This is a genomic window from Roseateles flavus (assembly GCF_039872765.1).
GTDB lineage: Bacteria > Pseudomonadota > Gammaproteobacteria > Burkholderiales > Burkholderiaceae_C > Roseateles_B > Roseateles_B flavus.
In genome coordinates, this window is sequence record NZ_JBDPZC010000010.1 from 54,361 (window position 1) to 166,629 (window position 112,269).

At 69.7% G+C, this 112,269-nt stretch carries 96 protein-coding genes, 3 tRNA genes, 1 pseudogene and 1 riboswitch (2 of these 101 cut by a window edge); of the genes and pseudogenes, 46 read left to right on the forward strand and 54 right to left on the reverse strand.

Annotated elements, in window-relative coordinates; all coding sequences use genetic code 11:
- Positions 1 to 422, reverse strand: the 5' end (the start) of a protein-coding gene (locus ABDJ40_RS19155) for a tetratricopeptide repeat protein (RefSeq protein WP_347612007.1). The gene continues 946 nt to the left of window position 1, outside the view; the window shows 422 of its 1,368 coding nt (coding positions 1–422); the start codon lies at positions 420 to 422; its stop codon lies off the left edge, out of view.
- Positions 423 to 793: 371 nt separating this feature from the next.
- Between ABDJ40_RS19155 and ABDJ40_RS19160 the strand changes: the two genes are divergently transcribed.
- Positions 794 to 1,723, forward strand: coding sequence for a PEP-CTERM sorting domain-containing protein (locus ABDJ40_RS19160; RefSeq protein WP_347612009.1), 930 nt, complete (start codon positions 794 to 796; stop codon positions 1,721 to 1,723).
- Between the two features lie 113 nt (positions 1,724 to 1,836).
- On the opposite strand, the gene xdhB is transcribed toward ABDJ40_RS19160, so the two are convergent.
- Together xdhB and xdhA are read right to left on the reverse strand one after the other, a co-directional pair.
- Positions 1,837 to 4,173 carry a xanthine dehydrogenase molybdopterin binding subunit gene (gene xdhB, locus ABDJ40_RS19165; protein WP_347612010.1) on the reverse strand — a complete coding sequence of 779 codons (2,337 nt, stop codon included), beginning with the start codon at positions 4,171 to 4,173 and terminating at the stop codon, positions 1,837 to 1,839.
- On the reverse strand, positions 4,170 to 5,717 hold the full coding sequence (gene xdhA / locus ABDJ40_RS19170) for a xanthine dehydrogenase small subunit (protein ID WP_347612013.1): 1,548 nt from the start codon (positions 5,715 to 5,717) through the stop codon (positions 4,170 to 4,172). Before xdhA ends, xdhB begins: the two co-directional genes overlap by 4 nt.
- Before the next feature lie 87 nt (positions 5,718 to 5,804).
- On the opposite strand from xdhA, the gene ABDJ40_RS19175 reads away from it, so the two are divergent.
- The 7 genes from ABDJ40_RS19175 to ABDJ40_RS19205 all read left to right on the forward strand — a co-directional run bounded on the left by ABDJ40_RS19175 (position 5,805) and on the right by ABDJ40_RS19205 (position 15,058).
- Positions 5,805 to 6,755, forward strand: a complete 951-nt coding sequence (locus tag ABDJ40_RS19175) for a LysR family transcriptional regulator (RefSeq protein ID WP_347612014.1) — start codon at positions 5,805 to 5,807, stop codon at positions 6,753 to 6,755.
- 20 nt (positions 6,756 to 6,775) lie between these two features.
- A complete protein-coding gene (gene guaD, locus ABDJ40_RS19180; RefSeq protein WP_347612016.1) occupies positions 6,776 to 8,092 on the forward strand; it encodes a guanine deaminase in 1,317 nt (438 codons plus the stop codon).
- A 24-nt stretch (positions 8,093 to 8,116) separates the two neighbouring features.
- Positions 8,117 to 9,655 carry an ABC transporter ATP-binding protein gene (locus tag ABDJ40_RS19185; protein ID WP_347612018.1) on the forward strand — a complete coding sequence of 513 codons (1,539 nt, stop codon included), beginning with the start codon at positions 8,117 to 8,119 and terminating at the stop codon, positions 9,653 to 9,655.
- A complete protein-coding gene (locus tag ABDJ40_RS19190; protein WP_347612020.1) occupies positions 9,642 to 10,706 on the forward strand; it encodes an ABC transporter permease in 1,065 nt (354 codons plus the stop codon). Before ABDJ40_RS19185 ends, ABDJ40_RS19190 begins: the two co-directional genes overlap by 14 nt.
- Positions 10,707 to 10,715: 9 nt before the next feature.
- On the forward strand, positions 10,716 to 11,642 hold the full coding sequence (locus ABDJ40_RS19195) for an ABC transporter permease (RefSeq protein WP_430765660.1): 927 nt from the start codon (positions 10,716 to 10,718) through the stop codon (positions 11,640 to 11,642).
- Between the two features lie 69 nt (positions 11,643 to 11,711).
- The gene (locus ABDJ40_RS19200; RefSeq protein ID WP_347612022.1) at positions 11,712 to 12,875 is read left to right on the forward strand and encodes a BMP family ABC transporter substrate-binding protein; all 1,164 of its coding nucleotides are present in this window, start codon (positions 11,712 to 11,714) and stop codon (positions 12,873 to 12,875) included.
- A 197-nt stretch (positions 12,876 to 13,072) separates the two neighbouring features.
- Positions 13,073 to 15,058 carry a S9 family peptidase gene (locus tag ABDJ40_RS19205; protein ID WP_347612024.1) on the forward strand — a complete coding sequence of 662 codons (1,986 nt, stop codon included), beginning with the start codon at positions 13,073 to 13,075 and terminating at the stop codon, positions 15,056 to 15,058.
- A 123-nt stretch (positions 15,059 to 15,181) separates the two neighbouring features.
- Here ABDJ40_RS19205 and ABDJ40_RS19210 read toward each other — a convergent pair whose 3' ends face one another.
- Positions 15,182 to 15,994: a C40 family peptidase gene (locus ABDJ40_RS19210; protein ID WP_430765661.1), complete on the reverse strand. Its 813-nt coding sequence runs from the start codon at positions 15,992 to 15,994 to the stop codon at positions 15,182 to 15,184.
- A 304-nt stretch (positions 15,995 to 16,298) separates the two neighbouring features.
- Here ABDJ40_RS19210 and ABDJ40_RS19215 point away from each other — a divergent pair, with 304 nt between their 5' ends.
- The 8 genes from ABDJ40_RS19215 to ABDJ40_RS19250 all read left to right on the forward strand — a co-directional run bounded on the left by ABDJ40_RS19215 (position 16,299) and on the right by ABDJ40_RS19250 (position 27,310).
- Positions 16,299 to 18,230: a propionate--CoA ligase gene (locus ABDJ40_RS19215; RefSeq protein ID WP_347612026.1), complete on the forward strand. Its 1,932-nt coding sequence runs from the start codon at positions 16,299 to 16,301 to the stop codon at positions 18,228 to 18,230.
- Positions 18,231 to 18,388: 158 nt separating this feature from the next.
- Complete coding sequence (locus tag ABDJ40_RS19220; RefSeq protein ID WP_347612027.1) at positions 18,389 to 20,392, forward strand: M3 family metallopeptidase; 2,004 nt, start codon at positions 18,389 to 18,391, stop codon at positions 20,390 to 20,392.
- 292 nt (positions 20,393 to 20,684) lie between these two features.
- Positions 20,685 to 21,527, forward strand: a complete 843-nt coding sequence (locus ABDJ40_RS19225) for a phosphate/phosphite/phosphonate ABC transporter substrate-binding protein (protein WP_347612028.1) — start codon at positions 20,685 to 20,687, stop codon at positions 21,525 to 21,527.
- A 125-nt stretch (positions 21,528 to 21,652) separates the two neighbouring features.
- Positions 21,653 to 23,170, forward strand: coding sequence for an acyl--CoA ligase (locus ABDJ40_RS19230; protein ID WP_347612030.1), 1,518 nt, complete (start codon positions 21,653 to 21,655; stop codon positions 23,168 to 23,170).
- Positions 23,171 to 23,215: 45 nt separating this feature from the next.
- Positions 23,216 to 24,211 carry a Bug family tripartite tricarboxylate transporter substrate binding protein gene (locus ABDJ40_RS19235; RefSeq protein WP_347612033.1) on the forward strand — a complete coding sequence of 332 codons (996 nt, stop codon included), beginning with the start codon at positions 23,216 to 23,218 and terminating at the stop codon, positions 24,209 to 24,211.
- Between the two features lie 42 nt (positions 24,212 to 24,253).
- Positions 24,254 to 24,772, forward strand: a complete 519-nt coding sequence (locus tag ABDJ40_RS19240; protein ID WP_347612034.1) for a tripartite tricarboxylate transporter TctB family protein — start codon at positions 24,254 to 24,256, stop codon at positions 24,770 to 24,772.
- Positions 24,773 to 24,782: 10 nt separating this feature from the next.
- Positions 24,783 to 26,294: a tripartite tricarboxylate transporter permease gene (locus ABDJ40_RS19245; protein WP_347612036.1), complete on the forward strand. Its 1,512-nt coding sequence runs from the start codon at positions 24,783 to 24,785 to the stop codon at positions 26,292 to 26,294.
- Positions 26,291 to 27,310 carry a 2-dehydropantoate 2-reductase gene (locus ABDJ40_RS19250; protein WP_347612037.1) on the forward strand — a complete coding sequence of 340 codons (1,020 nt, stop codon included), beginning with the start codon at positions 26,291 to 26,293 and terminating at the stop codon, positions 27,308 to 27,310. Before ABDJ40_RS19245 ends, ABDJ40_RS19250 begins: the two co-directional genes overlap by 4 nt.
- Before the next feature lie 16 nt (positions 27,311 to 27,326).
- Here ABDJ40_RS19250 and ABDJ40_RS19255 read toward each other — a convergent pair whose 3' ends face one another.
- The 6 genes from ABDJ40_RS19255 to ABDJ40_RS19280 form a co-directional block, all read right to left on the reverse strand.
- Positions 27,327 to 27,800, reverse strand: a complete 474-nt coding sequence (locus tag ABDJ40_RS19255) for an STY0301 family protein (protein WP_347612039.1) — start codon at positions 27,798 to 27,800, stop codon at positions 27,327 to 27,329.
- A 7-nt stretch (positions 27,801 to 27,807) separates the two neighbouring features.
- On the reverse strand, positions 27,808 to 28,197 hold the full coding sequence (locus ABDJ40_RS19260) for a BPSL0067 family protein (protein WP_347612040.1): 390 nt from the start codon (positions 28,195 to 28,197) through the stop codon (positions 27,808 to 27,810).
- A gap of 68 nt (positions 28,198 to 28,265) precedes the next feature.
- Positions 28,266 to 29,111, reverse strand: a complete 846-nt coding sequence (locus ABDJ40_RS19265; protein ID WP_347612041.1) for an HAD family hydrolase — start codon at positions 29,109 to 29,111, stop codon at positions 28,266 to 28,268.
- A 61-nt stretch (positions 29,112 to 29,172) separates the two neighbouring features.
- On the reverse strand, positions 29,173 to 30,942 hold the full coding sequence (locus ABDJ40_RS19270; protein ID WP_347612042.1) for a PhoH family protein: 1,770 nt from the start codon (positions 30,940 to 30,942) through the stop codon (positions 29,173 to 29,175).
- Between the two features lie 319 nt (positions 30,943 to 31,261).
- Positions 31,262 to 31,741: a peroxiredoxin gene (locus ABDJ40_RS19275; protein ID WP_183103338.1), complete on the reverse strand. Its 480-nt coding sequence runs from the start codon at positions 31,739 to 31,741 to the stop codon at positions 31,262 to 31,264.
- Between the two features lie 150 nt (positions 31,742 to 31,891).
- Entirely contained in the window at positions 31,892 to 32,272 is a 381-nt protein-coding gene (locus tag ABDJ40_RS19280; protein WP_347612043.1) for an Mth938-like domain-containing protein, read from the reverse strand.
- A gap of 204 nt (positions 32,273 to 32,476) precedes the next feature.
- On the opposite strand from ABDJ40_RS19280, the gene ABDJ40_RS19285 reads away from it, so the two are divergent.
- From ABDJ40_RS19285 to moaD, 7 genes are read left to right on the forward strand one after another with little or no spacing between them, the layout of a single operon-like run.
- On the forward strand, positions 32,477 to 33,703 hold the full coding sequence (locus tag ABDJ40_RS19285; RefSeq protein ID WP_347612044.1) for a pyridoxal phosphate-dependent aminotransferase: 1,227 nt from the start codon (positions 32,477 to 32,479) through the stop codon (positions 33,701 to 33,703).
- 34 nt (positions 33,704 to 33,737) lie between these two features.
- Positions 33,738 to 35,060 (forward strand): homoserine dehydrogenase, encoded by a 1,323-nt coding sequence (locus ABDJ40_RS19290; RefSeq protein ID WP_347612046.1) that lies wholly within the window; start codon positions 33,738 to 33,740, stop codon positions 35,058 to 35,060.
- Between the two features lie 60 nt (positions 35,061 to 35,120).
- On the forward strand, positions 35,121 to 36,464 hold the full coding sequence (locus ABDJ40_RS19295; protein ID WP_347612049.1) for a hypothetical protein: 1,344 nt from the start codon (positions 35,121 to 35,123) through the stop codon (positions 36,462 to 36,464).
- Positions 36,448 to 38,193: a hypothetical protein gene (locus ABDJ40_RS19300; RefSeq protein ID WP_347612052.1), complete on the forward strand. Its 1,746-nt coding sequence runs from the start codon at positions 36,448 to 36,450 to the stop codon at positions 38,191 to 38,193. Before ABDJ40_RS19295 ends, ABDJ40_RS19300 begins: the two co-directional genes overlap by 17 nt.
- Positions 38,190 to 39,599 carry a threonine synthase gene (gene thrC / locus ABDJ40_RS19305; RefSeq protein ID WP_347612053.1) on the forward strand — a complete coding sequence of 470 codons (1,410 nt, stop codon included), beginning with the start codon at positions 38,190 to 38,192 and terminating at the stop codon, positions 39,597 to 39,599. Before ABDJ40_RS19300 ends, thrC begins: the two co-directional genes overlap by 4 nt.
- Entirely contained in the window at positions 39,589 to 40,854 is a 1,266-nt protein-coding gene (locus ABDJ40_RS19310; protein WP_347612056.1) for a molybdopterin molybdotransferase MoeA, read from the forward strand. Before thrC ends, ABDJ40_RS19310 begins: the two co-directional genes overlap by 11 nt.
- Positions 40,851 to 41,105, forward strand: coding sequence for a molybdopterin converting factor subunit 1 (gene moaD / locus ABDJ40_RS19315; protein ID WP_269629880.1), 255 nt, complete (start codon positions 40,851 to 40,853; stop codon positions 41,103 to 41,105). Before ABDJ40_RS19310 ends, moaD begins: the two co-directional genes overlap by 4 nt.
- A gap of 7 nt (positions 41,106 to 41,112) precedes the next feature.
- Here the strand turns inward: moaD and ABDJ40_RS19320 are convergent, their stop codons facing one another.
- Positions 41,113 to 41,949: an AraC family transcriptional regulator gene (locus tag ABDJ40_RS19320; RefSeq protein ID WP_347612057.1), complete on the reverse strand. Its 837-nt coding sequence runs from the start codon at positions 41,947 to 41,949 to the stop codon at positions 41,113 to 41,115.
- A 73-nt stretch (positions 41,950 to 42,022) separates the two neighbouring features.
- On the opposite strand from ABDJ40_RS19320, the gene ABDJ40_RS19325 reads away from it, so the two are divergent.
- Positions 42,023 to 42,571, forward strand: a complete 549-nt coding sequence (locus tag ABDJ40_RS19325; protein WP_347612059.1) for a DUF3224 domain-containing protein — start codon at positions 42,023 to 42,025, stop codon at positions 42,569 to 42,571.
- Here ABDJ40_RS19325 and ABDJ40_RS19330 read toward each other — a convergent pair whose 3' ends face one another.
- A complete protein-coding gene (locus ABDJ40_RS19330) occupies positions 42,572 to 42,985 on the reverse strand; it encodes an MAPEG family protein (protein WP_347612061.1) in 414 nt (137 codons plus the stop codon).
- Positions 42,986 to 43,032: 47 nt separating this feature from the next.
- Between ABDJ40_RS19330 and ABDJ40_RS19335 the strand changes: the two genes are divergently transcribed.
- Positions 43,033 to 43,899, forward strand: coding sequence for an AraC family transcriptional regulator (locus tag ABDJ40_RS19335; RefSeq protein WP_347612062.1), 867 nt, complete (start codon positions 43,033 to 43,035; stop codon positions 43,897 to 43,899).
- Entirely contained in the window at positions 43,899 to 44,288 is a 390-nt protein-coding gene (gene speD / locus ABDJ40_RS19340) for an adenosylmethionine decarboxylase (protein WP_347612063.1), read from the forward strand. Before ABDJ40_RS19335 ends, speD begins: the two co-directional genes overlap by 1 nt.
- Here the strand turns inward: speD and ABDJ40_RS19345 are convergent.
- Entirely contained in the window at positions 44,277 to 45,014 is a 738-nt protein-coding gene (locus ABDJ40_RS19345; RefSeq protein ID WP_347612065.1) for an AraC family transcriptional regulator, read from the reverse strand. The genes speD and ABDJ40_RS19345 overlap by 12 nt on opposite strands.
- Positions 45,015 to 45,112: 98 nt before the next feature.
- On the opposite strand from ABDJ40_RS19345, the gene ABDJ40_RS19350 reads away from it, so the two are divergent.
- Positions 45,113 to 45,940, forward strand: a complete 828-nt coding sequence (locus ABDJ40_RS19350) for an inositol monophosphatase family protein (RefSeq protein WP_347612066.1) — start codon at positions 45,113 to 45,115, stop codon at positions 45,938 to 45,940.
- 17 nt (positions 45,941 to 45,957) lie between these two features.
- Here the strand turns inward: ABDJ40_RS19350 and ABDJ40_RS19355 are convergent, their stop codons facing one another.
- Together ABDJ40_RS19355 and ABDJ40_RS19360 are read right to left on the reverse strand one after the other, a co-directional pair.
- Positions 45,958 to 46,941, reverse strand: a complete 984-nt coding sequence (locus ABDJ40_RS19355) for a dienelactone hydrolase family protein (protein ID WP_347612067.1) — start codon at positions 46,939 to 46,941, stop codon at positions 45,958 to 45,960.
- A gap of 136 nt (positions 46,942 to 47,077) precedes the next feature.
- Positions 47,078 to 47,281, reverse strand: a complete 204-nt coding sequence (locus ABDJ40_RS19360) for a hypothetical protein (protein ID WP_347612069.1) — start codon at positions 47,279 to 47,281, stop codon at positions 47,078 to 47,080.
- 204 nt (positions 47,282 to 47,485) lie between these two features.
- Positions 47,486 to 47,582: riboswitch (cyclic di-GMP riboswitch) on the forward strand.
- 120 nt (positions 47,583 to 47,702) lie between these two features.
- On the opposite strand from ABDJ40_RS19360, the gene ABDJ40_RS19365 reads away from it, so the two are divergent.
- On the forward strand, positions 47,703 to 49,133 hold the full coding sequence (locus tag ABDJ40_RS19365) for a hypothetical protein (RefSeq protein ID WP_347612071.1): 1,431 nt from the start codon (positions 47,703 to 47,705) through the stop codon (positions 49,131 to 49,133).
- Positions 49,134 to 49,140: 7 nt separating this feature from the next.
- Here the strand turns inward: ABDJ40_RS19365 and ABDJ40_RS19370 are convergent, their stop codons facing one another.
- The gene (locus ABDJ40_RS19370; protein ID WP_347612072.1) at positions 49,141 to 50,031 is read right to left on the reverse strand and encodes an alpha/beta fold hydrolase; all 891 of its coding nucleotides are present in this window, start codon (positions 50,029 to 50,031) and stop codon (positions 49,141 to 49,143) included.
- 125 nt (positions 50,032 to 50,156) lie between these two features.
- Positions 50,157 to 50,669, reverse strand: coding sequence for a redox-sensitive transcriptional activator SoxR (gene soxR / locus ABDJ40_RS19375; protein ID WP_347612075.1), 513 nt, complete (start codon positions 50,667 to 50,669; stop codon positions 50,157 to 50,159).
- 107 nt (positions 50,670 to 50,776) lie between these two features.
- On the opposite strand from soxR, the gene ABDJ40_RS19380 reads away from it, so the two are divergent.
- The 7 genes from ABDJ40_RS19380 to ABDJ40_RS19410 all read left to right on the forward strand — a co-directional run bounded on the left by ABDJ40_RS19380 (position 50,777) and on the right by ABDJ40_RS19410 (position 58,382).
- Positions 50,777 to 51,934 carry a questin oxidase family protein gene (locus ABDJ40_RS19380; RefSeq protein WP_347612077.1) on the forward strand — a complete coding sequence of 386 codons (1,158 nt, stop codon included), beginning with the start codon at positions 50,777 to 50,779 and terminating at the stop codon, positions 51,932 to 51,934.
- A gap of 92 nt (positions 51,935 to 52,026) precedes the next feature.
- Positions 52,027 to 53,022, forward strand: a complete 996-nt coding sequence (locus tag ABDJ40_RS19385; protein ID WP_269629869.1) for a LysR family transcriptional regulator — start codon at positions 52,027 to 52,029, stop codon at positions 53,020 to 53,022.
- A 150-nt stretch (positions 53,023 to 53,172) separates the two neighbouring features.
- The gene (locus ABDJ40_RS19390; protein ID WP_347612080.1) at positions 53,173 to 53,646 is read left to right on the forward strand and encodes a (2Fe-2S)-binding protein; all 474 of its coding nucleotides are present in this window, start codon (positions 53,173 to 53,175) and stop codon (positions 53,644 to 53,646) included.
- A gap of 11 nt (positions 53,647 to 53,657) precedes the next feature.
- Positions 53,658 to 55,925 (forward strand): xanthine dehydrogenase family protein molybdopterin-binding subunit, encoded by a 2,268-nt coding sequence (locus ABDJ40_RS19395; protein WP_347612083.1) that lies wholly within the window; start codon positions 53,658 to 53,660, stop codon positions 55,923 to 55,925.
- A gap of 13 nt (positions 55,926 to 55,938) precedes the next feature.
- Positions 55,939 to 57,003, forward strand: a complete 1,065-nt coding sequence (locus ABDJ40_RS19400; protein WP_347612086.1) for an XdhC family protein — start codon at positions 55,939 to 55,941, stop codon at positions 57,001 to 57,003.
- Entirely contained in the window at positions 56,991 to 57,638 is a 648-nt protein-coding gene (locus ABDJ40_RS19405; protein WP_347612088.1) for a nucleotidyltransferase family protein, read from the forward strand. The genes ABDJ40_RS19400 and ABDJ40_RS19405 overlap by 13 nt, the downstream gene beginning before the upstream one ends.
- Before the next feature lie 126 nt (positions 57,639 to 57,764).
- Positions 57,765 to 58,382 carry a hypothetical protein gene (locus ABDJ40_RS19410; protein WP_347612090.1) on the forward strand — a complete coding sequence of 206 codons (618 nt, stop codon included), beginning with the start codon at positions 57,765 to 57,767 and terminating at the stop codon, positions 58,380 to 58,382.
- 46 nt (positions 58,383 to 58,428) lie between these two features.
- Here ABDJ40_RS19410 and ABDJ40_RS19415 read toward each other — a convergent pair whose 3' ends face one another.
- The 9 genes from ABDJ40_RS19415 to ABDJ40_RS19455 form a co-directional block, all read right to left on the reverse strand.
- Positions 58,429 to 59,163, reverse strand: a complete 735-nt coding sequence (locus ABDJ40_RS19415; protein ID WP_347612092.1) for a hypothetical protein — start codon at positions 59,161 to 59,163, stop codon at positions 58,429 to 58,431.
- Positions 59,164 to 59,220: 57 nt separating this feature from the next.
- Positions 59,221 to 62,058: an EAL domain-containing protein gene (locus tag ABDJ40_RS19420; protein WP_347612095.1), complete on the reverse strand. Its 2,838-nt coding sequence runs from the start codon at positions 62,056 to 62,058 to the stop codon at positions 59,221 to 59,223.
- A 143-nt stretch (positions 62,059 to 62,201) separates the two neighbouring features.
- Positions 62,202 to 63,473 carry an NAD(P)/FAD-dependent oxidoreductase gene (locus ABDJ40_RS19425; protein ID WP_347612097.1) on the reverse strand — a complete coding sequence of 424 codons (1,272 nt, stop codon included), beginning with the start codon at positions 63,471 to 63,473 and terminating at the stop codon, positions 62,202 to 62,204.
- A 228-nt stretch (positions 63,474 to 63,701) separates the two neighbouring features.
- Complete coding sequence (locus ABDJ40_RS19430) at positions 63,702 to 65,297, reverse strand: flavin monoamine oxidase family protein (RefSeq protein ID WP_347612099.1); 1,596 nt, start codon at positions 65,295 to 65,297, stop codon at positions 63,702 to 63,704.
- 2 nt (positions 65,298 to 65,299) lie between these two features.
- Positions 65,300 to 66,874, reverse strand: a complete 1,575-nt coding sequence (locus ABDJ40_RS19435) for a polyamine aminopropyltransferase (RefSeq protein ID WP_347612101.1) — start codon at positions 66,872 to 66,874, stop codon at positions 65,300 to 65,302.
- A 1-nt stretch (position 66,875) separates the two neighbouring features.
- Complete coding sequence (locus tag ABDJ40_RS19440) at positions 66,876 to 67,172, reverse strand: YciI family protein (RefSeq protein ID WP_347612103.1); 297 nt, start codon at positions 67,170 to 67,172, stop codon at positions 66,876 to 66,878.
- 94 nt (positions 67,173 to 67,266) lie between these two features.
- The gene (locus ABDJ40_RS19445) at positions 67,267 to 67,491 is read right to left on the reverse strand and encodes a DUF350 domain-containing protein (protein ID WP_347612107.1); all 225 of its coding nucleotides are present in this window, start codon (positions 67,489 to 67,491) and stop codon (positions 67,267 to 67,269) included.
- Between the two features lie 43 nt (positions 67,492 to 67,534).
- On the reverse strand, positions 67,535 to 69,118 hold the full coding sequence (locus ABDJ40_RS19450; protein ID WP_347612110.1) for a DUF4178 domain-containing protein: 1,584 nt from the start codon (positions 69,116 to 69,118) through the stop codon (positions 67,535 to 67,537).
- Positions 69,119 to 69,189: 71 nt separating this feature from the next.
- On the reverse strand, positions 69,190 to 70,239 hold the full coding sequence (locus ABDJ40_RS19455) for an SPFH domain-containing protein (protein WP_269629855.1): 1,050 nt from the start codon (positions 70,237 to 70,239) through the stop codon (positions 69,190 to 69,192).
- Positions 70,240 to 70,506: 267 nt separating this feature from the next.
- On the opposite strand from ABDJ40_RS19455, the gene ABDJ40_RS19460 reads away from it, so the two are divergent.
- Positions 70,507 to 70,848: an HPF/RaiA family ribosome-associated protein gene (locus ABDJ40_RS19460; RefSeq protein WP_347612112.1), complete on the forward strand. Its 342-nt coding sequence runs from the start codon at positions 70,507 to 70,509 to the stop codon at positions 70,846 to 70,848.
- Positions 70,849 to 70,880: 32 nt separating this feature from the next.
- Positions 70,881 to 71,597 carry a Bax inhibitor-1/YccA family protein gene (locus ABDJ40_RS19465; protein ID WP_347612113.1) on the forward strand — a complete coding sequence of 239 codons (717 nt, stop codon included), beginning with the start codon at positions 70,881 to 70,883 and terminating at the stop codon, positions 71,595 to 71,597.
- 131 nt (positions 71,598 to 71,728) lie between these two features.
- Here ABDJ40_RS19465 and ABDJ40_RS19470 read toward each other — a convergent pair whose 3' ends face one another.
- The 8 genes from ABDJ40_RS19470 to ABDJ40_RS19505 form a co-directional block, all read right to left on the reverse strand.
- Positions 71,729 to 72,217: a biopolymer transporter ExbD gene (locus tag ABDJ40_RS19470; protein WP_347612114.1), complete on the reverse strand. Its 489-nt coding sequence runs from the start codon at positions 72,215 to 72,217 to the stop codon at positions 71,729 to 71,731.
- A gap of 74 nt (positions 72,218 to 72,291) precedes the next feature.
- The gene (locus ABDJ40_RS19475) at positions 72,292 to 74,628 is read right to left on the reverse strand and encodes a TonB-dependent receptor plug domain-containing protein (RefSeq protein WP_347612117.1); all 2,337 of its coding nucleotides are present in this window, start codon (positions 74,626 to 74,628) and stop codon (positions 72,292 to 72,294) included.
- A gap of 551 nt (positions 74,629 to 75,179) precedes the next feature.
- Complete coding sequence (locus ABDJ40_RS19480) at positions 75,180 to 76,196, reverse strand: sulfate ABC transporter substrate-binding protein (RefSeq protein ID WP_347612118.1); 1,017 nt, start codon at positions 76,194 to 76,196, stop codon at positions 75,180 to 75,182.
- A 122-nt stretch (positions 76,197 to 76,318) separates the two neighbouring features.
- Positions 76,319 to 77,242, reverse strand: coding sequence for a CysB family HTH-type transcriptional regulator (locus tag ABDJ40_RS19485; protein WP_347612120.1), 924 nt, complete (start codon positions 77,240 to 77,242; stop codon positions 76,319 to 76,321).
- 13 nt (positions 77,243 to 77,255) lie between these two features.
- Positions 77,256 to 78,308 carry a sulfate/molybdate ABC transporter ATP-binding protein gene (locus tag ABDJ40_RS19490; RefSeq protein ID WP_347612122.1) on the reverse strand — a complete coding sequence of 351 codons (1,053 nt, stop codon included), beginning with the start codon at positions 78,306 to 78,308 and terminating at the stop codon, positions 77,256 to 77,258.
- Positions 78,305 to 79,204: a sulfate ABC transporter permease subunit CysW gene (gene cysW, locus ABDJ40_RS19495; RefSeq protein WP_347612124.1), complete on the reverse strand. Its 900-nt coding sequence runs from the start codon at positions 79,202 to 79,204 to the stop codon at positions 78,305 to 78,307. Before cysW ends, ABDJ40_RS19490 begins: the two co-directional genes overlap by 4 nt.
- Complete coding sequence (gene cysT / locus ABDJ40_RS19500) at positions 79,201 to 80,082, reverse strand: sulfate ABC transporter permease subunit CysT (protein ID WP_347612126.1); 882 nt, start codon at positions 80,080 to 80,082, stop codon at positions 79,201 to 79,203. Before cysT ends, cysW begins: the two co-directional genes overlap by 4 nt.
- Before the next feature lie 124 nt (positions 80,083 to 80,206).
- A complete protein-coding gene (locus tag ABDJ40_RS19505; protein WP_347612128.1) occupies positions 80,207 to 81,232 on the reverse strand; it encodes a sulfate ABC transporter substrate-binding protein in 1,026 nt (341 codons plus the stop codon).
- 176 nt (positions 81,233 to 81,408) lie between these two features.
- Between ABDJ40_RS19505 and ABDJ40_RS19510 the strand changes: the two genes are divergently transcribed.
- Positions 81,409 to 81,915: a GAF domain-containing protein gene (locus tag ABDJ40_RS19510; RefSeq protein ID WP_347612130.1), complete on the forward strand. Its 507-nt coding sequence runs from the start codon at positions 81,409 to 81,411 to the stop codon at positions 81,913 to 81,915.
- Position 81,916: 1 nt separating this feature from the next.
- Positions 81,917 to 82,294, forward strand: a complete 378-nt coding sequence (locus ABDJ40_RS19515) for a response regulator (protein WP_347612132.1) — start codon at positions 81,917 to 81,919, stop codon at positions 82,292 to 82,294.
- 2 nt (positions 82,295 to 82,296) lie between these two features.
- On the opposite strand, the gene ABDJ40_RS19520 is transcribed toward ABDJ40_RS19515, so the two are convergent.
- Positions 82,297 to 83,610 (reverse strand): O-acetylhomoserine aminocarboxypropyltransferase/cysteine synthase family protein, encoded by a 1,314-nt coding sequence (locus ABDJ40_RS19520; RefSeq protein WP_347612133.1) that lies wholly within the window; start codon positions 83,608 to 83,610, stop codon positions 82,297 to 82,299.
- Positions 83,611 to 83,760: 150 nt separating this feature from the next.
- Here ABDJ40_RS19520 and chrA point away from each other — a divergent pair, with 150 nt between their 5' ends.
- Both chrA and ABDJ40_RS19530 read left to right on the forward strand, forming a co-directional pair.
- Positions 83,761 to 85,143 (forward strand): chromate efflux transporter, encoded by a 1,383-nt coding sequence (chrA, locus tag ABDJ40_RS19525; RefSeq protein ID WP_347612134.1) that lies wholly within the window; start codon positions 83,761 to 83,763, stop codon positions 85,141 to 85,143.
- 64 nt (positions 85,144 to 85,207) lie between these two features.
- The gene (locus tag ABDJ40_RS19530) at positions 85,208 to 87,406 is read left to right on the forward strand and encodes a M3 family metallopeptidase (protein ID WP_347612136.1); all 2,199 of its coding nucleotides are present in this window, start codon (positions 85,208 to 85,210) and stop codon (positions 87,404 to 87,406) included.
- Between the two features lie 75 nt (positions 87,407 to 87,481).
- On the opposite strand, the gene ABDJ40_RS19535 is transcribed toward ABDJ40_RS19530, so the two are convergent.
- From ABDJ40_RS19535 to ABDJ40_RS19555, 5 genes are all read right to left on the reverse strand, one after another.
- On the reverse strand, positions 87,482 to 88,276 hold the full coding sequence (locus ABDJ40_RS19535; protein ID WP_347612138.1) for a hypothetical protein: 795 nt from the start codon (positions 88,274 to 88,276) through the stop codon (positions 87,482 to 87,484).
- 73 nt (positions 88,277 to 88,349) lie between these two features.
- Positions 88,350 to 89,906: a cryptochrome/photolyase family protein gene (locus ABDJ40_RS19540; protein WP_347612140.1), complete on the reverse strand. Its 1,557-nt coding sequence runs from the start codon at positions 89,904 to 89,906 to the stop codon at positions 88,350 to 88,352.
- A complete protein-coding gene (locus ABDJ40_RS19545; RefSeq protein WP_347612143.1) occupies positions 89,903 to 91,225 on the reverse strand; it encodes a DASH family cryptochrome in 1,323 nt (440 codons plus the stop codon). The genes ABDJ40_RS19540 and ABDJ40_RS19545 overlap by 4 nt, the downstream gene beginning before the upstream one ends.
- Positions 91,222 to 91,395, reverse strand: a complete 174-nt coding sequence (locus ABDJ40_RS19550) for a DUF2256 domain-containing protein (protein ID WP_347612145.1) — start codon at positions 91,393 to 91,395, stop codon at positions 91,222 to 91,224. The genes ABDJ40_RS19545 and ABDJ40_RS19550 overlap by 4 nt, the downstream gene beginning before the upstream one ends.
- A 1-nt stretch (position 91,396) precedes the next feature.
- The gene (locus ABDJ40_RS19555) at positions 91,397 to 92,959 is read right to left on the reverse strand and encodes an FAD-binding domain-containing protein (protein ID WP_347612147.1); all 1,563 of its coding nucleotides are present in this window, start codon (positions 92,957 to 92,959) and stop codon (positions 91,397 to 91,399) included.
- Between the two features lie 104 nt (positions 92,960 to 93,063).
- Between ABDJ40_RS19555 and sigJ the strand changes: the two genes are divergently transcribed.
- Positions 93,064 to 94,011 carry an RNA polymerase sigma factor SigJ gene (gene sigJ / locus ABDJ40_RS19560; protein WP_347612149.1) on the forward strand — a complete coding sequence of 316 codons (948 nt, stop codon included), beginning with the start codon at positions 93,064 to 93,066 and terminating at the stop codon, positions 94,009 to 94,011.
- A gap of 48 nt (positions 94,012 to 94,059) precedes the next feature.
- Entirely contained in the window at positions 94,060 to 94,539 is a 480-nt protein-coding gene (locus ABDJ40_RS19565; RefSeq protein ID WP_347612151.1) for a carboxymuconolactone decarboxylase family protein, read from the forward strand.
- A 28-nt stretch (positions 94,540 to 94,567) separates the two neighbouring features.
- On the opposite strand, the gene ABDJ40_RS19570 is transcribed toward ABDJ40_RS19565, so the two are convergent.
- From ABDJ40_RS19570 to mnmH, 3 genes are all read right to left on the reverse strand, one after another.
- Positions 94,568 to 95,479, reverse strand: coding sequence for a hypothetical protein (locus tag ABDJ40_RS19570; protein ID WP_347612153.1), 912 nt, complete (start codon positions 95,477 to 95,479; stop codon positions 94,568 to 94,570).
- On the reverse strand, positions 95,476 to 97,734 hold the full coding sequence (locus tag ABDJ40_RS19575) for a M1 family metallopeptidase (protein ID WP_347612155.1): 2,259 nt from the start codon (positions 97,732 to 97,734) through the stop codon (positions 95,476 to 95,478). The genes ABDJ40_RS19570 and ABDJ40_RS19575 overlap by 4 nt, the downstream gene beginning before the upstream one ends.
- A 97-nt stretch (positions 97,735 to 97,831) precedes the next feature.
- Positions 97,832 to 98,884, reverse strand: coding sequence for a tRNA 2-selenouridine(34) synthase MnmH (gene mnmH, locus ABDJ40_RS19580; RefSeq protein WP_347612157.1), 1,053 nt, complete (start codon positions 98,882 to 98,884; stop codon positions 97,832 to 97,834).
- A gap of 86 nt (positions 98,885 to 98,970) precedes the next feature.
- On the opposite strand from mnmH, the gene selD reads away from it, so the two are divergent.
- A complete protein-coding gene (gene selD, locus ABDJ40_RS19585) occupies positions 98,971 to 100,029 on the forward strand; it encodes a selenide, water dikinase SelD (protein WP_347612159.1) in 1,059 nt (352 codons plus the stop codon).
- A gap of 10 nt (positions 100,030 to 100,039) precedes the next feature.
- On the opposite strand, the gene ABDJ40_RS19590 is transcribed toward selD, so the two are convergent.
- Positions 100,040 to 100,585 (reverse strand): carboxymuconolactone decarboxylase family protein, encoded by a 546-nt coding sequence (locus ABDJ40_RS19590; RefSeq protein ID WP_347612161.1) that lies wholly within the window; start codon positions 100,583 to 100,585, stop codon positions 100,040 to 100,042.
- A 213-nt stretch (positions 100,586 to 100,798) separates the two neighbouring features.
- Between ABDJ40_RS19590 and ABDJ40_RS19595 the strand changes: the two genes are divergently transcribed.
- Positions 100,799 to 101,755: an AraC family transcriptional regulator gene (locus ABDJ40_RS19595; protein WP_347612163.1), complete on the forward strand. Its 957-nt coding sequence runs from the start codon at positions 100,799 to 100,801 to the stop codon at positions 101,753 to 101,755.
- 794 nt (positions 101,756 to 102,549) lie between these two features.
- Here the strand turns inward: ABDJ40_RS19595 and ABDJ40_RS19600 are convergent.
- The 8 genes and pseudogenes from ABDJ40_RS19600 to ABDJ40_RS19635 all read right to left on the reverse strand — a co-directional run.
- Positions 102,550 to 103,242: pseudogene (locus ABDJ40_RS19600) on the reverse strand (patatin-like phospholipase family protein); the annotation flags it as partial.
- A 97-nt stretch (positions 103,243 to 103,339) separates the two neighbouring features.
- Complete coding sequence (locus ABDJ40_RS19605; RefSeq protein WP_347612166.1) at positions 103,340 to 103,684, reverse strand: zinc ribbon domain-containing protein YjdM; 345 nt, start codon at positions 103,682 to 103,684, stop codon at positions 103,340 to 103,342.
- Between the two features lie 108 nt (positions 103,685 to 103,792).
- Entirely contained in the window at positions 103,793 to 104,533 is a 741-nt protein-coding gene (locus ABDJ40_RS19610) for a hypothetical protein (protein WP_347612168.1), read from the reverse strand.
- 153 nt (positions 104,534 to 104,686) lie between these two features.
- Positions 104,687 to 104,762: transfer RNA gene (locus tag ABDJ40_RS19615), tRNA-Asn, on the reverse strand.
- Positions 104,763 to 104,809: 47 nt separating this feature from the next.
- A tRNA-Asn gene (locus tag ABDJ40_RS19620) sits at positions 104,810 to 104,885 on the reverse strand.
- Between the two features lie 147 nt (positions 104,886 to 105,032).
- Positions 105,033 to 105,108 (reverse strand) — tRNA-Asn (locus ABDJ40_RS19625).
- A gap of 129 nt (positions 105,109 to 105,237) precedes the next feature.
- The gene (locus ABDJ40_RS19630) at positions 105,238 to 107,391 is read right to left on the reverse strand and encodes a TonB-dependent siderophore receptor (protein ID WP_347612169.1); all 2,154 of its coding nucleotides are present in this window, start codon (positions 107,389 to 107,391) and stop codon (positions 105,238 to 105,240) included.
- A 506-nt stretch (positions 107,392 to 107,897) separates the two neighbouring features.
- The gene (locus tag ABDJ40_RS19635; RefSeq protein ID WP_347612172.1) at positions 107,898 to 109,463 is read right to left on the reverse strand and encodes a methyl-accepting chemotaxis protein; all 1,566 of its coding nucleotides are present in this window, start codon (positions 109,461 to 109,463) and stop codon (positions 107,898 to 107,900) included.
- Between the two features lie 563 nt (positions 109,464 to 110,026).
- Here ABDJ40_RS19635 and ABDJ40_RS19640 point away from each other — a divergent pair.
- On the forward strand, positions 110,027 to 111,154 hold the full coding sequence (locus ABDJ40_RS19640; RefSeq protein WP_347612174.1) for a sensor histidine kinase: 1,128 nt from the start codon (positions 110,027 to 110,029) through the stop codon (positions 111,152 to 111,154).
- Positions 111,155 to 111,172: 18 nt separating this feature from the next.
- Here the strand turns inward: ABDJ40_RS19640 and ABDJ40_RS19645 are convergent, their stop codons facing one another.
- Positions 111,173 to 111,859, reverse strand: a complete 687-nt coding sequence (locus ABDJ40_RS19645) for a response regulator transcription factor (protein ID WP_347612175.1) — start codon at positions 111,857 to 111,859, stop codon at positions 111,173 to 111,175.
- A gap of 188 nt (positions 111,860 to 112,047) precedes the next feature.
- Positions 112,048 to 112,269, reverse strand: partial view of a serine hydrolase domain-containing protein gene (locus tag ABDJ40_RS19650; RefSeq protein ID WP_347612176.1) — the final stretch only. 1,437 nt of this gene lie beyond the right edge of the window; the window shows 222 of its 1,659 coding nt (coding positions 1,438–1,659); its start codon lies beyond the right edge, outside the window — the gene reads right to left on this strand; the stop codon is at positions 112,048 to 112,050.

Genomic DNA, 112,269 nt, shown 5'->3' on the forward strand with positions numbered 1-112,269 from the left:
CCCTGGGCTGCGGCCAGCCGGCCTGCGGTGGTCAGGACCTCGGCCGACTTGGGCGCCAGGGCCAGGGCGCGTTGCACCAGCTTCTCTGCCGCGGCGACATTGGAGCGGCGCAGCTGCACGTCCGCCAGGCCCAGGAGCGGCTCATAGGCCTTGGGGGCCAGCTTGGCGGCCAGGTTGAAGGCGGCATCGGCCTCGGCCCACTGGCCCTTGTCCAGGGCCTGGTTGCCCTTGCGCCAGGCTTCCTCGGCCTCGTGCTGGCTCAGCAGGGCGCTGTCTGCCCCCAGCGGACGCTGACCGCCGGCCTCGCGCTGCGCCAGGCGGTTCTTGTGCGCCGTCTCGTTGACCACAGGATTGGCGAAGGTCGGCAGACTCAGAGCGAGGGCCAATGCGATGACGAGGCGATGGGGGCGGGGCAATTGCATGGCGTCGATGGGCGGGCTCCGGCGTGTCCAGGCCTGCCAGTTGAGGAGGGGTGGAGGGGATGGAACGCTATTGGAGCCCAAGCGCCTGACTTTGTCGTCCCACCTGAATGCAGGGCCGGGCGGTGCCGAAGCAGTCGCGATGAGGATTCCAGTCGGATACCAGTATGCCGCCAGTTACGTCTTCTCCATCAACCTAGGGGTGTCGGGTGCTTTGACAGAAAAATCTGAAGCATTTGGAAACGATTTTCCAAGTTATTGATTCTGCACAGCAAAGGGGTGTTGGCACGGCATATGCATTGAGTCCTGCGCAGTCTCTGCCCGGCCTTGTTACCGGCGGGGCTTGTAACGAATCTACTCAACGGAGAAACAAGATGAAGGCATACAAGGTTTTGGCTGGTCTGGCCCTGGTGGCAGGCAGCTTTGCAGCCCAAGCTGCACCGACCGTGCTGGACACGGGCATTCTGAAGATGGGCGTGGCCGACAACGGCGGCCTGGGCGCCATGGGCGTCGGCCTGTCCGGCCCCACGGGTGATGCCATCACCCCGGGCTGCCTGTGCGAAGGCTGGGGCGCTGCCGCTGGCGGCGCTTCGGGCTACGTGTACGGCCTGGGTGGCACGGGCGTCGTGTCCGCACTGACCACCACCACCACCGCTTCCGGTGCCGGCCTGTCGGCCCAATCCGTGGTGATGCTGTCCAACGGTCTGCAAGTCACCCACAAGTACTCGTACGCCGCTGGCGGCTCGCTGTTCAAGATCGAAGTGGTGCTGACCAACACCACCGCCGGTTCCCTGAGCGACGTGCGCTATGCCCGTACCCTGGACTGGGACGTGACCCCGGGCTACTTCGGCAGCAACTACACCACCGTCTACGGCGGCACCCCCACGGGCCCCGGCGGCAAGGTGCTGCACACCTCCACCAACCCCTTCGCCGTGCCGGACCCGATGGTGTTCCGCGCTCAAGAGTCCGACACCAATGTGGTGAACTCGGTGGGTGACAAGGGCGGTTACTTCGTCTTCGGCTTCGGCGCCCTGAACGCTGGCGAGTCCACCTCCTTCAACACCTTCATCGGCGCTTCGCGCTCCGTGGGTGGCCTGAAGGCCGCTCTGGGTTCGGTCGGCGTGGAAGCCTACTCCTACACCACCGGCAACAGCGTGGCTGACGGCGACTTCGCCCCGGCCTACGGCTACGGCTTCGCTGGCCTGGGCCTGCCCCCGTCCCTGGTGCCGGAACCCGGCTCCCTGGCTCTGCTGGGCATCGCCGCCATCGGTGCTGGCCTGATCGGTCGCCGCCGTCGCGCCTAATGGCCTGACACCTGCCGCAGCCGCGGCAGGTCAAGTCCTCAAGATCGAACCCCGAGTGCCGCAAGGCCTCGGGGTTTTTTCGTGGCGGCTCGCGGCGGCTGAGCTTGCCGCGCTCAGAATGGTTGCAGGGCCCGCAGGACCCGTTCTGCCGTGGCCGGAGCCTGCAGGGGCGGCGCCGAGGGATTGACGCTGGCCACGGCATCCTGCAGGGCCAGAAGCACGGCGAAGGGCAGCAGCAGCGGCGGCTCGCCCACGGCCTTGGAGCGGTGGATGCTGTCGGCCCCATTGGGCCGCCCGAAGAGCTTCACCCGGAAATCCAGCGGCATGTCATTGGCCGTGGGGATCTTGTAGGTGCTGGGCGCATGGGTCAGCAGCTTGCCGCTCTGGGGATGCCAGCGCAGCTCCTCGGTGGTGAGCCAGCCCTGGCCCTGCACGAACGCGCCTTCGACCTGGCCGATGTCCAGCGCCGGGTTCAGTGACTGGCCGACGTCATGCAGGACATCGGCGCGCAGCACCCGGGATTCGCCGGTGAGCGTGTCGACCAGGACCTCGGCCACGGCCGCGCCGAAGGCAAAGTAGAAGAAGGGCCGCCCCTGCAGGGTCTCGCGATTCCAGTGCAAGCCGGGGGTGGCATAGAAGCCTTCGCTCCACAACTGGATGCGTCGCAGATAGGCCTGCTGCACCAGCGTGCCGAAGGGAAGGGTGGCGTCGGGGCGCCCGGCCACCCGGACCTGCCCCTCGGCCCAGCGCAGCGAATCGACCGGCGCCTGCAGCAGTTCGGCCGCCAGGGGTTCCAGCCGCTGGCGGATGCGCCCCGCGGCGTCCTGGGCCGCCTTGCCGTTGAGGTCGGCCCCGGTCGAGGCGGCCGTGGCCGAGGTGTTGGCGATCTTGCTGGTGTCGGTCGCGGTGGCGCGCACGGCTGCCAGCGGCAGGCCCAGGGTCTGGGCCACCACCTGTGCGACCTTGGTGTTGAGGCCCTGGCCCATCTCGGTGCCGCCGTGGTTCACTAGCACCGAACCATCGGTGTACACATGTACCAGTGCGCCGGCCTGGTTGAGATGGACGACGTTGAAGGAAATGCCGAACTTCAGCGGCGTGAACGCCAGGCCACGCTTGAGCACCGGGCTGCGGGCGTTGAAATCGGCGATCTCGGCACGGCGCTGCGCGTAGTCGCAGTCCTGCAGCAGCTGCGTGCTGAGCGGCTCCAGCAGGTTGTCCTCCACCACCTGGCCATAGGGCGTGACATTGCGCCCGCCTTCGTCGGCGTAGAAGTTGCGCTGCCGGACCACGGCCGGGTCCAGTCCCAGCTGTCGGGCGATGCCGTCGAGGATCACCTCCATGACCAGCGCGCCCTGGGGCCCGCCGAAGCCGCGGAAGGCGGTGTTGCTCTGCGTGTTCGTGCGGGCGCAGAAGCCGTGCAGGGCCACGTGCGGCAGCCAGTAGGCATTGTCGAAGTGGCACAGGGCGCGCGTCATCACCGGCGCCGAGAGGTCCGCTGAATGGCCGCAGTTGGCAATGAGATCGACCTCGGCGGCGAGCAGCCGGCCGTCGGCGTCGAAGCCCACGTCCCAGCGGTAGTCGAAGCCGTGGCGCCGCCCGGTGATGAGGAAGTCGTCGTCACGGTCCAGGCGCAGCTTGACGGGGCGCTGCAGCCGGTGGGCCGCGAGGGCGGCCACACAGGCGAAGAGCGCCGACTGCGATTCCTTGCCGCCAAAGCCACCCCCCATGCGCCGGCATTGCACCTGCACTCGGTGACTCTCCCAGCTCAATGCGTGAGCCACCAGCTGCTGCATCTCCGAGGGGTGCTGGGTCGAGCAGTGCAGCAGCAGGCCCTGGTCTTCCTGAGGCAGCGCGTAGCTGATCTGGCCTTCCAGGTAGAACTGCTCCTGGCCGCCCACCGCCCACTCGCCCTGCCAGCGACGCGGTGCCGATGCCAGCGCCGCCGCCGCATCGCCACGCCGAAGGTGCATGGGGGGCACGACGTACTGGCCGGCGGCATGGGCGTCCAGCGCGGTGAGCAGCGCCGGCCGGGCCTCGCACTGGATGAAGCGGGCGGCCTGCGCGGCCGCACGCCGGGCCAGGTCCCGATCGCTCGCGATCACGGCGAACACCGGCTGCCCGAGGTAGCGCAGCTCGCCGTCGGCCAGGATGGGGTCGTCATGCAGCAGCGGACCGCAGTTGTTCTCGCCCGGGATGTCCTCGGCGGTGAGCACGGCCACGACGCCGGGCAGGGCCAGCAGGGCGGCGCGGTCCACGCCGATCAAGCGGCCATGGGCGATGGGCGACAGACCCAGCGCGGCATGCAGGGTGCCGCGCAACTCCGGGAGGTCGTCGGTGTAGCGGGCCTCGCCGCTGACGTGCAGGGCCGCCGATTCATGCGGCCGGCTGCTGCCGGCGACAGGGGTGGGCGAGAGCGTCTCCGCAGCGAGGGGTGGGCAGGCCTTGTTCATGGCTGAGCTCCGGTCACCGGCTGCTGGCCATCGCGCCCCAGCTGCGTGGCCCACCAGAGGCCGCTGCGCGCGGCGGGCAGGGGGCTGTCGGTGCGCGTCTCCAGCCAGAAGCGCCGCAGCAGGTTGCCGGCGACCTGGAGTCGATACGCCGCAGAGGCTCGCAGATCGCTGAGGGGCTGGAAGTCCTGGGGCAGGGCCGCCACCGCTGTCTGCAGCGTGTGCTCATCCCAGGCCTGGTCCAGCAAGGCGGCTTCCGCCTGCGAGGCGCGCTTGACGATGCCCGCCATGCCGCCATAGACCAGGCGGGCCTCGCGGACCTTGCCTTGCGCCAGGCGCAACGCGAACACGGCGCAGACGGCGGAGATGTCGCTGTCGTAACGCTTGGCGATCTTGTAGCCGCGCAGCTGCCAGTCCTCGCCGGGCAGGGGCAGGTGCAGGGCCTCGACGAACTCGCCGGGCTGCAGGGCGTTCTTCATGTAGTCGAGGTAGAAGTCCTGCAGGGGCAGGCGGCGCTGCGCGGCGCCCAGGCGCAGCACGATCTCGGCGCCCAGGGCGATCAGGGCCGGCGCGCCGTCGCCGATGGGTGAGCCATTGGCGATGTTGCCGCCCAGCGTGCCCGCATGGCGCACTGGCGGCGAGGCAAAGCGCAGCCATAGCTCGCGCAGGGCCGGGACCCGGTCCACCAGCGCGGTCCAGGCGTCCTCCAGGGACACGGCCGCGCCTATCCACAAGCCGGGCTGGCCGTCATGCCAGGGCTCGGCGCGCCATTCGCGCAGGGCGGCCACCTGCAGCGTGCTGATCAAGGTCCCCACGTCGCGGTGCTGCTTGTTGACCCACAGGCCGATGTCGGTGGCACCGGCCAGCAGGCGCGACTGCGGCCACTGCTGGCGCAGCACGGCCAGGTCTTCCAGGCTGCGGGGCGCGAGGAACTGGCGCGGCGCCTGCTGGGCGGGATCGAAGGCCTCGTAGGCCAGCGGGGCGTCCTCGCGCAGCTGGCGCAGCGCGGCTTCGGCCGCGCTGGTGTCGAGACGCTGGACAGGCCGCTCGAACATCTGCTCGCCCGCGTCCAGGATGGGGCGGTAGCCCGTGCAGCGGCACAGATTGCCCGCCAGGCCGTCGGCCAGCTGCTGGCGGCTGGGGCGCGTGCCCGCCGCCTGATGCGATTCATAAAGGGCCTGCAGCGTCATCGCGAAACCCGGCGTGCAGAAGCCGCATTGCGAGCCATGGCAGTCCACCAGGGCCTGTTGCACGGGATTGAGCTGGCGCGAGGAGCCCAGGTCCTCCACAGTGAAGAGGGCCTTGCCGTCCAGCATGGGCAGGAACTGGATGCAGGCATTGAGGTTGCGCAGCTGCAGGCGCTCCTGGGCGTCGAGCTCGCCGACCAGTACCGTGCAGGCGCCGCAGTCGCCCTCGGCGCAGCCTTCCTTGCTGCCGCAGGCGTCGGCGGATTCGCGCAGCCAGCGCAGCACGCTCGTCGTCGGGGGCAGCGAGCGCACTTCCTGGATCTGGCCACGGAAGAAGAAGCGGATGGGGCGTGTGTTCATGAGAATCCTGTTCCAGCCTCGCACCTTACGCGCGCGGTCGCGCGGACGGGATATGCTCACTCAAATAGTGGGTATCAGCGAGCGAATATGGCGGAAGCGGCGGCACTGGCCAAGATCGAGCTTCAGCTCATCCGGGTCCTGCACACATTGATCAGCGAACGCAGCGTTTCCCGGGCCGCCCTGCGGCTCGGCAGCTCGCAACCGGCCGTTTCCGGCCAGTTGCGGCGTCTGCGCGCGCTCACGGGCGACCCGCTGCTGGTGCGCAGCGGCCAGGGCATGGCGCCCACGCCCACGGCCCTGGCGCTGCAGGAGCCGGCCGCGCGCCTGCTGCTGGAGGCCGAGCGCATCTTCAGCCCGCGCCAGCGCCTGCAGGCCTTCGAGCCGGCCACGGCCCGACAGCGCTTCCGCATCGCCGCCAGCGACTACCTCGATCCCTTCTTCCTGCCCGAGCTGGTGGCCCGCCTGCAGCGCGAGGCGCCGGGTGTGCAGCTGGACCTGCAGGCGCTTTCTGCGGATTTCGACTACCGCGCCGCCCTGGCCCGCGGCGAGGTGGACCTCGTCATCGGCAACTGGCCCGAGCCGCCTGAGGAGCTGCACCTGGGCCGCCTCTTCAGCGACGAGCTGGTGGTGCTGATGAGCCAGGACCACCCCATGGCGCGGGCCCCTGCGCGCAGCTGGACCTTGGAGCGCTACCTCGCCTGCCAGCATCTCGCGCCCATGCCCTTTGCCGCGGCCCAGCCGGGGTTCGTGGACCAGCACCTGGCCAGCCTGGGCCTGAGCCGCTCCGTCGCCGTGCGCAGCGCCCATTTCGGGCAGCTGCCGCAGATGGTGGCCCAGAGCCTGCTGGTGCTGACGACGGGGCGCCAGTTCTGCAGCCGCTTCGTGGACCAGCTGCCGGTGAAGATCCTGCGCTGCCCCGTGCCTTTCCCGCCTCTGAACTACTACCAGCTCTGGCATGAGCTGGGCCACGCGGCGCCCGCCCATCGCTGGCTGCGCGAGCAGGTGCGCGAGCTCGCGCGCCAGCTGGCGCGCGCCTGAAACCCATGACGAAAGAGACCGTGACCGCTTCCTCCCGCCTGGCCCTGCGCGGCGACCTCCTGGACTTCACCGGCACGCCTGCCTGGGGCGCGCTGGACGACCCGGCCGTGCGCTTCCGCCCGGACCACTGGCTGCTGATCGAGGACGGACGCATCGTGGGCGCCCAGGCCGAAGACCCCGATGCCCGCTGGACCCGCGAGGACCACCGCGGCCGCCTGATCCTGCCCGGCTTCATCGACACCCATGTGCACTGCCCGCAGCTGGACGTCATTGCCAGCTACGGCGCCGAGCTGCTGGACTGGCTCAACACCTACACCTTCCCCGCCGAGCAGCGCTATGCCGACCCGGCCGTGGCGCGCGGCGGTGCCGAGCGCTTCCTCGATGCCCTGCTGGCTCACGGCACGACCGCGGCGATGGTCTTCCCCACGGTGCACAAGGTGTCCGCCGAGACGCTGTTCGAGGCGGCCCGCCAGCGTGGCATGCGCCTGCTGACGGGCAAGGTGCTGATGGACCGCCATGCCCCGGATGGCCTGCGCGACGACGTGGACCAGGCCCGGCGCGACTGCGAGGACCTGATCCGCCGCTTCCACGGCCAGGACCGCCTGGGCTATGCCGTCACCGTGCGTTTCGCCCCCACCAGCACGCCCGCCCAGCTGGCCATGGCCGGCGATCTCTGCCGCCAGGACGCCTCGCTGTACATGCAGACCCATGTGGCCGAGAACCGCGCCGAGGTCGAATGGGTGGCGAAGCTCTTTCCCGAGGCGCGCAGCTACCTCGACGTCTACGACCGCGTCGGCCTCCTGCACGAGCGCGCCGTGCTGGCCCACGGGATCTGGCTGGACGCGCAGGACCGGGCCCTGCTGGCGCAGCGCGGCGCGCAGCTGGCCTTCTGCCCTTCGTCCAATCTCTTCCTGGGCAGCGGGCTGTTCGACTGGGTCGCGGCCCGCGAGGCGGGCTTTGCCGTCAGCGTGGCCTCGGACGTGGGCGGGGGCACGTCGCTGTCCACCCAGCGCAGCCTGGGCGATGCCTACAAGGTGCAGGCCCTGGCAGGCCGGCGGATGACCGCCTGGGCGGGGCTTCATGCGGCCACGCTTGGCGCAGCGCAAGGCCTGGGGCTGTCCCATGAGATCGGCCACCTCGGCGTGGGTACACTGGCCGACGTCTGCATCTGGGACTGGGCCCGCGGCCCGGTGGCCGAGGCGCGCTTCGCGGTGGCCCGCGAACTGCACGAGAAGGTCTTTGCCTGGATGACGCTGTCCGACGAGCGCAACCTCGCCGCTGCCTTCGTGGCCGGCGTGGCGCGCCATCGGCGTCCGGATCCCTTGCCCCACCCCTGAAACGCAGAAGTCTTGCTGATCGCCATGGCCGAACCCGTCCCCCGACTCGAACTCCAAGGCATCAGCAAGCAGTACCCGGCCGTCAAGGCCAACGATGGCGTCTCGCTGCGGGTGATGCCCGGGCAGATCCAGGCCGTGCTGGGCGAGAACGGCGCGGGCAAGTCCACGCTGATGAAGATCATCTACGGCGCCGTGCAGCCCGACGAGGGCCGGCTGCTGTGGAACGGGCAGCCGGTGCAGGTCAGAAGCCCGGCCCAGGCCCGGCAGCTCGGCATCAGCATGGTCTACCAGCACTTCTCGCTGTTCGACACCCTCAGCGCCGCCGAGAACGTCTGGCTGGGCCTGGACAAGAGCCTCAGCCTGGCCGAGGTGACGCAGCGCATCCGCGAGCTGTCCGCCGCCTACGGGCTGGAGGTCGACCCGCAGCGGCCGGTGCACACGCTGTCAGTGGGCGAGCGTCAGCGGGTGGAGATCGTGCGGGCCCTGCTGACGAATCCCCGCCTGCTGATCCTCGACGAGCCCACCTCCGTGCTCACGCCGCAGGCCGTGCAGAAGCTCTTCGAGGTGCTGCGCCGCCTGGCCGCCGAGGGCTGCGCCATCCTCTACATCAGCCACAAGCTCGACGAAATCCGCGCCCTGTGCCAGCACTGCACGGTGCTGCGCGGCGGCAAGGTCACGGGCGAGGTGGACCCGCGCACCGTGGACAACGCCGCGCTGTCCCGCCTCATGATCGGCAGCGAGCCGCCGCGCCTGCAGGCCGCCCGCGGCGAGCCGGGCGCCCCGGTGCTGCGCGTGCAGGGCCTGGACCTGGCCACCGACAACCCCTTCGGCACCGCCCTGCGCGGCCTGGCCTTCGAGCTGCGCGCGGGCGAGATCCTGGGCGTGGCCGGTGTCAGCGGCAATGGCCAGCAGGAGCTGCTGGCCGCGCTGTCGGGCGAGGACCCGCGGGCGCCCAGGGGCAGCATCCGGCTGTTCGAGGCGGACATCGCCCAGGCCAGCTGCCGCAAGCGCCGCAGGCTGGGTCTGCATGTCGTGCCCGAGGAGCGATTGGGGCGCGGCGCCGTGCCCAGTCTTTCCCTGGCCGACAACACCCTGCTGACCCGCACCGAGGCCGTCAAGGCCGGCGGCTGGCTGCACAAGGCCCAGGCCCGGCGCCTGGCCGAGGAGCTGATCGCCCGCTTCGGCGTTCGCTGCGGCGGCTCGGGGGCTGCGGCCCGCAGCCTCTCGGGGGGCAATCTTCAGAAGTTCATCGTGGGTCGCGAGATCGATGCGGCCCCCAAGCTGCTGCTCATCGCCCAGCCCACCTGGGGCGTGGACGTGGGCGCAGCGGCCCAGATCCGTGGGGAGCTGCTCAAGCTGCGCGACGCCGGCTGCGCGCTCCTGGTCTTCAGTGAGGAGTTGGACGAGTTGTTCGAGATCAGTGACCGCCTGGTGGTGATGGCCCAGGGACGCCTCTCACCCAGCATGCCGGTGGCCCAGGCCACGGTGGAGCGTATCGGGGCGTGGATGTCCGGCCTCTGGGACGCGACCGACGCCAAGGAGGCTCCGCATGCTGCGGCTTGAGACCCGCCCCGAGCCCTCGCGGCTGATGGCCCTGGCCTCGCCCCTGCTGGCCCTGGCCCTGACCACGCTTCTGGGCGTGCTGATCTTCCTGGCCCTGGGCAAGGACCCGCTGCGCGGCCTGCAGATGTTCTTCTGGGAGCCCATCCGCAGCGCCTATGCCTGGAGCGAGCTGGGTCTCAAGGCCACGCCCCTGATCCTCATCGCCCTGGGCCTGGCCCTGTGCTTCCGCTCCAACGTCTGGAACATCGGGGCCGAGGGTCAGTTCATCGTCGGCGCGCTGGCGGCGGGCTGGGTCGCGATGCAGGCCGATGCGCAGACGGGCCGCGGCATCGTCGTGCTGATCCTCTTGGCCGGCGTGCTGGGCGGCATGGCCTGGGCGGCCATCACGGCCCTGTTGCGCGATCGCTTCAATGCCAACGAAATCCTGGTGAGCCTGATGCTGGTCTACGTGGCGGACCTGCTGCTGGGCTACCTGGTCTACGGGCCCTGGAAAGACCCCAACGGCTACAACTTCCCGCAGACCATCACCTTCGCCGCGGCCACCAAGATCCCGCGGCTGTTCAGCGGCTGGCGCGTCAACATTGGCGTACTGGTGGCCCTGGGCGCGGTGGCGGGCTTCTGGCTGCTGATGTTCCGCAGCTATGCGGGCTATGCGCTGCAGGTCGGCGGCCTGGCCCCCGCGGCGGCGCGCTATGCGGGCTTCTCCTCGCGCCGGGCGCTGTGGACCGCGCTGCTGCTGTCCGGCGGGATGGCGGGCCTTGCCGGGGCGCTGGAGGCGGCCGGGCCGCTGGGCCAGCTGACACCGCATGTGCCGGCGGGCTACGGCTTCGCGGCCATCATCGTGGCCTTTGTGGGACGGCTGCACCCGGTGGGCATCGTGGGCTCGGGCCTGCTGATGAGCATGTTCTACATCGGCGGCGAGCTGGCGCAGTCGCGCCTGGGCCTGCCCAAGTCCATCACCGGCGTCTTCCAGGGCCTGCTGCTGTTCACGCTGCTGGCCTCGGACACGCTGATCCACTACCGCGTGCGCTGGGCGCGCCGGGCTGCCTGAGGTCGCACCATGGATCTGAACGCACTCGCCGCACTCGTCGCCGCCACGCTCAATGCCGGCACGCTGCTGGCCCTGGCGGCTCTGGGCCTCTTGATCAACGAACGCGCCGGCGTCGTCAACCTCGGGGCCGAGGGCATGATGCTGGTGGCCGCCATCGCCGGTTTCGCGACCGGCGTGCACACCGGCAGCGACACGCTGGCCTTCCTCGCCGGCATGACCGCGGGCGCGGCGCTGGCGGGCGTCTTCGCGCTGCTGGCCCTGTGGCTCAACACCAACCAGTACGCGGCCGGCCTCGCGCTGAGCCTCTTCGGCACCGGCTTCTCGGCCTTCGTGGGGCAGGGCTATGTGCAGGAGAAGCTCTCGGCGCGACCCAGCTTCGCCATCCCCGGCCTGAGCGATCTGCCCTTCGTGGGCACGGCGCTGTTCAAGCAGCATCCCCTCGTGTACGGTGCGATGGCGCTGGCGGCGGGCCTGGCCTGGTTCCTCTACCGCTCGCGGGCCGGCCTGGTGCTGCGGGCCGTGGGGGAGTCGCCCGAGTCGGCCCATGCCCTGGGCTACCCGGTGCGCCGCATCCGCCTGCTGGCCGTGCTGACCGGCGGCGCGCTGTGCGGCCTGGCCGGGGCCTACGTTTCGGTGGCCTACACGCCGCTGTGGGTGGAGGGCATGATCGCCGGCAAGGGCTGGATCGCCCTGGCCCTGACCACCTTCGCCACCTGGCGTCCGGCCCGCGTGCTGCTGGGTGCCTATCTCTTCGGGGGCGTCACCATGCTGCAGTTCCATCTGCAGGGGCAGGGGGTGGAGGTGCCCAGCCAGCTGCTGTCCATGCTGCCCTACCTGGCGACCATCGTGGTGCTGGTGCTGATCTCGCGCAACAGCGGCTTCATCCGCGCCAATATGCCGGCTTCGCTGGGCAAGCCTTTCCATCCGGGCGGCTAAGATCGCCGGCTGGAATTTTCTGCAGTCTTCACCCCGTCATTCCCCTCACGGGATTTCCAAGGAGCACCCATGCGTCACATTGGCAAGCGTGATCTGATCAAGTGGGCCGGCTGGTCCAGCCTGGCCGCTGCGGCCCTGCTGGTCGGTTGCGGCAAGAAGGAAGAAGCCGCCGCCCCGGCCGCCGCTTCGGCAGCGTCCGCCCCGGCGGCCAAGCCCGAGCCGCTGAAGATCGCCTTCGCCTATGTTGGCCCGGTGGGGGACGGCGGCTGGACCTTCGCCCACGACAACGCCCGCAAGGCCGTCGAGAAGGAATTCGGTGACAAGGTCCAGACCAGCTTCGTCGAGAAGGTCCCCGAGGCGGCCGACGCCGAGCGCGTGTTCCGCGACATGGTGGGGCAGGGCAACAAGCTGATCTTCGGCACCACCTTCGGCTACATGGAGCCCATGCTCAAGGTCGCCTCCGACACGCCGGACGTCAAGTTCGAGCATGCCACCGGCTACAAGCAGGCTGCGAACATGCGCACCTACGACTCCCGCACCTACGAAGGCGCCTACATGGCCGGCGTGGTGGCGGGCAAGATGAGCAAGAGCGGCACGCTGGGTGTGGTGGGCTCCATCCCCATCCCCGAGGTGATCCGCAACATCAACAGCTTCACCCTGGGCGCGCAGAGCGTGAACCCCAAGGTCAAGGTGCGCGTGGTCTGGGTCAACGAATGGTTCAATCCGCCCAAGGAGACCGAAGCCGCCCAGTCCCTGATCGACGGCGGCGCCGACGTGCTGATGCAGAACACCGACTCCAGCGCCGTGCTGCAGACCGCTGAGAAGAACGGCAAGTACGCCTTCGGCTGGGACTCCGACATGACCGCCTACGGTCCCAAGGCCCACCTGGCCTCGGCCGTGATCAACTGGGGCCCGTACTACATCAAGGCCGTGCGTGACGCGCTGGACGGCAAGTGGACGGCCGGCCCGGGTACGCACAGCTGGTGGGGTGTCAAGGAAGGTGCGATCGACCTGGTCTCCCTGGCCGAGGCCGTGCCGGCCGACACCCGCGCACAGATCGACAAGGTCAAGGCCGGTCTGAAGGACGGCAGCTTTGTGATCTGGAAGGGCCCCATCGTCGGCCAGGATGGCAAGGACGTGCTGAAGAAGGACGAGGTCGCCGACGACAAGTTCCTCTCGGGCATCAACTTCTACGTGAAGGGCGTCGAGGGCAAGGTGCCCACCGGCAAGTAAGCCATTGTCTGCCGCATGAAGCCACCCGCCGCGAGGCCGGTGGCTTTTTTCATGGGCGACCGCCGCCCGTGTGGCCCGGTCTGCAGTTCGTCAGCCGGGGATGCAGGTCATCCGCCAGGGATTGGCAAGGGCGCAGGGTCTCACTACATTGGCGCGGTGCTGGGTCATTGCCCAGCCAAGCCAACGAGGAGCCTCACTTGAAGAACGAACAGCAGAAGTCCGCGGCACCCCGCGCCGCCCTGAATCGCCTGGCCCTGTGCCTGGCCCTGGCCAGCACCGGCGGCCTGCTCATGAGCCTGCCGGCCCAGGCTGCGACCACCGCCAAGCAGAGCAGCGCCCCCGTCGCGCCCAAGCGCTACACCATCGAGCAGTTCATGGCGACGACCAATATCGGCGGCGCCTCCTTCAGCGCCGACGAAAAGCGCATCCTCTTCCACAGCAACAAGACCGGCATCTTCAACGTCTACAGCATCCCGGTGACGGGCGGCGAGCCGGTGGCGCTGACCAGCTCCACCAAGGACGGCCACTACGCCGTCGGCTACTTCCCCAAGGACGACCGCGTGCTCTTCACGCGCGACCAGGGCGGCAACGAGCTGAATCACCTCTATGTGCGCGAGCTGGACGGCAGCGAGAAAGACCTGACCCCCGGCGAGAAGCTCAAGGCCCTCTTCATGGGCTGGTCCGGTGACAAGAACAGCTTCCACGTGGCCACCAATGAGCGCGATGCGCGCTTCTTCGATGTCTACCGCTACGACACCAAGACCTACGCCCGCGAGCTGATCTACAAGAACGAGACCGGCATGAACGTGGCCCAGGTCAGCGACGACGGCCGCTGGATCGCCTTCGGCAAGACCAACACCACGGCCGACAAGGACGTCTACCTCTACGACACCCAGGCCAAGACCACCAAGCACGTGACGCCTCACCAGGGCGTGGCCGACAACAGCCCGGTCGGCTTTGACCCGGCCTCCAAGCGCCTGCTGATCACCAGCAACGAGGGCGCGGAGTTCACCCGGCTGATGAGCTACGACCTGGCCAGCGGCAAGATGAGCGAGCTGGAGAAGGCCGACTGGGACGTGGTCTACACCGACTTCTCCGACGACGGCCGCTACCGCGTCACCGGCATCAACGCCGACGCCAGCATTGCGCTCAAGCTGCGCGAGACGGGCAAGGACGGCGTGGAGCGCGAGGTCGCCCTGCCCAAGCTGCCGGGTGGCGAGATCCGCGGCGTCCGTTTCTCGGGCAGCAGCGGCAAGATGGCCTTCTACGTGAACGGCGACCGCTCGCCCAGCAATCTCTTCGTCTATGACTTCGCCAGCAAGCAGGTCAAGCAGCTGACGCAGAGCATGTCCAAGGAAGTCAACCCCGATGACCTGGTGGACGCCAAGATCGTGCGCTTCAAGTCCTTCGACGGCATGAGCATCCCCTCGGTCTACTACCAGCCCAAGGAAGCCTCGCCCACCAACAAGGTGCCGGCCCTGGTCTGGGTGCATGGCGGCCCGGGCGGCCAGACCATGCGCGGCTACTCGGCCCTGATGCAGTACTTCGCCAACCACGGCTATGCGGTCCTGGGCATCAACAACCGCGGCAGCTCGGGCTATGGCAAGACCTTCTTCACGGCCGACGACGGCAAGCATGGCCGCGAGCCGCTGTGGGACTGCGTGGAGGCCAAGACCTACCTGGCCAGCACCGGCGTGATCGACCCCGAGCGCATCGGCATCATCGGCGGCTCCTACGGTGGCTACATGACCCTGGCCGCCCTGGCCTTCCGCCCCGAGGCCTTCAAGGTGGGCATCGACATCTTCGGCGTCTCCAACTGGCTGCGCACGCTGGAATCCATCCCGCCGTACTGGGAGAGCTTCCGCCAGGCGCTGTACCAGGAGGTGGGGGATCCGGTGAAGGACAAGGACTTCCTCATCGCCACCTCGCCGCTGTTCCATGCCAAGGAGATCCGCAAGCCGCTGATGGTGATCCAGGGGGCCAATGACCCGCGCGTGATCAAGCCCGAGAGCGACGAGATCGTCGAGGCCGTCAAGAAGAACGGCGTGCCGGTCGAGTACGTGGTCTTCGACGACGAGGGCCATGGCTTCTCGAAGAAGAAGAACAACATCGAGGCCAGCGGCCGCATGCTGCAGTTCCTCGACAAGCACCTCAAGACGGCCAACACCGCGCCGGCCAAGTAAGAGGGCTGCCCAAGAGGGCACACCGGGACGGGCTGTCAGCCGTCCCGGGCAGTGCTCAAGCCGCAGGCAAGAAGCACAAGAGGCCCCGCGGGGCCTCTTTTCCATGCAGTCCTGTGGCGGCGTTCAGCGAATCAGCGATGCCTGGCCCTGCACATTGCGAGCGTCGGCATTGGCCTGCGCTGCGCTGAGGTCAGCCCGGCGCGCGCCGGTGAAGCGCTTGGCCCAGTAGGCCTCGCGCAGGTCTTCCACGCGCACCGCGCTGCCCACGCGGGGGCTGTGGATGAACTTGCCGTCCCCCACGTAGATGCCCACGTGGGAGAAGGTGCGCTTCATCGTGTTGAAGAAGACCAGATCACCCGGCTTCAGCTCTTCCTGCTTGATCGGAATGAGGCTGGAGAGGCGCGCCTGCTCGTCCGCCCGGTGGGGCAGGACCAGCCCGACGGACATCTCGAAGATGTGGCGGGTGAAGCCGCTGCAGTCGAAGCCGCTCTCCAGGGACTTGCCGCCCCGCTTGTAGGGCACACCCAGGAAGTTCATGGCCGACATGACGAGGTCTGAGGCCGTGTCGCGCACCTGGTTCAGCAGCTTGTTCTCGCTGGCGTTCTTCATCAGCCCGGTGTCCTGGAGGAAACGGGTGATGGCGTCATTGCCGTTGGTGCCGGCGCCTGCGGCCGCGGCGGCGGCCAGGTCGGCGGGTGTCGGGAGGGACTTGCTCGCCGAGGCATTGCCTGGCTGGGCAGCCACCTGCTGGCTCTGGCCATAGGCTCCCATCATGGTGCCCGGCGGCGGCGCCAGCGGGGCAGTGCCCTGGGCCGGCTGCTGCTGCGCCAGTGCGCCGGTGGCGCTGAGGCCCAGCGCCAGCGCGGCGCAGGCCACCGCGGAGCGCAGGGGGCGCAGGGGGCTTTGGCGGTGGGAAAGGCGTCGGGCTGGCAGCATCGGGAACTTGATCTCGGCCGCGCAGCTTAAGAAGCGGGTCTTGGCAGTGTCAAGCAAGGCAGGGGCAAACCGCGGGTAATTCCGGGCCTTGTTCGGCACCCGAATTGCCCCGCGTTTCAATTTGGGGAACAACCGCTATTGGACCATAGGGGGGAGTCGCCACATGTGTCCAAGCGCACACCAGCAACGCCTGTCTTGATCCTCGGCAATTGTCGCCGGCGTGACTCGGCAGGGTCAGCCTGCCGTCAGAGCCCCGTCGTGAAATGCGCCGTAATTCGTAATTATGGAAGTGCAGAGGTCAGCCATGAGCAGCATTCCCGGCAGCGCAAGTCCCCAGGTCCCGGGCGATTACGCCAGCTTCTACCAGCGCTCGGTCGAGCAGCCGGAGGCGTTCTGGCGCGAGCAGGCGGCCCTGATCGAGTGGCAGACGCCCTTCCAGCAGGCTTGCGACTACGGCCGGCCGCCCTTCGCGAAATGGTTTGTGGGCGGCACCACCAACCTCTGCCACAACGCCGTGGACCGCCACGCCCGCGACCGGGGTGATCAGAACGCGCTGATCTGGGTCTCCACCGAGGTCAAGGAAGAGCGCATCTACAGCTTCCGCGAACTGCAGCGAGAGGTCGAGCGCATGGCGGCCATCCTCCAGGCCCAGGGCGTGGGACAGGGCGACCGGGTGCTGATCTACATGCCCATGATTCCCGAGGCCGCCTTTGCGATGCTGGCCTGCGCGCGCATCGGCGCCATCCACTCCGTGGTGTTCGGCGGCTTCGCCAGCGTGTCCCTGGCCAGCCGCATCGACGATGCGTCGCCCAAGCTCATCGTGAGCGCCGACGCGGGCAGCCGCTCCGGCAAGGTCGTGCCCTACAAGCACCTGCTGGATGAAGCCATCCAGCTTGCGAAGCACAAGCCGCAGGCCGTGCTGATGGTGGACCGCGGCCTGGCCGCCTTCGAACGCGTGGCCGGGCGCGACCTGGACTACGCCGCCCAGCGCGAGCAGCACAAGGACGCCCAGGTGCCCTGCGCCTGGCTGGAGTCCAATGCCGTCAGCTACACGCTCTACACCAGTGGTACCACCGGCAAGCCCAAGGGCGTCCAGCGCGACGTGGGCGGCTACGCGGTGGCCCTGGCGGCCAGCATGAAGCACATCTACTGCGGCAACGCGGGCGAGACCTACTTCTCCACCAGCGACATCGGCTGGGTGGTGGGCCACAGCTACATCATCTACGGCCCGCTGATCGCCGGCATGGCCACGCTGATGTACGAGGGCCTGCCGACCGTGCCGGACGCCGGCATCTGGTGGCAGCTGGTCGAGCGCTTCAAGGTGACGGTGATGTTCAGCGCGCCCACGGCCGTGCGCGTGCTCAAGAAGCAGGACCCGGCCTACCTGGCCAAGTACGACCTGAGCAGCCTGCGCGCCCTGTTCCTGGCCGGCGAGCCCCTGGACGAGCCCACCGCCACCTGGATTGCCCAGAGCCTGGGGCGCCCCATCATCGACAACTACTGGCAGACCGAGACCGGCTGGCCCATCCTCTCGATCGCCAATGGCGTCGAGAAGAAGCCCAGCAAGTTCGGCTCACCCGGCGTGGCCATGTACGGCTACAAGGTGAAGCTCCTCAACGAGAGCACCGGCGAGGAACTCACGGGGGCGAACCAGAAGGGCGTGGTGGCCATCGAGGGCCCGCTGCCGCCGGGCTGCCTGCAGACGGTCTGGGGCGACGACGCGCGCTTCGTCAACACCTACTGGTCCAGCATCCCCGACAAGCTGGTCTACTCGACCTTCGACTGGGGCATCCGCGACGAGGACGGCTACTACTACATCCTGGGCCGTACCGACGACGTGATCAACGTCGCCGGCCACCGCCTGGGCACGCGCGAGATCGAGGAGAGCATCGCCAGCCACCCCAATGTGGCCGAGGTGGCCGTGGTGGGCGTGGCCGACGCGCTCAAGGGCCAGGTGGCCATGGCCTTCGCCGTGCTGAAGGATGCCAGCCGTGCGGCCACGGAGGAGGGCGCCCGCCAGCAGGAAGCCGAAATCATGAAGCGCGTGGACGAGCAACTGGGCGCCGTGGCCCGGCCGGCCCGCGTGCGCTTCGTGAGCGTGCTGCCCAAGACGCGCTCGGGCAAGCTGCTGCGCCGCGCCATCCAGGCCGTGTGCGAGCAGCGCGACCCGGGTGACCTGACCACCATCGAGGACCCGACGGCCCTGCAGCAGATCCGCAGCCTGGTGGGAGGCTGAGGGGCGACTGAGGGCCGACTGAGGGGCGCCGCGCGGTGCCGGTCTCGGTGTTTGTCCCGGTGCGCTGACTTCCGGGCGAGGGCAGGGCCGCGGGCACAATCCGCGCACCATTCCCAGCAGAGGCGGTGGCGCGGACCGCGCCGTCGCGCAGCCACACCATGACATCGATGCAGACTCCGCGCCGCCTCGTCGGCGCGCTCCTTCTGGCCGGCCTGACCGGCATCGCGGGCTTCGCACAGGCCGAGGCCGCTGCCACGCTGCCCGCTCCGCTGTTCCCCACGCTGAAGACGGTGGCCCAGATCCGCCAGGCCTGCGACAGCGGCCTGGCTTCGGCCAAGAAGGCCCTGGCCCAGCTGGAGCGCCGCAAGGTGGACCTGGGCTGGATGGCGGCCTTCGACGACTATGCCGCCACGGTGGAGGACGGCCAGAGCGCCGTCGACTTCGTGCAGTACGTGCACCCGGACAAGGCCGGCCGCGACGCCGCCCAGGCCTGCTCCATGCGCTGGACACAGTTCAACTCCACCGTCGCCCAGAACGAGCAGCTCTACAAGGCGCTCAAGCGCGCTCCCACGCCCCAGCCGCGCGACCGCGAGCTGCAGCGCGTGGCCCTGGGGGCCTTCGAGGATAGCGGCGTGTCCCTGCCCGCGCCCAAGCGCCAGCGCGCCAAGGCCATCATCGACAAGCTGGGCGAGCTGGACCAGCAGTTCAACAAGAACATCCGCGACGCCAGCCTCCAGATCGCCTACACCGAGGCGGAGCTGCAGGGCGTGCCTGAAGGCGTGTGGAAGAACGCCCGCCGCGACGCGCAGGGGCGCATCCTACTGGGCGTGGACTATCCCAGCTATGGGCCGGTGCTGCAGTCGGCTGAGAATCCCGAGACCCGCCGCCGCATGTGGGAGGCCAAGGTCAACGAGGGCGGTGAGCCCAATCTGCGCCTGCTGGCCGAGATCGCCCAGCTGCGCCGCGAGTACGCGGGCCTGTTCGGCTATGACAACTACGTGGATTTCAACCTGCGCCGGCGCATGGCCGGCAATGCGCAGGCGGCCTGGAAGTTCCTGGACGAGGTCCAGGCTACGGTGACAGAGCGTGAGCGCGCCGATGTCGCCGAGCTGCAGGCGGCCAAGGCCCAGCACCTGGGCCTGCCGCTGGCCCAGGCCCGTGTCGAGCGCTGGGACGCCAGCTTCTATGCCGAGCGCCTGCGCCAGGCCCGCTTCCAGGTGGACCAGGAAGCGCTGCGCGAATACTTCCCTGCCCAGGAGAGCCTGCGCTTCGCCATGCGCATCATCGAGCGCCTGATGGGCGTGAAGTACACCCCGGTGCCTGCCGAGCTGTGGCACCCCGAGGTCCAGGCCTTTGCCGTGAGCGACGCCGCCACCGGCAAGCCCCTGGCCAATCTCTACGTGGACCTCTTCCCCCGCGAAGGCAAGTACAACCACGCGGCCGTCTGGCCCCTGCGCGGCAGCGCGACGCGCATCGGGCGCCTGCCCGCCGCGGCGCTGGTGGTCAACTTCAATCGCAAGGGCCTGACCGTCGACGAGATGGAGACTCTGCTGCACGAGCTGGGCCATGCCGTGCACAACAACCTCAGCAACACCTTCTACCTGCAGCAGGCGGGTACGGCGGTGATGCACGACTTCGTTGAGGCGCCCTCGCAGATGCTGGAGGACTGGGTGGTCAACAAGCAGGTGCTGCCGCTGATGCGCGAGGTCTGCGCCGACTGCAAGCCCATGCCCGAGGCGCTGGTGGACAAGGTCGTGGCTGCCAAGCACTTCGGCAAGGGCACGCAGTACGGTCGCCAGCATCTCTATGCCAGCTATGACCTGGCCCTGCACGGCAAGGACCCGCAGGACCCCCAGGCCCTGTGGGCGAAGATGGAGGGCGCCACGCCCATGGGCCATGTGCCGGGCAGCAAGTTCGTGGCCGGCTTCTCCCACATCGCCGGCGGCTATGGCGCGGGCTATTACGGTTATCTCTGGAGCCTGGTGCTGGCCATGGATCTGCGCAGCCCCTTCGAGGCCAACAAGCTGGATGCCGAGATCGGCCGCCGCTACCGCGAGCGCATCCTGGCCCAGGGCGGCCAGAAGCCGGCACCGGAGCTGGTGCGCGACTTCCTGGGGCGCAACCCCAGCAACGCGGCCTTCTTCGACTACCTGAAGCACTGATCGCCCCCGGCGTTCTCGCGCTGCTGACGGCCCGCCCTGGCGGGCCGTTTTCATTGGCGGCCGCCGTGTCTGTCGCTTTGTGTGTGCGAATGTGTTTTGTGCGCTGCCCGCGTCACCCCTGTCAGATGTTTCAGGTTGCGCCTCAACTGAGGGTTTTGCTGGACTGTGGGGCCGGGCGAGATGGCCACAATGCGCGCGTCTTCTCCCGGGGGAGGTTCTGTCGGGGAAGGCGCACAACAGTCCGGGCGCCTTGCGATGACCCGGCGTGTCGGGATGCAGGACGGAAGTGAGCATGCGTATGGAATGGTTCAGGCTGTGGGTGAAGCAAGCGGGCGTGGTCCTGGGCGTGACAGCCCTGCTGGCGGGAGGCACTGCTGCGCAGGCCTTGAGCTTTGCCATCAACGAAGGGGTCACCTACCGGGTGAGCAATGCCGAGATCGCGGCGCGTTATGCGGGCATGGCCGCAGACCTCTCCAAGCTGCTGCAGCAGCCGGTCACCATCGAGCCCATCAGCGACTACAAAAGCCTGCGCCAGGGCCTGGCAGAGAAGCGCTGGGAGCTGGCCCTCGTGCACCCGGCCCACATCTCCATCCAGGCCATGCGGAACTCGGGCTACCGGCTGGTGGCCGTGACCAAGGGCTTCACCGACTACAAGGCGGGCTTCATGGTGCGGGCCGATGCCCCCTGGACCCAGCTCACCGACCTGCGCGGCCAGCACCTGGGCGCGCCGGACGAGGACTCCATCACCTCGGTGATGCTGCGCGCCACGCTGCGCGACCTGAAGATGAGCGCCCCGCAGGTGCGCATCACCTACACCCGCTACCAGGACGCGGTGCCCTTCTTCGTCGAGAACTACCTCACCCATGCGGGCGTGACGGCCTCCGGCGCGGTGCTCAAGGCCTGGCAGGCCAAGGGCGGCAAGATCCTGGGCTACACCCGGCCGGTGCCCATCAAGCACGTCATCGCCAGCCCCAGCCTCAGCGCCGAGCAGTTCGAGAAGGTGCAGAGCTACCTCACCGGCCTGGATGCCAGCGAGGAGGGCCGCAAGAAGCTGGAGCCCACCAAGTGGAAGGGATTCGCCCGCTTCGAGCAGGCCGAGATGATGAAGCTGGGCGAATGGCTGGACGTGCGCTGAACGCCAGTGGCAGGCGCGCGGCCGGCCCGGCGCGCATCGGCAGCACGTATGCTGCACTGCCGCCGCTGCCCGGCCGTGCGCCGCACTGCGCTGAAGTCTCCTGAGCTGTCGAGAAGGTGAATGCCATGTCACAAGACTCTCTCTGGCTGCAACTGCAGTCGCTTCCTGCCGAGGCCGTGGCGCTGCGTGCGCCGGGGCGTCCCGCGCTGAGCCATGGCGCCCTGCGTGCGCTGATCGAGCGCAGCGTGCAGCAGCTCAATGGCTGGGGCATGGGGCGCAACGACCGGGTGGCCATCGTGCTGCCCAACGGGCCGGAGATGGCGGCCTGCTTCCTGGCCTGTGCCTGCGGCGTGGCCAGCGCACCGCTGAACCCCGCCTACCGCGCCGAGGAGTTCGACTTCTACCTGCGTGACCTGCAGGCCCGCGCGCTGATCGTGGAGGAGGGCAGCGACTCCCCGGCCGTCGCGGTGGCGCAGGCCCTGGGCGTGCCCATCATCCGGCTGCAGCCGCTGCAAGCCGCGGGCGACTTCCGCCTGACGGGCGACTTCAGCGGCAGCGCGGCCAGCAGCGAGGGTGGCATGGCCCGTCCGGATGACGTCTCCATGGTGCTGCACACCTCGGGCACCACCTCGCGGCCCAAGATCGTGCCGCTGTCGCAGCGCAACCTCTGCGCGTCTGCCGCCAACATCCGCCGCACCCTGCAGTTCACGGCGGCGGACCGGGGGCTCAACATCATGCCCCTGTTCCACATCCATGGCCTGATCGCCGGGGTGCTGGCGCCGCTGAGCGCGGGCTCGCAGGTCTTCTGCACGCCCGGCTTCAATGCGCTGAAGTTCTTCGCCTGGATGGACGAGGCCGCCCCCACCTGGTACACGGCCGTGCCCACCATGCACCAGGCCATCCTGACCCGCGCGGGCAAGAACGCCGACGTGATCCGGCGCCATCCGCTGCGCTTCATGCGCTCCTCGTCCTCCTCGATGCCGCCGCAGGTCATCAGCGAGCTGGAGCAGGTCTTCGGCGCGCCCCTGATCGAGGCCTACGGCATGACCGAGGCCACGCACCAGATGGCCAGCAACCCGCTGCCGCCGAGCGTGCGCAAGCCCGGTACCGTAGGCCTGGCCGCCGGCCCCGAGGTGGCCATCATGGGACCCGACGGTGCGCTGCTGGCCGCCGGCGAGACGGGCGAGATCGTCATCCGCGGCCCCAATGTGACCCAGGGCTACGAGAGCAATCCTGCGGCCAATGCCGAGGCCTTCCGCGAGGGCTGGTTCCGCACCGGGGACCAGGGTCAGATGGATGCCGAGGGCTATGTCTCCATCACCGGTCGCCTCAAGGAGATCATCAATCGCGGCGGCGAGAAGATCAGCCCGCGCGAGGTCGACGAGGTGCTGATGGACCACGCCGCCGTGGCCCAGGTCGTGTGCTTCGGCCTGCCGCATCCCAAGCTGGGCGAGGAGGTGGGCGCCGTGGTGGTGCTGCGCGAAGGCGCCAGCGCGACCGAGCGTGAGCTGCAGCAGTTCGTCGGCCAGCGCCTGGCGGACTTCAAGGTGCCGGCCAGGATCCTCTTCATGGCCGAGATTCCCAAGGGTGCGACCGGCAAGCTGCAGCGCATCGGTCTGGCGCAGAAGCTGGGCCTGGCCTGAGCCAGGACTGCAGAACAAGTTCAAGCAGAGGAAGGGTTCCACGTCATGCACAAGCACACGATTCACGCCCTCGGCGCCCTGGCGCTGGCCTTCAGCGGACATGCCCTGGCAGCTGCCTGGCAGCCGAGCAAGCCCGTCGAGTTCGTCGTTCCGGCCGGCACCGGTGGGGGCGCTGACCAGATGGCTCGCTTCATCCAGGGCATGGTGGCCAAGCACCAGCTCTCGCCCCAGCCCATCGTGGTGGTGAACAAGTCCGGCGGCGCCGGCGCGGAAGGCTTCCTCGACGTCAAGGGCGACAAGGGTAATCCGCACAAGCTGGTCATCACCCTGTCCAATCTCTACACCACGCCCCTGGCCACCGGCGTGCCCTTCAACTGGCGAGACCTGACCCCCGTGTCCATGATGGCCCTCGACCAGTTCGTGCTGTGGGTCAACGAGGACTCGCCCTACAAGACAGCCGGCGACTACTTCAAGGCCGTCAAGAGCCAGCCCTCGGGCACCTTCAAGATGGGCGGCACCGGGTCCAAGCAGGAGGACCAGATCATCACCGTGATGCTGGAGAAGGCCGCCGGCAAGAAGATCATCTATGTGCCCTTCAAGGGCGGCGGCGACGTGGCCGTGCAGCTGGTGGGCAAGCATGTGGACGCCACGGTCAACAACCCCATCGAGGCCGAGTCCCACTGGCGCGCGGGCAAGCTGCGCCCCCTGTGCGTCTTCGACGACAAGCCCATGCCTTACACCGAGAAGGTGACCGCCAAGCAGAGCTGGCAGGACCTGCCCACCTGCGCCTCGCAGGGCATCCCGGTGTCCTACGTGATGTTGCGTGGCATCTTCATGGCGCCAGGCGTGACGCCCGAGCAGAAGGCCTTCTACGCCGGGATGCTGGACAAGCTGCGCCAGCTGCCCGAATGGAAGGACTTCATGGCCAAGGGCGCCTTCCGGCAGGAGGCGCTGCAGGGCGAGGCCTACTTCGACTGGCTGGCCCGCAACGAGCAGCTGCACCGCACCCTCATGAAGGACGCGGGCTTCCTGGCCCAGTGACGCCGACGGGCCGTCGCGCCCGCTGATGCAAGGGGAGACGACATGGACGCACAAGACCGGCCGGAGGCTCCGGCGCCGGGGCGGGGATGGTCCCAGCGCTGGGTGGAGTTGATCACGGCGGGCCTGATCCTGGCCTTTGCCCTGCTGCTGATCCGTGACAGCCTGCGCCTGGGCACGGGCTGGGCCGACGATGGCCCGCAGTCCGGCTACTTCCCGTTCCGCATCGGCCTGGGCCTGGCCCTGTGCAGCACCTGGCTGCTGCTGCAGCAGCTGCGGCGCTGGTCGACGACGACCCAGCGCTTCGTTGAGAGCGGGCCCCTGCGGGACGTGGCGGCCGTCTTCCTGCCGACCGTGGCCTATGCGGCCGTGATCCCCTGGCTGGGCGTCTATGTCCCCTCGGCCCTGCTGATCGCCTGGTTCATGCGGCGCCAGGGTGGCTATGGCTGGGGCCGGGTCGTGCCGGTGTCGATGGGCGTCGCCCTGCTGGCCTTCCTGCTCTTCGAGCGATGGTTTGTCCAGCCGCTGCCCAAGGGGCCGCTGGAACACTGGCTCGGCTTCTGAGGAACGCGCGATGGACGACTTCAACAGCCTGCTGCACGGCTTCTCCGTCGCAGCCACCCTGCCCAACCTCGGCTACATGCTCGTGGGCCTGCTGCTGGGCGTGCTGATCGGCGTGCTGCCCGGCCTGGGTGGCGCCAACGGCGTGGCCATCCTGCTGCCGCTGACCTTCAGCATGAACCCCACGACGGCCATCATCATGCTGTCGTGCATCTACTGGGGGGCGCTGTTCGGCGGGGCCATCACCTCCATCCTCTTCAACATCCCGGGCGAGCCCTGGTCCGTGGCCACGACCTTCGACGGCTACCCCATGGCCCAGCGGGGCGAGGCGGCGCAGGCGCTGACGGCGGCCTTCACCTCGTCGTTCGTGGGGGCGCTCTTTGCCACGCTGCTCATCAGCTTCCTGGCCCCCGTGCTGGCGCGCTTTGCCGTGAGCTTCGGCCCGGCCGAGCTCTTCGCCGTGCAGCTGCTGACCTTCTGCAGCTTCGTCGGCATGAGCCGCGAGGCGCCGGTCAAGACCCTGATCTCCATGCTCATGGGCTTTGCCCTGGCCACCATCGGCATGGATGACATGACCGGGCAGCTTCGCATGACCTTCGGCTTTGCCGAGCTGCTCAAGGGTTTCGACTTCCTGATCGCGGTGATCGGCCTCTTCGGCATCGGCGAGATCCTGCTGACCATGGAGGAAGGGCTGGCCTTCAAGGGGCAGTCGGCGCGCATCAGTCCCAGGGTGGTGTTCCAGACCTGGTGGGAGCTGCGGAAGCACTGGAAGCTCTTCCTGCGCTCGGGGGCCATCGGTTGCTGGATGGGCATCACGCCGGGCGGCGCGACGCCGGCCTCCTTCATGAGCTACGGCGTCGCGCAGCGGCTCTCGCGCCACCCCGAGCGCTTCGGCAAGGGTGAGCTGGCCGGTGTGGTGGCGCCCGAGACCGCGGCCCATGCCGCCGGCACCTCGGCCCTGCTGCCCATGCTGACCCTGGGCATTCCCGGCTCTCCCACGGCGGCGGTGCTGCTGGGCGGGCTGGTGATCTGGGGCCTGCAGCCCGGTCCCATGCTCTTCGCCGAGAACAAGGACTTCGTCTGGGGCCTGATCGCCTCCATGTACCTCAGCAATGTCGTGGGCCTGTTGGTGGTGCTGACGACGGTGCCCTTCTGGGCCGCCATCCTGCGCATCCCCTTCGCCATCATTGCGCCGGTGATCGTGGTGACCTGCGTCATCGGCGCCTACACCGTGCATGGCGCCATGTTCGATGTCTACATGATGCTGGTCTTCGGCGTGATGGGCTATGTGTTCAAGAAGCTGCGCATCCCGTTGGCGCCCCTGGTGCTGGCCCTGGTGCTGGGCGACAAGGCCGAGTCCAACTTCCGGCAGTCCATGCTGCTCTCGCAGGGCAGCCTGGGCATCTTCTGGTCCAATGCCCTGGTCGGCAGCTTGACGGCCCTGGCCCTGATGATGCTGGTCTGGCCCCTTTGGGGGCTGCTCAAGCGCCGCGCGGCGCGCAATGAATTTGCGGTGAGTGCATGAAGTTCGCAATCGTCGGCGCCGGTGCCATCGGCGGCCTTCTGGGTACGCGCCTGGCCCTGGCCGGAAACGCAGTCACCTTCATCGCCCGCAATCGCAACCTGGCGGCCATCAACAGCGAGGGCTTCACCCTCGTCGAGGAAGACGGCAGCGCCCTGCAGGCGCCGGCGGGCGAGAGCCTGCGTGCCGTGCAGCGCATGGCCGAGGCCGGCGTGCAGGACGTGGTGCTGCTGACGGTCAAGGCGCACCAGCTGCATGAGCTGCTGGCGGAGCTGCCGGCCTTGATCGGGCCGCAGACGCTCGTCGTCAGCATGATCAACGGCCTGCCGTGGTGGTACTTCCAGGGCCTGGCGGGGCCGCACGAGGGGCGGGTGCTGGAGTCCGTGGACCCGGGCGGCGCCATCGCGCGCACACTGCCGGCCGCCCAGGTGATCGGCAGCATCGTCTACCCGGCGGCGCAGCTGGAGGCGCCGGGCAGGGTCCGTCTCATCGAGGGCAACCGCTTCTCGCTGGGCGAGCTGGACGGCACGCGCAGCGAGCGCGTCGAAGCCCTGTCCCAGGTGCTGATGCAGGCCGGTTTCAAGGCTCCGGTGAGCCGGGACATCCGCTCCGAGCTGTGGGTCAAGCTGTGGGGCAACCTGAGCTTCAATCCCATCTCCGCGCTGACGCATGCGACGCTGGAGGACATCTGCCGCTTCCCGCTCACCCGCGAGCTGGCGGCTCGCATGATGACCGAGGCGCAGACCGTGGGCGAGCAGCTGGGCGTGCAGTTCAAGATCTCGCTGGACAAGCGCATTGCCGGCGCCGAGGCCGTGGGCGCTCACAAGACTTCCATGCTGCAGGATGTCGAGGCCGGGCGCGCGCTGGAGCTGGAGGCGCTGCTGGGCGCGGTGGTGGAACTGGCCCGCATCACCGGAACGCCGAGCCCCAACCTCGATGCGGTCTATGCGCTGACGCGCCTGCTGGGCGCGACACTTGGCCGCGAGCAGGCTCGGCTGAGCCTGCAGTCGCTGGCCTGAGGACGGGCCCCCGGCCTCACTCGCAGCGCAGACCCTCGATTCCGAGGCTGCGGCCCGTCGGCAGCAGGCGTTCCTGCACCTCGCAGCGCTTCATGCCCGCAGGCACGGGCCGCACCAGGATCAGTGCGGTGTGGTGGTAGGAGCAGGCCAGCCAGAGGGCCTCGTCGGTGGCCGCGGAGGTGGGCACGGGCTTGAAGGTCCAGCCGTAGTGCCGCAGCCGGCCGGCCTTGCGTTCGAAGTCGGGCACCAGCCGCGCGCCCTGTTCGGGCGGCCCCTGCAGCATCGACACCCCGCTGAGCGCATGGACCGGCAGGCCGGGGTCGGTCAAGGCCAGCCAGGGCGAGGCGGGCGCGCTGCCCGGCTGTTCCCGGACCTCGAGGCTGGCCGGGCAGGCCAGCGCCGGTGCCGGCTCGGATGGGCCCGCCCAGGCGGCCGAGGCCAGGCACAGCGCCAGCGCGGCGGCCCTCAGTGGCGTAGCAATTGGTCGCAAATCTGCCTCACTCGATGACGAAGTACTGGCGGGCGCAGTCGACGCGCGGGTAGTCCGGCCGCTTCAGGTAGATGGTGCGGCGCTTGACCTCGCCCTGGCTGTTCCACTGGTCCAGCACCACGATGCCCAGGGCGTTCTCCTCCAGGAAGATGGCGGCATGGCGGCCCCGGCCGTCGCGGGGGTAGTGGCCGTGCTCGTCGAAGGTCGCGATGGCCGTGCCGCGGCGGATGCTGCCAGGCCGCGCACCGACCACCTGCACGCCCTGGCGCCATTCCGGCGTCGACGGGGCGCCGGTGGCCTGACGCACATACTCCACGCATTCGGTGTGGCCGGCCTTGTTCACGAACTTGGCCGGACCGAAGGACTGTGATTCGGCGATCTGGAGAAGGTAGGACATGGACTCGGTCAGTTGCTTGCAACCCGACATGCTCGCCCGGATCGGCGCTTGCCGTGTAAACGGCTGTGTCAGCGCCGGGCGGCCCACTCCTGCCGGAGGAAGGCCAGCACGGCGTCCTCGTCGTGGTGCCCGATCACCGTCTGTGCCTCCGCCTTGACCTCGTCGATGGCATTGGCCATGGCCACGCCCCGGTGGGCGGCGCGCAGCATGGTGATGTCGTTGACCTGGTCGCCGAAGACCACCACCTCGCGATCACTCAGACCGTAACGCTGGGCGAGGATGTGGATGGCCTGGTCCTTGGTGGCGCGGCGGTCATGCACGGTGAGCCAGGGCCAGTCGGGGCGGTAGAGGTCCTCGTTGAGGTGGCACTGCACCGCCTCGCCGAACTGGGCCTGGATGTCCTCGTAAAGCACCTGCAGCGGGCCGTGCGGGCCCACCACCACCAGCGTCATCAGCGGACCGCCCCCCAGCTCGCGGGCGAGGTCCGTGCACTGGCGCAGGCGGGGATCCCCGTTGAGCACCCGCTCGTCGACGAAATGCCGCTGGCCCTCGTTCTCCACGCCCTGCCAGCAAAGCCGGTCGCCCTCGGGCGCGTGGACCGAGAGGAAGGGCATCTGCCCATGGCGGCGCACCAGGGCGAAGAGCGCCTCGCTCAGGGCGCCGTCCATGCCATGCACCAGCTCATGCCGGCCCGTGGCCAGGTCGCTGATGAAGGCGCCGTTGGACGAGATCACCGGCAGGCTCAGCGGCAGCCCGGCCAGCAGCTGGCGGATGGACACCACATGGCGCGCGCTGGCCACGGTGAAGACCAGGCCCGAGCCCAGCAGCTCGGTGAGCCCGGTGCGGGTGGTGTCGGACAGCAGGCCCTGGCGGTTGAGCAGGGTGCCGTCGAGGTCGGATACGTAAAGCGTCATCGCAGCTCAAATGAAAAGCGGCGCCGCAGCGCCGCAGGGAAAGCGTCAGGCAAGCCTGGCCTCAAAGCACCTCGGAGGCGAAGTCCGCCAGGCGCGAGCGCTCGCCGCGCGCCAGGGTGACGTGACCGCTGTGGGCCCAGCCCTTGAAGCGGTCCACCGCGTAGGTCAGGCCCGAGGAGCCCTCGGTGAGGTAGGGCGTGTCGATCTGGGCGAGGTTGCCCAGGCAGACGATCTTGGTGCCCGGGCCGGCGCGCGTGATCAGGGTCTTCATCTGCTTGGGCGTCAGGTTCTGCGCCTCGTCGATGATGACGAACTTGTTGAGGAAGGTGCGGCCGCGCATGAAGTTCAGGCTCTTGATCTTGATCTTGCTGCGCACGAGGTCGTTGGTGGCGGCCCGGCCCCATTCGCCGGCGCTGCTGTCACCGCGGGCCAGGACCTCGAGGTTGTCGTCCAGCGCGCCCATCCAGGGGCCCATCTTTTCTTCCTCGGTGCCGGGAAGGAAACCGATGTCCTCGCCCACGGGCACGGTCACGCGGGTGACGATGATCTCGCTGTAGCGGCGCTCGTCCAGCACCTGCGACAGGCCGGCGGCCAGGGTCATCAGCGTCTTGCCCGTGCCGGCGGTGCCGGTGAGGGTGACGAAGTCGACGTCCGGGTCCATCAGCAGGTTGAGGGCGAAGTTCTGCTCGCGGTTGCGGGCGGTGATGCCCCACACGGCATTCTTCTGGTGGCCGTAGTCCTTGAGCGTGCGCAGCACGGCGCTCTTGCCGGTGATCTCGGTGACCTTGGCATAGAGCGGCGCGGTGCCCGGCGCTTCCAGGTAGACCAGCTCGTTGACCAGCAGCGAGGGCACCAGCGGGCCGCTGATGCGGTAGAAGGTGATGCCGCCCTGCTGCCAGCTCTCCATGGTCTTGCCATGGCGCTCCCAGAAGTCGGCCGGGAGGGCCTGCACGCCGGTGTAGAGCAGGTCGGAATCTTCCAGGGTCTTGTCGTTGCGGTAGTCCTCGGCGGGCAGGCCCAGGGCCCGGGCCTTGATCCGCATGTTGATGTCCTTGGACACCAGCACGACCTCGCGCTCCGGTTGCTGCGCCTTGAGCGCCTGCACCACGCCCAGGATCTGGTTGTCCGCCTTGCCCTGGGGCAGACCCTGGGGCAGGGGGGCGTCGATCAGCTGGGTCTGGAAGAAGAGCTTGCCGCCGGCCTCGCGGTGGCCGGTCTGGTCCAGGGGCAGGCCCTTGGCCATTTCCTCCAGCGTGCTGCTCTTGAGGCTGGCGGCCAGGGCGTCGAGGTCACGGCTGACCTGGCGCACGTTTCGGGCGACCTCGGTCATGCCCTTCTTGTGCCCGTCCAGCTCCTCCAGGGTGATCATCGGGAGGTAGATGTCGTGTTCCTCGAAACGGAACAGGCACATCGGATCGTGCATCAGCACGTTGGTGTCGAGGACGAAGAGCTTGCTGCTGCCGGTGCCCTTCGGCTTGGTCGCCTTGCTCGCGCGGGCCTTGGCCGCCGAAGCGGGCGCGGGCGAAGGTGCAGGAGCAAGAGCAGGTGCGGGGGCAGGCGCCCTGGCGGCAGGGGTTTCAACCTTGGGCGCGCGGGCCTCGATAACGGCAGGCGCGGCCGGCTCGGCCGTGCGCAGCACCTTGGCCGAACGCTGGGGCCGGGCCGGGGCGGGCGCGGCGACCACGCTCAGCACCGGTGCGGGCGGGGTGGGGGCCGGGGCCTCGGGCAGGGCGGCCAACACCGGTTTCTTCTTGCTGGGGACCAGGCTGGTGGCGTACTCGCTGGCGTCCAGACGGCTGGCGCGCTTGGTCGGGGGCTTGGGCAGTGGCATGAGGCGTTTGAAGGGACGGGTCAAGCCGTCCTTGGCAGTGGGTGCGGAGACCGCCTCCCGGCATCGGGTCCTGAAAAGCAAAAAGCCGCCTTCGTCGGAGGGCGGCTTTGTTCAGGGCAGGGTCCGGAGCGCGAGGGCATGGTTTGATTATGCACAAGTCGTCCGGGCCCCCGGAGGGCGGCAGGCTGCGGCGTCCAAATACAACAAAGCCGGCCTCGTCATCTGACGGGGCCGGCTCGAGCGGGATACTGCGGGGCTGGCCCCAGATTCCGCGGGCCTCAGGCGGGCGCCCGGGCCTGGGACGGCTGGGGGGCCTGGATCATGCGGCTTCCTTCTTCAGCGACTTCACGGCCTTGAGGACTTCGTCCACATGGCCGGCCACCTTGATGCCGCGCCACTCGGCACGCAGCACGCCGCTGGCGTCGATCAGGAAGGTGGAGCGCTCGATGCCCTTCACCTTCTTGCCGTACATGATCTTGTTCTTGACCACACCGAACATGTGGCAGAGCTTCTCTTCGGTATCGGCGATGAGCTCGAAGGGCAACTCCAGGGTCTGCTTGAACTTGTCATGCGAGACCATGTTGTCGCGCGACACCCCCAGCACCACGGCGCCGGCCTTCACAAAGTCCTTGTGTCGGTCACGGAATTGCATGGCTTCGGTGGTGCAACCCGGGGTATTGTCCTTGGGGTAGAAGTACAGCACCACCGTCTGGCCATGGAAAGCCTGGGGTGTGAACTTCACGCCTCCGGTAGCAAGAGCTTCAATTTCCGGGAGGGGTTTGTTGAGCGCTGGCGTCATGTGGGCGTTTTTGCTAGTAGGCCTGCCCGACTGGGCATAGCCTGCAATTATACGTTGAACGCCAAGTTCCGGCTTTGCCGGCCTTTCGGGGGATTGTCCGGACTTGCCGGATGAGGCCGGCGTCGGAGGTGGCGGCGGTTGCCAGGCCCCTCAGGCCTGCGCTTCGATCAGCAGCGCCGCCAGCACCGAGCGCCCCTCGGCGGCCAGCACGTTGTAGGTGCGGCAGGCGGCGGCCAGGTCCATGGTCTCCAGGCCGATGCGGGCCTCGATGAGGGCCCGGTAGCGGGCCGGCGGGACGAAGCGCAGCCGCTCGCCGCTGCCGAAGATCACCAACTCGGGCTTCAGCGCCAGGATGCGCTCGAAGGCGGCTTCGTCCAGCGACTCGAAGCGGTCCACGCCCCAGGCCTGCACCTCGCCGCGCCATGGCACCAGCAGGCTGCTGCCGTGGGGCTGGCCGTTGACCCACACGCGGTTCTTCTCATGGCGGGAGATGCTGTTGCCGCCTTGCTGTTCGTCGAGCTGGAATTTCATGCCGGAGCGCTGGGATGGGGTCGGTGGATGACGGAGGAAGGGCAGGGGGCCGCCCCGGGACGCAAGCGTCGCGGGCCGGGGCGACGAAGCCTAGCTGCGCGGCTTTCGAACCATGGAGAGATCCATCCAGGGAAAGCCCTGCTACCCTGTTAAATTCTACGTTTTGCGGCGCAACATGCGCGGCATCCACGAGGAGTCCCTGTCTTGAACCCGATTTCCAAGTCCGCCAAGCTCGCCAATGTCTGCTACGACATCCGTGGTCCTGTGCTGGACAAGGCGCGCCAGATGGAGGAGGAGGGGCAGAAGATCATCAAGCTGAACATCGGCAACATCGCCGCCTTCGGCATCGCCCCCCCGGACGAGATCGTCCAGGACATGATCCGCAACCTCCCCGACGCCGCCGGCTACACCGATTCCAAGGGCCTCTTCGCCCCTCGCAAGGCAGTGGTGCACTACTGCCAGGAAAAGAACATCCGCGGCGTGACCGTGGACGATGTCTACCTGGGCAACGGCGCCTCCGAGCTGATCGTGATGGCCCTCAACGCGCTGCTGGACAACGGCGACGAAGTGCTGCTGCCCGCGCCCGACTATCCGCTCTACACCGCCGCCGTGGCTCTCTCGGGCGGCAACCCGGTGCATTACGTCTGCGACGAGCAGAGCGACTGGATGCCCGACATCGAGGACATCAAGCGCAAGATCACCCCGCGCACCCGGGCCATCGTCGTCATCAATCCGAACAATCCCACGGGCGCGCTCTATCCGGAGTCGCTGCTGCTGGAGATCGTCGAGCTCGCGCGTCAGCACCAGCTGATCATCATGGCCGACGAGATCTACGACAAGACGCTGTTCGACGGCAACGTCCACACCAGCATCGCCTCGCTCTCGGAAGACGTGCTCACGCTGACCTTCAACGGCCTGTCCAAGAACTACCGCAGCTGCGGCTACCGGGCCGGCTGGATGGTGGTCTCGGGCGAGAAGCGCCATGCGGCGGACTACATCACCGGCCTGAACATGCTGGCCTCCATGCGCCTGTGCGCCAACACGCCGGGCCAGCTGGCCATCCAGACCGCACTGGGCGGCTATCAGAGCATCAAGGACCTGGTCGCCCCCGGCGGCCGCCTGTGCCGCCAGCGCGATCTGGCCTACGAGCTGCTGAGCCAGATCCCCGGCGTCAGCGTCGTGAAGCCGAAGGCCGCGCTCTACATGTTCCCCCGCCTGGACCCCAAGATCTACCCGATCGAGGACGACCAGCGGTTCGCCTATGAGCTGCTGGCCGAGGAAAAGGTGCTGATCGTGCAGGGGACGGGCTTCAACTGGCGTGCCCCCGATCACTTCCGGCTCGTCTTCCTGCCCAACACCGACGACCTCCGCGAGGCCGTGGGCCGGATCGAGCGTTTCCTGTCGAACTACCGAAAACGTCACGGGCGCTGAGTCGCCCCCCATCCAGTCAGAACGAGAACACACCATGAAAGCGATCAAAGTCGGCCTCCTTGGCATCGGCACCGTGGGCAGCGGCACCTTCAACGTGCTGCGTCGCAACCAGGCCGAGATTCGCGGCCGCGCCGGCCGGGGGATCGAGATCACCATGGTGTCGCGCCGCAATGTGGCGCTGGCGCGCGAGATCGTGGGGGACGCCGCCCAGGTGGTGGCCGACCCGCGCGAGATCATCGCCAATCCCGAGATCGACATCGTCGTCGAGCTGATCGGCGGCTGCGGCGTGGCCCGCGAACTGGTGCTGGAGGCCATCGCCGCCGGCAAGCACGTGGTCACCGCCAACAAGGCCCTGCTGGCCGAGCATGGCACCGAGATCTTCGCCGCCGCCCGCGAGAAGGGCGTGATGGTGGCCTTCGAGGCCGCGGTGGCTGGGGGCATCCCCATCATCAAGGCCCTGCGCGAGGGCCTCACCGCCAACCGCATCGAGTGGCTCGCCGGCATCATCAACGGCACGACGAACTTCATCCTGTCCGAGATGCGCAGCAAGGGCCTGGACTTCGCCACCGTGCTGAAGGAGGCGCAGCGCCTGGGCTATGCCGAGTCCGACCCCACCTTCGACATCGAAGGCGTGGACGCCGCGCACAAGGCCACCATCATGAGCGCGATCGCCTTCGGCATCCCGGTGCAATTCGACAAGGCCCATGTGGAAGGCATCAGCCAGCTGCAGGCCACGGACATCAAGTACGCCGAGCAGCTGGGCTACCGCATCAAGCTGCTGGGCATCGCCCGCCGCCGCAGTGACGTCGCGGGTGGCGGCATCGAGCTGCGCGTGCACCCCACGCTGATCCCGGCCCAGCGCCTGATCGCCAATGTGGAAGGCGCGATGAACGCCGTCGTGGTCCAGGCCGACGCCGTGGGCACCACGCTCTACTACGGCAAGGGGGCCGGCTCCGAGCCCACCGCCTCGGCCGTCATCGCCGACCTGGTGGACATCACCCGCCTGCACACCGCCGACCCCGATCACCGCGTGCCGCACCTGGCCTTCCAGCCGGACAGCATGAGCAACACGCCCATCCTGCCCATGGCGCAGGTGCTGACCAGCTTCTACCTGCGCCTGTGCGTGGCGGATGAAGCCGGCGTGCTCTCCCGCATCACCACCATCCTGGCTGAGCACGACATCTCCATCGACGCCGTGCTGCAGCGGGAGTCGGCCGAGGGCGAGAAGCAGACCGACCTCATCATCCTGACCCACGAGACGCAGGAAGGCCGCATGAGCACGGCCCTGGCCCAGATGCAGAGCCTGCCCACCGTGCTGGCGCCCATCGTGCGCCTGCGCAAGGAGGATCTGGCCTGAGGCCTGCGGGGCACCTGCAAGCATCCGCCCCGCCCAGCCACCGCCGCCGGACATGCCGTGATGACGCCAAGCGACCCGGGCCAGCTGCTGGATGATTTCTCGGCACTGCTGGCCAACGATCCCGGTGCGCTCTCCACGCAGAGCGGCTACTACGTGCCCAATCTGCACGGCACCGGGGCCGAGGACGTGGTCGCGCTGCTGGACCGGGCGATCCGCCGCAGCCACAGCGACGCCCAGCTCTACTACTTCAGCGGCCAGCGCGGCACCGGCAAGAGCACCGAGCTGCGGCGGCTGGAGATCCTGCTCAATGGCCAGCCGGGCACGCGCGCCTACATCGTCGATGCGCTCGACTACATCGGCGACACCCACCCCATCGACACCCTGGACCTGCTGCTGGTGATCGCGGCCGCCTTCGCCGACCGCCTCAGCCACCCCGATGCCCTGGGCTCCGACCAGGACCCGCATGAGAGCCCGCTGCAGCGCTTCACCCACTGGCTGGGGGCGGAGGTGGAGATCACGGGCGTGACCCTGGGCGGGGTCAAGGCCGAATTCAAGAAGCAGCAGCAGAGCATCGTGCAGCGCCTGCGTACCTTCGACCTTTCGCGCCAGGAGCGGGTGATGGCCGAATGCCGCCAGCACATCGGGCAGATGGCCGAGGCCGTGCGGCGGCGCTGGCAGGCACCGAAGATCGTGCTGATGGTCGATTCCCTGGAGCGCCTGCGCGGCATCGGCAAGGAGGCCTCGGAGATGTTCGACCGCGTGGTCAAGGTCTTCGACGGCGACATGAACCAGCTGCGCGTGCCGGATCTGCACATGGTGTACTCCGTGCCGCCCTACCTGCCCTACCTCACCAACATCAAGGCCCTGGTCCAGCTCTTCATGCTGGCCTCGGTGCGGGTCTGCGAGCCGCCGTCCAAGGCCCGGCGCGCGCCCCGCGCGACCGGCCTGGACGCCATGCGCCAGGTCGTGGAGCGCCGCTGCCCGCGCTGGCGCGAGCTGCTCAGCGAGCCCGCCCTGGACCGCCTCATCCTCACTTCCGGCGGCGACCTCCGCCAGCTGCTGCGCCGCCTCCTGCTGGACACCCTGGACGAGGCCGCCTTCGCGCTCGAACGCCTGCCCCTGGGCGAGGACGACCCCATCCTGCACACCGTGGTCCAGCGCCATCGCGTGGAGTTCGAGAGCCTGGTCGTGCAGGACGAATTCGCGCTGCTCAAGGGCATCGCCGAGCAGAACGCCCTGGACCTGCGCCACCGCGACGAGCTCTCCACCGTGGCGCACTTCTTCGACGTGCGCGCCGTGCTGAACTACCGCAATGGCGTGGACTGGCTGGACCTGAATCCCCTGCTGTGGGATCTCATCGCCCGCTGGCAGCCGCCGGCGGCCGCCCATGACCGTGGCAACTGAGGCCTTCAGCGCCCCTGCCGAAGCGGCCTGGGCCCGCCTTGCGCGCCGCGTGGGCCAGTTGCAGGGCTTTGGCTACATCGTGCTGTTCGTGCCGGATCCAGCCGTGCTGGCGCCCTTCAAGGCCCGCCTGGCCGCCTGGATGGGCGAGCGGGGCTGGCCCTGGCTGACGCTGTCCGAGCGCCAGAGCGCGGGCTTCGCGGAGCGCAGCATCACTGCGCTGTTCGACAGCCTGTCCGCCGAGCCTGCGCCCCGCCTGGTCTGGCTGGAGGCGCACCGCGGCGCCGGCCAGCCGGCCTGGGAGCAGGCGCGCGGTGAGCTGCTGAGCCGCCTCAATGAGCGCCGCGGCCGGCTGGAGGCCGAGCTGGCGGGCACCCTGGTGCTTGTGCTGCCGGAAGGCGCGCAACGCAGCGCCGCCGGCCAGGCGCCCGACCTGTGGCACGTGCGCAGCCTGGGCCTGAGCCTGCCCGCGCTGGCGGGCCAGGAGGGTCAGGTCTTGCCTCTTGCTCCTCCCGTTCCCGATCCGCCGCCCGCGGCGTTGGCCGCGGAAGCGGAAGCGGATCCTCGCGCGGCGGGTGCGCCTCCCGCGCCCGTCGCAGGCCCGGCTCCCGCCTCGGCCCTCCTGTCCGATGCCGCCTCGGCGCTGTGGCTGCAGCGCTGGCAAGACCTGCTGGCCGGGCGTTCCGTCGAGCAGCTGGACCTGGCCGATGACGCCCTGCCGGCCTTCGCCCTGCAGGACAGCCTGGCCTGCCAGGACGCCCTGCTGCGCCAGGGGCGCGCCGAGGAGGCGCTGCAGCTGGCGCAGCAATGGGTGGCGCTGGCGCGTCGCCGCAGGGCGCAGGGCCGGGGCCTGCTGGACATCGCCAGCAGCCGCGAGCTGTGCGCCGCCCTGGAGGGCCAGGTGCGGATCCTGCTGCATCTCGGCCGCCCGCAGGAAGCCCTGCCACTGGGCGAGGCGCACGTGGCCGTCTGCCGCGAGCTGCTGTCGCGCCTGGGCGAGTCGCCCGCCGTGCTGCAGGCGCTGGCGCTCGCGCTGGACCAGCTCAGCCGCACGGCACAGATCCTGGGCGACTGGCACCGGGCCGCCGCCGCCGCCGAGGACAGCCTGGGCGTTCATCGCAGACTGGCCAGCCGCCTGGGCGAGACCCCGGACAGCCTGCGCGGCCTGGCCCTGGCCCTGGACCGCGCGGGCCACGCGGCGCAAGCCCTGGGCGACTGGTACCGCGCCGGCGCCGTCTACGAGGAGAGCCTGTCCCTGCGGCAGCTGCTGGCCCGTCGGCTGGGCGACAGCCCGGATGCCTTGCGCGATCTGTCCGTGGCCCTGGACAACATCGGCCGCGTGGCCGAGGCGCAGGGCGACTGGGCGCGCGGCACCGAGGCGTATGAAGAAGCCCTGATGCTGCGCCGCCAGCTCATCGAGCAGCAGGGCGGCCTGCCCGAGCGCCTGGCCCAGAGCCGTGCCCAGCTGGCGCAAGGCGGCGCGGCGCCCGAGCTCGAAGCCGACCTGGCCTCCACCCTGCTGGACGCTGCCGCACTGCCCGGCCCCCGGGCCGAGGCCTACCGCGAGGAGGCCGGCCAGATCCTCGCCGCGCTGTGCGGCCGTCACCCTGGCGTCGATCGCTACCGGCGGCTGCTGCAGCGATATGCGCTTTCGAATGCGAAGTCCGCGGCGCCCACGGTGCCGCCCGACACCCCACCCGATCAACCTCAAGCTGGAAGCTCAAGCCCGTGAAATACATCAGCACCCGCGGTGACAAGACCGAACGCCGATTCTGCGAAATCCTGCTGGAAGGCCTGGCGCCGGACGGCGGCCTCTACCTGCCCGTGCACTACCCGCAGGTCGATGCGGCCACGCTCACCCGCTGGCGCGGCCTGGCCTATCACGAGCTGGCCTTCGAGATCCTCTCGCTCTACATCGACGACATTCCCGCCGCGGACCTGCGCGCCCTGTGCGCCCGCACCTACACGGCCGAGGTCTTCGGCTCACCCGAGATCACGCCGCTCAAGCCCCTGGAGCCGGGGCTGGCCCTGCAGGCCCTGTCCAACGGCCCCACGCTGGCCTTCAAGGACATGGCCATGCAGCTGCTGGGCCAGCTCTTCGAGTACGAGCTCAAGCGTCGCGGCGAGACCCTCAACATCCTCGGCGCCACCAGCGGTGACACCGGGAGTGCCGCCGAATACGCCATGCGCGGCAAGGCCGGCGTGCGCGTGTTCATGCTGTCGCCCCATGGGCGCATGAGCCCCTTCCAGCAGGCGCAGATGTTCAGCCTGCAGGACGCCAACATCCACAACATTGCCGTCGAGGGCGTGTTCGACGACTGCCAGGACATCGTCAAGGCCGTGTCCAACGACCTGACCTTCAAGCGCGAGCACCGCATCGGCACCGTCAACTCGATCAACTGGGCACGCCTGCTGGCCCAGGTGGTCTACTACTTCGCCGGGTACTTCTACGCGACGAAGTCCAACGAGGAGCGGGTCAGCTTCTGCGTCCCCTCCGGCAACTTCGGCAACGTCTGTGCCGGCCATGTGGCCCGCATGATGGGCCTGCCCATCGAGCGCCTGGTGGTCGCCACCAATGAGAACGACGTGCTGGACGAGTTCTTCCGCACCGGTGTCTACCGCCCGCGCGGCAGCGCCGAGACCCATGAAACCTCCAGCCCCTCCATGGACATCTCCAAGGCCAGCAACTTCGAGCGCTTCGTCTTCGACCTGCTGGGCCGGGACGGCGCCCGCGTGAAGGCCCTGTTCAAGGACGCCCTGGAGCGCGAGGGCCGCTTCGAGATCAGCGCCGCCGAGAAGGCGGCCATCGCCGGCTACGGCTTCGTCTCCGGCGCCAGCAGCCATGCGGACCGGCTGGCCACCATCCGCGCCACGCAGCAGCAGTACGGCGTCATCGTCGACACCCACACGGCCGACGGCCTGAAGGTGGCGAAGGCCTGGCGCCAGGCCGGCATCCCCATGCTCGTGCTGGAGACGGCCCTGCCAGCCAAGTTCGCCTCGACCATCGTCGAGGCCCTGGGCGAGGAGCCGCCGCGGCCCGCGCATTTGCAGGGCATCGAGGCCCTGCCCAAGCGGGTGCAGCTGATGCCGGCCGATGTGCAGCGCGTGAAGGATTACATTGACGCCCATGTCCGCTGAAACCGCTTCCCCCAGCCCCGCCCGCAAGCCGCTGCTGAGTCTCGACGAGGCCCTGGCGCGCCTGCTGTCCGCCGTCCAGCCCCTGGGCGAGACGGAGCAGCTGTCCACCTTCGATGCCCTGGGCCGCGTGCTGGCCGCCGAGGTGCGCTCGCAGCTGGACGTGCCCCCGCACGACAACAGCGCCATGGACGGCTATGCCCTGCGCCTGTCTGACCTGCCCGCAGACGGCACCGTGCTGCCCGTGAGCCAGCGCGTGCCCGCCGGCAGCGTGCCTGCGGCCCTGCAGCCCGGCACGGCGGCCCGCATCTTCACCGGCGCGCCCGTGCCCGCAGGGGCGGATGCCGTGCAGATGCAGGAGCATTGCGAGGCCATCCCCGGCGAGGGGCTGGGTTCAGTGCGCGTGGTGGATCGCCCAGGCGCCGGCGCGGCCATCCGCCGCCGCGGTGAGGATGTGCAGGCGGGCAGCGTGGTGCTGGCCGCCGGCCATCGCCTGGACCCGGCCGCCCTGGGCCTGGCCGCCACCGTGGGGGCTGCCTCGCTGAGCGTGGCCCGCCGCGTGCGCGTGGCCCTCTTCTCCACGGGCGACGAGCTCGCCATGCCCGGCGAGCCCCTGAAGCCCGGCGCCATCTACAACAGCAACCGCTTCACCCTGCGCGGCCTGCTGCAGCAGCTGGGCTGCGAGGTGCAGGACCTGGGCATCGTGCCCGACACCCTGGACGCCACCCGGGCCGCCCTGCGCGCCGCTGCGGCCAGCGCCGACCTCATCCTCACCTCGGGCGGCGTGTCCGTGGGCGAGGAGGACCACCTGCGCCCCGCCGTGCAGGCCGAAGGCCAGCTGGACCTCTGGCAGATGGCCATCAAGCCCGGCAAGCCCCTGGCCTTCGGCGCGGTGCGCCGTCCGGGGCAGGAGGGCCGCCAGGCCTGGTTCATCGGCCTGCCTGGCAATCCGGTGTCCAGCTTCGTGACCTTTCTGCTGGCGGTGCGTCCGGTGATCCTGCGCTTGCAGGGGGCGGCCGACGTCGCCCCGAAGGCCTACCTCCTGCGTGCCGACTTCAACTGGCCGCGCGCCGACAAGCGCCGCGAGTTCCTGCGCGCCCGGCTCAATGCTCAAGGCGGCCTGGAACTCTTCGCCAACCAGGGCTCGGGCGTGCTGAGTTCGGCGGTGTGGGGCGACGGTCTTGTTGACGTGGCGCCAGGCATGCCCATCCAGGCCGGCGATACTGTGCGCTTCCTTCCCTTCAACGCCCTGCAATGAGCTCCATCACCGTCCGCTACTTCGCTTCGCTGCGCGAGGCCCTGGGTGAGCAGGAGACACTGCCCTGGCAGGAGGGCCAGACCCTGGGCCAGTTGCGCGACACGCTGCTGGCACGCGGTGAGCCCCATGCCAGCGCCCTGGCCCGCACGCGCGCCGTGCGCTGCGCGCTGAACCAGCAGCTGGCCAAGGAATCTGCCGCCATCCCGGCCGGGGCGGAGGTCGCCTTCTTCCCGCCGGTGACGGGGGGCTGAGCCCGCTTCAGCCCGCGGCGATCTGGGTCCGGCGGTAGCTCGCCGGGGATCGGCCGATCAGCCGGCTGAACTCGCGGGTGAAATGGGCCTGGTCGTAGAAGCCCAGGGACTGCGCCAGGTCCGCCAGGTCCACGGCCTCGGGCGAGGAGAGTCGGTGCACAGCCTCCTGAAGCCGGAAGCGTTGCACCACCCACTTGGGCGGCACGCCCACATGCTCCTGGAAGAGGCGCTGCAGCTGGCGCTCGCTCATGGACAGCGCACGGGCCAGGGCGCTGACGCTGCAGGGGCCTTCGTCCGCCGCCGCCACGGCCACGGCCTGCGCTGCCAGCGGCTCGGGCAGCTTCGCGCCTCGTACCAGCGGCTGCAGGAAGGCCTGGGCATGGGCGCACAGGGCCGCTGGATCCTCGGCGTCCAGCACCGCCGACTCGGCCGCCGCGCTGGGCAGGCCCCAGAGCGCGGCCGTCGAGACCTGCCGGTCCGTCAGCGCGGACATCGGACCCTGCAACAGGGGGCGCAGGCCGCCGACCCGGAATCGCAGGCCCAGCACGCGCCCCCGGCCTTGCAGCTGTCGTTCGAAGACCCGCCGCAGCACGCCGTGGACGGCCGTGCATCCGCGATCGAACACCAGATGCGCATGAGGAAAGGGCAGGGTGCGCTGGCTCTGCGCGGGCTGGCCGGACAGATCCCATTGCACGCACCACAGGAACTCGACGAAGGGGCTCAGCCAGGGCTCGGCCGGGTGGCGCTGCAGCTGGATGCGCCGGGCGGCGCCGGCGGGGTCGATGATGCCGCGCTGGTGCAGCGGCTGGTCCCGGCCCTGCGGCGGCGCGTCGGGTTTTTGCAATCCTTGTGGCGCCGGGCTGCCTAGAGTGCCGGGCTTGCACTCCGCGGGAGTGTGGGACGAAAGGATCAAGGACATGGAAATTCAGACTTCGGCAGCAAGGACACGGGCCCAGGCGGTGCTGGGAGGCATCGGCAGGGCCGCGGGCTGCCTCGCCCTGGCCCTGTGCGGCCTGTCGGCGGCGAGCGGTGCGGAGCCGGGCGGGCTGGACGCGGGGCAGGCCTGGGCCCGCAGTATCTCCGGAACGATGGAGGTGACGCTCAGTGCCCTGGACCCGTCGGTGGCCGCCCAGCCTGGGTCGCCGGTGCTCGGCCGCAAGGGCCTGAGCAAGCGCTATCACGGCGTGCTCGAGGCACTGGCGGAGGGCGAGATGCTCACGGCCGGCGGGACGGTCAAGGGCTCTGGCGCCTATGTGGCCGTGGAGCGCGTCGTGGGTGCGCTGGACGGGCGCTCGGGCAGCTTCGCCCTGGTCCATCGCGGGGTGATGCAGGGCAGCCAGCAGGTCCTGCTCGTCAGCGTGGTGCCGGACTCCGGCACCGGTGAGCTGGCCGGCCTGCGCGGCGTCCTGCAGATCGAGCGGCGGGATGGGCAGCACCACTACCGCTTCGACTACACGCTGCCCTGATCACCCGGGCTGGATCAGCCGCCCTGCCAGCCACAGCTGCGCGCCCACGCCCAGCAGAAAGCACAGCGTGCGCGGCACGATGGGCAGTCCGGCGATGCTGACGGCGTAGTGCCCCACGCGGGCCCAGAAGTAGAGCTGGGCGGCCAGCGCCGTGCCGGCATCCTGACGCCCGGCCAGCACCACGGCCAGGACCAGCGGGGCGAAGACCACCAGGTTCTCGACGGCATTCAGGTGGGCGCGCCAGGCCCGCTGCGCCCAGAGCGCGCGCGGCGGCGGGTCGGCGGGCGGGAACCAGGCCCAGCCCGGGGGGCCCAGCTCCTTGAAGCGATTGGCCACATAGGGCAGCCAGAGCAGGGCGCACCAACCGGCCGAGAGGGCCAGCCACTGCAATTCGGGGGACGTAGACTGCGGCACCGAGGCCTCCTGTTGTTGAGCAGGCCCAGACCATAATCAGGAGCGCCATGGGCCGCAGGGATGAGCTGGAAGCACGCGCAGGACAGGATGGAGATGCGGCCCCGCTGGTCTCCCTGAGCGACCCCCTGCCCGCGCCCCTTCACCAGGCCCTGGCCCAGGGCCTGGGCGCCTGCCAGCTGGCCGGCGAGGGCCTGGACTGGCGGGCGGAGCTGGGCCGCGCAGCGCCGGCTGCCGCCAAGCTGCTGTGGGTGCGCAGCGGCGTCCTGGGCCTGCGCCTGGGCCACCGCCCACTGAGCCTGCGCCCGGGCCAGGCCTTGCTGCTGGATCCCTCCCAGCCCCTGCACTTGCAGTGCGACACACCTTTCCAGCACCTGATGGCCCTGCTGCCTGACGAGGACGGGCAACTGCGCCGCGAGGCCCGCGCCGGCGAGTCGCCCCGGTCCCTGCCCACGCCGCTGGGCGACTTTCTCGGCAGCTGGTCGCGGGGCTCGGCCACCATGCCCTGGCGGGCGCAATGGCATGCCGCCCAGGCGGCGAAGGGCTGGTGGCTGGGGCTGCGGGCCCTGCCGCAGACACCTGCCGAACGCCTGCGCGCCGAGGCCCGCGCCCTGCTGGCACAGGATCCGGCCGCATGGGATGCCGCAGGACTGGCCCGGCAGCTGCGCGTCAGCCGCCGCCACCTGGACGCCGCCCTGGCGCAGGAGGGGCTCACGGCCACCCAGCTGATCTGGGCCGAGCGCCTGAACCGTGCGCGGCTTGCGCTGCTGGCGCCCCTGCCGCCCTCCATCACGGCCCTGGCCTACGAGCTGGGCTTCAAGGACAGTGCGCATTTCAGCCGCAAGTTCCGCCAGCAGCATGGTGCCGCGCCCCGACAATGGCGGGCCCGGCAACTCCAGACTCAGGACCACGGCTGATGCAAGGCCTGCACCTCACCGCCGATCTGCGCGGCTGCGACCCCGCCCTCCCGCTGATGACCGACCCCGCGGCGCTGCGCCAGCGCTGCCTGGCGGCGGTCACCGAGGCGGGGCTGGGCGCGGTCGCCGAGCTCTTCCATCGCTTCACGCCGGCCGTGGAGGGCGAGCCCAGCGGCGTCACCGGCGTGGTGCTGCTGGCCGAATCGCACCTGGCCGTCCACACCTGGCCCGAGCTGGGTGGGGTGACGCTGGATGTCTATGTCTGCAACTACGGGGCGGACAACAGCGCGAAGGCTGAGTCCCTGATGGCTGCGCTGGTCCGTGCCTTTGCGCCCGGCGAGGTTCAGCGCCAGACCCTGCACAGGGGCCAGGGCGGTTCAGCCGCCTGAGCTGGCGCGGGCCAGCCAGGCCCTGGGCGGCAGGCCCATGCGCTGCTTGAACCGCGTGATGAAGGCACTGGGGCTTTCGTAGCCCATGTCCAGAGCCACGGTGGTCACGGGGGCGCCGGCCACCAGGCGCTCCAGGGCCAGCGTCAGCCGGACCTGCTGCCGCCACTGCGCAAAGCCCATGCCCGTCTCCCCCTGGAAACGGCGGCTCAAGGTGCGCCGGCTCATGTGCAGGCGCTGGGCCCAGTGGTCCAGGTCCGTGGCGTCGTCAGGGTGGGCCAGCAGATGCTCGCAGAGGGGCCGCAGCCGGGGATCGGCCGGCATGGGAATGCACAGCGGCTGCGCGGGGGCCTGGCAGACGAGGTCGGCCAGCACGGCCTGGTAGGCCTCATGCGCGCGGCAATGGGCCTCGTCGTGCAGGGCCTGCAGCAGGGACTTCAGCAGGGGCGTGCTGAGCAGCACTTTCCACTGCGCGGGAAAGCCGGCCGTGGCCCAGGCCTCGTCCACATAGAAATTGAGGCCGCGGGTGGGGGTCAGGTATTGCGCGCCATGCAGGGCCTGGGGCGGCATCCAGGCCAGGAAGCCCGGCGGCAGGGTCCAGCGCGAATCCTCGGTGAGCACCGTCAGCAGGCCCGAGCTCACCCACAGCAGCTGCCCTTGCGGGTGGCGATGCGGTGCAGGCGCGTCGGAGGGCTGGTGGTCCAGCGCTTGGCTGTGGAGGCGGGGCATGGCCGCTTGGCCCGATCGGGAAGGCGGATGGCGACAGCGCGCAAGTATGCGGCAGCGCGCGCCGGAACACTGAAGGGCCTTGTTCACCGGAGATCCGGATGCCGCACGACCTTTCCACCCCCCAGGCTGGCGAGCCCCTGCTCGAGCGCCTGATCCCCCTGCTGCGGGAGGCGGGCCAGCGCCTGCTGTCCCGGCAACCCTCGCGGGCCCGGCACGATGCCAGCCTGATGCGTCAGTGCGTGGACGAAGCCGGCGCCAGCACCCTGCGCCACCTGGGCCAGGCCCTGCAGGCGCAGTGGCCGGACGTTCCCGTGTTCCCGACCGGGCTCACGCCGGATCGCCTGCCTGCCGTGACGGGCCTCTACTGGCTCTGCGACCCACTGGACGGCGCGATCCAGTACCTGGCCGGACTGCCGATGTGGACCTGCAACCTGACCCTGATGCAGGGCGCAGAGCCGCTGCTGGCCCTCGTGCACGATGCTTGCTTGGATCGCAGCTACCACGCGCTGCGGGGCCAGGGCGCGGGCTGCGATGGCGGGGTCATCCGCTGCAGCGAGGCGCCGCTGCTGGCCCTGTCCACGCTGGGGACCAGCTTTCCCAATGTGCCGCCCCGGCCGCAGGCGGAGGTCGACGACTTCCTGGGTCACCTGGCCCGCACGGTGCCGGCCGTGCTGGCGCAGCGCTGGATCGGTTCGGCCACGCTGTCACTGGCTCTGGTGGCCTGCGGCAGGCTCGATGCCTACTGGGAATGCGGCCGGCATCTGGTCGACTGGTTGCCCGGCCTGCTGATCGCCCGCGAGGCAGGGGCGACGGTGTCAGGCCTCGGGACCGTGCCGCTGGGCGAACCTGGCTCGGGCCTTCTCGCGGCACCGGCGGCCCTCCACCGGCAGTTGCTGGACCTGTGGCAGCCCGGCACGCCGCGGTGAAGAGCCCGCAGGCCGCATCAAAGGTGCCTCGCGAAGAAGCGCACCACGCGGGCGCGCGACAGATAGGCCTGCTCGGCATCCGGGCTCATCTGCACGCTGGGCACGACGCCCGTGCTGAAGTAGCTGCCCTGGTTGGCGTAGGGGTCCGTCACCGTGATGGGCACCATCAGGCGGTCCCAGCCATGGGAGGCGCCGGGGTAGACGTTCACGCTGACGATGCCGCCATTGCTGGCATTGACCGACTGCGCCAGGGCCTGGCAGGGAGCGCCGCTGTTGTCGTAGTCGTCCTGACTGCCGACCTGGATCATCACCGGCGCGCCGGTGAGGTTGATCCACTGGACGCCGAACTGGGCCGGCGTGGTGTGCAGGGCGGCCAGCAGGGACGCGTTGTTCCAGGGATAGCAGACCGGGTAATGCGCGACGTGCGCCTTGAAACTGCGGCCGCCGCCGAACCTGCCGGCATAGAGGCGCTCGGCCGCCCCCAGGCTCACCAGACCGCCCCAGGAGAAGCCCATCACGCCGATGCGGGCGCCATCGATCTCCGGCCGCTGGGCCAGGTAGGCCAGGGCCGAGAAGGCGTCCGGGTAGGTCAGCACCGGCGCACTGGGGCGCTGGCTGGCGTTGCTGACGCCGCGGGCCTGCCACATGTCGATCTGCAGGGTGGCGATGCCGGCGGCGTTGAGCGCGGCCTCGTAGAAGTCTCCGCGGGCATCGACGCCGGCCGAGCCATGCAGGATCAGCACGGCCGGCAACTTGCGGTGGCCATGGCCGGCGCCCCGGATCGCGTGCGCGGGCAGGCTCAGCTTGCCCTGGATCGTCAACATCGCGCCGGGCGATGCCAGGTTGGGGGAGGGGAAGCTGATGAAGGAGACGTCCGGCTGCCCGCCCCGTGCCAGACCCTCCTCGCCCGCTGCCTGCGCGGGCAGCGCGACCAGGGCCGCCGCCGCCGCTGCCATGCTGATCGCCACCCGCCCCGTCGCCTTCAACCAATTCCAAGCCATGCTTGCCTCCGATGCGCCTGTTGCTCGCAGGCGGACCGTCCGGCTGCGCAGCTCAGACGCTATCACCGAGGCGCGGCCCCGGCCTCGGGACTTGCCTGGAGGGGCCGGATGGCGGCGGGAGGCTCGCCGCGCGGGCTCAGCGCACCGGATCCGGCGCGCGGCGGATAGACCACTGGGCCTGTGCGGCCAGCTCTGCCGCCGTGGGCTCGTCGGCCGTCACCAGGTATTCATGGCTGCTGCGCTCGACGAAATAGGCGGAGCGGTAGCGCAGCAGGAGCTCACCCAGGGCCTTGCGGGCCTGGCCAGGGGTGCCGGTGAAGGTGAGGGTCAGCGTGGTCATGGTGGAGATCCTTGCAATGCCGGCGCGAAAGGGGGCCGGCGGTCATTCCTGAACGCCTGGGCGGCGGCTCGGTTGACGGTGGGTGGCGGCGGGAGTGCGGTGATTGCGCGGCGCTGCTCCGGCAGATGGCTTGAGGCGGCGCAAAGAAGGGGCGTGAGATATGCACGGCGAAACACGGCGGACGGCCCCGGAGCGACGTAACAATCTGTTCCTTGGCACACCCGCGCGAAAGCCGGGGTCGCAAAGCCTCCGGTCTACAGCCAGCCTGCCTGCAGGCGGTCATGATGGCGGGGTTGCGCACTCCCTCCCCAGGGGGGCAGGTCTTGCGTCGCGTTGACGAAGCGTCGCGCCCGGTCCTGTCTCCCGGCCCTGTGTTCGCGGGCGGCCGGTCTCTTCAACACCCCTCGAGAGGAAACACGGTATGGGTCTGAGTGTGCGTCTGCGTTTGAATCTGTCTTCCCTGGCCGCGGCCCTGCTGATGGCGCTGCCGGGCCTCGCGGCCGCACAGGCCATGGACGAGGAGGCGCTCATCGAAACCATGCGCAACAGCATGGCCCAGCGCGGGCAGACGCTCAGCCCGGAGCAGGAGCTGAGCATGCGCCTCAAGATCCGCGAGACGATGCAGCGCATGCAGCAGCTGGGCCAGGGCAGGGCGCCGGTGCAGGGCTCGGCCTTGCCCTTGGCTTCGCCCTCGCCCTCGCTCTTTTCACCCCCCGCGCCCCTGGCCGCACCCGCGCAGGCCGCAACGCCCCAGCCCGCGCGGGCCACCGCCGAGCTGGCCCAGCAGATCGCCGCCTTGCCGGCCCCGCACACCGTGCAGGTCGAGCAGCGCAAGGATGGCTTCGTCATCAACGGGCAGTTGGTCGTGGATCCGGAGGGCAAGGTCGGGCGTGCGGCGGTGGACCCCCTCACCGGCGACTTCGCCTACCTGGTGCAGCGCATGGATGGTGTTCAGCTGCTCAAGCGCGGCCGCGGCACGGCGGCGCCCTTCACGGTGGGCCAGGTGAGCAGCCGCCCGGGCCAGTGGATGCTGCAGACCGTCGATGGCCAGACCCTGGCCGGCGACGGCCTGGTGCTGAGCTCGCAGGGCGCGCTGCTGCTGCGCGCGGCCAGCGCCTTCGAGTTCAGGCCGGGCCAGGCCTTGCGCACCATCGCCATCCCCGAGGGCTGGACCCCGGTGCCGCTGCAGCGCGGTGACGTGGCCAGCACCCGCACCCTGCTGCTGGAGAAGGACGCCTCCACGCGCCCCTCGCCCGACAGCCTGACCGGCGCCGTGAGCGGCCTGTTCAGCCTGGCCAAGCGCGTGGTGGGGGCCGAGGAAGCCAATGACTACGCCCTGTTCCATCTGGACACCGGCATGCTCAGCACGCTGGCCATGGCCGTGGACGACAAGCAGGTCACCCGCTACAGCGACTGCCGCCGCCAGAACGCCGTGGTCAACAAATGCGCCAAGGCCGATTCCTACGAGTCCCTGTGGAACCCGGACGGCTCGCCCAATGCCTTCCACTACTTCTGGCAGGCGCAGTGGTTCAACACCGCCGGCGGACCGGTGGCCGTGGTGCGCCAGGCCTCGACCAAGGAGGTGCGCCTCTTCGACCTGGCCAGCGGCAAGCAGGTGGTGGCCTTCCGCCGCCCCATGGGCATCGCCAAGCACACGGCCCAGCTGACGGCCGAGGGCAAGCTGCGCGTCACCGCCCAGCTGGCCTTCACCACCCACACGCTGGAGGACGCCCGCGCCCTGCTGGACAGCGCGTCGGACCAGCGCGGTGCGCCGGTGGAGGGCACCATCATCGCGGGGCAGCCGGAAGGGGCGGCGCCGGCCGCGGTGACGGCCGGCGCCTCAGGGAGCTGAGTCCTGCTCAGGGCGCGTCGATGCTGCCCAGGAAACGCAGGAGTTCGGCGGCCGTCTCGTCGGGGAACTGGTCCGCGAAGAAGTGGCCGCCGGGCAGCGTCGCCGTCTGCACGGCGCGGCAGCGCGTGCGCCATTGCGCCGGGATGTCGAAGAGCGCGTTCATCACGCCTGCCTCGCCGTAGAAGACCAGGGTCGGACATTCAACCAGCCGCTGGGCGTCCGCCTGATCCAGGGCCAGGTCCACGGTGGCCGCGGCGCGGTAGTCCGAGCAGGAACCATGGATCATGCCGGGGTCGCGCCAGCAGCGGCGGTAGTCGGCCAGCTGCTCTGTGTCGAAGTCGCCCAGCCGCGCCTTGCCCCAGCCCAGCAGGCAGGTCTCGTAGAAATAGTCCGGGTCCTGGCCGATGAGGCGCTCGGGGAAGGGCTCGGGCTGCTGCAGGAAATACCAGTGCCAGTAGGTGGCCGCGACCTGCCGGTTGGTGTCCATGAACATGGCCAGGGTCGGCACGATGTCCATGACGGTCAGCGAACGCACGGCCTCGGGATGGTCCAGCGCCAGCCGGTGGGCGGTGCGCCCGCCGCGGTCATGGCCGACGAGGTGGAAGCGATCGAAGCCGAGCTGGCGCATCAGACCGAGCTGGTCGTCGGCCAGGGCCCGGAACGAATAGTTCGAATGGTCCGGCAGGTCGCGGGGCTTGCCGGAATCCCCGTAGCCGCGCAGGTCGGCCGCCACCACGGTGTAGTGCCGCGCCAGCTGCGGCGCGATGCGGGCCCACATCGCCCGGTTCTGGGGAAAGCCGTGCAGCAGGAGCAGGGGCGGGCCTGAGCCGCCGATGCAGTAGGCGATGTCCAGCTCGCCGAGCCTCGCCCGGGAGCTGCTGAAACCGACGAAATCCATGGGACTCTCCAGATCGTTCCACACCACGGCCGCCTGACTGGCAAGACCTGACCCCTTGTCCAGGCGTCGCTGCAGGCCCTGCCGGGGAGGATAGAGGGCCGCTCCTGCCCTGTCACCTGAGGCCCTCAGCCGGGACCCTGGCGCCGCGTCGTCTGCGGCGTTGCCTGCTCCGCCAGCACCTCGCTGGACCGGTCGCCCATCCAGTAGCGCGCCCCCGCGCCGCGGCGCCCGGCCGCGTCCTGCGGGTTGTAGAGCTTGCACTTGCTGAGGGACAGGCAGCCGCAGCCGATGCAGGAGGCGAGGGTGTCCTGCAGCTGCTGCAGCTCAGCGATCCGTGCTGCCAGCAGGGGCTGCCAGGCGCGCGAGAGGCGCTCCCAGTCGCGCGCATTGGGTGTGCGCGCGTCTGGCAGGCTGGCCAGCGCGGCGCGGATCTGGTCCAGGCTCAGGCCTACCTGCTGTGCGGCGCGGATGAAGGCCACGCGGCGCAGGTCGCTGCGGGCAAACTGGCGGCGGCCCGAGGCGCTGCGGTGGCTCAGCAGCAGTCCCTGCTCCTCGTAGAAGCGAAGGGCGCTGGCGGCCACGCCGGCGCGGCGGGCGAAATCGCCGATGGGAAGCAGGGTGGGGGAGGCATCGCTCATGACGGTTCCGCAAGACGAGAGGGGGAACGAAATGAAGGCTTGACTTCAAGTTCACTTGAACTTGCAGTATGCGCCCATCGTGTCGTGACGCAATGAGGAGAACGATGATGGACGAGCTACTGAACCATGCCTTCCAGGACTGGGCGCATCGCCTGGCTGACGAGCCGGCCCGGCCGGCAGCGCCTGCGGGCCGGGCGCTGCCGCCAAAAGCCGGCTCGCAGGCCCTGCTCCATGGGGGCCTGGACGCGGCGCAGGCCTTCGGCCCCGCTTTCGACGGTGCCATGAGCAACCACCTGCCCATGGCCCTGCATGCGGCCTGGGAGATGGGCGCGGAGGCCCCGCGCCTGCAGGCCCTGGTCGACCATGAGCGGCCCAAGCTGGTGCCGGCACGGCCGGCCTCGGAGGCCGAGGCCGCCTCGGCCCGGCGCGCCGCCCAGCGGCGCATGACGGGCGCGGCGGGGGCGGACGAATGGCTGCTGCATCGCGGCCAGCCCGAGTCCTTCCCCTGGCTGCAGGCCTACTTCTCGGCCCAGCTGGCCCAGCAGCCGGCCACCCAGGTCCTGGGAGCCCATCTCGAAGCGCTGCTGCGCTCGCCCCATGCCTTCGCCTTCCATGGCCTGATCCGCACGGCGCATGCCTGGGAAAGCGGCCACCGCGCCGAGCTGGCCGCGGCGCTGGCCACCTGGGCCGCCTGGTGGGAACTGCTGCCCGCGGGGCGCCGGGACGGCGAGGCGATGCCACCGCAGGCCTGGGCCCAGGCGCTGCGCAGCCGCACGCAGGGCTGGCGCAGCGAGTTGCCCATGATCATCTATCGCATGCGCAGCGCAGGGGAGACGCCGCTCTATGCCGGCCTGGCCGAGTGCCTGGCGCCGGCCTCCGGCCTGGCCGAGCGCCGCGAGCAGCTGTTGGCCTTGGCCCGCGAGGCCTATCTGCACAGCCGCAATTTCACGGTCCTGCACCTGATCACCGGCCTGCGGGGGCTGCGGGTGCTGCTGCCCCTGCTGCAGGCGTCGGCCGATCAGCAGCCCCTCGTCGCCGCGCTGGACCGCGCCACAGTGGCCGGCTGGATGGCCGGGCGCCTGCACTGGCAGGAGGGCGTGCCGGCAGGCGCGCTGCTGCCCTGGCCGGCGCTGCACCGCGCCGCCCTGGCCCAGGACGACGAGCACGTGATCAAGGGCGTCCATGCCTGCTGGCAGGAGGACGTCCGGGCGCCGGACGCGCGCTGGCGCCAGGTGGCGCAGCGCATGCTGGAAGGCCAGGCCTGAAGGGTGGCGCGCAGGCGCTGGAATTGGCAAGTCCGGCTTGATAATCTGTGCCAAGCCGTCTTGATCCATCTCCAGCCGGAGGCGCCTGCCCCATGTCCCAGAGCGAGCTGCGTACCCTCACCATCTTCGTCAAGACCGCCGAACTGGGCAGCCTGCGCCGCGCGGCGGCGGCCGAGGGCATCAGCCCCCAGGCGGCCAGCCAGGCCCTGGCCCAGCTGGAGCAGAAGCTGGGCGCGCGGCTGTTCCACCGCACCACGCGGAACATGTCGCTGACGGACGAGGGCCGGCTCTTCATGGACGCCGCCCTGCCGGCCCTGCAGGGCCTGGAGCGCGCCTTCCAGGTGGTGCGCCAGGCGCGGGACGAGGTGGCGGGGCCCCTGCGCATCGTGGGCCCGCGCTCCAGCTTCCAGCCGGTGATCGGAGCCCTGGTGGACGAGTTCTGCCGCCGCCACCCCGATGCCCAGCCCGATGTGCAGCTGGACGACCGCATCGGCAACTGGGTCGAGGACCGGGTGGACGTGGGCTTCCGCGTGGGCTCGGCACCCGCGGATGGCGTCATCGCCCGGCGCCTCTTCCCCCTGCAGATGATCATCTGCGCCGCCCCCGCCTACCTGGCCCGCTACGGCGCGCCCGACAGCCTGGCCGAGCTGGCGGCCCACCGCTGCAGCGGCTTTCGCAAGCCGGGCACGGGCCGGCTCATGCCCTGGCCGGTCAAGGTCGACGGCGCCACGCTGGAGCAGGACGTGCTGTCCAGCTTCTCCACCAACGAGGAGGGCCTGGAGCTGGACGCCCTGCTCAGCGGGCGGGTCATCGGCCAGGTCAGCGGCATCATGGGCGCGGCCCACCTGCGCGCCGGCCGCCTGGTGCCCCTGCTGAGCGCCCATGTGGCCGACCAGTACGGCCTGCACATCTACTGGGGCAGCCGGGTCGCGCAGCCGGCGCGGGTGCGGGCCTTCATCGACCTGGCCATCGAGCGCCTGGCCGGCAACACGGACTATGTGCTGGGCGAGCAGGAACTGGCCCGCCTGGAAGCGCAGGGCCGACGCCAGCACCTCCGGCCGAGCGCCCGATTGGCAAGCAACGCTTGACAGTGCAGCAAGCGCCGCTGGGCTATCCGCGCTGCGGGGAAGGGCCTACATTCAGCGGCTGATTGCTTCGCTGCTCCGCTCTCCGAACTGCTGTCCGGACGGCGGCTGCGCTCCCCCTCTTCCCTCTTCATCGTGCGGAGACCCGACGCCATGACCCAGCTCCTCGTCAACGGCCGCGAGCACCAGCTCGACATCGATCCCGGCACCCCCGTCCTCTGGGCCCTGCGTGACAAGCTCGGTCTGTGCGGCAGCAAGTTCGGCTGTGGCGCCGCGCTGTGCGGCGCCTGCACCGTCCACGTGGACGGCCAGGCCGTGCGGGCCTGCGTGACGCCTGTTTCCGCCGTCGAAGGCAAGCCGGTGACCACCATCGAGGCCGTGACGGCCGGTGGCGACCGCGTGGGCGCCGCCGTGCATGCCGCCTGGGTCAAGCATGACGTGGCCCAGTGCGGCTACTGCCAGAGCGGCCAGATCATGTCGGCCACCGCTTTCCTCAAGAGCCTGCCCAAGGGCAAGCAGCCCACGGCCGCCGAGATCGACGCCGCCATGGCCGGCAACATCTGCCGCTGTGGCACCTATGCCCGCATCCGCGCCGCCGTGGCCGAAGCCGCCCGCGCCCTGGCCTGAAGGAGACCCCCATGCTGAACCGCCACCTGTCTCCCGAACTCGGCGCGGCCCTGGCCGCCGAGATGCCCCGTGCGCTGCAGCACATCCTCTCGCGCGATTCGGCCGAGGCGCCGTCGGCGCTGAGCCGCCGCGGCTTCCTCAAGATCACCGGCGGGGCCGGCTTCGCGCTGGGCTTCGCCCCGCTGGCCGCCACCGCTGCCGACGCCCCCGAGGCGTCTGCCAAGGGCCTCAAGCCCTTCCAGCAGCCGGTGTCCTTCCTGCGCATTGCGCCGGACGGCACGGTCACGGTGCTGGTCAACCGCCTGGAGTTCGGCCAGGGCGTGCACACGGCCCTGCCCATGATCCTGGCCGAGGAGCTGGATGCCGACTGGTCCCGCGTGCGCGCCGAGCTTGGCAGCAATGACCCGGCCTTCGTGGACCCCGCGTTCGGCCTGCACATGACCGGCGGCTCCAACAGCATCAAGAACAGCTTCATGCAGTACCGCGAACTGGGCGCCCGCGCCCGGGCCATGCTCATGGGCGCGGCCGCTGCGCGCTGGAACGTGGGCGTGGCCACGCTGCGCACGGAGCAGGGCCAGGTGATCAGCGCCGACGGCCGCCGGGCCGGCTACGGCGAGCTGGCGGATGCCGCGATGGCTCAGCCGGTGCCCGAGCAGGTCACGCTGAAGAACCCCAAGGACTTCCGCCTGATCGGCAAGCCCATGGACCGCCTGGACAGCAAGGCCAAGAGCAGTGGCAAGCAGGACTTCGGCATCGACGTGCGCCTGCCCGGCCAGCTCACCGCCGTGATCGCCCGCCCGCCGGTCTTCGGCGCCAAGCCCCGCTCGGTGGACGATGCCGCCGCGCGCGCCGTGCGTGGCGTGAAGGCCGTGCTGCGCGTGCCCCTGGATCGCGGTGCGGAAGGCATCGCCGTGATCGCCGATGGCTACTGGCCCGCCAAGATGGGCCGGGAGGCGCTCAAGATCGACTGGGACAACTCGGCCGTCGAGAAGGTCGACAGCGCGAAGCAGCTGGCCCAGTACCGCCAGCTCGCCCGCCAGGACGCCCCCGAGCACTTCAAGGCTGACATGGCACCGCTGGCCAAGGCTCCGCACAAGATCCAGGCCGAGTTCCACTTCCCCTACCTGGCCCACGCGCCCATGGAGCCGCTGAACTGCACCGTGCAGTGGCAGCCCGAGGGCGCCACGCTGTGGGTGGGCACCCAGTTCCCGGGCGTGGACGGCATGGCCGCCGCCAAGGTGCTGGGCCTCAAGCCCGAGCAGGTGGCCGTCAAGGTGCAGATGGCCGGGGGCGGCTTCGGCCGGCGTGCGGTGGCCACCAGCGACTTCGTCACGGAAGCCTGCGCCGTGGCCAAGGCGGCCCGCAGCGCCGGCATCGAGGCGCCCATCAAGACCCAGTGGAGCCGTGAGGACGACATCCATGGCGGCTACTACCGCCCCATGCACCTGCACCAGGCGCACCTGGGCTTCGACAAGCAGGGCAATGTGCTGGCCTGGGACCACGTCATCGTGGGCCAGTCCATCGTCTCCGGCACCATGTTCGAAGGCTTCATGGTCAAGAACGGCATCGACCAGACCGCCGTGGAAGGCATGAAGGAGCCCTATCCCTTCCCCATGCGCCTGCGCGTGCACCATCCCAAGCTCAACGTGCCGGTGCTGTGGTGGCGCAGCGTGGGCTCCACCCACACGGCCTTCGTGATGGAGACGCTGGTGGACGAGATCGCCCGGGCGACGAAGCAGGACCCCGTCGCCTACCGGCTGAAGATGTTCGGCGACAAGCACCCGCGCCACCGCGCCGCGCTGGAGCTGGCCGTGGCCCAGAGCGGCTATGGCCAGCGCAAGCTGCCGGCGGGCCGGGCCTTCGGTGTGGCGGTGCATGAGTCCTTCGACACCGTGGTGGCCTATGTGGTGGAGGCCTCGGTGAAGAAGGGCCAGGCGGTGCTGCACCAGGTCACGGCCGGCGTGCATTGCAATCTGGCGGTGAACCCCCGCACGGTGGAGGCCCAGGTGCAGGGCGCCGCGCTGATGGGCCTGGGCATGTGCCTGCCCGGTGCGGCCATCACGCTGAAGGACGGCGTGGTGGAGCAGGGCAATTTCGGCGACTACGTCGTGCCGCGCATCACCGACATGCCGGCGATCGCCGTGCACATCGTGCCCAGCGCGGAGCCGCCCACCGGCATGGGCGAGCCGGGTCTGCCGCCGCTGGCGCCGGCCTTTGCCAATGCCGTCGCCAAGCTCACCGGCAAGCCGCAGCGCCAGCTGCCCTTCAAGCTTGCTTGAACTTGAGCGCCTGATGGAAGACCTGGACACCCTGGTGCTGCGCACCGCCGCCGGCTGGCAGGCCGCGGGCCAGCCCGCGCTGCTGGTGACGGTGGCCCGCACCTGGGGCTCCTCGCCGCGGCCGCCGGGCTCGCTGATGGCCATCAGCGGGCAGGGCGAGACGGTGGGCTCGGTCTCGGGCGGCTGCATCGAGGACGACCTCATCCAGCGCATCCGCGAGCAGGGCATCGCCTCGGTCTGCGAGCAGGGCCGGCCGGCGGTGCTGCGCTATGGCATCTCGGCTGACCAGGCCCACCGCTTCGGTCTGCCCTGCGGCGGCACGGTGGAGCTGGTGCTGGAGCCGCTGCAGGCGCAGAGCCAGGTGCCCGAGCTGCTGGCCGCCTGTGCCGCGCGGCGCAGCACCGAGCGCTGCCTCGATGTGCGCAGCGGCGCCGTGACCCTGAGGCCGGGCCGTGCCGACGGCGTGCCGCGCTGGGACGGCGAGACGCTGGTCAACCACTTCGGCCCGCGCGCCCGCCTCGTGTTGATCGGCGCGGGCGACCTCTCGCGCTTCATGTCGGAGATGGCCCTGAGCCTGGGCTTCGAGGTCATGGTCTGCGACCCGCGACCGGAGCAGCGCGCCAGCTGGGCCCTGCCTGGCGTGCATGTCAGCCACGAGATGCCGGACGACCTGATCCAGCGCCTGCGGCCCGATGCCCGCACCGCCGTCGTGGCCCTCACGCACGACCCCAAGCTGGACGACCTCGCCCTGATCGACGCCCTGCAGTCCCCGGCCTTCTACGTGGGCGCCATCGGCTCGCGCCGCAATGCCCAGCAGCGCCGCCAGCGCCTGCAGGAGCATTTCGACCTCAGCCCTGCCCAGATGGAGGCGCTGCGCAGCCCGGCGGGGCTCTACATCGGCAGCAAGACGCCGGCCGAGATCGCGCTGTCCATCATGGCCGAGATCGTTGCGCGCAAGAACGGCATCGCCCTGCCGCCGCAGGTCCAGGTGGCCGAGGCCAAGGGGCTGGAGGAGGCGGTGGCAGACGCGGACGCGGACGCGCCACCGCCTCAGGACGCCCTGGTGTGCGGCCGCTGAGTGAGGCCACCGCCCCCGGGGCCGTGATCCTCGCCGCCGGCCTGGGTCGCCGCCTGGGTGGCCGGCCCAAGGCCGCCCTGCACATCGGCCCGCTGAGCCTGCTGGAGCGCCTCGCCCAGGCGCTGCGCGAGGCCGGCGTGGCGCAGCCCCGCGTGGTGCTGGGGCCCTACCGCGAGACCCTGCTGCCGCTGGCGCTGCGCGCCGGCCTGGATCCTCTGCTGCACGAGCGGGACGAGCCTTCGCTGATCGACTCCCAGCGCCTGGCGGTGCAGGCCCATCGCCGCCTGCTGCCCGCTCAGCCGCTGTGGCTGCTGCTGGGCGACCTGACCGCCTTGGGGGCCGAGGACCTGCAGCGCCTGCGCGAGGCCTGGGCGCGGCGCTCGCCGGGCATCGAGGCCCTGGTGCCCACGGTAGCGGGGCAGCGCGGCCATCCGGTGCTGCTGTCGGCGGCGGCGCTGAGGGCCGTGGACGAGCAACTGCCCGGGCAGGGCGTGCGGCACTGGCTGGCAGCGCATCCGGGGCGGGTCTGGTTCCTGGACGTCCCCGGGCCCGGGCCGGTGCAGGACCTCGACACCGAGGCGGCGCTGCAGGCCCTGCGCCGGGACTGCCATCCGCGCTTCGTCGGCTGGCCCTGAAGCGCGGACTGGCGCAGTGGCAGATCAGTTGCGTGATCAGTCGGGCGTCATCCCGCCGTCGCCGACCTGGCGGGCCGCCGGACTGCACCAGAATGCGGGCGGTCGACACCCTCACCTGCACTTGCCATGGACATCCAGCTCAACTTCATCAACCAGTCCAATGACGCCAGCAATTCGGAGGTCGTGGTCTTCCAGAGGCACACGGCGGGCGGTTCCGGCGATCTCGCCGTGGCCTGGACGGTCATCAAGAACTGCGGCCAGGGCAGCCACCACCCCTTCGTCTATCCCTTGAGCCTGGCGGTCGGGGCCAGGGACAGCGATGGCAACTACACGCCGCAGCTGCCGGCGCAGGACGGCGAGCTGTTCAAGATGACGCTGACCCCGTCAGGCAATCAGCTGGTCCCGGCGGGCGCCGGTGCCAGCCCGCAGGAAGTGCAGGTGCTCAATGCCCTGGACAGGGGCGCGATCGACGCGCTGTGCTTCCGGGACGGTCGCCTGCTGGCCGTCAAGCACGGCGTCGCTCCGCAGCAGACGGCGTCCTTCCAGTTCAAGCCCACGATCTGGATCGGCGTGGTGTCTCAGGTGCAGACGGGGGAGGTGATGAACGCGGCCCTTCTGTCCGAGCTCAACACGGAGATCTCGCTGCTGGGCATCGCCAGTGCGGACATCGTGATGACCGGCGGCGGCGCCGGCCCAGCGTCGAAGCCCTTCGCCTTCGAGCTCCAGAACATCGTGATGGCCTGACGCCCCGCCGCAGAGGCCGCGGCGCTCACGCTTGCGGGCGGTCCCGCTAGCGTGAATGCGCCAGCAGCGCCTTGGCCGCCTCGATGCGCAGGGCCAGGGGCACGCTCGCGTCGTTCATCACCTCGCTGAGGAAGGCCTGCGGCGTCTGCCGGGCCGCGGCACCAGGGTCTGCCGGGGCTGCGGCGCGGGGCTCGGTCGACTCGCTGTCCAGGTGCAGCGGGGCCAGCCGCGCGGTGGCCTCGCGCAGGTCCTCCGTGCTGAGACAGCGCAGGCCGGCCAGCAGATCGGCCTGCCCGTCGGCGCCGGGCGCCACGTCCAGCCAGGGCGTGTCTGCAAACACCGGCGCGAGGTCCGGGCTGACGAAGGCCGACCACTGCCCGGCCTGCGCCTGCAGCTGGGGCGGCAGCGTGGCGAGGGCGGTGTCGCTCGAGGCCCCGGCCTGCAGGCGCAGGCGCCGGGGCGCGACGTCCGGCAGGTAGCGCTGGGACAGGGCCTGGAGAAAGGCAAGGCCGGTGGCCGGCTCCACGGGCTCGGCCAGAGCGAACCAGAGCTGGAAGCCCTCGCTGCCCGACACCGCGATGGCCGGCGCCGGCAGGCCCAGCTCCTGCTGCACGGCCTGCCACACGCCGGCCAGGGCGCGCCAGTCGGCCGGCCGGGCCAGCTCCAGCAGCAGGGCGCGTGTGCGGCCCTGGGCGTCGGTGAGCGGCGGCGTCTGCCCGTCCTGGGGCGACAGGCCGGGGGCGAGGAAGAGGCGTTGCCACTGGGCGTGGAGTCGGTTCATGGCGATGCGGAAGGAGCTCGGAGCCGTGCTGCGGGGAAGGGCGGCGTCCCGGCGGGGTCAGGTCTTGCTGTCCACCCCCTGCTGGGCCACCCAGGCCTCGAATTCTGGCGCAGGCAGGGGGCGGCTGAACAGATAGCCCTGGTAGTGCGCGCAGCCCAGCGCCGCCAGGGCGGCCCGCTGCGCCGCGGTCTCCACGCCCTCGGCGATCACGGTGAGGCCCATGCTGTCGGCCAGGGCCACCACCATCTTGGCGATGGCCGCATCGTTGGGGTCGACCAGGATGTCACGCACGAAGCCCTGGTCGATCTTGAGCTGCTCCAGCGGCAGGCGCTTGAGGTAGGACAGCGAGGAGTAGCCGGTGCCGAAGTCGTCCAGCGAAAAACCCAGGCCCAGGCCCTTCAGCGCGTTCATCTTGGCGGTCACGTCCTCGATGTTGGTGGCCAGCATGCTCTCGGTCATCTCGAGCTTGAGCGTCTGGGCGCGGCAGCCGCTGCGCATGAGGGTGGTCATGACCTGCTCGACGAAATCCACCTCGCCGAACTGCCGGGCGCTGACATTGACCGACAGGCTCAGCTGCGACAGCCCCGGCATGGAGCGCCAGCGCGCCAGCTGGGCGCAGGCGGTCTCCAGCACCCAGCGGCCCAGGGGCAGGATGAGGCCGGAGGACTCGGCCAGGGGGATGAATTCCGCGGGCGACACCATGCCTCGGCGCGGGTCCAGCCAGCGCACCAGGGCCTCGGCACCCACCACGCGACCTTCGGCATTGACCTGGGGCTGGTAGTGCAGCTGGAACTGCTGCTGCTCGATGGCCTCGCGCAGGCCGGTCTCCAGCGAGGCGCGGGCGCTGACCACGGCCTGCATCTGCGGATCGAAGAACTGCAGCGTGTTGCGGCCGGCGGCCTTGGCCTGGTACATGGCCAGCTCGGCGCGGCGCAGGGGCTCGGTGGGCGCCTCCGCCGTGCCCTCGGTGGGGTGGCCGAACAGCGCGATGCCCACGCTGGCCGTGCGGTGCTGGGTGACGCCGCCCAGCAGGTAGGGCTGCTTGAGCGCCAGCAGCAGCTTCTCGGCCACGGCCTCGGCATGCGAGGCGGTTTCCTCGCTGTGCCCGCTGAACTCGTCCAGCACGACGGCGAACTCGTCACCGCCCAGCCGGGCCGCGGTGTCGCCCTCCTGCACGCACTGGCTCAGGCGGCGAGCCACCTCCTGGAGCAGCAGGTCGCCCTGGTCGTGGCCCAGGGTCTCGTTGACGGTCTTGAAGTCGTCCAGGTCGACATAGAGCAGGGCGCCCAGGCGGTGGTGGCGCTGGCAGCCGATCATGGCCTGCTGCAGGCGGTCCAGGAACAGGCGACGGTTGGGCAGGCCGGTCAGCGGGTCGGAGAAGGACAGGCTGTGGATGCGCTCCTCCGAGGCCTTGCGCTCGCTGATGTCGCGGGTGATGGAGAGGATGCAGGGCATGCCGTCCAGGCTGATCAGCTGGGCGGAGATCAGGCCGGTCCAGATACGCCCGTCCCGCGCCTGGAACTCGGCTTCCATATTGCTGCAGGTGCCGGTCTTCATCAGCGGCTGGATCAGGCGCTGGCGGTCCGCCGGATGGCGCCAGAGGTGGATGTCATGCACCGTCTTGCCTGCCAGGCTCTCGCGGGGCCAGCCGGTGAGGGGCTGGAAGCTGTCGTTGACCTCGATGAAGCGGCCCGTGCTCAGCTGGGTGATGCACAGGGCATCGGGGCTGGTGCGGAAGGCGATGCGGAAGCGCTCCTCGCTCTGGCGCAGCCGGGCGTCTGCGCGCATGCGGGCGTCCAGCATGGCGTTGAGTTCGTGGGCGATGGCCTGGAGCTCGGCGGGACCCTCGGGCAGGGCGCGCTCGTAGATGGCGCCGGCGCCCACGGCCGCCATGGTGCGCGAGATCGCCTCCACCGGCCGCGCAATCCGTCTTGTCAGCCGCGCCGTGATCAGGCCTACCGCCAACAGCAGGCAGGCGGTAAAGCCCAGGCGCTGCCAGGCCAGTTGCAGCACCGGCGCCATCACGACGGCCTGGTCCAGGGCCACGAAGACGATCCAGTCGCTGTGCGGCACGGGGCCGAAGGAGAAGAGGCGCGGGATGCCCTCGAAGTCCGGCGCGGCCAGCACGCCTTCGCGCTCGCGCCGCATGCGGGCGGAGGTCTCCGGATGCGCGGGCTTGCCGACCCGTTCCTCGGCGCGCTCGGAGCGCGCGATCACGATGCCGTCGCCATTGATCACGCCGACAAAGGCCCGGGGCGGCAGCGTGCCGGGAGGCAGCAGGGGGCGGTAGTTGGTCAGGTCCACCGCGATGCCCACCACGCCGCTGATGGAGCCGTCCTCGCGCCGGATGGGGTAGGCCAGGGTGGAGACCCAGCGCCCCGTGATGAAGCCTTGCGCGGGCTTGCCCACGGTGAAGCGGCCGCTGGTGAGCACCTCGTTGAAGTAGTAGCGCGGGTCCGGACCGGCCTTGCTGCCGGAGACGACGTCGGTGGCGCTGCAGATCAGCCGGCCGCCGGCGTCCAGGGTGAGCACATTGGCATAGGCCGGCTGGAACTGCATCAGCTCGCCCAGCATGGGGTCGCAGCGGGACCGGTCCAGGGCGCGCACGCCCGGGCGCTCGGCCAGCCGGGCCAGCACGCGCTCGGCCTGGGTCAGGAAGAGCTCGGTCTGGGTGCCGTAGAGCAGGCGCGTGGCGGCGGCCTGGCGGTAGGCGGCGGCCAGGCTGGCCTGGTATTGCTGCCAGGTGTCGTAGCCCAGGGTGAGGACCAGGACCAGCAGCGGCAGCGCCACCAGGCCCAGCAGGGCCCAGCGCATGGCCAGGCCCCTGGGCCGCGGCGCCGGGGCACTGGCCTCGCCCTGCGCAGCGGGTTGCGGCGGGCTCTGCAAGGTGATCAAGGTGCCGTCTCCATCAGGAGGGCAAGCCTACCTCCAATGCGGGCCACCGAGGCCGGGCGCGCTGCCTCCGGAGGCGGTCTGCGTTCAGAGTTGGCAGGCCGGGGCCGGCGCTGTGGGCGCAATGCAGCACGCCGGGTCAGGGCTCAGCGCTCCAGCCGCTCGATGCCCAGGGACTTGAGCACGTACTTCTCGTAGATGGGCTCCGAGCTGCCGGTCTTCATCTTGTACAGGAAGTACTTCTCGAAGGCGATCTTGGCCACATGGACCCACTTGCCCTTCCTGAACCAGTTGACGTTGCGCGGGGGGATCTGGGGCAGGGCGACGAAGGCGGCCCCGGTGTCGCCCATGTCGGCCAGGCAGATGGCATTCCAGGTGCCCTTGGCGCTCACGGGCCGGCCGGCCAGCTCGTCGGCGATGTTCTGGACGATGGCGCTGACCATGGTCTCGATCATGTAGCCGGTCTTGGGCGCGCCCGTGGGAACTGGGGTTGCCTCCACCGGCGGGATGGCCACGCAGACGCCGGCCGAGAAGATGTTGGGGTACGTCCTGCTGCGCTGGTGCTCGTCGATCAGCACGAAGCCTCGCGGGTTGCACAGGCCCTCCACCTGCGCCACGGCGTCCACGCCGCGGAAGGCGGGCAGCATCATGCTGAACTTGAAGGGGAGTTGGTGCTCCTTCTTCACGGCGCCGGCCTCGTCCAGCTCGCTGACGTGCATGCGGCCTTGCTCGACCTGGGTCACGCGGGCATTGGTGATCCACTGGATGTGGTGGTTGCGGAACTCGCTCTCCAGCATGGACTTGGAATCGCCCACGCCGCCCAGGCCGAGGTGACCGATGTAGGGCTCGCTGCTCACGAAGGTCATGGGCACCTTGTGGCGCAGCTTGCGCTTCTGCAGGTCGCGGTTGAGGATGAAGGCGAACTCGTAGGCGGGCCCGAAGCAGGAGGCGCCGGGCATGGCGCCGATGATCACCGGGCCGGGGTCTTCCAGGAAGGCCTGGTAGGCCGCCCAGGTGCTGTCCGCATGGTCCACCGCGCAGATGGAGTGCGTGTGGGCCCCTGGGCCGGCGCCGGGCACTTCGTCAAAGGCCAGCTTGGGGCCGGTGGTGATCACCAGGTAGTCGTAGGGCAGGGTGCTGCCGTCAGCGAGCTGCAGGGCGTTGGCGGCGGCGTCGATGCGGTCCACGCGCTGGGCCACGAAGCCGATGTTTTTCTTCTCCAGGTAGGGACGGATGGGGAAGGTGATGTCCTCCCGCGTGCGCCAGCCCACGGCGACCCAGGGGTTGGATGGCACGAACTGGAAGTAGTCGACGGCATTGACGACGGTGATGCGATGGCTGCTGTCCAGCTTCTCTCGCAGCTCATAGGCGGCCGGCATGCCGCCGGTGCCGGCGCCGAGGATGACGATGTGAGCCATGGCTGTCTCCTGTGGACCGGTTCCGCCCCGCGTGGACCAGGAGGCCGGCATTGCTGTGGATGTCATTCATATACTATTTGAGTAAATGCGCAAATACAAGAACTGAAATCGGCATCAGCCGGGAACAGACGGGGGCAGGGCGGACCGGTCTTGACTGGACGATGGGTCGGACGATGGGCCGAGCGATGCCGGCCAGCCCCGGCGCCTGGAGCCCGGCCTGGGCGGGGTTCAGGCCTTGTCGCCGAGCAGGTGGCCGGCGGCGCGCCACCCGGCGATGTAGGCCTCCTCGAAGACCGAGTAGGCGGCCAGGTCGCTGTGGGCGAACTGCAGGCGGCCATGGGGCTGCTGCAGGGCCTGCAGGGCGGCGCTGCCCCGCAGCCCGGGCACGGGGATGCTCATGGCGTGGCCCCAGCGCATCAGGTCCATGCGCTGCAGCTTGTCCGGCAGGTCCGGATGCACGGCCTGCAGCGGCGCCAGGACGCGCCGTGCCCAGGCGTCCCAGGAGCCCGTCAGCAGCTCGCCACGCTGCGAGACGGGCAGGGCCCAGTAGGCCGTCAGCACGGTGGGGCCGGGGGTGGGGTCCAGGCGCTGGTGGCCGGCATCCACATAGCCCAGCTGCTCGCTGCCATAGATCACGTTGTCCCAGCTGAGGCTTGCGCCGCTGCGGTCCAGCAGGGGGGCGGCCAGCTGCAGGTTGGCGACCAGCCACGGCGCATGGGGCTGCAGGGCGACGGCCTCGCGCAGCGCGGCGGGCGCCTCGTCCAGCACGCGTGCGGCAATGAACAGCGGCGTGGCCATCACCAGCTGCTGCCCCAGCCAGCGCTCGCCGGTCTGGGTGGACGCGTTCCAGGCCAGCACCTCCACCTGATGGCGGCCCTGGGCCACCTGCAGCACCAGACGGCCGGCCTGCAGGCGATCGCCCAGCGGACGGGCCATGTGCCCGGTCAGCCAGGCATTGCCCTCGGGCCAGGTCAGCACGGCCTCGCGTTCCTCGTCCCCCGTGCGGGACTCGCCGCCATGGAAACCGTGCCGGCTGGCGAAATAGTGCAGGCCAGCCCAGGCGCTGACGGTGCCGGCGCCTGCGCCGTAGTCGTCGCGGCAGCAGTAGTCCAGGTACCAGCGCAGGGCGGGGTCGTCGAGGCCCTGCGCGTCCAGCCAGCGCGCGAAGGGCTGCGCATCCAGGGCGGCATGCTCGGCGGACCAGGGCGCGCGGTGCGAGGGCATGGCAAAGCCCAGGGCCTGGGCGCGGGCCACGGCCTGACCGAAGCGCTGGTATTGCGTGCGCGTCCTCGCGCTGTCTGTCGGCGGCAGCAGGCCCTCATGCCACTGGCCCTCGAAGTAGAGGCGCTCCTGCGGGCTGTGGCACAGGTAGCGCTCCTCGTAGACCGTGCGCCCGGCCTGCCGGCGGCTGGCGCCCAGCTCCTCCAGCAGTTGGGCCACTTCGGGCGCCTGCGGGCCCGGCGTCGGCAGGTAGTGGGCGCCCAAAGGGCAGCCGAAGCCGCCCATGCGATGGCCGCGCGCATTGCCGCCGGCCTCGTCTTCCAGCTCCAGCAGGGCGAAGTCGCGGCCGGCCTGCGCCAGGCGGCGGGCGCAGGCAAGACCTGACACCCCGCCGCCGACGATGAGGGTGCCGGTCCGCCGGGCTTGGGCCTCGCGCGCGGCGCGCAGCAGGCGCTCGCGCGTGCCGGCCTCGCGCAGCAGATGGCCGCGGTCGGCATGCGCGCCCACCCAGGCGCCCGCCAGCGGCGGCCGATCGCGAGGCGCGCAGCCGCCCAGCAGGGCGGGCGCCGTGCCCAGGGCAGCCAGCAGCTCGCGGCGGCGCATGCTCAGTGCACCTTGCCCCACTCGGCCTCGAACTCGCGTACCAGGGCCTGGTTGGAGAGGCGGTTGACCTCGGTCTCGACCCGGCTCATGTCGGCGGGGAAGCTCATCATGGTCGGCAGGCTGTCCACGGTGAGGAAGCGCAGGCCCGGCGGCAGGCCGCGCGGCTGGGCCCAGGGCCGGCGCGCGGCCAGCACGAAGCCCCATTCGCCGAAGCTGGGCACATGCGTGTGATAGGGCGTGGTGGACAGGCCCAAGGCCTCCAGGGTGTTGACCACGGTCCAGAAGCTGCGCCGGGCGATCAGGGGCGAGGTCGTCTGCACCACCGCGTAGCCGCCGGCGTCCAGGTGCTGGTCGATCAGCTGGTAGAAGCTGGTCGTGTAGAGCTTGCCCAGCGCGAAGTTGCTGGGGTCGGGGAAGTCGATCACGATGACGTCGAAGCGCTCCTCGTGCTGTTCCAGCCAGCCGAAGGCGTCGGCATTGACCACCCGCAGCTTGGGGCTGCGCAGCGCGTCCTGGTTGAGGCTGCGCAGCAGGGGCAGGGTGGAGAAGAGCCGCGTCATGTGGGGGTCCAGCTCGACCAGCGTCACCGACAGCACCGAGGGGTAGCGCAGGATCTCGCGCACCGCCATGCCGTCCCCACCGCCCAGCACCAGCACGCGGCGTGGCGCGCCATGCGCAGCCATGGCGGGGTGGACCAGAGCCTCGTGGTAGCGGTATTCGTCTTTCGAGTGGAACTGCAGATTGCCGTTGAGGAAGAGCCGCACGCCGGCCTTGCCCTGGGTGACGACGATGCGCTGGTAGGCGCTGCTCTCCTTGATCAGGATGTGCTCGCCGTAGAAGCGGTCCTCGGCCCAGGTGGTGAGGCGTTCGGCGCCGGCCAGACCGGCCAGCAGCAGCAGGGCCGAGCCCGCGCAGGCCAGGGCATGCTGGCGCCAGCCGCGCAGCTCGCCGCGGAACATCCACAGCGCCCAGCAGGCCACGGCCACGTTGAGCAGGCCGAAGACCAGGCCCGTGCGCACCAGGCCCAGCTGCGGCACCAGCAGCAGCGGAAAGGCCAGGGCCACGACGAGGGCGCCGAGGTAGTCGAAGGTCAGCACCTGGGAGACCAGATCCTTGAGCGCATAGCGCTGGCGCACCTGGCGCTTGATGATGCGCATCACCAGCGGGATCTCCAGGCCCACCAGAATGCCCACCAGCAGCACCAGGCCGTAGAGCAGGCTGCGGAACACCAGCAGCTCGGAGGGCGGCAGCCAGCTGTGCGCGAGGAAGAGCCCCGCCGGCATCAACCCGCCGATCACGCCTACCAGCAGCTCGATGCGCAGGAACTGCGCCACCAGCTGGCGTTCCACGAAGCGCGAGAGCCAGGAGCCCAGCCCCATGGCGAAGAGGTAGCAACCGATGATGGTGCTGAACTGCAGCACCGAATCGCCCATCAGGTAGCTGGCCAGGGCGCCGGCCGTCAGCTCGTAGACCAGGCCGCAGGCCGCGATCACGAAGACGCTGGACAGCAGCAGCAGTTCCTGCAGGCTGACGCGTTGGCCGGCGGGCAGGGTCTCGTCGAGAGGAGGGGGACTCATGTCAGATCGTCACCTGCTGGCCCGGGAAGGCCTTGGACCAGTGCAGGATCTCCCAGCGCGCGCGCAGGCCCGCCAGGGAGAAGGGATCGGTGGCGATCAGGGCCTGGACGGCCTCGCGGCTAGGCGCCTCCACGATCCACAGCGCGCCCAGGGGCGGCAGGACGGGGTCCTCGCGCAGGGAGCCGGCGATGCGCACCTGTTCGGCATGCAGGGCCAGCCAGTCCAGGTGGGCCTGCATGTGCTCGTGGCGCAGGGGCAGGGCCTCCTCGCGGTCATGGAATCGGACGATGAAAAGCATGGGGCGTCGATGAAAGGGGGGCCGCAGCCGCGCTGGAGTCAGTCAGGGCATGCCGGCGAAGCGGGGAGGGCCCCAGCGTCACCGCGGCCCGCCTTCAGCCATGGATGGCCGCCGCCACGATCTGCCCGATGGAGATGCACATGGCCGCCACCACCACGGCCAGGGCCATGTTCTTGTGCTCGACGATCTCCTCCCACAGCTTGTAGGGGGTGAGCTTGTCGATGATGATGAAACTGATCCAAAACATCAGCACGCCGATGATGGCGTAGAGGATGGATCCCAGCACGATGCCGGGCTTGAGGTATTCGAAGCCGTTCATGAGGTGCACGCCTTTCCTGTGTTCGCTCTGATCCGGGCCGGCATCATTTATGCCCGCCTCCACCGCTGCTGTAGCCGCCCCAGGAGCCACCGGAACCGCCGCTGGAACGCACGCCGCCGCTGCGCTTGCAGGCCTGGTACTCGGCACTGGACTCCCCGAAGGTCTCCTTGTAGGACTGGCAATCATCGCTGCTGCAGGCCCGGAAGAGCAGCAGCAGCACCAGCAGCACGAAGGCCCCGAGGATGATCTTGGCGAAGAGCCCGTGGGCATCTCCGCTGGCACGCACGCCGGCGTCGCGGGCGAAGGCGGCGCGCTTCTCCGGCGCCAGGGCAAAGCCCTTGAGCACTTCGTCGGCGTCCAGCTTGCGGCCGTGGCTCCAGGTGACCTCGTTGCCCGTCTGCTCGCGGCTGAGCAGCTCGGTGCGGCTGCCGGCGCGGTATTCGTAGTCGGTGACCAGGCATTTTTCACCGCGCTTCACGCGCCAGTAGAACTCGCCCAGTACATAGGTGATGAGGGCGGTGTACTGCCAGCGCCGCGCGAAGCGCTTGTCCTGCCAGCTGACGGCGCCGCCCTTGTCGGCCGTGGGCGCGCCGGTGAGCGGGCGCACCACGCTCCAGCCTTCCTCGGTGTCCACCAGGAAGGCGAAGCCCTCCAGGCGGTTGAAGAGCAGGTACTCGCGCCAGAAGGTCTGTTCCTCGTCCTGACCCTGCGGCAGGTCGCAGCGTTCCATGTAGCCCACGACCTGCCAGTCCTGGGGCGTGCCACCCATGACCGCCAACTTGCCACTGCTGCCCATGGGGATCAGCGGCTCCATGCCGTTGTCCTGGGCATAGTGGGCCAGGTCCCCGCCTACCCCCTTGGAGATGTCGGTGACGGTGTGGCATTGCGGGCAGACGATGGACTGGGTGTTGTCCAGCTTGGGCGTCAGCGAGGCACCGCAGCCCGGGCAGGGCAGGGACTTGCCGGAGAGCGTCTTGCTGCTGTCCTCGCGCAGGCCGCTGAGGGCCAGGTCGGCCAGGCGCACGCTGCGGCCCACGGTCCAGACCGGCGCCTGCGGCTGGCTGAACTCCAGGCTGCCGACCTCGCCCTTGCTGCTTCGCAGCTCCACCACCCAGTAGCTCTTGAGCAGCTCGGGCGGGCGCGGCAGCTCGCCTTCGCAGGCCAGCACGGTGGCATCCACCTTGGAGGCCACCTCCCAGCGCGAGCCGCCCAGGGTCAGCGGCGAGCCGACGATGACATTGGCCGCCAGCGGCGGGGCCTCGGCCAGCGGCAGCTCGAAGCCGATCACGAAGGCGCCGTTGTCCTCCGAGAGCCAGGCGCTGCGCCCATGGCCGAAGAGGATGTGCCACTCGTTCCAGCTGGCCTCCTCGGTGCGCAGCTGGATGCGGCCCAGCACGGTGAAGGGCTCGCCCTGGTACTTGCCGCTGGCGCCCAGCTGAAGGGGGGAGTAGTCCTCGAAGAGCTCGGCGCTCTGGCCGATCTTGCGCAGGGCCTCGCCCTCGCGCAGCAGGGTGGCGCGGCAGTAGCTGCAGACGGCGCTGTGCGACGCCGCCGAGGCGAACTCGACGGGCGCTCCGCAATTGGGGCAGGCCGCTTGCCAGCGGCGCTGGGGAGAAGTGCTTGCCACTCGGTGTCAGGCTGCGCACGCGGGCCTCGGGCGCTCAACCCGGGGCGCTGCGTGCAGATTTGACGGTGGCCTCAGCCCAGCTTCTTCAGCAGGTCGGCCTTCTTGGCCGCGAACTCTTCCTCGGTGAGGATGCCCTTGGCCTTGAGCTCGCCCAGCTTCTCCAGCAGGGACATGATGTCGTCGGCGCTCTGCGTCACCGGCGCCGCGGCGGCTGCCGGCTGGGCGGCGGCCTGCGGCTGGGCGGCGAGGCCGGCGGCCATCTGCTGCGCCAGCGTCTGACCCAGGGCAAGACCTGCCCCCAGGCCCATGGCATCGCCCGCGATGCCGCCACCGCCCTGGCCCACGCCTTCGGCGAGCTTCGGGATGGCCTGGGCTGTCTGGTACTGCATGAACTGGCCCATGTTCTGGCCGATCATGCCCATGCCGATCTTCTGGTCGAGGATCTTCTGCAGCTCCTCGGGCAGGGACACGCTCTGCAGCGTGACCGACTCCAGCTTCAGGCCCAGCTTCTCGAAGGCCGGCGAGGTGGCGGCCTGCAGCTGCGAGGCGAACTCGACCTGGTTGGCCGCCAGGTCCAGGAAGGGGATGCCGCTCTGCGCGACGGCGTCGCTGATGTGCTGCAGGATGGTGCCGCGCAGCTGGCCGTCCAGCTCCTGCGCGGTGTAGCGATCGCGGGTGCCCGAGATCTCCTGGTGGAAGCGCTTGGCGTCGGCGATACGGTAGGCGTAGTTGCCGAAGGCGCGCAGGCGCACGGCGCCGAAGTCCTTGTCACGGATGGTGACGGGCTGCGGGGTGCCCCAGCGCTGGTCGATCTGCTGGCGGCTGCTGAAGAAGTAGACGTCGCTCTTGAACGGGGACTCGAAGAGCTTGTCCCAGTTCTTCAGGTTGGTCAGCAGGGGCAGGGTCTGCGTGGTGAGCTTGTAGGTGCCGGGGCCGAAGACGTCCGCCACCTTGCCTTCGTTGACGAAGACCGCCAGCTGCGACTCGCGCACCACCAGCTGGGCGCCGTACTGGATTTCGAAGTCCTGCATGGGATAGCGCCAGGCGAGGGTGCCGTCCCCGTCCTCCGTCCATTGCAGGACGTCAATGAATTGTTTCTTGATGAAATCCATCAAACCCATGGTGACCCTCCAGGCTCCAGTCAATGCGGTCGGGGTGACCGCGGGACAGAGTATCCACCAGAAGACGGAGGGTTTTCAGCCCTGGCCGACCCCCACTGAGGGTGTGTGACGGGTGGCACTCTCCCGGAAAGCCCCGCCCAGCGCCTGTTGACGGGCGCTCGGCTCTTCATTCATGTTTTTCCGAAGTGTTGTTCTGCAAATTGCTTGTTTTTCGGAAGTCATCCTGGCGGCACAGTGGCGCAGCGTCCCTCATCGAAGGAGATTCCGATGCAAGTGCTGTTCGTATCCCGCCACCCACTGGCCGCCGAATTCCGGGCCTTGAGCGAGCAACGCATCCGCTTCGCGCTGCGGCGCCTGGCGTGGCGGGTGCCGCGCGCCGAGGTGCAGCTCTCGGACCTGAACGGGCCCAAGGGCGGCCTCGACAAGCGCTGCCAGATCGCCCTTCGGACTGACGGGGCCGGCACGGTGGTGGTGGCGTCCGTGGCTCGTCACTGGCGCACGGCGCTGGACCAGGCCCTGGCCCGGGCGGCCCGCTTTCTGGTCCGCCAGTGGCGGCGCACCCATGAGCACGGGCGCCAGCGCCAGCGCCCGCAGCGCGATGAACGATGACCCCGATCACCGACCGAACAAAGGAGAAAGCCATGAGCTCGATGAACCCCCTGAACCCCATGCCGACGGCCCCGACGGCGACCCCGCCCGCCACGGTGCGCTCGATCCCCGACATGGCCGTGCCCGCAGACACCAGCCGGGTGCTTCGCAACACCTACGCGCTGCTGTCCATGACCTTGCTCTTCAGCGCCGCCGTAGCTGCCGCGAGCGTGGCGATGAAGCTGCCGGCTCCCGGTCTTCTGCTCACGCTGGGTGTCTATTTCGGCTTGCTGTTTGCCATCCATCGCCTGCAGAACAGCGGCTGGGCGCTGCCCGCGGTGTTCGCACTGACCGGCTTCATGGGCTACAGCCTCGGCCCCGTCCTGAGCCAGACGCTGGCCTTGCCGGGCGGTGCTCAGACCATCGCGCTGGCCCTGGGCGCAACGGGCGCCACCTTCCTCGGCCTCTCGGCCTGGGTGCTGACGACGCGGCGCGACTTCAGCTTCATGGGCGGCTTCCTGTTCGCCGGCATGGTGATCGCCGTCCTGGCCGGTCTGGCCGCCGTGTTCTTTGAGATCCCGGCGCTGGGCCTGGCCGTGTCCGGCATGGTGGCGCTGCTCTCGGCGGGCCTGATCCTGTTCGAGACCAGCCATATCGTGAACGGCGGTGAGCGCAACTATGTGCTGGCGACCGTCAGCCTGTATGTCTCGGTCTTCAATCTCTTCACCAGCCTGCTGGCGCTGTTCGGCTTCGGCAGCTCGGACGAGTAAGTTGCTGGTGGCGGGGCGGGCTTCCAGACGCCGCCAGCCCCGCCCTTCAGCCTCCGCACGGCGCCCGGCGCTGGTCGGGGGCCTTTTTGATGGTGTCGGGCGTGGATCCATCCCGCCCGCCAGAGCCCGTCTCAGCGACCGCCGAGCGCGCCGTCGTCGTCGATGCGCCGAGGGCAGATCGCCATGGGCAGCAGGAACCCCTCGGCCTGGACCTGCAGGTGGGCGATGTGCTGGCGCTGAGCCGCGGCCAGCACGGCCACGGTGGTGCGGTAGTCGGCCGCCGGATGCGGCACGACCTGCACCACCGGTGGCAGGCCGTCAGTCGGCGAGGCGAGCGCCTGCAGGCGGGCCTCGATCTCAGCGCGGCCCTCGAGGCGCTGCCCGTCGAGGAAGACGGCGCTGTCCGCCGCGATGCGCACGGTGTGGACGGGCGACGGCAGTGCTTCCTCCTCCGTGCAGCCGGCGTTCAGACGCAAGGCCACGGCGTGCAGCGGCGCCGGCATGGCCAGCATCCACAGGCTGATCAGCGCCAGCAGGACGGCGGCCAGCGGCGCAATGCACAGGCCCGGCGTGGGCGTTGGCGTTGGCGAGGATTCCGGCGGGATGCTCAGGGCGTGCATGCGGAGGTTCCAGGGCGCAAGAGCGGCGCCCCCGCGCCATGATGCCAGAGCCCCCGGCGGGGGGCACTCCTGCCTTACAGCTTCTTCTCCCAGCGCAGCTGCCACACCGTGAAGCTGCGCCCCAGACTGTCCGACGTGATGCGGTTGTCGGCCGTGGTGATCACCGAGCTGGTGTTGTAGTCCAGCGGGGCGAGGTTGGAGGCGGAGAGGCGCAGCTGCGTGTCGCGGTCGATGGCCCAGGTGGCGGAGGCGTCGACCACCCGCTTGGTGGGGGTCACGCTCTGCTGGATCAGGGTCTGCTGGATGGTGCCACCGGGCGTCCAGTTCAGGCCGGCGGCCAGGGTCAGGGGCAGGCTGCGCAGCTTGTAGTCGACGCCGAGATTGGCCGTGGCCCGGGGCTGTGAATCGATGCGGTTGTTGGGGCCGGGAATGCCGTCCACGCGGGAGCTGAAGAGGCTCAGGTTGCTGCGCAGATTGAGGGGCAGGGCGTCGTCTACAAACTCGTCCAGGCGGAACTTCGCCTCCAGCTCCACACCGAAGGTCTTGGCCGTGCCGATGTTCTGCGGACGCGCCACCCAGCGCGGCACCGCGGCCCAGGAGACGGTCTCCAGGCGGGTCTCGGTGCGGATCAGGTCATTGATGTGGCGGTAGAAGAAGTTCGCGCTCAGCAGGCCGCCCTTGACCAGGTAGCGTTCGAAGGCGATCTCCACGCCCGTGGCCATCTCGGGCCGCAGGTCCGGGTTGCCGCTGCGGTCGGGGTACTGGACGGCATTGGGGCCGCAGGCGCCGTCGGCAGGGCAGGGGTACTCGCTGTTGATGCTGGGGCGTGCGATCAGGTCCTGCAGCTGCGGCGAGCGGTAGCTGCGGGTGAGGCTCATGCGCACCTGGTTGCGGCTCTTCTCCTCCGGTTTCCAGACGGCGTGCAGCAGCGGGGTCCAGACGCTGGACTTGTTGCGCACGGCGTAGTTGGCGGCATCGCTGTGGGTCTCGATGCCTTCCCAGCGCAGGCCGGCGTAGAAGGACCAGTGCGGGCCCATGGTCCATTCGTCCTGGCCATAGGCGGCGAAGCGGCGCACGGAGGCCGAGAGGTTGTCGCCGAAGTCCGCCAGCTCGGGGCGCGGCAGGCCGTTCTGCAGGCTCACGCGGGTCTGGTCGCGGGTCTGGTTCTCGGCTTCCACGCCGCCCACCAGGCTGTGCTCGTTCTCCAGCTGGCGCGAGACCTTGGCGATCAGGCTCCAGTTGCTGTCATGCCCGTTGAGCGTGTCGTCCTGTGTGCGCGAGCCCAGGCCGCCGAGGAACTCCTGGCGCAGGGTGTGAGAGTCCATCAGCGCGCGGCCCAGGCCGGCGCGCAGGTCCAGGCGGGTGTCGGGGTCCAGCTTCTTCTGCAGCTGCGTGTTGAGGCGCAGCATCTTGAATTCGGTCCGGCCCTCGGTCTGGGCGCTGTCGTAGGCCAGGGGGCGTCCGTCGCTGCGATCGCCCGCCTGGCGTTGCTGGCTGCCGCTCGTGCCCTTGTTGACGCTCAGGAAGGGCTGGACGGAGAAGGACTCGCCCTCGCCCAGGCGCCATTGCACACGGCCGTTGGCGTTGAGCATGCGGCGTTCGTCGCTGCTGCTGCCGGTGGTGTTCAGCACGCGGGTCGGGCCGCCGTGAAGGTCCTCGGTCACCGTGCGGCCGTTCTGGTCGTCCTCGTGCTTCATCTGCCCGGCGTTGACGGCCAGGTTGTAGCTGCTGCCGGCGTCGTCCAGCTTGTCGTTGCGCTGCCAGGAGAGGTTGGGATTGACGTTCGAGCGCTCCACGGTGAGGCCGGCGCGCAGGTCGTTGACCTTGCGCTGGTAGGCCTCGCGCAGCACCACATTGATGGTGCCGGCAATGGCGCGGGCGCCGTACTCGGCCGTGGGCGCACGCATGATCTCGATGCGCTCGACCTGCTCCGGGGGCAGCTGGTCCAGCGAGAAGCCCGGCGGCATGCGCTCGCCATTGACCAGGATCTGGGTGAAGCCGCCGCCCATGCCGCGCATGCGGATGTCGCCGCCTCGGCCGGGACGGCCGCCGGTGGTGACGCCGGGCAGGCGCTTCATCACTTCACCCAGGCTGTTGTCGCCGAACTTCTCGATCTCCTCGCGGCTGATCACGATCCTGGCGGCCGAGGCGGCGCGGCGCGTGGCGTCGTCGCTCGGCCCGCCGCTGACCTCGACCTTCTCCAGCGTCTGGCGCGGCTCGGCAGCGGGCTTGCGTTCGGCGGCCGGCTTCACCGGGGGGCGCGGTGCACTGGCCGGTGCAGCGGGCGCAGGGGCCGCCTCCTGCGCCAGGGCGAGGTGGGCGCAGCCCATCAGGCTGAGACTCAAGCAAAGGCCGCGCAGGGCGAATCGGGACGTGGACGGCTCGGAAGGCAAGGCGGAGAAGGGCGACATGGTGACTGCAGGCAGGAACACAGCGGCGGCGGCGGACTGTGCATTTTCGTGGACGGCCGAGCAGGGGGAGGGGGCCGGCCTTGCAGTGTTCAGGGCGATCACTGCACGGGGCGAAGCATCTCACGCGGGCCGGGCCCTGACGTTTGGCATGCCTGCTTTTTTAACTTCTTTACAGGCGCTTCACCGGGTGGGTACCCAGGCCCGGGCAGGCCATGTCGGGCCCGCAAAAAAGCAAAGGGCCACCAGCGGTGGCCCTGCTACCGGACAGGGCGCAAGGCCCTGACGGATCATTCAGCGCTGGTCACGGGTTCCAGTCCTCTGCCCTATGTTGCAGCCGATTTCTCGCTTCCTGATGCTTCGCATTGTGCGCCGCGTTTGTGTCAGGCATTTGACGAGGAGCAAGGTTTTCGAGGATCAAAAAAGGACCTCCCGCGGCCGGGGCCGGGGAGGTCCAAGGTCAGTCCGCGCAGCTCACGAGAGCTGGGCGCGCGGGGGTCTGACGAGGAGACAAACGGTGCTTGAATGGCTTTGAGGGTCAGGTCTTGCCTGTATCAGCGGGCGCCCGGCGAATAGATCTGGTCGAACACGCCGCCGTCGTCGAAGTGCGTCTTCTGGGCCAGGCGCCAGCCGCCGAAGAGCTCGTCCACGGTGAAGAGCTGCACGGGCGCGAACTGCCTGGCGTACCTGGCCGCGACCTTGATGTCCCGGGGGCGGTAGTAGTGGCGGGCGGCGATCTCCTGGCCCTCGGGGCTGTAGAGGTAGTCCAGGTAGGCCTGCGCCTGCTTGCGGGTGCCGCGCTTGTCCACGACCTTGTCCACCACGGCCACGGGCGGCTCTGCCAGCACGGAGATGCTGGGGGTGACGATCTCGAACTTGTCCTTGCCCAGCTCCTTCACCGCCAGGTAGGCCTCGTTCTCCCAGGCGATCAGCACATCGCCGATGCCGCGTTCCACAAAGGTGGTGGTGGAGCCGCGGGCGCCGGAGTCCAGCACCTTGGTGTTGGCGTAGATGCGCTTGACGAAGGCCTTGGCGGAGTCGGCATTGCCGCCGGGCTGCTTCAGGGCATAGCCCCAGGCCGCCAGGTAGTTCCAGCGCGCGCCGCCCGAGGTCTTGGGGTTGGGCGTGATGATGTCGATGCCGCTACGCGCCAGGTCCGGCCAGTTTGTGATCTTCTTGGGGTTGCCCTTGCGCACCAGGAACACGATGGTGGAGGTATAGGGGCTGGCGTTGTGGGGCAGGCGTTTCTGCCAGTCCGCGGGCACGAGCCTGGCGGCATCGTGCAGGGCGTCGATGTCGTAGGCCAGGGCCAGGGTCACGACGTCCGCCTCCAGGCCGTCGATCACCGAGCGCGCCTGCTTGCCCGAGCCACCGTGCGACTGCTTGATGGACACGGTCTCGCCGGCCCTGGCCTTCCATTGCTTCGCGAAGGCGGCGTTGAAGTCCTGGTAGAGCTCACGCGTCGGGTCATAGGAGACGTTGAGCAGCTGGGTCTGTGCCAGCACGGCACCGCCGAGGCCCAGGAGCGCGGCGCCCAGGGACAGGCGGCGAAGGAAGGTGGAGGCTTGCATGGACAGCGTGGATATCAAGGTTTCTGGGGTCAGGTCTTGCGTCCTGTGCTGCCATTCTTGCGAAGCCGGCCGCCGCTGTCCTCCAAGAAAATCAGCTAAGCAAAGAGGGAAAGTGAAGACCTTCAGGCCTCGGTGCCCAGCGCCTCGCGGATGCGCTCCTCGCTCAGCGAGCCCACGCATTCCTGCAGGAATCGGTAGGCATAGCCGCGCAGGTAGTGGCCCTTCTTCAGGGCCAGGTGCGTGGTGTTGGTGGGGAAGAGGTGGGAGGCGTCCAGCAGGCGCAGGCCCGCGTCGCGCTGGGGCTCGAAGGCCATGGAGGCGATGATGCCCAGGCCCAGGCCGACCTGCACATAGGTCTTGATGACGTCGGCATCCAGGGCGGAGAGCACGATGTCCGGCGCCAGGCCGGCCTGCGCGAAGCTGGCGTCGATGCGGGCGCGGCCGGTGAAGCCCTCGTGGTAGGTGATCAGGGGCTGCTCGGCCAGGGCCTCCAGCGTCAGCGGCTCGGTGGCCAGCGAATGGCCCTCGGGCACGACCACGCTGTGGTGCCAGTCGTAGAAGGGGAAGGTGACGAAGGCCGGGTCCTCGCCCAGGGCCTCGGTGGCAATGCCGATGTCCGCCTCGCCCGACTGCAGCAGGCTGACGATCTCCGCCGGGTTGGCCTGCAGCAGCACCAGGTGCACCTTGGGAAAGGCGGCCTTGAAGCGCGCCACGACCTGCGGCAGGGCGTAGCGGGCCTGGGTGTGCGTGGTGGCCACGGTCAGCTGGCCGGCCTCGGCATCGGCGAACTGGTCGGCCAGGCGCTTGATGTTGCGGGCGTCCTGCAGCATGCGGTCCACGATGATCGCCAGCTCCTTGCCCGGCGCGGTCAGCCCCAGCAGGCGCTTGCCGCGGCGCACGAAGAGCTCCACGCCGAGTTCGTCCTCCAGGTCCTTGATGTGCTTGGACACGCCGGACTGCGAGGTGAACAGCGCCGCCGCCACCTCGGTCAGATTGAAGTTCTGCTGGACGGCCTCGCGGATGATGCGCAGCTGCTGGAAGTTCATGTCGCGGGCGGCCTCAGGCGGCTTCGAAGAGCGACAGGCGCGAGGCCTGCAGCTGCACGCGCTGGCCCGGCTGCAGCTGCAGCTGCGAGGCCTGCTCGCGGGTCAGCTCGGCTTCCAGGTGCTGGCCGTCCGGGCCGCGCAGCTCCACGCGGGCCGCGGCGCCGAAGCTCAGCACGCGGTCCACCGTGGCGGGCAGGCCGCGGGCCTGGGCGTCGGTGAGGATCTGCAGCTCATGCGGGCGGGCATAGGCCAGCACGCGGCCCTGGGCCTGCAGGCTGCCGCCATGGCGCAGCTGCTGCTCGCCAATGTGCAGCACGCTGCCCTGCGCCTCGCCCTCGAAGCGGTTGACCGCACCCAGGAAACCGTAGACGAAGGGCGTGGCCGGGCGCTCCCAGACTTCCTGCGGCGCGCCCACCTGCTCCACCTTGCCGTGGTCCATCAGCACGATGCGGTCCGCCACTTCCAGGGCCTCTTCCTGGTCGTGGGTCACGAAGATGCTGGTGATGTGCAGCTCGTCGTGCAGGCGGCGCAGCCAGCGGCGCAGCTCCTTGCGCACCTTGGCGTCCAGGGCGCCGAAGGGCTCGTCCAGCAGCAGCACGCGGGGCTCCACCGCCAGGGCGCGGGCCAGGGCGATGCGCTGGCGCTGGCCGCCGGAGAGCTGGGGCGGGTAGCGGTCGGCCAGCCAGTCCAGCTGGACCAGCTGCAGCAGCTCGTGCACCTTGCGCTTGATCTCGGCCTCGCTGGGCCGCTGCTTGCGCGGCTTGACCCGCAGGCCGAAGGCCACGTTGTCGAAGACCGTCATGTGGCGGAACAGGGCGTAGTGCTGGAACACGAAGCCCACCTGGCGTTCGCGCACATGGGTGTCGGAGGCGTCCTCGCCGTCGAGCAAGACCTGACCCCGGTCGGGCGTCTCCAGGCCGGCGATGATGCGCAGCAGCGTGGTCTTGCCGCAGCCCGAGGGGCCCAGCAGGGCGACCAGCTCGCCGGTGGGGAAGTCCAGGCTGACGTCGCCCAGGGCGGTGAAGTCGCCGAACTGCTTGTGGATGTTGCGGACCTGGATGCTCATGCTTCTTCCTTCGCAGCGCGTGCGGCGACGGCTGCTCTCCATTCGACAAACTGCTTCAGACCGAGGGTGACCAGCGCCAGCAGCGCCAGCAGCGAGGCCACGGCGAAGGCGGCGGCGAACTGGTACTCGTTGTAGAGAATCTCGACATGCAGGGGCAGGGTGTTGGTCTGGCCGCGGATGTGGCCGGAGACGACCGACACCGCGCCGAACTCACCCATGGCCCGCGCATTGCACAGGATCACGCCGTACAGCAGGCCCCACTTGATGTTGGGCAGCGTCACGTGCCAGAAGGTCTGCCAGCCGCTGGCGCCCAGCACGGTAGCGGCCTCCTCCTCGTCACGGCCCTGGGCCTGCATCAGCGGGATCAGCTCGCGGGCCACGAAGGGGAAGGTCACGAAGACGGTGGCCAGCACGATGCCTGGCACGGCGAAGATGATCTTCAGGTCATGCGCCTGCAGCCAGGGCCCGAACCAGCCCTGCGCGCCGAACAGCAGCACATAGATCAGGCCGGCCACGACGGGCGAGACGGAGAAGGGCAGGTCGATCAGCGTGATCAGCAGCTGCTTGCCGCGGAAGTCATGCTTGGCGATGGCCCAGGCGGCGCTGACGCCGAAGACCAGGTTCAGCGGCACCGCGACCACCGTGGCGATCAGGGTGAGCTTGATGGCCGAGAGCGCGTCGTCCTCGATCAGCGCAGCGAGGTAGACGTCGAAGCCCTTGCGCAGGGCCTCGGTGAACACGGCCACCAGGGGCAGGATCAGGAAGAGGGCGAAGAAGCCCAGGCCCAGCGTGAGCAGGGTCCAGCGCACCCACGGCGCCTCGCGCGTGGCGGGGTTGCTCTGGTAGCGGCCGCCGGCGGCAGCGCCGTGGCCCAGGGAAGAGACGGCGCCGCTCATTTGCGACCCTCCAGACCGTTGCGCCGCGAGCTCCACGCCTGCAGCCCGTTGATGCCCAGCAGCAGCACGAAGCTGAACAGCAGCATCACCGTGGCGATGGCGGTGGCGCCCACGTAGTCGTACTGCTCCAGCTTGGAGATGATCATCAGCGGCGTGATCTCGCTGACCAGGGGGATGTTGCCGGCGATGAAGATCACCGAGCCGTACTCGCCCACGGCGCGGGCAAAGGCCAGCGCGAAGCCGGTCAGCAGGGCCGGCGTCAGCGTGGGCAGCACGACGTAGCGGAAGGTCTGCCAGCGGTGCGCGCCCAGCGAGGCGGCGGCTTCCTCCAGCTCGGTTTCCATGTCCTCCAGCACCGGCTGCACCGTGCGCACGATGAAGGGCAGGCCGATGAAGATCAGGGCCACCAGCACGCCCAGCGGGGTGAAGGCCACCTTGATGTCATGCGGTGCCAGCAGCGAGCCCACCCAGCCATTGGGCGCATACAGCGCCGTCAGCGCGATGCCCGCCACCGCGGTGGGCAGGGCGAAGGGCAGGTCCACGAGGGCGTCCACCAGCTTCTTGCCCGGGAACTCGTAGCGCACCAGGCACCAGGCCAGGATCAGGCCGAAGACCAGATTGATGCCCGCGGCCAGCAGCGCGGCGCCGAAGCTGAGCTTGTAGGAGGCCAGCACGCGCGGCGAAGTGGCCGCGGCCCAGAAGGCCTCGAAGCCATGGCCTGCCGACTTCAGGAACACGGCCGCCAGCGGGATCAGCACCAGCAGCGAGAGGTAGAAGAGCGTGAAGCCCAGCGTCGGGCCGAAGCCGGGCAGCACGCGGCGGCGCTTGGGCACCGGCACGGCGGCAGCCTGGTCGGGAGAGAGGACGGCGGTGTTCATTCAGTGTTCCGGCGGCCACTTGCTGCCGCATTGAAGCCAGCGACGCCCGAGGATCCGGCTTTGCCGGGCCTGCGGGCGTGCCCCCTGGAGGGGGCGCGTGAAGCGCGTAGGGGGTGGGGCATCCTCAGCGCTTCAGGTTGGCGACGATCTGGTCGTAAGTGCCCCCATCCGCAAAGTGCGTCTTGCTCACCTTGGGCCAGCCCCCCAGCAGCTGGTCGACGCTGAAGAGCTTGATGTCGGCATAGCGCTGCGCATGGCGCTTGAACACGGCGGCGTCGCGCGGGCGGAAGTTGTTCTTGGCGATGATCTCTTGCGCCTCGGGCGTGAAGAGGAAGTCCAGGTAGGCCTTGGCCAGGGCCGTGTTGCCCTTCTTGGCGGCGACCTTGTCGACGAGGGCGACGGGCGCCTCGGCCTCGATGGACACGGTGGGCGCGACCACATCGAACAGGCCCTTGCCGAACTCGTTCTCGATCAGCTCGGCCTCGGCCTCGAAGGTCAGCAGCACGTCGCCGATGCCGCGCTGGGTGAAGGTGGTGGTGGCGCCGCGGCCACCGCCGTCCAGCACGGGCACGTTGGCGAAGATCTTGCCGACGAGTTCACGCGCCTGCGCCTCGCTGCCGCCCTTGGCGATCACGCTGCCCCAGGCCGCGAGGTAGCTGTAGCGGCCGTTGCCGGTGACCTTGGGGTTGGGGATGATCACCTGCACGCCGGGCTTGGCCAGGTCGGTCCAGTCCTTGATGCCTTTGGGGTTGCCCTTCTTCACCAGGAAAACGATGGTGGAGGTGTAGGGCGCGGCGTTGTGGGGGAAGCGCTGGCGCCAGTCGGCGGGGGTCAGGCCCTTCTCGGCGAGCTGGTCGACGTCGGTCGCCTGGTTCATGGTGACCACGTCGGCCTCCAGGCCACCGATCACCGAGCCGATCTGCTTGCTGGAGCCACCGTGCGACTGGTTCAGCACCACGCTCTGGCCGGTCTTGGCCTTCCAGCTGGCGGCGAAGGCGGGGTTGATCTGCTTGTAGAGCTCGCGCGAGACGTCGTAGCTGACGTTGAGCAGGCCGGGCTCGGCGGCCTGAGCCGGCATCAGCGCCGCGGCCAGGGGCAGGGCGGCGGCGAGCAGCAGGGAGCGGCGGGGCAGGGAGCGCAGGAACGTCATGGCGGAGCCTCGATTGATCAGGAGCCGCCAATGTGCCCAAGGTTCCTTATTCGATAAACGATAGTTTTTGTATTTGCTTATCCGGAATAAGCATTGCTTCGATCCGGCATAAGCGCTCTTGGCGGACCCGTGCGGCTGCGCTAGGCTGGCCTGCCCGTTCACAGGAGAGCCGCCGGATGCAGCCCGCCCCCTTGCCTGCCAATGAGCCCGATCGCCTGGCCGCCCTGCGCGCCCTGTTGATCCTGGACACGCCGCCCGAGCAGCGCTTCGACCGCATCGTCGAGTTCGCCGCCCAGGAGTTCGAGGTGCCCGTCGCCTTGATCAACCTGATCGATGAGGGCCGGCAGTGGAGCAAGGCGGCCGTCGGCATGGTGGCCTGCGAGATGCGACGTGAAGAGTCTTTCTGTTCCTATGTGGTCTTTTCGAGCCAGGCGCTGGTCGTCGAGGACCTGACGCAAGACCCGCGCTTCGCAGACGCGCCCCTGGTGCAGCAGGCGCCCCATCTGCGCTTCTATGCAGGCGTGCCGCTGAACAGCAAGGAGGGACTCACCCTGGGCACGCTGTGCCTGCTTGACCACCGGCCGCGCCAGCTGGACGCCACGGATCTCGCCATCCTCGGCACCCTGGGCGCGCTGTGCGCCGGGGAACTGCGCGGCGAGTCCGTCGAGTCGGTGGAGGACTGACATGCCCAACAAGACGCTTCTGCTGGCCGATCCCCATTCCCTGTTCCGCCGCACCCTGGCCCTGGTGGCCCGTGACCTGCACCTGGCGGATGTCCAGGAGACCAGCAGCCTCGAAGCAGCCCAGCGCCTGCTGGAGCGCCAGCGGGTCGACGGCCTGCTGATGGACATCGGCGAAGGCCTGGAGGCCCTGAACCTGCTGCACAACATCCGCGGCGGCGCCACCCGCTGCGAGATGAGCATGCCCGTCGCCCTGACAGCGGAGCACTGCGACCTGGCCACGGCCCAGCTCTACAAGGAGCAGGGCGTGCGCCGCATCCTGCTCAAGCCCTTCAAGGTGAAGACGGCGCTGGAGGTCATCCAGGACCTGGCCAGCGCCTGAGCTCAGACCGCCGCCAGCGCGCGGTCCAGGTCCTGCCGCAGGTCTTCGATGTGCTCGATGCCCAGCGAGAGCCGCACGGTGTCCTCTCCCACGCCTGCCTGATCCAGCTCGGCCGGCGAGAGTTGGCGGTGGGTGGTGGAGGCGGGGTGCGTGGCCAGGGACTTCGCGTCGCCGATGTTGACCAGGCGGGTGAAGAGCTGCAGCGCATCGAGGAAGCGGGCGCCGGCCTCGCGCGGGTTCTGGCCCGGCGCGGTCTTCAGGCCGAAGGTCAGCAGGCCCGAGCCCTGGCCCGAAAGGTACTGCTGCACCAGGGCGTGGTCCGGGTGGTCGGGCAGGCCGGCGTAGTTGACCCAGGCCACCTTGGGATGGGCCTTCAGATGCTCGGCCACGGCGCGGGCGTTCTGGCTGATGCGGTCCATGCGCAGGGGCAGGGTCTCGATGCCCTGCAGGATCAGGAAGGCATTGAAGGGCGACAGCGCCGCGCCCGTGTTGCGCAGGGGCACGACGCGCGCCCGGGTGATGTAGGCCGCCGCGCCCGCGGCCTGGGTGTAGACCACGCCGTGGTAGCTGGGGTCGGGTTCGTTGAGGCGCTTGAAGCGGGCCTTGTGCTGGTCCCAGGGGAAGCGGCCGGAGTCGATGATGGCGCCGCCCACCGCCGCGCCGTGGCCGCCCAGGTACTTGGTCAGCGAGTGCACGACGATGTCCGCGCCATGCTCGATGGGGCGGCTCAGGTAGGGGCTGGGCACGGTGTTGTCCACGATCAGGGGCACGCCGTGGCGGTGCGCGACCTCGGCGATGCGGGCGATGTCCGTCACATTGCCCTGCGGATTGCCCAGGGACTCCACGAAGACGGCCTTGGTGCGCTCGTCGATCAGGCCCTCGAAGCTCTCGGGGCGGCGGTAGTCGGCAAAGCGGGTGGTGATGCCCAGCTGCGGCAGGGTGTGGGCGAAGAGGTTGTAGGTGCCGCCATAGAGCGCGCTGGAAGCCACGATGTTGTCGCCCGCCTCGGCGATGGTCTGGATGGCATAGGTGACGGCTGCCTGCCCCGAGGCCAGGGCCAGCGCGCCGATGCCGCCTTCCAGCGCCGCCAGGCGCTGCTCCAGCACGGCATTGGTGGGGTTGTTGATGCGGGTGTAGATGTGGCCCTCGGCCTTGAGGTCGAAGAGGTCGGCCGCGTGCTGGGCGCTGTCGAAGGCATAGGCCACGGTCTGGTAGATGGGCACGGCCACGGCGCGGGTGGTGGGGTCGGGCGAGTAGCCGGCGTGCACGGCGCGGGTCTCGAAGCGCCATTCGGCGGCGTGAGGGTTCTGGCTCATGGGGGCTCCTGGTGGGACGGGAAGTGGCAAGGGGGCAAGCCTAGCGCCTGAAGACGGTGGCCGTCCCTTCAGGTTTTGCATATGGATGTTTCCAAACCGAAGAGCCTGGGCATCGCCCATGGCGGCCGGCTGACGTAGCATCGGCCCGCCATGACACGCCTTCTCGATCCCGACACCCTCGCGCCGGCGCACCCGCGCCTGGGCGAGGCGCTGCGCTACTGGCTCAGGCTCGGCTGCATCAGCTTTGGCGGTCCCGCGGGGCAGATCGCCCTGATGCACGAGGAGCTGGTGCGGCGCCGCCGCTGGATCAGCGAACGCCGCTTTCTCCATGCCCTGAACTACTGCATGGTGCTGCCCGGCCCCGAGGCGCAGCAGCTCGCCACCTACATCGGCTGGCTGCTGCATGGCACGGCCGGCGGCATTGCCGCGGGCGCGCTCTTCGTGCTGCCCTCGCTGGTCCTGCTGATCGGCCTGTCCTGGGTCTACATGGCCTTCGGGCAGCTGGACTGGGTGGCGGGCCTGTTCTACGGCGTCAAGCCGGCGGTGACGGCCCTGGTGGCCCAGGCAGCCTGGCGCATCGGGCAGCGCACCCTGCGCAATGCCTGGCTGTGGGCGCTCGCCGGGGCGGCCTTCCTCGGCCTGGCCGTGCTGCACCTGCCTTTCCCGGCCCTCGTCGCAGCGGCGGCGGCGGCTGGCTGGGCCCTGGGGCGCTGGCGGCCGGCCCTGGTGCGGACCGGGGCCGGGCATGGCAGCGCGAAGGACGAGCTCCACCGGCCCACCGTCATCGACGACCACAGCCCCCTGCCCGAACGCGCCCGCTTCCGCTGGCCCCGCCTGGCCCGGCAGGCGGCCGTGGCCCTGCTGCTGTGGGCGCTGCCCTTCGGCCTGCTGTGGGCCTGGCAGGGGGCCACGGGGCCCTACACGCAGATGGCCTGGTTCTTCACCAAGGCGGCCCTGCTGACCTTCGGCGGCGCCTATGCGGTGCTGCCCTATGTGACCCAGGCCGCCGTTCATCAGTTCCGCTGGCTGGGCCCCGGCCAGGTGATGGACGGCCTGGCCCTGGGCGAGAGCACGCCGGGGCCGTTGATCATGGTGGTGACCTTCATCGCCTTCGTCGGCGGCTGGCAGTCCGAGGCCCTGCAGGCGGGCTGGGCCGCGGTGGTGGGCCGCGAGTGGGCGGCCCTGGCCGCCGGCACGGTGGCGGCCCTGCTGGTCACGTGGTTCACCTTCCTGCCGTCCTTCGTCTTCATCCTGACCGGCGCGCCCGTGGTCGAGGCCACGCACCAGGACCTGCGCATCACCGGCCCGCTGACGGCCATCACCGCGGCCGTGGTGGGGGTGATCCTCAACCTGGCCCTGTTCTTCGCGCTGCACGTGATCTGGCCGCGAGGGCTGGATGGCGGGATGGATGCCCTGGCCCTGCTGCTCACGGCGGCGGCGGGCCTGGCCCTGATCCGCTTCAAGCGCGGCGTGCTGGAAGTGGTGGGCGTGTGCGCCCTTCTTGGCATGTTCTGGCGCCTGCTGGGGGCGTGACTCCCGGCAGCGGGGGGCGCTTTTGCTAGGCTCGCGCCTTTGCATCCAGACAGGTACCCCTGACGTGAAGCTCCCCTATGTCCTGGCCGCCGGCATGAGCCTGGCGTCGCCCCTGCTGGCCGCCCAGGCCGCCGAATCCATCTCGCCCGTGAGTGCCGCCGTGACCGCTGCCCAGACTGCCCCCAACGCCCTGCTCAGCGAAAGCCCGCTGCCGCTGCGCTACCCGCCCTTCGACAAGATCCGCGACGCCGACTTCGCCCCCGCGATGGACGCCGGCATGGCCGAGCATCTGAAGGAAGTGGCTGCCATCGCCGACAACCCGGCCGCGCCCACCTTCGAGAACACCCTCGTCGCCCTGGAGCGCTCGGGCCGCACGCTGAACCGCGCCACCACGGTGCTCTTCAGCCTGCTGGGCGCCGACTCCAACCCGGCCCGCCTCAAGCTGCAGGCCGAGTACGCCCCCAAGCTGGCGGCGCATGCCGATGCCATCTCCCTGAACCCCAGGCTCTTCCAGCGCATCTCGGCCCTCTACGCGCAGCGTGACAAGCTCGGCGCCGTGGAGCAGCGCCTCACCGAGCGCTACTACAAGCGCCTGGTGCGCGCCGGTGCCAAGCTGGAGGAGGCCCAGAAGACCCGCATCAAGGCCATCAACGCCGAACTGGCCCGCCTGGGCGCCCAGTTCAACCAGGCCGTGCTGGCCGAGGTGAACGCCAGTGCCGTGGTGGTGGACAGCGAGGCGGAGCTCAAGGGGCTCTCCGCCGGCCAGATCGCCGCCGCCCGCGAGGCCGCCAAGGCCCGCGGCCTGGAGGGCAAGTTCGTGATCGCCCTGCTCAACACCACCGGCCAGCCCTTCGAGGCGCAGCTGGAGAACCGCGCCCTGCGCGAGCGCCTTCACAAGGCCTCGGTGGCCCGCGGCAGCCGCGGCAACGAGCATGACACCACGGCCATCGTCGCCCAGGTCACCGCCCTGCGCGCCGAGCGGGCCCAGCTGCTGGGCTACGCCACCCATGCCGACTTCGTACTGGAGGAAGAGACCGCCAAGAGCCAGCAGGCCGTGAACGCCATGATGCGCCAGCTGGCGCCCGCCGCCGTGGCCGCCGCCCGCCGCGAGGGGGCCGAGCTGCAGGCCCTGATCGACAAGGAGCAGGCCGCCAAGGGCCAGCCTTCCTTCAAGCTCGAGGCCTGGGACTGGGCCTTCTACAGCGAACGCCTGCGCGCCGCCAAGTTCGGCTTCGACGAGAGCCAGCTCAAGCCCTATCTGGAGCTGAGCAACGTGCTGGAGAACGGCGTGTTCTACGCCGCCGAGAAGGTCTACGGCCTGCGCTTCAAGGAGCGCCGCGACCTGCCCGTCTACCACCCCGATGTGCGCGTCTACGACGTCTTCAATGCCGACGGCTCGCAGCTGGCCATCTTCATCGCCGACATGTACGCCCGGCCCTCCAAGCGCGGTGGCGCCTGGATGAACGCCTACGTCTCGCAGAACGGCCTGGAGGGCACGCTGCCCGTGGTGGCCAACCACCTCAACATCCCCAAGCCGCCGGCCGGCGAGCCCACGCTGATGACCTGGGCCGAGGTGCGCACCGCCTTCCACGAGTTCGGCCATGCGCTGCACGGCATGTTCTCGCAGGTGAAGTACCCGACCTTCGCCGGCACCGCCGTGCCGCGCGACTTCGTCGAGTTCCCCTCGCAGGTCAATGAGATGTGGGCCGACTGGCCCGAGATCCTGGCCCACTACGCCAAGCACTACAAGAGCGGTGAGACCATGCCTCGCGCCCTGCTGGACAAGGTGCTGGCCGCCGGCAAGTTCAACCAGGGCTATGCCACCACCGAGTACCTCGCGTCCTCGGTGCTGGACCAGCGCTGGCACCAGCTGAAGGCGGGCGAGGTGCCCAAGCCCGAGCAGGTCATGGCCTTCGAGGCCCGCGTGCTGAAGGAAGAGGGCTTCGACTACGCCCCCGTGCCGCCGCGCTACCGCACCCCCTACTTCAGCCACATCATGGGCGGCTACGCGGCCGGCTACTACGCCTACATCTGGTCCGAGGTGCTGGACGCCAACACCGTGGCCTGGTTCAAGGGCCAGGGCGGCCTCAAGCGCGAGCTGGGCGACGCCTTCCGCGCCAAGCTGCTGAGCCAGGGCGGCAGCCGCGACGCACTGGAGCTGTTCCGCGGCGTTGTTGGCCATGAGCCCCTGATCGATCCGCTGCTGGAGCGCCGCGGTCTGAAGGTCAAGGCGAGTGCCGAGGGCAAGGTGGCGGCGAAGTAAGCGCCCGTCATCGGCGGGCAAGGCCTGGCACCTGCGGGTGGCCAGGCCTTTTTTTCTTGCACCGTCGGACGTGATTCAGCGCCGCAGCAGCGAGAGCAGCAGGGCCGCCAGCATGCCCAGCAGCAGCCAGGTGCTGGGTCGACTGAGGGGGCCGCGCGTGAGCCCTTCGCGCAGCTTGGCGCTGTCGCTGGCTGCCAGGGGCGCCCGCGTGGCCACGTGGGGCGCCTCCTCCTCCCGCGCCCGTGACACATCCTCCAGCGGACTGGGGCGGACATACCCCGGATCCAGTGCCGCACTGTTGCCCAGCCGGGCGACATGGTCCAGCGCGCCGGGGTCGCCGTCGAAGTACGTTGCAGCGCCATAGGGCGCGAAGCCGTCGTCATAGCCGCTCAGCCACTTCAGACCGGGCAAGGCGCTGGCGTCGCCGCTCAGACTCTGGGCAAGCGTCCGGGCGTCTTCGTCGAAGTCATTGAGGCACAGGACCTCGATGGGATCCATCGTCAGCCAGGGGTGCGGCAGATCGTTCAGGCCCTCACAGGCCCGGCGCCAGTAGGACTCTGCCAGCGCGGCGTCGCCGGTGAGGGCGGCGTAGATGGGCAGGGCCTGCTGCAGGCGCTCGCGGGCCGCCGCCACGCTGGTGCACGGCAGCTTCAGCGCGACGGTGCTGAACTGCTCCGGTCCACTCCGCAGCCGGACCACGGCCGGCAGCAGGTCCTCCGGGCGGAAGCACAGCAGCCAGGGCAGTGGCAGTCGGTTGGCCGCTTCGGCCACGCGCAGGGCTTGCGACGGCTCGCTCCCGGCGCCGGGCGGGTGCAGCTGAGGCGGCACCCCCGGCATGTCGGCATTGATCAGACAGGCTCTGTTGGCCATGGTTCCTCCTTGATGGGCCGTCGAGGCCGCGCGGCGCATTCTGCAGGACGCCCGCCTCCGCGCCAGCCCCTCCCTAGAGGGATTCCAGCCTTTCGAGCGTGGCCCGGGCCTGCCCGCGCAAGGCCGCCAGATCCTGCGCCGCCATCCGCTCCAGCTGCCGGTACACCGGCGCCAGCCGCGGCAGATGGCGCAGCCGCTCGGCATGCCGGTCCATGAAGTCCCAGTACAGCGCATTGAAGGGGCAGGCGCGCTCGCCCAGGCGCTGGCGTTTGTCGTAGGGGCAGTGGCGGCAGTGGTCACCCATGCGGTCCAGGTAGGCGGCGCTGCTCACATAGGGCTTGGTGGTGATGCCGCCGCCGTCGGCGAACTGGCTCATGCCCAGGGTGTTGGGCGCCTCCACCCACTCGAAGGCATCGATGTAGATGCCCAGGTACCACGGGTGCACCTCGGCGGGATCGAGCCCGGCCAGCAGCGCGAAGTTGCCGATCACCATCAGGCGCTGGATGTGGTGCGCATGGGCCGCGCGCAGCGACTGGCCGATGGCCTGCTGCAGGCAGCGCATGCGGGTCTGGCCGGTCCAGAACCAGGCGGGCAGGGGGCGCTTGTGGCCGAGGTGGTTCAGCGCCACATAGCCGGGCATGCGCGCCCAGTAGACGCCCCGCACATACTCGCGCCAGCCCAGGATCTGGCGGATGAAGCCCTCGACGCCGGCCAGCGGCGCCTGACCCGAGCGCCAGGCGGCCTCGGCCGCGGCAATCACCTCGCGCGGATGCAGCATCTTGGTGTTCAGTGCGAAGGACAGCAGGGAGTGGAAGAGCCGTTCGTGGCTGTCGCTCAGCGCATCCTGGTAGGGCCCGAAATGCGGCAGGCCGTGCGCGATGAAGTGCTGCAGGTCCTCGAGCGCCTCCTCGCGGTCCAGCGGCCAGGGCAGGGCCTCGGCACAGGGCTCGCCCATCGTGCGCACGCCGGCCGATTCGATCTCCTGCCAGAGGGCGCTGAGCGCATGGCGGCGTCGCGCGTCCGGCGGCTCGGGCGGATCGCCGGGCCAGCGGCTGCGGTTCTCGCTGTCGAAGTTCCAGCGTCCGCCGGCGGGCTGGCGGCCCTCCATCAGCACCTGCTCGCGCTGGCGCAGGTGGCGGTAGAAGCGCTCCATCAGCCAGGGGCCGTCGCCGAAGAAGCGGGCGGCTTCGTCGCGGCTGCTGAGGAAATGCCGGCTGTCGGCCCAGTGCAGCGCATAGGGCGCCTGCGCGGCGTGGGCGCGCAGCTGGGCGTCGAGCCGCCATTCGTCCGGCAGCTGCGCCTCGACCGTCGTCGCGCCGGTGGCCTGGGCCAGCGCGTCCAGGTTGTCCGGCAGCGACTGCCGGTTGTGCGGGTTGCCGATGCGCAGATAGTGCACCCGGTGGCCCGCCTCGTGCAGGCGCTGCGCGAAGCGCCGCATCGCCGCGAAGATCGCCAGCACCTTCTGCGCGTGATGCAGGGCGTAGTCCGTCTCCTGGCGGATCTCCATCAGCACCACCAGCACCTGGGGGTCAGGTCTTGCCTCAAACCAGGGATGCAGCGGATCGAGCTGGTCGCCCAGCACCAGGCGCAGCACCGCGGCGGGGGCCAGGTCTTGCGGGACGCGGTTCACGGTTGATGACCCTCATTCCAGCGCGCCCGGTACGTGCCCTGCGGATCATGCTGCCGCGCCTGCCAGTCCAGGTCGAAATGCCGGCCGCCGCGCGGGTCCGTGCCGTAGCCGGCGATGTAGGCCCAGTTGCCCTGGTTGCTCTGCGGGTCGAAGTCGAGCAGCTGGGCCTCGTACCAGGCGGCGCCGGCCCGCCAGTCGCCGCCCAGCTCGTGCAGCAGGGCGCTGGCGCAGACCTGGCGCAGGCGGTTGGACAGCCAGCCCGTTGCCGCGAGCTCGCGCATGCCGGCATCGACCAGGGGCAGGCCGGTGCGGCCCTGGCACCAGCGTTCAAAGGCTGCGGCGTCGTGCCCGGGCGCCGCAGCGCCGGGCTTCAGGCCGGTGGGGTGGTAGAGTCGCGCGCCCTCCACGGCCATGAGCCAGCGGAAGTACTCGCGCCACAGCAGCTCGACACGGATCCAGTCGCTGCCCTCGCTGCGGCCTTGCGCGGCCTCGTGCGCATCGAGCGCCGCCCAGGCACGGCGCGGGGACAGCGCGCCCGTCGCCAGCCAGGGCGACCATCGGGTGGAGGCCTGCGGGTCGGACAGCGCGTCGCGGGTCTTCTTGTAGACGGGCACGGCCGGCGAGGCCAGGTAAGCCTCGAGATGTTGCAGCGCCGCCGCCTCGCCCGGGGCACAGGGCGGCGTCGTGTAGGGATGGCTGCTGCGCGGGTCCACAGGTGGGCAGGGGGGCTGCAGCGCTGGCAGCGGCAGCTCCCCTGCGGGCGAGGGCGGCCAGGATTGCGGCTCGGGCAGCGGCGAACCCGGCTGCCGCTGCGATCGCTCCAGGGCCTGACGGAAGGGCGTGAAGCTGCACGGCAGGGCCGGCAGGCCGGTGTCCGGGGCCCGCGCAAAGGGCAGCGCTGCGGCTTCGAACAGGCCGCCGCTTTCATGGCGATGCAGAGGCAGTCCCTGCGCGACCAGCGCGGCCTCCTCGGCCTTTTCCTCCGGGGCCAGGCCTTGCTGGGCATGGACGGCGACCACGCGATGCCGCGCGGCCAGCTCGCCCAGCGCTTGCGCGGGCGTGAGGGTCGTCCACCCCAGCCGCTGGCCATGGCGGCGCAGCTGGCCATCCAGCGCCTGCAGGCTTTGCCACTCCACCCAGCGCCGGTGCGGGCCCAGGCGCGCGAAGCCCCAGCGCGTGGGGCCGTCCGGCGGCAGGGGGGCCAGGCACAGCAGGGGCAGTCCGCGCTGGCGAGCCTCCGCGCAGGCGGCGCGCAGGGCGGGGTTGTCATGCAGGCGCTGGTCGCGCCGGACCCACCACAGCACCAGGCCCTGCCTCATGCCAGGCCCTCGCCAGTCGGCGGGGTGGCGCCGCGCGCACGCTTGCAGCGCTCCGAGCAGTAGCGCACCTGCGCCCAGTCCCGCGCCCACTTGCGGCGCCAGGTGAAGGGGCGGCCGCAGTGCAGGCAGGGCTTGCTGGGCAGTTCGGACTTGAGGCGCATCCGGGCCATCTCAGAGTTCCAGTGTCAGTTGATCGGGGCCGTGGCCAGCCCGGCGCGCACCGGGCGAGGAGCCCGCCAGGCGCGCCGACCAGCCCGCGGGGTCGCGCGAGGCATGGCGGCGCAGGATCTCCGCCTTGGCCGCCCGCACGGCGGGCTCGGCCCGGCGCTCATGCAGGCGGGCCTTGGCCTGCCGGCTGGCGAGTTCCAGGTCGACCAGGGGGATGGGCAGGGTCAGGTCTTGCCCGCCGCCCAGCAGGCCCAGCCGCTGCCGCAGCGCCGGCGGCATGCGCCAGGGCTCGAACAGCCAGCTGTCGGGCACGGCCTGCATCCAGGGCAGCCACTGGCGGACGTAGAGGCCCTGGGGGTCCTGCTCCTGCGCCTGCTTGACGGGGTTGTAGACGCGGGTGGTGTTGATGCCGGTGGTGCCCGCCTGCATCTGCATCTGGGGCCAGTGGATGCCGGGCTCGTAGTCCAGGAACTGGCGGGCCAGCCACAGGCCGACCTCCCGCCAGTGCAGCCACAGCGGGTAGGCCGCCACCGACACCAGCATGGCCCGCATGCGGAAGTTCAGCCAGCCGGTCTCGCGCAGCTGCGCCACGCAGGCGTCCACCAGCGGCCAGCCGGTGCGGCCCGCCTGCAGGGCCGCGAAGTGCTCGGCACGCCAGTCGTGCTCTCGCAGCCCGTCATAGCCCCGGTGGAGGTTGCGCCATTCCTGTTCAGGCTCGCTCTCGAGCTTCTGGATGAAGTGGTCATGCCAGGCCAGGCGGCTCTGGAAGGTCCGCAGGCCCTGGGCCAGGCGGCCGGGACCGGCGGTGTCCATGCGGGTCTGCGTCGCCTGCACGACCTCCCGCAGGCCCAGGCAGCCCCAGGCCAGGTAGGGCGAGAGCCGCGAGCAGGCCGTGCGCGCGCTCAGCGGCGAGGAGATGCCGCCGCGGTACCGCGCCGCGCGGTCGTCCAGAAAGCCCTGCAGATAGCGCAGCGCCAGGCGCCGTCCGCCGCGCTGACGTTGCGGCGGCTGGCCCTCATGTGCACGTTCGGGCACGAGGGCGGCCCAGTCGGGCAGCTCCTGCGACGACAGGGGCCAGGGGGCCGACGGCAGGGTCGGGACCGGCAGCAGCGGCCGGGCCATGCAGTCGGCCCAGTGCGCGCGCCAGCCGTCGCGGTCCTTCAGCGCGCGGACCACGCCGTGGCTGGGATGCTGCGTCCAGCGCACGCCGCGCGAGCGGCACCAGGCGGCCACGGCGCGGTCGCGGGCGTAGCTCCAGTCGTTGCCCGTCTCCTCATGCGAGACCAGGGCCTCGAAGTGCCGGGCCTGCCACAGGCGCTCCAGCACGGCACAGGCCTCGCCCACCTGGACCAGCAGCGGGCAGCCCGCCTGCCCCAGCTCGGCCTGCAGCTCGCGCAGGCATTCGGTGAGGAACTCGTAGTGCTGGCGCGCGCTGTCAGGCTGCCGCCAGGCCTCGGGTTCGACGATGAACAGGGGCAGCACCGGCCCGCGCCGGGCGGCGTCGCAGAGGGCGGGGTGGTCCTGCAGGCGCAGATCCCGCTTGAACCAGAGCAGGGTGGGGCGCATGGGCGGCAGTATGGCCAGGCCGCCCTGCTTTTGCAGGACTGGGGATTTGCCGGCGGCCGCGTCGTCCCTGTCACACTGGGCCCCGCGGATCCGTCTAGGCCCTCATGAACGACCCCACCGACTTTTTCGAGCAGCGCCGCCCCCGCCTTCAGGGCATCGCCTACCGCATGCTGGGCTCCCGCGCCGAGGCCGAGGAGCTGGTGCAGGACGTGTGGCTGCGCTGGCACGAGGCGGATCAGGGCCGCCTGGCCAATGCCGAGGCCTGGCTGGTGACGGTGACCACGCGCCTGTCCATCGACCGCCTGCGCGCGGCCCAGGCGCAGCGGGCGCATTACGCGGGCTTCTGGCTGCCCGAGCCCTGGCTGGAGCTGGACGAGCGGGCGCCCGCTGCGCAGGTGGAGCGTCCGGCCACACCGGAAGAGCAGCTGGCACGGGCCGACGACATCTCCATGGCCTTCCTGACCCTGCTGGAGCGGCTGACCCCCGAGGCCCGCGCGGCCTTTCTGCTGCGCGAGGTCTTCGATGCCGACTACGCCGAGGTGGCCCAGGCCCTGGGCAAGAGCGAGGCGGCCTGCCGGCAGATCATCTCCCGCGCCCGGGGCCAGCTGAAGGCCGAACGGCCCCGCTACCAGGTGAGCGCCGACACCCACTACCGCCTGCTCGCCGGCTTTGCCGAGGCCGCGCGGCACGGCGACTTCGCCCGCCTGCAGGCCCTGCTGGCCGAGGACGCCGAGCTGATCAGCGATGGCGGCGGCGTGGTGCCCAGCTTTGGGCGCGTGCTGGCGGGGGCGGGGCGCATCGCGCGGCTGTACTTCGCATCCTCGCGCCGCCATGCGCTGGGCCATCACCGCCTGCAGCTGGAGATCGTGCGCATGAATGGCCAGTGGGGCCTGCTGCGCTTCATCGACGGGCGCCTGGAATCGGCCCAGAGCCTGGAGACCGACGGGCAGCGCATCACCCGCATCCACACCCAGCGCAATCCCCGCAAGCTGCAGGGCCTGGCCGTGGCCTGGGCGGCGGCTGTCACAAGGCGGGGGGCTGGAGCGTCTTGAGAGGTGCAAGCCCGGGCCCCGGGCTCGATCAACCTCAGGAGTCTCTTCATGTCCGAACGTCTCGACTACGCCCAGCTGGCCCCCGATGCCTTCAAGAAATACCTGGACTTCGCGCTCAGCCTCAAGAAAGGGCCGCTGGAGGTCGCGCTCGTGGACCTGCTGACGCTGCGGGCCTCGCAGCTCAATGGCTGCGCCTTTTGCTTGGACATGCACGTCAAGGAGGCCATGCTTCACGGCGAGCGCCCCCTGCGCCTGCACCATGTGGCGATCTGGCGGGAGTCGCCCCTGTTCTCGCCCCGCGAGCGAGCGGCCCTGGCCTGGACCGAGCAGCTCACGCAGCTGCCCGCCCATGGCGTGACGGACGCCGACTACGCCGCCGTGCGCGCCCACTTCAGCGAGGCCGAGCTGGCGGCGCTGAGCTTTGCCATCGTGGCCATCAATGGCTGGAACCGCCTGGCCGTCGGCTTCGCGGCGGTGCCGGGCTCCAAGGACGCGGCCTACGGCCTGCAGGGCGCAGGCCTGGCATGACCTGACCCCCCTTGCCGGCCGGCAGGGGTCAGCGGGCGCCCAGCTGGCGTCCGTACTGCACCAGGGCCAGCACCCGGGCGGCGCGCAGCCAGGCCAGGGCCAGCACCAGCAGCAGGCTCAGCAGGGCGGCGCCCGCCACGCCCAGCGGGCCGATGGGCAGGACCTGGATGCGGGCCCAGCCCAGCAGGGCGCCCAGCAGCAGGCCCAGCACCAGCAGGCTCAGGCTGATGCACAGCCGGGCCGGGCGGCGCAGCAGGCCGCGCACGGTGCTGCCCCAGGCCGCGACCACCGAGCGGCGGGTGGGTTCCAGCACCAGCAGCGCGCGCGTCGCGTCCAGCGAAGCCGTCACCAGCAGCAGCAGGACGAGCCCGCCAAGCAGGAGGACGCGGCGGTGCAGGTCCAGGTCGGACTCCAGCAGCCAGTGCCGCGCCTGCTCGTCCACCGTGTCCATCACGCCGCCGATCAGCGCGGCGACGAGGCCCAGGGGCAGCAGGCCCCACAGCCACAGCCGTGCCATCTGGGGGTACTCCTTCCAGCCGCCCAGCCACAGCTGGCCCAGCGTGGGACGCCCCACGTGGAAGCGCGCCGCAGCCTGCACCATGCCGCTGAGCCAGGGCAGGCACAGGGCCGCCAGCACCAGGCCCGGCAGCGTGGACAGCGGGCTGTAGCCGCGCTGCGGCAGGTTGGCGATGGCGTCGACCAGCATCGCCGGGTCGAGGTGCTGCAGCAGGCGCTCGGCCGCCAGCGAGCGGTTGAAGTAATCGCCCAGCGAGCTCCACAGCGGCAGCAGCGCCAGCAGGGTGGACAGACCCAGCACCAGCAGCCAGCTCAGCAGCAGGCGCCATTGCAGGCCCAGGCGCAGGCCCGTTCGCAGGGCCGCGGCATAGGGTGCAGGGGGGGAGGAGGGCAGGGACGAGCCCATATCGGTCACCGTGTTCATAGCGTGCTCAGCAGGGCAAGGAAGGACATCAGGGCAGCGGCGGCGTCGCTGATGAGGCGTCGCGTGCCGCTGCTGTCGGGCTTGAGGCGGCGGCTGTTGTCGGCCACGCTCATGTCCAGGCGCTGCGCCTGCTGCGGGTCCAGCTCGGCCGAGACGGCCTTGACGGGCTTGACCCAGCTGTAGCGCTTCCAGCGTTCCTGGTCGTCCCAGACCACTTTCTCCTCGCTGCCGTCGGCGAAGCGCACCACCAGCACCTGGGGCTGTGCCGCGCCGCGCCGGCGCAGGGTGACGGTGGTGCGGAAGGGCAGGGCGCCGCCGTCCTTGGCCTCGGCGTCCGGATGGGCCTTGTCCCAGGCCTTGCGCTGGGCACGGACCACCTTGCTGCGCTGTTCCTCGGTCACCTCGCTGCCCTTCGCGCCGTAGAGGCCCAGCAGCGGCTTCACTTCCTCGCTCTCCAGCTTCTCGACGCGGTCGTCGACGCCGGCGGCGGCATAGACATGGGTGGCGAAGACCTGCTCGATCAGGGCGGGCTTGCCCGAGACCTCGGCCAGCACCTCGCGCAGGTCGGCCACCGAGGGGTGGCGGAACTTCCAGCGCTGGTAGTAGGTCTGGATGGCGCGGTCCATCACCTCGCTGCCCAGCTGCAGCTCCAGGCTGCGCATGACGGTGGCGGTGCGGGAATAGACGCTGCCATAGCTGCCGCTGGAGTAGCGGTGCCAGGAGTTGCTGCCCAGGCCGTCGGGCGGATTGCCCTGGGAGGCGATGCGTTCGGCGTCGAACACGTCCACGCTGGGGTTGATGCCCAGGCGCTGCATCAGGCCCGTCGCCACGGGGATGCGGCGGCCGGCGGCCTGCAGCATGCGCTGGTCCCAGTACTGGTTCATGCCCTCGTCCAGCATGGGTTCCTCGAATTCGTTCGAGGCCAGGATGCCGTAGAAGTAGCCGTGGCCGAACTCGTGGATGGTGACGAAGTCCAGGCCGTAGCGCTCGATCGTGCCTTCCTTGTCGGTCTTGTAGGCGTCGGTGGTGAAGAAGGTGGGGTACTCCATGCCGCCCGCCTCGCCCGCGTTGAAGGGCGGGATCACGGCGGTGACGGTGCGGTAGGGGTAGGGGCCCAGGGTCTTGGAGAACCAGGTCAGCGCGTCCTGCGTGGCCTTGAGCACCGAGGGCATGGTGTGGGCGTACTCGGGCGGCGAGAGCACCTTGATCGTCACCTCGGGGCTGCCGGGGAAGGTCCAGCGGCCGGTGAGGGGCGCGGCGGTGCGTTTGTCGGCCGTCCAGGCGAAGTCATGCACGTCGCCCTGGACGAAACGGTGGATGCTGCGGCCGCCTTCCTTGCGCGGTGCGCCCTGCTCCTCGCCGGTGGCGCCCACCACATAGCCCTCCGGCACGTCCAGCGTGACGTCATAGCTGCCGAAGTCGGCGTAGAACTCGCTGTGCAGGTGGAACTCGTGGGCGTTCCATCGCGGCTCGGTGGCGCCCCGCTCGCCGGGCAGCTCCAGCACGGCCATCTTGGGGAACCACTGCGCCACGAGATGGAAGCTGCCGAAGTGGCCGGTGCGGGCCACCACGCGCGGCAGCTGGTCGAAGAAGTCGATGTCCAGCACAGTGCTGCCGCCCGCCGGCACGGCCTGCGGCAGGTCCAGGCGGACCACGGTGCGGTCGGTCTTCGGGCCGCCATCCGGCTGCACGAAGTGATACGGCACGGCCCGGCCCTGCTGCAGCACCTTGCGCAGCTCGATGCGGCCCCATTGGCCTTCCTCGGACTCCACGTCCGTGCGGAAGGAGAAGCCCTGGCGCTTCTCCGTCATGAAGGTGCTGCCCTCGCCCTCGAAGGCGTTCAGGTAGAGGTGCAGGTAGACCGAGCGAACCTCGCGGTCACTGCGGTTGCGCCAGCGCATCTGCTGCTTGCCTTCCAGCGTGTGGAGCTGGGGGTCAAGTCTTGCCTCGATGCGGTAGTCCACCACCCGGTCGGACAGCGTGGCCTCCTGGCCACTGCGGGCGCCGCCCCAGGCCTTGGGGTCGCTGGGGGTGCGCACGGCCGCGGCCATGCCATGGGCCAGAGGGATGCTGTCGAGCGAGGGCGGCACGGCCGGATGGGCCTGATCGGCCGCGCTGGCCTGCGGCAGGGCCTCGGCGTCCTTCGGGTCCTCGCCAGGGTGGCTGAGCTTCCAGCCGGCCAGGGCCAGCATCAGGAGGGCGAGGGAGAGCAGCCAGGTGCGGCGTCGTCGGGTCCAGGCAGGCAGGGAGGGCATGGTCGGGCTTCTTCAGCAAGCGAAGGGGCCATTGGATACCGGCCAGACTCCGCGCCACAAGCCCGGGGATGTGCGCATGACCAAGCGCACGGGTCGGTCAGGCCATCAGCTGCCGGGCGGCCAGGGCCAGGTCTTGCGCCTCCAGGCGTGGCAGGGCCAGGGGCCGGGCCTGGGCCAGGCGCAGGAAGTTGCTGCGCTGCGAACGGGCGTAGAGCGGGTCGTAGTGCTCGGTCATCAGGGCCTCGAACAGGGGCGCCAGCTGGCCCGCGCGGGCCCAGGCCTGCCAGCGGGCGATGGCCTCCTTGGCATGCAGGCCGGTGTTGGCATTGAGCTGGCCCAGCAGGCTGGCGAGCTCCTCGCCATCCTTGCCCAGATAGGCGTAGTCCTGCAGCAGGTAGGCCAGGCGGGCATGCAAGGGGGCCTCGATGGCGATGCAGTCCGCCCCGCGCAGGGCGTCCAGGACCGCATCCGGCAGCATCAGGCGGCCGATCTTGCGGCTCTCGGCCTCCACGAACACCGGCCGAGCAAGGTCGAAGCCCAGCAGCGCCTGCGCCAGCGCGGTCTCGAAGGCCTTCTGCGAGGGCTGCTCCTGGCCGGGCCAGCGCCCCAGGATCGAGCCCTTGTGCCGGGCCAGGGCCTCCAGGTCCAGCACCTGTGCGCCTTCGGTCCGCAGGGCCTGCAACAGCGCGGTCTTGGCGCTGCCCGTAGGGCCGCAGACGACCTGCAGCTTCAGCTGCGGCGCCAGCGTGGCGATGCGCTCCATCACGTGGGCGCGGAAGGCCTTGTAGCCGCCGTGCAGCTGCTGGGCATCCCAGCCGACCAGGCGCAACCATTGCACCATGGTGCCGCTGCGCATGCCGCCGCGCCAGCAGTAGACGAGGGGGCGCCACGACTTGGGCTTGTCCGCGAAGGACTCGCGCAGGTGCCGCGCCAGCTGGGCCGCCACCATGGCGCCGCCCACGCGCTTGGCCTCGAAGGTGCCCTGCTGCTTGTAGAGCGTGCCGACGATGCGGCGCTCGTCGTCGTCCAGCACCGGGCAGTTGACGGCGCCGGGGATGTGGTCCAGCGCAAATTCCGACGGCGAGCGGGCGTCGATGAGGCTGTCGAACTCGTGGATGCGCTCGGGCGTGATGGGGCGGGGGCGGGACATGAGGGGCGGGATCCTGGCAGGCGGCACAATCCTCGCAGAAATCCGGCCCGCTTCCCGCCGGATGCGTCATCCGCAGCACACAAGCCATGAACGATTCCACCGCACCGCGACTCACCCAACTGGCCCACGGCGGCGGCTGCGGCTGCAAGATCGCCCCGGGGCTGCTCTCCGACATCCTGGCCCGCACGGCGCCCGGCATCGTGCCGCCGCAGCTGCTGGTGGGCACCGAGACCAGTGACGACGCCGCCGTCTGGCAGCTCAACGACGAGCAGGCCCTCGTGGCCACGACGGACTTCTTCACGCCCATCGTCGACGATCCCTTCGACTTCGGCCGCATTGCCGCGACCAACGCGCTGTCCGACGTCTACGCCATGGGCGGCACGCCCATCATGGCCCTGGCCATCGTTGGCATGCCCATCAACACGCTGAGCCCGGACGTCATCGGCCGCATCCTCGAAGGCGGGGCCAGCGTCTGCCGGGAGGCGGGCATCCCCATCGCGGGCGGGCATTCCATCGATGTGGTCGAGCCCATCTACGGCCTGGTCGCCCTGGGCCTGGTGCACCCGAAGAAAGTGCGCCGCAATGCCGACGCGCTCGCGGGCGACCGCCTGGTGCTGGGCAAGCCGCTGGGCGTGGGCGTGCTCTCCGCCGCTCTCAAGAAAGGCCTGCTGGACGCCGCCGGCTACCAGGAGATGCTGGCCCACACCACGCGGCTCAACAAGGTCGGTGCCCAGCTGGCGCAGCTGGACGCCGTGCATGCCATCACCGATGTCACCGGCTTCGGCCTGGCCGGCCACCTCCTGGAGATCTGCCGCGGCTCCGGCCTGCAGGCCGCGGTGGACTGGCGGCAGATGCCGCTGATCCACAGCGCCCTCGTCTTCGCGCAGCAGGGCATCTGGACCGGCGCCTCGACCCGCAACTGGACGGCCTATGGCCCTGAGGTGGGCGGTGTCGAGGGCTGGTCGGACTGGCAGCGCGCGCTGCTCACCGACCCCCAGACCAGCGGCGGCCTGCTGGTGAGCTGCAGCGCCGAGGCCGTGCCCCAGGTGCTGCAGTGCTTCCGTGACGCAGGCTTTGCGCAGGCGGCGGAGATCGGCGAGCTGCAAGCGCCGGACGGGGCGTCGGCGCGCCTGCAGCTGCGCTGATCCCCAGGCCTCAGGCCGCGCGGCTCAGGGGCACGGGCGGGAAGTCGACCGGCACCTGGAAGGCCACGTTGACGTAGTTGGTGAAGAGGTTCAGGGCCACATGGGCCAGGATCTCCACCGTCTCGCCTTCCGTGAAGCCGGCGGCGCGCAGGGCCTGCAGGTCCGCGTCCTGCAGCTGCCCGCGGTGCTCCACCAGCCGCAGCGCGAAGCGCAAGGCCGCGGCGGTGCGCGGGTCGGCCGACTCGCCCTGCTGCGCGGCGCGCAGTTCTTCGGACGTGGCACCGGCCTTGCGGCCCAGGGCGGTGTGGGCGGCCAGGCAGTAGTCGCAGCGGTTGCGATCTGCCACGGCCACGGCGATCTGCTCGCCAAGCCGGGCGCCCAGGCTGCCACCGCCCAGGGCGCCGAAGAAAGCCCACATGGCCTGCAGCGCGGCGGGCGAATGGGCGACGGTGCGGAACATCTTGGGCGTGCTGCCGAAGGCCTGCTGGATCTGGTCCAGCACCGGGCGGCTGGCGGCGGGGGCTTGCTCGGGGGAGGGCAGGGAGAGGCGGTTCATGGTCGATCCTTTCATCGTGGGGTAGACAGGTTCATGCCCTGAGGCATGGCGCCAGTGTCTCGTTCAGGATTGGATGAAAGGGTTCAATTCGTACTTGAAACAGTCCAATTGGTACAGAATTGCGCTTCAAGCCGCTGAGGCACTGATGCGCAAGAGACGACGACTGCCCCACCCGGGCACGAGGCCATGAAGAACCCAGCAAGACCTGACCCCATGGACGCAAGACCTGACCCCGCCTTGGCGCCCACCACGCCGGACGGCGAGGGCCTGGACCGCCTCTCCGGCCTGCTGGAGCGTTGCCGGGTGCGCGCCCATCTCTTCCATGCCGGCCCGCTGTGCGGGACCACGCATTTCGCGGCCGAGCCCGGACGCGGCTTCCTGCATGTGATGCGTCGGGGTGAGATGTCGCTGAGCCATCCCGGCGGGCAGGAGGGCACGCCGCGCCGCCTGCAGGTGCGCGAGCCCAGCCTGCTCTTCTATCCCCGGCCGCTGGCGCATGACTTCCACAATGCGCCCGTGGAGGGCTCGGAATTCACCTGCGCCACGCTGGAGTTCGAGGGCGGCGACGCCCACCCCCTGGTGCGTGCACTGCCCCCGCTGATCGTGCTGCCCTTGGCCCAGGTGCCAGGTCTTGAGCCCTGCCTGACCCTGCTCTTCGCCGAGACCGAGCGCGTGCAGTGCGGCCAGCGCCTGATGGCGGACCGCCTGTTCGAAGTCCTGCTGATGCAGCTGCTGCGCTGGATGCTGGCCCACCCCGAGGCCAGCGGCCTGCCGGCGGGCCTGCTGCGCGGCCTGGGCCACCCCCAGCTGGCCCAGGCCCTGGTGGCAGTGCATGAACGGCCGGGCGAGGCCTGGAGCCTGGAGCGCATGGCCGCGGAGGCCGGCATGTCACGCAGCCGCTTCGCCGGCCTGTTCAAGGACCTGATGGGCGACACCCCGGCCGAGTATGTGCTGGCCTGGCGCCTGAGCCTTGCCTGCCAGGCCCTGCGCCGCGGCCAGGCCGTCAAGCAGCTGGCCGATGAGCTGGGCTACGCCACGCCCTCGGCTTTCTCGCGGGCCTTTGCGCAGCGGATGGGGTGTTCGCCGAGGGAGTGGGTGGCGAGGGACGTGTCAAGAATGGCCGTTTCAAATGCCTCTGACAGCTTGAAGGGGATCAGCCCTTCCCTCTGAGGTGATGTGTAAGCGGCGAGCCACAGCACGGGGCCGAAGATCACGATTGGGATCAGCAGTGGGGCGAGCAGCACCAATTGCATCCTTCGCCTCCATCGTGATGTCCCGCTCAGTGGAGGATGCATGCGCGCGAGCAGCAGACTGCATAGCACCCAAACCAGTGCTACGCCCGGCAGCCAGCCTGTGCTGAACAAGCGGTGCGGGAGGACAGCCAGGAACAGTGCGCCAATCAAGACGTAGATCAACGCAGCCAGCTGAATGCTGAGGCCCATGTACATGGACAACAACCATTGCGTGAATGACCCGGGGGTCCAGACTTTCAGTCGAGCCAGCATGCGATAGCGACCTCGCTCCAGATGCCTCAGCAGCTTCTCGCGGTACTTTGCCGCTTCCGGGTGGTCGCTGCATACCGGCTGACTGGCAAACTTCCAGACGGCTGTGATGCGCCGGCGGATTGCCGCGTCCGTAGGGAGGTCGGGGATCTTGTCCGCTCCGGCGACGCTCTGATACCCAGCCAGGTACAGCAAATTTGCTTCGAGCGTGGAGAAATCGTCGAGGTCTGTCCGCAGATTGACGAGCGCCTTGCGCCAATCGCCGGGATGCGGCTCAGGGGGTAAGTCTCGAATGCAGTACGTCTTGATATCCGGCTGCTGCCAATCCACACGGGCCTGCTCCATGAGCATGTCCATGGCCTGACGAATGGCGCTTGCCCGCGAATGCCTGGTCATGGGCAGGAGCGGGGCGGCGGCGTCAATGCAGATTCGCTCGGCTCCCTGGTCCGTTAGCTCGCGCGTGCCGAGGTTGTCCAGCACGCCGCCATCCGACAGAAGGTACTGTTCATGGCGGAGTGGCTCAAAAATGCCGGGCACTGCGGCTGAAGCGCTGATGGCTTGTGCCCGGCCCAGTGTTTCGCCGTCAATGTAATGGACGGTCGGATGGCGGCACCCATGGCGGTCGTTGAAAACCACCATGGTCCGCGCACCCGAAACGTAGTCACTGCAAGCGATGCGCCACTCTGGGAGGGTGATCGCCGGCATGGGCGTCAAGGGTGCCGAGCCGGCGTCTCCCATCCAGCGTTCAAACTGACGGGCCATGGCCTCCCGGACACCGGTCTCTGCGAAGACAAGCGCACGACTCAGCGCACGGACCGAGCCCATGGCCCGCATCCGTGGGTTGCCGCGCGTCACCTTCAGCAGGTGGCTATGGGCTTGCCAGGCGAGGTCGGTCAGCGATGCGCCTGCGCCTTGCATGCGGCGTGATGACGCCTCCCATTTGCTGAAAAACACGCCGGCTGCGATGGAGCCACCCGAGACGGTGACCAGGAGTCGCGTGCGTTGAAGGAGCCCCTGCTCGGCCAGTCCGTGCAGTGCGCCCAGATGGAAGAAGGCGGCTCTGAAACCACCTCCGGAGAGGCACAGATGGACAGGTCGTGGGGCGAGGTCCTGGCTCTCGCCACCCGAGCTTGGTCCGGTCACTGACGCAGTCATGCCGCTCTCCCGCTTGGTTTGGCTGCCGGATTGTGCCCGGGGCCCGCACCTCCGGGAGGCGGGGATCTGCGGCTTGTCTGTGCGCTGAGAAGAGTTGTTAGACTTTTTTCACGAACTCCGACTTCAGCCCCATCGCGCCGATGCCATCGATCTTGCAGTCGATGTCATGGTCGCCGTCGGCCAGGCGGATGTTCTTGACCTTGGTGCCCACCTTCACGACCAGGGACGAGCCCTTGATCTTGAGGTCCTTGATGACGGTGACGGTGTCTCCGTCCTGGAGCACATTGCCCACCGCGTCCTTGATCACGCGGGCCTCCTCCGCGCCTTCAGCCGCCGCGGCCTGGGCGGACCACTCATGGCCGCATTCAGGGCAGACGAGGTTGGCGCCGTCCTCGTAGGTGTAGGTGGAGGCGCATTGGGGGCAGGGGGGAAGGGTGCTCATTGACGGAGGGGCTGAAAGGCGTAGAAGGTGATCGGCTGCGGGGATGGGGTCAGGGATCAGGAGGCCCGCTTGCGGGCCGGACCTCCGCTCCCGGGCTGTGCGGTGCCCTTATTTCTTCGGCGACGACGGCTCCTGCCGCGGCTTGGCGCTGGTGCTCTCCTCCGCGGGCGCCTTGTGGTCCTGCGTATCCTTCGCTTCGATCAGCTGCACCTGCAGAGCAATGATCCGGTCCAACTGCTCGGAGCGCGGCGCGGCGGAGCGCTTCACAGCTTCGAAGCGGCGCCGTGCAGCGTCGAACCGACCGAGGCGCCGCTCCATCTCACCGGCCACCAATTGGTCGACCACGGCGAGCTCCGGCTTGCTGGGGGGCTCCTTGTGCTGGTCGAGGTGCTCGATCACCAGGGCGCGGTAGCGTGGCGCCTGTTCATCGTTGCCTTGCCAGCTTGCCTTGAGCAGTGCGTAGGCTTGCTGGCGGTGGTCGGCACCGATCGCGGCCAACAGGTGGGCTACCAGGAAGTAGGGCGTCTCGGTTTGACGGCTCCTGACGTAGTCATTGGATTCAATGGCCACGGCCAGCTTGTCCAGCTCCTGCAGACTGAAATTCCTCTTGAACATGACGAAGCCATTGCCCGGGCATTGCGGCAGCGGCCACGGAGCTTCGATGGCGCCGTAGGGACGCAGGTCCAGGTAGGTGCCCCGCACTGTGCCCGAGCTGCTCATCGTTTGCTGGAACTGCTCGCCGCCGATCGGGCAGATGAAGGCGTTGTCGGCGGTGGTCATCGCGGATGCAACAGACGCGAAGCTCAGCAGGCAAAGGGACGCGAGCGCGCGCTTGATTTCTCGTTTCATGGGACTCCTGTGATAGGCGATGCGCCGATCGAAGTCGATGCGGCAAGCACGAAGCGGCCATTCTCTCCAATGGAGGCCCCCTGTGGGGAGATCGTGGCGCTGCGTCGTAACAAAGAAAAAGCCCCATCCGCTTTCACGGATGAGGCCTTGAGTTGGCTCCCCGACCTGGGCTCGAACCAGGGACCTACGGATTAACAGTCCGGCGCTCTACCGACTGAGCTATCGGGGAATTGTTCTATGTCGGCGTGGCAAGCGGTGGCACCACGCGTCTTGAGTTGGCTCCCCGACCTGGGCTCGAACCAGGGACCTACGGATTAACAGTCCGGCGCTCTACCGACTGAGCTATCGGGGAATTGATCGGTACTGCCTGCTCCCTGTGCCACCTGTGCAATCACTGCGGCGCAAAAAGCAGGCTTTCATTAATAGCAAAGCCACCTTGAGGTGATCGCGGTGGCTTCTGCCTGCTCAGCAGATCATGACCTGCCTTGCGTTCTGTTCTTGGCTCCCCGACCTGGGCTCGAACCAGGGACCTACGGATTAACAGTCCGGCGCTCTACCAACTGAGCTATCGGGGAACAGAGCCTTGGATTATAGACAGAATTTTTAGGGTTCTACAAGAGCGGCGTGCAGGAGGCCCGGGAAGCCCCTAGCGCCAGCGGCCGCCCTGCCGGTGCCCCGGCGCTGGCGGCTTGCCGTGGCTGCGCTTACAGCGTCACCTCAAGGCTCGCGCGCCAGGTGCGCGGGGCCAGGGGGTAGAGGTAGGCATGGCCGTACTGGTAGGGGCTCTCGCGCCAGGCGCGCTTGTCCGTCAGGTTGTCCACGCCCACACGCCAGGTGTAGAGGCGGGTGCCCATGGCCTGCTCGTAGCGCAGGCCGGCGTCCAGGCGGGTCCAGCCGGCGATCATCACGCTGTTGTCCGGCAGCACGGCGCGCGGGCCTTCGTAGACGAGGCCGATTTGACCCTGCACGCCGGCGATGACGGCCTGGCGCAGCTGCAGCTTGATGTTGCGCTTGGGCACATTGGTGGGCTGCAGGCCGTTGGTGGCCGCATCGGCGCTGCCCTCGCGGCGGGCCTTGATCTCCATCCAGCTGGCCAGCAGGCCGCCGCCGCTCCACTTCAGGTCCGCCTGGGCTTCCAGGCCGCGGTGGCGGGCGCTGCCGTCTTCCTTGCGGGTGCAGGAGCCCGGCGTGGCGTCATCGCAGGCGCCGGCATCCACCCACACGGGGCGCTGGATGTCGAACCAGGCGATGGACCAGTCCACCGTGCTGCTGCCGGACTTCAGGCCCAGCTCCACCTGGCGGCTCTTGATCGCGGGCAGGGCCTGGCCGGCCTGGGTGCCGAAGCGCTTGCGATTGGGCGTGACGTCGGACTCCATGCCCTGGCCCCAGCTGCCATAGGCCATCAGGCTCGGGCTCAGCGCGTAGCTCAGGCCGATCCAGGGCGTGTTGAGGTTCTGCGAGTAGCTGGTGGCGCGCGAGCCGTTGGTGCGGACGCTGTCGCGCTGCACCCGTGTGTGGCGCAGGCCCAGGAAGGCCTGCCATTGCGCGTCGATCTGCACGGCGTCGCGCAGGTAGAACTCGGTGCTGCGCTCGTCGCGGTTGGTGTTCTCGTCGGTGAGGCTGGGATCCGCGGGGACGCGGCTCTTGCCGTCGATGGTGCCCACACCCACGAGGTTGTAGGCCTGCTGCTGGAAGCGGCTCTCGAAGCGGCTGAGCAGCACGCCGGTGTTCAGGCGGTGCTGCAGCGCGCCTGTGTTCAGACGGCCGGCGAGGGAGAGGTCCAGGGCGTCCGTGTTGCGGCGCTCGTTCTCGCTGCGGAAGTCCCAGATCGAGAAGCTGCCGTCGGCGGCATAGCGGTCGCAGGGATTGCAGTCGTAGGTGGCCGGGTCGAACTTGCCGAAGGCGTAGGCCAGGCGGTCGTCCGTCTTCAGGCGCTGGAGGCCGAGATGGGCCTGGGCCTGCCAGTCCGCGTTCAGGCGCTGGGTGAGGCGCAGGGAGGCATGGCGGTTGTCGAAGACCACCGGCAGGCTCCAGTCCTGGTTGTTGAGGTTGGTGCGCGGATCGAAGTCCCGGGCCGAGGGCAGCTTGTCACCCAGCAGGCTCATGCCGGGCTGGCTGCGCTGGGACTGGCGGTTCCATTCGAGCTCGGCTTCAAGAAGAGTGTCGCGACTCAGCCTCGCGTCGGCGGCGACGGCCAGCAGGTGGCGGCTGCCGTCGGCGTCGCGCAGCTCGGGGCGCAGTTGTGCGCTGGCGGCGTTGACTCGCACGCCGAAGGCCTCGCCTGCGCCGAAGCGCTGGCTCCAGTCCAGCGCCGCTTCCGCCGTGCCGCGCTCCGAGACGCTCAGGGTGGCGCTCAGCAGCTGGGTCGTCGGGCGCTTCACCACCAGGTTCACCAGGCCGCCGGGGCTGCTGGTGCCGGCCTGGATGCCGCTGGTGCCCTTGAAGACTTCGATGCTGCTCTTGTTGCCCAGCGCCAGCGCGGTCTCGGCGTTGATGGGCAGACCGTCGCGGCGGTAGTTGAAGCGGTTGTCCAGGTCAAAGCCGCGGACCTTCAGGTAGGACACATAGCCGCTGGAGTTGTAGCTGTCCTGCACCGAGGCGTCGAGGTTCACGAGGCCGGCGAGGCTGCTCAGGCCGGCGTCGGCCAGGCGATCGGCGTTGAGCACGCTGGCCTGGAAGGGCAGCTTGGCGGCGGGCGTGTCCCCGAAGCCGCCCACGTTGACGGGCGCATCGGCGCTGCGGCCGCTGACGGCCACGCTCGGGAGGCTGTTGCTGGACTGGGCGATCGCGGCCTGCGCGCAGGCAAGGGCGCAAGCGGCGGCGAGCACATGGGGAAGGGCGGTGTGGAGTCGGGCCATCGTCGGACTGCTTCTAGCGATGGCAGGGCGGCGAGCGGCCACATCAAGGGCCTGCTGAGAGCTCAGGCCGTGGCGTGCGTGCTTCCCTGCGCGAGGATTACCTCGGTCCCAAGCCAGCTGGCAGCCAGCCCGGGCGCGATCAGGTTCAAAGGGACTTTCTCAGCCGGCTCATCAGATGAGCCAGCACCCCTAGCGGAATCAGCTCAAGGGCTGAGCTGAAGCAGGCATTGTATGCGGCCCGGCCTGCCGGCCTCCGCCGTCGCAGGGGCAGGGGCAGGGGCAGGGGCCGCAGCTGCGGAGCACGGCGCACGCCACGCCGTTCATGCCGTTCATGCCGTTCATGCCGTTCATGCGGCCATCACGCCCCGTCGGCGTTCCTCCTGGGCGGCACTTGCGCCCCGCCTGTCTCTCCGCTGCGCGTGGCGCCGCCCCTGCACCCGCTCGCCGGGGTGGCGTCAGGAGGCCGGCGCATCAGAGGCGCTCGGGCCCACGGGCCGTCATGCGGGTCACGCCATACTGATCCGGAACACGCTGACCGCCTGAGAAAGCTGTGCGGCCTGGACCCTCAGGCTTTCCGCCGCGGCGGACGTCTCCTCGACCAGCGCTGCATTCTGCTGAGTCACCTGGTCCAGCTGGTGAACGGCATCCCCCACCTGGCTGATGCCCTGCGACTGCTCGCTCGCCGCGGTGGACAGCTCACTGATCATGGCGCTGACCCGCTGCACTTGTTCAACGATCTCCTGCATCGATTGCCCCGCAAGATCCACCTGCGCGGAGCCCGCCTGCACGCGTTCGACACTGGCCGTGATCAGCCCCTTGATTTCCTTGGCGGCCTGGGCGCTGCGCTGAGCCAGCGTGCGGACCTCGCCGGCGACCACGGCAAAGCCGCGTCCCTGCTCGCCTGCGCGGGCGGCCTCGACCGCGGCGTTGAGGGCCAGGATGTTCGTCTGGAAGGCGATGCCGTCGATGACGCTGATGATGTCCGCAATCTTGTGGGAGGACTCTGCGATCTCGCGCATGGCGTGGACGACTTGGCCCACCTGCTCTCCACCGCGGAGGGCCGCCCCCGCGGCATCCGAGGCCAGGCGATTGGCCTCGCGCGACGTTTCAGCACTCGTCCGGACGGTGCCCGCCAGCTGTTCCATCGAGGCTGCGGTTTGCTGGAGGTTGCTTGCCTGCTCTTCCGTGCGTTGGCTCAGGTCTGCATTGCCTGTTGCGATTTGCGAGGTGCCGGTGGCGATGCTCTCACTGCCGTTGCGCACGGCGCCCACGATTTTCGCGAGGCTTTGCTGCATGCCCACCAGCGAATGCATGACGCTGCCGTCCGGGACATTGCCGGCCTCGATGGCGCTCAGGTCCCCGGCGGCGACCTTCTGGGCAATTTGCCCCAGCACACCGGGTTCCGCACCCAGCGCACGGCTGAGGCTTCGGGTGATGGCATACCCGGCAACAATCGCCGCGCAGGCGGTGAGCAGGCAGGCAATCAGCAAGGCGGAACGCTTGGCGGAATAGGCCTGCGCCGCCTGCTCGACGAGCTCGGACGAATGGGTGGCGGAGTAGTCCCGGTAGGCTTGGGCGGCCTTCACCAGCGCTGAAAGAAGAGGGCGGCATTCCTGGTTCATCTTGGCCACCGCCGCCTCGCGCTGGCCATTGCTGGCCAGCTCGACGATGGCCAGGGCAACCGGGGCGTACTTGCGCTCCACCTCGGCCAGCTCCCCATACAGCTTCCGCTCCGGCTCGGTGACGCGGGGATCGCCGACCAGCCTGCTGAGGTCTTCAAGATCCTTGGTGACCTTCACATGGGCTTTTGTGACCTCGGACTTGACGGTCTGCACGTCGCTGGCGGGCGCATTGACCAGGTCTCTTGCTGCGATGGCACGCATTTCGACGGCGGTACGGGCTTCATATGAAAGCAGCAGCCGCGCATTGGTTCCCTGGACGAAGTGAGCGAAATTCTCGCTGGCCGTCGAAAGGGCGTTCAGGGCGAGTATCGACACGATGACGAAGATGAAGCACAGCAGTCCGAACGCGGATGCGAGCTTGGCCTTGACCGAGAGAGATTGAATTGACATGTCCACTCCGTACTTCTGCCCTGCTTGGCGCGTGTTGATGCGTGAGCCCGATAGATCCTTGTCTGTCGCCCCGGCCTTGCTGATGGCCGCGAGGAGCGACAGCCTGTCCGGCCGAGCGGGCCCCATGCCGGGAGCTGACCAGCGCTGCCACTCTCCGCTTCCGCTGCCATGCCGGGCTTGATGGGGCGGCTCCTGGCAAGAGCGGGCCGGCATGGCACGCTTCAGCGGCTGCGTGCTGGGCTGAGTCGGCTCCTGTGCTGGAGCGCTGATCCATGATGCAGCAAAGCTTGTTTACATTTGTTGGCGAATAAATTCGCTGAACATCAAACAAGTGCACTAGTGCGCAATTTCTGATCGGAATCAGGCGGAGATCATCCGGATGCCTTGTGACTTGACCGTCCGGGTGCGGGTTTCGGGAAGGGGGCACGGGGCGCTGCATGCGTGGCGGTGCGGGACGCAGGGCCGCTGGGTGGCCGGGATCCTGGCTCGACTCGGGCGGGCTCTGCCCTGGGCTGGCGACAATGGCGGCGCAGATGCCCGCCCTTCAGCGAGACTTCCAAGGTATGAACGACGAACCCTACGGTGGACCTGACTACTACATGCGCCTGCTGGTGGACCGGGTGCCGTCCATGCTGGCGTATTGGGACCAGAACCTTCACTGCCGGTTCGCCAACCGTGCCTATGAGCGCTGGTTTGGCGTCAATCCAGGCAATCTCCTGGGAACCTCCATCCGGGACCTGCTCGGGCCGGCGCTGTTCGCTCTGAATGAGCCCCATATGCGGGCCGCCCTGGCCGGCGAGCGGCAGGTGTTCGAACGCATCATTTCCGGGCCGGACGGCGTTGAGCGGCACAGCCTGGCTGAGTACATCTCCGATATCGTCGGGGGGGCGGTGCGCGGCTTCCTGGTGCAGGTCACGGAAGTGACGCAGCTGAAGCAAACCCAGGCGGCCCTGCGGCGCGAAGAGGCTCTCAGGCATCAGGTCGAGGAGCACGCCAGCCATCTGCAGACGCTGCTCTCTGAGCGCACGGAGATGCTGGAGGTGCTGGCGCATGAAGTGCGCCAGCCGCTGAACAACGCCTCCGCGGCCATGCAGACAGCCCACCGCCTGCTCAGGAACCTGGGGCAGGACCTGGTGATTGACCAGCTGCAACGCGCGCAGTCCGTGCTGGGCCAGGTGCAGTCCAGCATTGACAACACGCTGGCCGTGGCGGCCCTGCTGGCCCGTCCCGCGCCGATCCAGAAGACGGACACCGATATCGACGCCCTGATCGCCGTCGCCATCGGCGACATGTCCGAGAGTGAGCGGGCACGGGTGCAGGTGCGCAGGGCCACCGCGACGCGAACGGCCATGCTGGACATGAGCCTGATGCGCCTGGCGCTGCGCAACCTCATCGCCAATGCCCTGAAGTTCGGCCCGCCAGCGTCGCCGGTCGTCCTTCGCATCTCGGACTCGGATGATCCGCTGGCCTTGCTGATCGACGTGACGGACGAAGGGCCGGGGATTCCCACGAGCCTGGCCTCCACCCTGTTCTCCAAGGGCGCCCGCGGCAGCGGCAAGGGCTCAGGGAACGGACTGGGCCTCTACATCGTCCGCCAGGTGATGCAGCTGCACGGCGGCACCGCCGAAGTGCTGAGCACCGGTGAACAAGGCACCACCTTCAGGCTGACCATCTGCCAGACGGACAGCTGATCCGGGCCGCCCCGCAGGCTAACGGGAGGTGAGCGGCGCCCTGAAGGCGTAGCCCACGCCCGACTTCGTCTGCAGCGGGACCGCCGCGGGCGTGGCGCGCTCGATGCGACGGCGCAGCCTGAAGATCATGGCGTTGAGCCCGCCTGAGGCCTCGCCCCCGCCCGTGCGGCCCAGGCGCTGCAGCAGCGTGTCCCGTGACACGAAATCGCCTTGGGCCTCGATGAAGCACTCCAGCAGGATGACGTCGACCTCGCTGAGCTCGACCTGCGCGCCGTCGGGGGCCACGAGGAGCGCGTCGCGGCGGTCAAAGAACCATTCGCTGTGCTGCGTACTCTCCGGGGAAGCCCGCCGGCAGACCGCCTCGATCGCGATCTCGACCTGCTCGAACTGCACGGGCTTGGCCAGGTACATGTCGGCGCCGGCCGTGACCACCTGCTTGAAGGTGTCGCTGGCCAGGCGGCCGGACACCACCAGGACCCCGGCGTTGGTGCGCATGCGCAGGATCTTGATGAGATCGACGCCATCCACCCCCGGCAGCATCAAGTCCGAGACGTAGAAGTCATAGCGGTAGGGGTCACGGCAGGCGAGCAGCTCATTGCTGTCCGCGAAGGTGTCGACGGCAATGCCGCGCTCGATCAGGTAGCGGGAGAGGCCGTCGCTGTATTCGCGATCGTCGTCGATCAGGGCCAGAGTTTTGGGCAGCATGGGTGCCTAGCGTCAATGGGTCGGACATCCTAGCGTGAATCGCCGGAGGGTCCGTGCCCTCGCGTCAGGAGGCGGGCAGCCGCAGGCGCTCAGGCTGACTGGCGCGTGCCGGTGGCGGCAGCAAGACCTGGCACCTGCCAGGGCGGAGCCGAGGACGTTTTCAAGCAGCCCCCATGCCGCCCCAGCCTTCAGCGCTTCACGAACTTGAGGCCGCGCGTCCGGGCGCTGTCATAGACCAGCGCCACCGGCGCGCCCTTGGCGTCGCGTTCCACGCGCAGGCTGAAGCCTGGGCCCTCGAGCAGGTCGGCCTTGAGGGCGGACACCTGCGCCTCCTGGGCACCTGGGCCCTTGAGTGTGAGCCCGTCCTTCTTGCTCGACAGCGTCCACTCGGCCCCGACCTCGGCGCTGTA

Coding starts and splice junctions, on each gene's coding strand:
- ABDJ40_RS19310 (WP_347612056.1), top strand. CDS start 39,589: ATGTCCGCTGAAACCGCTTCCCCCAGCCCCGCCCGCAAGCCGCTGCTG.
- ABDJ40_RS19350 (WP_347612066.1), top strand. CDS start 45,113: ATGCCGCACGACCTTTCCACCCCCCAGGCTGGCGAGCCCCTGCTCGAG.
- ABDJ40_RS19365 (WP_347612071.1), top strand. CDS start 47,703: ATGGGTCTGAGTGTGCGTCTGCGTTTGAATCTGTCTTCCCTGGCCGCG.
- xdhA (WP_347612013.1), bottom strand. CDS start 5,717: ATGAACACACGCCCCATCCGCTTCTTCTTCCGTGGCCAGATCCAGGAA.
- ABDJ40_RS19270 (WP_347612042.1), bottom strand. CDS start 30,942: ATGCCACTGCCCAAGCCCCCGACCAAGCGCGCCAGCCGTCTGGACGCC.
- ABDJ40_RS19235 (WP_347612033.1), top strand. CDS start 23,216: ATGCACAAGCACACGATTCACGCCCTCGGCGCCCTGGCGCTGGCCTTC.
- ABDJ40_RS19630 (WP_347612169.1), bottom strand. CDS start 107,391: ATGGCCCGACTCCACACCGCCCTTCCCCATGTGCTCGCCGCCGCTTGC.
- ABDJ40_RS19390 (WP_347612080.1), top strand. CDS start 53,173: ATGACCCAGCTCCTCGTCAACGGCCGCGAGCACCAGCTCGACATCGAT.
- ABDJ40_RS19480 (WP_347612118.1), bottom strand. CDS start 76,196: ATGCAAGCCTCCACCTTCCTTCGCCGCCTGTCCCTGGGCGCCGCGCTC.
- ABDJ40_RS19230 (WP_347612030.1), top strand. CDS start 21,653: ATGTCACAAGACTCTCTCTGGCTGCAACTGCAGTCGCTTCCTGCCGAG.
- ABDJ40_RS19290 (WP_347612046.1), top strand. CDS start 33,738: ATGAAAGCGATCAAAGTCGGCCTCCTTGGCATCGGCACCGTGGGCAGC.
- soxR (WP_347612075.1), bottom strand. CDS start 50,669: ATGAGCGATGCCTCCCCCACCCTGCTTCCCATCGGCGATTTCGCCCGC.
- ABDJ40_RS19410 (WP_347612090.1), top strand. CDS start 57,765: ATGGACATCCAGCTCAACTTCATCAACCAGTCCAATGACGCCAGCAAT.
- ABDJ40_RS19160 (WP_347612009.1), top strand. CDS start 794: ATGAAGGCATACAAGGTTTTGGCTGGTCTGGCCCTGGTGGCAGGCAGC.
- ABDJ40_RS19435 (WP_347612101.1), bottom strand. CDS start 66,874: ATGAGTCCCCCTCCTCTCGACGAGACCCTGCCCGCCGGCCAACGCGTC.
- ABDJ40_RS19345 (WP_347612065.1), bottom strand. CDS start 45,014: ATGCCCCGCCTCCACAGCCAAGCGCTGGACCACCAGCCCTCCGACGCG.
- ABDJ40_RS19595 (WP_347612163.1), top strand. CDS start 100,799: ATGGACGCAAGACCTGACCCCGCCTTGGCGCCCACCACGCCGGACGGC.
- ABDJ40_RS19550 (WP_347612145.1), bottom strand. CDS start 91,395: ATGGCCCGGATGCGCCTCAAGTCCGAACTGCCCAGCAAGCCCTGCCTG.
- ABDJ40_RS19300 (WP_347612052.1), top strand. CDS start 36,448: ATGACCGTGGCAACTGAGGCCTTCAGCGCCCCTGCCGAAGCGGCCTGG.
- ABDJ40_RS19260 (WP_347612040.1), bottom strand. CDS start 28,197: ATGTCCTACCTTCTCCAGATCGCCGAATCACAGTCCTTCGGTCCGGCC.
- ABDJ40_RS19250 (WP_347612037.1), top strand. CDS start 26,291: ATGAAGTTCGCAATCGTCGGCGCCGGTGCCATCGGCGGCCTTCTGGGT.
- ABDJ40_RS19515 (WP_347612132.1), top strand. CDS start 81,917: ATGCCCAACAAGACGCTTCTGCTGGCCGATCCCCATTCCCTGTTCCGC.
- ABDJ40_RS19425 (WP_347612097.1), bottom strand. CDS start 63,473: ATGGCTCACATCGTCATCCTCGGCGCCGGCACCGGCGGCATGCCGGCC.
- selD (WP_347612159.1), top strand. CDS start 98,971: ATGAACGATTCCACCGCACCGCGACTCACCCAACTGGCCCACGGCGGC.
- moaD (WP_269629880.1), top strand. CDS start 40,851: ATGAGCTCCATCACCGTCCGCTACTTCGCTTCGCTGCGCGAGGCCCTG.
- ABDJ40_RS19440 (WP_347612103.1), bottom strand. CDS start 67,172: ATGCTTTTCATCGTCCGATTCCATGACCGCGAGGAGGCCCTGCCCCTG.
- ABDJ40_RS19635 (WP_347612172.1), bottom strand. CDS start 109,463: ATGTCAATTCAATCTCTCTCGGTCAAGGCCAAGCTCGCATCCGCGTTC.
- ABDJ40_RS19640 (WP_347612174.1), top strand. CDS start 110,027: ATGAACGACGAACCCTACGGTGGACCTGACTACTACATGCGCCTGCTG.
- ABDJ40_RS19575 (WP_347612155.1), bottom strand. CDS start 97,734: ATGCCCTCCCTGCCTGCCTGGACCCGACGACGCCGCACCTGGCTGCTC.
- ABDJ40_RS19325 (WP_347612059.1), top strand. CDS start 42,023: ATGGAAATTCAGACTTCGGCAGCAAGGACACGGGCCCAGGCGGTGCTG.
- ABDJ40_RS19610 (WP_347612168.1), bottom strand. CDS start 104,533: ATGAAACGAGAAATCAAGCGCGCGCTCGCGTCCCTTTGCCTGCTGAGC.
- cysW (WP_347612124.1), bottom strand. CDS start 79,204: ATGAGCGGCGCCGTCTCTTCCCTGGGCCACGGCGCTGCCGCCGGCGGC.
- ABDJ40_RS19545 (WP_347612143.1), bottom strand. CDS start 91,225: ATGAGGCAGGGCCTGGTGCTGTGGTGGGTCCGGCGCGACCAGCGCCTG.
- ABDJ40_RS19370 (WP_347612072.1), bottom strand. CDS start 50,031: ATGGATTTCGTCGGTTTCAGCAGCTCCCGGGCGAGGCTCGGCGAGCTG.
- cysT (WP_347612126.1), bottom strand. CDS start 80,082: ATGAACACCGCCGTCCTCTCTCCCGACCAGGCTGCCGCCGTGCCGGTG.
- ABDJ40_RS19520 (WP_347612133.1), bottom strand. CDS start 83,610: ATGAGCCAGAACCCTCACGCCGCCGAATGGCGCTTCGAGACCCGCGCC.
- ABDJ40_RS19280 (WP_347612043.1), bottom strand. CDS start 32,272: ATGAAATTCCAGCTCGACGAACAGCAAGGCGGCAACAGCATCTCCCGC.
- ABDJ40_RS19175 (WP_347612014.1), top strand. CDS start 5,805: ATGGCGGAAGCGGCGGCACTGGCCAAGATCGAGCTTCAGCTCATCCGG.
- ABDJ40_RS19485 (WP_347612120.1), bottom strand. CDS start 77,242: ATGAACTTCCAGCAGCTGCGCATCATCCGCGAGGCCGTCCAGCAGAAC.
- ABDJ40_RS19510 (WP_347612130.1), top strand. CDS start 81,409: ATGCAGCCCGCCCCCTTGCCTGCCAATGAGCCCGATCGCCTGGCCGCC.
- ABDJ40_RS19400 (WP_347612086.1), top strand. CDS start 55,939: ATGGAAGACCTGGACACCCTGGTGCTGCGCACCGCCGCCGGCTGGCAG.
- ABDJ40_RS19360 (WP_347612069.1), bottom strand. CDS start 47,281: ATGACCACGCTGACCCTCACCTTCACCGGCACCCCTGGCCAGGCCCGC.
- ABDJ40_RS19200 (WP_347612022.1), top strand. CDS start 11,712: ATGCGTCACATTGGCAAGCGTGATCTGATCAAGTGGGCCGGCTGGTCC.
- ABDJ40_RS19245 (WP_347612036.1), top strand. CDS start 24,783: ATGGACGACTTCAACAGCCTGCTGCACGGCTTCTCCGTCGCAGCCACC.
- ABDJ40_RS19555 (WP_347612147.1), bottom strand. CDS start 92,959: ATGCGCCCCACCCTGCTCTGGTTCAAGCGGGATCTGCGCCTGCAGGAC.
- ABDJ40_RS19195 (WP_430765660.1), top strand. CDS start 10,716: ATGGATCTGAACGCACTCGCCGCACTCGTCGCCGCCACGCTCAATGCC.
- ABDJ40_RS19295 (WP_347612049.1), top strand. CDS start 35,121: ATGACGCCAAGCGACCCGGGCCAGCTGCTGGATGATTTCTCGGCACTG.
- mnmH (WP_347612157.1), bottom strand. CDS start 98,884: ATGTCCCGCCCCCGCCCCATCACGCCCGAGCGCATCCACGAGTTCGAC.
- ABDJ40_RS19275 (WP_183103338.1), bottom strand. CDS start 31,741: ATGACGCCAGCGCTCAACAAACCCCTCCCGGAAATTGAAGCTCTTGCT.
- ABDJ40_RS19395 (WP_347612083.1), top strand. CDS start 53,658: ATGCTGAACCGCCACCTGTCTCCCGAACTCGGCGCGGCCCTGGCCGCC.
- ABDJ40_RS19415 (WP_347612092.1), bottom strand. CDS start 59,163: ATGAACCGACTCCACGCCCAGTGGCAACGCCTCTTCCTCGCCCCCGGC.
- ABDJ40_RS19570 (WP_347612153.1), bottom strand. CDS start 95,479: ATGAACACGGTGACCGATATGGGCTCGTCCCTGCCCTCCTCCCCCCCT.
- ABDJ40_RS19380 (WP_347612077.1), top strand. CDS start 50,777: ATGGACGAGCTACTGAACCATGCCTTCCAGGACTGGGCGCATCGCCTG.
- ABDJ40_RS19505 (WP_347612128.1), bottom strand. CDS start 81,232: ATGACGTTCCTGCGCTCCCTGCCCCGCCGCTCCCTGCTGCTCGCCGCC.
- ABDJ40_RS19185 (WP_347612018.1), top strand. CDS start 8,117: ATGGCCGAACCCGTCCCCCGACTCGAACTCCAAGGCATCAGCAAGCAG.
- ABDJ40_RS19220 (WP_347612027.1), top strand. CDS start 18,389: ATGACATCGATGCAGACTCCGCGCCGCCTCGTCGGCGCGCTCCTTCTG.
- speD (WP_347612063.1), top strand. CDS start 43,899: ATGCAAGGCCTGCACCTCACCGCCGATCTGCGCGGCTGCGACCCCGCC.
- ABDJ40_RS19465 (WP_347612113.1), top strand. CDS start 70,881: ATGAGCTCGATGAACCCCCTGAACCCCATGCCGACGGCCCCGACGGCG.
- ABDJ40_RS19470 (WP_347612114.1), bottom strand. CDS start 72,217: ATGCACGCCCTGAGCATCCCGCCGGAATCCTCGCCAACGCCAACGCCC.
- ABDJ40_RS19190 (WP_347612020.1), top strand. CDS start 9,642: ATGCTGCGGCTTGAGACCCGCCCCGAGCCCTCGCGGCTGATGGCCCTG.
- ABDJ40_RS19645 (WP_347612175.1), bottom strand. CDS start 111,859: ATGCTGCCCAAAACTCTGGCCCTGATCGACGACGATCGCGAATACAGC.
- ABDJ40_RS19490 (WP_347612122.1), bottom strand. CDS start 78,308: ATGAGCATCCAGGTCCGCAACATCCACAAGCAGTTCGGCGACTTCACC.
- ABDJ40_RS19565 (WP_347612151.1), top strand. CDS start 94,060: ATGTCCGAACGTCTCGACTACGCCCAGCTGGCCCCCGATGCCTTCAAG.
- ABDJ40_RS19535 (WP_347612138.1), bottom strand. CDS start 88,276: ATGGCCAACAGAGCCTGTCTGATCAATGCCGACATGCCGGGGGTGCCG.
- ABDJ40_RS19265 (WP_347612041.1), bottom strand. CDS start 29,111: ATGACGCTTTACGTATCCGACCTCGACGGCACCCTGCTCAACCGCCAG.
- ABDJ40_RS19225 (WP_347612028.1), top strand. CDS start 20,685: ATGCGTATGGAATGGTTCAGGCTGTGGGTGAAGCAAGCGGGCGTGGTC.
- ABDJ40_RS19590 (WP_347612161.1), bottom strand. CDS start 100,585: ATGAACCGCCTCTCCCTGCCCTCCCCCGAGCAAGCCCCCGCCGCCAGC.
- ABDJ40_RS19240 (WP_347612034.1), top strand. CDS start 24,254: ATGGACGCACAAGACCGGCCGGAGGCTCCGGCGCCGGGGCGGGGATGG.
- xdhB (WP_347612010.1), bottom strand. CDS start 4,173: ATGAACAAGGCCTGCCCACCCCTCGCTGCGGAGACGCTCTCGCCCACC.
- ABDJ40_RS19455 (WP_269629855.1), bottom strand. CDS start 70,239: ATGGGTTTGATGGATTTCATCAAGAAACAATTCATTGACGTCCTGCAA.
- ABDJ40_RS19430 (WP_347612099.1), bottom strand. CDS start 65,297: ATGCGCCGCCGCGAGCTGCTGGCTGCCCTGGGCACGGCGCCCGCCCTG.
- ABDJ40_RS19335 (WP_347612062.1), top strand. CDS start 43,033: ATGGGCCGCAGGGATGAGCTGGAAGCACGCGCAGGACAGGATGGAGAT.
- ABDJ40_RS19355 (WP_347612067.1), bottom strand. CDS start 46,941: ATGGCTTGGAATTGGTTGAAGGCGACGGGGCGGGTGGCGATCAGCATG.
- ABDJ40_RS19475 (WP_347612117.1), bottom strand. CDS start 74,628: ATGTCGCCCTTCTCCGCCTTGCCTTCCGAGCCGTCCACGTCCCGATTC.
- ABDJ40_RS19385 (WP_269629869.1), top strand. CDS start 52,027: ATGTCCCAGAGCGAGCTGCGTACCCTCACCATCTTCGTCAAGACCGCC.
- chrA (WP_347612134.1), top strand. CDS start 83,761: ATGACACGCCTTCTCGATCCCGACACCCTCGCGCCGGCGCACCCGCGC.
- ABDJ40_RS19605 (WP_347612166.1), bottom strand. CDS start 103,684: ATGAGCACCCTTCCCCCCTGCCCCCAATGCGCCTCCACCTACACCTAC.
- ABDJ40_RS19215 (WP_347612026.1), top strand. CDS start 16,299: ATGAGCAGCATTCCCGGCAGCGCAAGTCCCCAGGTCCCGGGCGATTAC.
- sigJ (WP_347612149.1), top strand. CDS start 93,064: ATGAACGACCCCACCGACTTTTTCGAGCAGCGCCGCCCCCGCCTTCAG.
- ABDJ40_RS19445 (WP_347612107.1), bottom strand. CDS start 67,491: ATGAACGGCTTCGAATACCTCAAGCCCGGCATCGTGCTGGGATCCATC.
- ABDJ40_RS19210 (WP_430765661.1), bottom strand. CDS start 15,994: ATGCTGCCAGCCCGACGCCTTTCCCACCGCCAAAGCCCCCTGCGCCCC.
- ABDJ40_RS19460 (WP_347612112.1), top strand. CDS start 70,507: ATGCAAGTGCTGTTCGTATCCCGCCACCCACTGGCCGCCGAATTCCGG.